Source organism: Terrabacter sp. R4-6 (assembly GCF_057529065.1).
Genome location: NZ_CP197224.1, coordinates 2,319,411 through 2,434,318, shown reverse-complemented (window position 1 = coordinate 2,434,318; position 114,908 = coordinate 2,319,411). Strand labels below are relative to the sequence as shown.

The window sequence follows — 114,908 nt, the reverse complement described above, 5'->3', positions numbered from 1 at the left end:
ATCATCCTCGTCTCGCGCCTCGTCCAGGGCTTCTCGGCAGGCGGCGAGTTCGGCTCGGCGACGACGTTCCTCGTCGAGACCGCACCCCACCGCAAGGCCTACTACGCCTCGTGGCAGGTGGCGAGCCAGGGCATCTCGATGTTCCTCGCGTCGGCGTTCGGCTACGTGCTCTTCAACCAGCTGTCCAAGGAGGACCTCTACTCCTGGGGCTGGCGCATCCCGTTCATCATCGGGTGCCTCATCGGCCCGGTCGGCCTCTACATCCGGGCGCGCCTCTCCGAGCCCAAGGAGTTCACCGACAGCACGCCGCACGAGGCCCCGATCCGCGCGACCTTCACCGAGCACCTGGGGCGCGTGCTCACCGGCTCGGCCTGCGTCGGCGTCGCCACCATCTCGGTCTACCTCATCCTCTTCATGCCGACGTATGCCGTGAAGAACCTCGGCGTGCCGGCGAGCGCCGCCTACCTCGGTGGCGTCGTCGCCGGCATCGTGACGATGGTCGGGGTCCCGCTCGTCGGCCGGCTCGCCGACCGGGTCGGACCGGCCCGGATCATGGTCTGGGCCGCCGTGGGTGCGCTCGTGCTCGCGTGGCCGCTCTTCGCCATCGTCATCGCCTCGCCGACGGTCCCGGTCCTCGTCGTGTCCATCGGGGTGCTCGGCGTCATCATGGCCTTCTACTTCGGCCCCCTGCCGGCCCTGCTGACGACGCTCTTCCCGAGCGACGTGCGCGCCACCGGCGTCTCCGTGGCCTACAACGTCGGCGTCACGGTCATGGGCGGCATCGCCCCGCTCGTGCTGACCTGGCTCATCGGCCTCACCGGCTCGCTCAACGCTCCCAGCGTCTACTACATGGTGGTCGCCGTGGTCTCGCTCGTCGGGCTGACGGTGGCCCGCCGACGCTACGGCGCCGCCTGAGCACCGGCCGTCCGCGACGTCGGCGTGCCCGCTTACGTCGCGGACGGCATACCCCCCCGTCGGGCGGGCGTCAGACGGACGGGGCCAGCGACGACGGCGCCACTCGTCCCAGGTCGCGAAGCCGGCCGGAGGATCGTCGACCGGCTCACTCCCGTCGAGCTCACCGGGCGTCGGGACGTCGATGCTCGCGGCCCAGGCGTCGAGCTCCGACTCGGACATGTGCCACGTCGTGTGTGAGGCATCGGCCAGACGCTGGTCCAGGCGACGGCGCTGCTCGGCGCGGGTGAGCTCGACGTAGTGGATCTCGACGACCGCACCTCGGTCCGCGGCTGCCTGGCGTAGGGAGGAACGCTCGTCCCGGGACCAGAGGCCGAAGTCGATGACGACGTCGGTGCCGAGCTCGAGGGCGCGGAGGCCGACCTCGACGAGGCGGCCCTCGATGACGTCCTGGGCCGCCGGCGGGTTCTCGCTCCCGTAGAGCGCCTTGACCCACTCGTCCTTCGTCAGGCGAAGGGCGCCGCGCTCGACCTCGAGGCGCCGGGCGGTCGTGGTCTTGCCGGTGCCGGGCAGTCCCACGGTCAGGAACAGGGTCGGGCTCATGACAGCGGGAGGAGGGCGTGGCAGGCCTCGACGTGGTGGAGCTCGATGTCGTCCCGGCGTCGCGACTCCCACACCTCCCTCGTGAGTCGCCAGCGGTTGAGCAGGGCCGGCTGGCCCTGCCGCGTCGCCCACTCGGTGCCGTTGGGTGCGTAGCCGAGCCCTCTGGAGACCGCGTTCGAGCCCTCGTTGTCGATGAAGGCGTCGCTGGCGGCCTCCTTCGCGCCGAGCCCGTCGAAGGCGAGGTGGAGCACCGCCTCGCGCATCTCGCGCCCGAGCCCGCGGCCGCGGAGGTCGCTCGAGAGCCACGAGAAGGTGGTGACGGTCCCGAGGGTCGAGAAGCTCACGCCGCTCAGCGTCTGCTCCCCGACGGGACGGCCGTCGACCATGACGACGAGGTAGAGGCGCCAGGCGTCGGGCTCGACCCGGCCGCGGCCGCGCCAGATCGCCCGGAGCCATCTCGCGACGCGCAGGTCCGGATCGGGCTCGTAGAACGACATCGGGTCGTCGTAGGGAGGCGGGTCGGCGTGGGTCCTGCCCGAGCGCACGACGTCCGCGAGCTCGTCGAGCAGGTCGTCCGTGGCGCCACGCAGCTCCAGCGTCGGCGTGGTCACGCGGACGTCGAGGAGCGGATAGCTGATCACGGTCGGTCACTCTCCTCTCGCGGGCCGTGGCTCGCCCGGCCGTCGCCAAGGATCCAACCCCACCCGACGGCACCGACGCACCCGGATATCGACAGCGGCCCCCGCCGGGGCGCCGGGTCGAGAGGTACGTTGTCGCCATGAGCGACACCCCCGGTTCAGGCGGGTCCACCGGGCCGACGGTCCCCGACGAGCAGTTCACGGTCCCCGTGCCCAACGTGCCGCGCGGCCCGGGTGCCGGCGCAGCCGGACCGACGACGCCTGCGGCTGCGGCTCCGACGCAGGCCATCCCCGTCTTCGAGCCGACGCGGGAGCTGCCCACGGCCGACCCGTCGTGGCCCGCCCCGCCACCGTCCGCTCCACCCGTGCCGCCGAATCCGTATGCCGGGCAGCCGGTCTGGTCGGCGAGCCCCACTCCCGGCCGAGTCACCGACGAGACCGTCGACCCGCTCCTCGGGCAGATCGGGGTGGCGCTCTTCTGGATCACCGTCGGCTGGTGGCTCTTCGTCCTCATCCGCGTGCTCGGCTTCCTGACCCGCAACGGTCTCACCGACACGATCCTCATCCGGACCATCGACCTCGGCGCCGAGGAGACCGTCGTCGCAGCGGTGCTGTCCGTCCTCGCCGCCCTGCTGCTCCTGCTCGGTCGTGGACGCTCCGGTCGGTCGCCCCTCGGATGGGCCTCCCTCGCACTCGCCGTCGTCACGGTCGGCGTCGCCGTCTGGCGCCTGCTGCCGTGACCGGGATCGCCTGAGCGCGAGCGAGATCCGATGCTAACCCCCTCAGCGGCCCGGGAGGTCGCGGACGCCTACGGCCTCGACGGGACCGCGACCCTGACCGGGCCGGTCGCGCGCGGTCAGCTCGGCCAGGTGTGGCGCCTCGACACGGGGCAAGAGAGCCACGCCGTCAAGGAGTGGTTCGCGACGCCCGACCTCGACGCGGCCTCCAGGGACGCCGACCTCGTCGACGCGGCCCGCGGGCACGGGGTCGTCACACCGCAGATCCGGCACACGACCACCGGAGACGTGGCCACGACCGTCCGCACGGCCGACGGCGACACGGCGGTGCGGGTCTTCGAGTGGGTCGACCTGCAACCGCGCACGCGCCGGCTCGACCCGGTCGCGGTCGGACGCACCCTCGCGGGGCTGCACCGGGCGGGTGCGCCGTCGGACGAGGCCGTCGACAACTGGTTCGCGACCGGCTTCGGCGAGCAGCGCTGGCGCGACCTGCACCAGCGGGTGCTCGACGAGGGCGCGCCGTTCGCCGGGCAGCTCGGGGCGCTCGTGGACGAGCTCGTCGCTGTCGAGTCGGTCGTCGAGCCGCACGAGTCGACCATCGTCTGCCACCGCGACCTCTGGGCCGACAACGTGCTCGCCACGGTGGGCGGCGAGGTCTGCGTCATCGACTTCGAGAACCTCGGCCCGGCCGACCCGAGCCAGGAGCTCGCCATGGTGCTCTTCGAGTTCGGCGACGACGACCCGGCGCGGGCGCGGCTGCTCCACACGGCATACCGCGAGGCCGGCGGCCCGGGACGGGTCACGCGGCGGGGCCACTTCACGATGCTCGTGGCCGAGCAGGCCCACATCGGCCAGCTCGCCTGCTCGCGCTGGGTCGGCGCGAGCAGCGAGTCCGAGCGCGAGCGCCTCGCGGCCTGGTTCCTCGAGATCCCCGACGACCCGGTGACCCTGCCGCGCATCGACCGGGTGCTCGCAGCCGTCACCTGACGTCGGAGGGCACCGGGGGCTCGTCCCCCTCAGGCCCGGACGACGCGCAGGGTCCGCACCTCGAACGCGCTCAGCACGATGGGCACGTCGCCGTCGGTGACCGCGACCCCGCCGTCGTCGAGCGGCTCCTCGAGGAGCGTCGCGGTCGTCACCGAGGCGACCGGGAGGTCGAGGCGCAGCACGCCGCGGGCCCGTCCGCCGAGCGACTCGTAGACCCGGACGACGAGGTCGCCCGAGCGGTCGGCGGCCTCCTTGACGCTCGACACGACGATGCCCTCACCCGTCACGGTGACGAGCGGTGCGACCCCGTGAGCGCCCCTGACCCGGCGGGCCGGCGTGCCCATGAGCGCGCCCTCCCTGGTGGCGACGTCGGCGTCCGCACCGACGACGAGCCCGTAGCGGTGGGTCTGGACGCCCTGGTCGGTCTCGGGGTCGGGGAAGCGCGGAGCCCGGAGCAGCGACAGCCGCACGGTGGTGACGACGTCGTCGCCGACGACGTCGCGGGTCACGTCGTGCCCGTAGGTCGAGTCGTTGACGAGCGCGACCCCGAAGCCGCGCTCCTCGGCGAGCACGAAGCGGTGCATCGACGTCTCGAACTTCGCCGCCTCCCAGCTCGTGTTCGTGTGCGTGACCCGGCGGTGAAAGCCGAACTGCGTCTCGGCGGCGACGTGCTCGGCGCGCACGTCGAGCGGGAAGGCGACCTTGAGGAACTTCTCCGTCTCGTTCCAGTCGGTCTGCTGCGAGATCTCGAGGAGACGCGCGCCCGGTGCGAGCGAGAGCTCCTGTCGCACGGTCGAGTCCGCCGAGATCTGACGCTCGACGACGACCCGCGCCACGCCCTCGTCGTCGACCGCCGCCGTGAGGGCGGAGACGTCGCGCAGGTCGGTGACCCGGTTGCGGTAGTAGCGGTCGACGTCCCACGCGTCCCACCGGTTCGGGACGTCCTCGTGCAGCTGGAGGAGGTTGCCCTCGCGGCCTGGCGAGATGGCGTCGCGTCCGGTCGCGAGGTCGACGGCCGAGGTGAGGAGCCCCTCGGCCGATACGGTCACGGCGACGACGCCGTTGTCGAGCACCCAGCCGCCGTCGCGCTCGACCAGCGACACGGCATACGCCCCGCGGCCGTGTGCCTCGAGGGGCGTGACGCCGCCGGCCGGCACCCCGGCACGCTCGAAGGGCGCCGCGTTGGCCTCGACCACGACGTCCCCCTCACCGACGAGCGCCGCGAGCGACCGCGCGACGATCGCCTCGGCCGCCTCGGTGACCCGGGCGTACTGCTCGACCGCCTCGCGGTGCACCCACGCGATCGACGTGCCCGGGAGGATGTCGTGGAACTGCTGGAGCAGCACCTGCTGCCACAGCGCGTCGAGCTCGTCGTGGGGGTATGCCGTCCCCGTCCGCACCGCGGCCGTGGCCGCCCACAGCTCCGCCTCGACGAGCAGGTGCTCGGTGCGACGGTTGCCCTGCTTCGTCCGGTGCTGCGACGTCAGCGTCGCGCGGTGCAGCTCGAGGTAGAGCTCACCGACCCAGACGGGCGCGTGCGGCAGCTGCTCACGGGTGCGGTCGAAGAAGGCGTCGGGGTGCTCCCAGCGCACCCTCGGGCTGCCCTCGAGGTCGGCGAGGCGGCTCGCGCGGCCCGTCATCTCGCGGGTCGTGCCGCCACCGCCGTCGCCCCACCCGACCGGCGCGATCGAGCCGGTGGCGACGCGGCTCTCGCGGAACTGGCGCGAGGCGAGGGCGACCTCCGCGCCGGAGAGCTGCGCGTTGTAGGTGTCCATCGGCGGGAAGTGGCTGAGGACGCGGGAGCCGTCGATGCCCTCCCAGAGGAAGGTGTGGTGCGGGAACGTGTTGACCTGGTTCCACGAGATCTTCTGGGTGAAGAACCACTCGAAGCCCGCCCGTCGCATCAGCTGCGGCAGCGCCGGGGAGTAGCCGAAGCTGTCGGGCAGCCAGACGCCGCGGCAGCGGATCCCGAGCTCGGTCTCGAAGAAGCGCTGGCCGTGGAGGAACTGGCGCACGAGCGACTCGCCCGACGGCATGACGGTGTCGCTCTCGACCCACATGCCGCCGAGCGGGACGAAGCGGCCCGCGTCGACGGCCGCCTTGACCCGCTCCCAGACCTCCGGCCGGTGCTCCTTGATCCATGCGTACTGCTGGGCGCTCGACATGCCGTAGACGAAGTCGTCGGTCTCGTCGATGAGCGTCGCCATCGACGACGTCGTGCGGGCCACCTTGCGGATCGTCTCGCGCACGGGCCAGAGCCACGCGCTGTCGATGTGGGCGTGGCCGACGGCGGAGATCTCGTGCGCGCTCGCCCCGGCGGGCCGCGCGAGCACGTCGACGAGGGCGGCGCGTGCCTCGGCGGCCGTCGACGCCACGTGCTGGAGGTCGAGGCGGTCCATGGAGTCGTCGAGGGCCTGGAGCACCTGCATGCGGCGCGGACCGGCCGGCAGCTCGGCCTGCAGCTCGAGCAGCACCTCGACGTCGAGAGCCAGCTCGAAGACGTCGCGCTCGAAGACGGCGAGGTCGAGGCGGCCGGTCGTGTAGAGGCGCTTCGAGGAGCTCGTGACGATGTCACCCTCGCTCGTCGGCACGAAGGGGTTGCCCGCGACGAGGATCGGGTTCGAGGCGGCCTCGACGTAGAGCTCGACGGCCTGCCCGGCCTCGGCCTCGTCCGCGACGAGGACCCACTGGTTGCGCGGGTTCAGCGACTTCACCGGCGTGCCGTCGGCGCGGTAGACGAGCCCCTCGCACTGGAAGCCCGTCATGTCGCGGTCGAAGCCGAGGTCGGCCACGACCTCGACGCGGCGCCCGGCCCAGTGCGCCGGCACCTGCCCGGTGAGCCGGAACCACGTCGTGCCCCAGGCGGCGCCCCACGGGGTGCCGACGGCATACGGCGTGTAGTCGAGGGCGAGGCCCTCGGCCGGCGCCACGGGCTCGCCCGGCAGCTCGTGCCACTGGGCCGTCAGCGGCACCGAATCGGCGTGGACGGCCGGGAGGATGCGCTCCTTGAGAACGCGCGTCACGCGCCCCACGGTCAGGGGGATGTCGTCGTGCATGGCTGCCTCTCGGGAGTGCGGGGGGTCCACGGTCTCGGTCCGTCGACACGACCCGGCCGATCCCCGCGAGTGGCGACCCCCGGCATATCGTGACCGCGTGACGAACATCGGACGCCTCATGCTCGCGCAGGTCAAGTCGATCGGCTCGCGCAACGCCTGCCTGGCCGCGGGCGACGTGCCCGGCGGCCCGTGGATCGCGCGCGGCGGGCGGACCTACCGCACCGGGGCGAGCGGCAGCACGAGCGAGGCCATCACCCGGGCGCGGGCGATCCGGTCGGTCACGAGCGTGCGCGGCTACCAGGAGGTCGGTCGGGCCGACCTCTTCATCCAGGTCATCCCCTTCGCGTCACCGGAGGACGCCCGCGCGGCCCTCACCGAGCTGCGCTCGCTGCCGCGGACGATGCCGCAGAGCAAGGGCCTCTCCGACGTCGGCGAGCTGCGAGCGGTGGAGGCACCGGAGGTGGCCGGCACGACGCACGTCGAGGCGGCCGAGCAGCCGTTCGTCCTCGACGGCGAGCACTCGCGCACGCTCACGGTGTGGTGCGTCGCCGGCAGCACCGTCGTCGTCGCGGCGCTCGGCGGACGGGCCGAGGCGGTCCGGTGGCCGCAGCTCGCCGCGATCGTGGAGGCCCAGGCGGCCGCGCTCGGCTGAGCGGGACCGGTGGCGGGCCGTGCGTCAGCCGCGACCGAGGATGCGGCTGAGGAACCGGAACCGGATGCCTTCTCCGACTCCGCGTGGCCGGGGCAGCGCTGGTCCGTCGGCACGTTGCGCATGACCTGGTCGACGTGCTGGCCGCAGCCGGCCCACGTCGTCTTGCCGCAGGTCTTGCAGGTGGCCGCTCGGCACATGGTCGCTCTCCTTGGTCGACAGATACCCATGGGGGTATGCGTTCGCGACCACGATAGCCGAGAGCGGGCGCGCGTCCAAGACTGCTCAGCCTGCGGCACACGGCTGAGCGGGCGGCATACGGCTCAGTGGCGCATCAGCACTGCGGGGCCGGTGAGCGGGACCGGCGCTGCTGGGACGGGTCAGCGCTGCTGCCAGTCAGGGCCGAGGCGCACGACGTCGCCCACGACGACGACCGCGGGAGCCCGCACGCCCCGCTCGCGCGCGAGCTCGGCGATGGTGCCGACCGTGCCGACGGTCGTGCGCTGGTCGGGGGCGAAGCCGCGCTCGACGACCGCGACCGGACAGTCGGCCGACCGGCCGTGCAGGGCGAGCAGCTCGGTCGTCCGGGCGAGCTGGGTCACACCCATGAGCAGGACGAGCGTGTGGTCACCGCCGGTCGGCAGGACCGGGATGTCGTCGTGGCCCGTGACGACCGTGAAGCCGCGCGCGACCCCGCGATGGGTCACGGGTATGCCGGCCGCCGCGGGCACGCTCACCGCGCTCGTCACGCCGGGCACGACCTCGACCCGTATGCCGTGGGCCTGGCACGCGTCGCGCTCCTCGCCCCCGCGCCCGAGGACGTAGGGGTCACCGCCCTTGAGGCGGACGACCCCGAGGCCACGCTGGGCCTCCTCGACGAGGATGTCGTTGATCCGGGACTGCGGCACCGGGTGGTGGCCGGGCGTCTTGCCGACGTCGATGACGCGCACCGACGCGGGCAGCCGGTCGACGACGGCGCGGGGCGCGAGCCGGTCGACGACGACGACGTCGGCCGAGGCGAGCAGCTCGTGGCCACGGGTCGTCAGCAGGCCGTCGGCTCCCGGCCCGCCACCGACGAGCGCCACCCAGCCGCGTCGGCCGTGCGTCCGCGTGCGGCGCAGGTCGAGGGTGCCCGAGGCGAGCGCCCGCTCGACCCCGTCGCGGACCGTCACGGCCAGACCGGGGTCGCCGGCGGCATACGCAGCCACGGTGACGCGGCCGTCGGGGGTGGCCACGTCGGCGCGGGCGGCGACGCTCGCGGTCGTGCCGGCGGCGTCGGTCGCGTCGACGCACCAGACGCGCAGGGCCTCGGCGTCGGCGGCGACCTCGCGGTCGACGGACGGCTCGCCCGTCGCGGTGTGGGCGAACCACGCGCCGTCGAGGTCGGCGGGCCCGGCGTAGTCGCGCTCGAGCCAGTCGACCCGACCGGCGACGGCCAAGTAGCGCAGGTCCTCGCAGAGCCAGGGGGCGACGACCCGCACGACCGCGCCCTCGTCGAGGAAGGCCCGGACCCGGCGCGCGGACACGGGGCCACCGCCGACCGCGACGACGAGCCGGCCGGTCAGGTCGAGGACGACCGGCAGGGCCGGCTTCAGATCTCCCATTCCTCGTCACCCTCGGGCTGCGTCGGGGCGTCGGCCGCCGTCGGGAGCGTCGCGCCCACCATGCCCGCGGCGACCGTGCGTCCGTCGTGCGCGTCGATGAGCAGGAACGACCCACCGCGGCGCGAGGTCGAGTAGTTCTCGACCGGGACCGGAGCCGCCAGCCGGAGCGTCACGAGGCCGATGTCGTTGAGGGACAAGGCCTCCGAGGGGACCGCGTGGAGGTCGTCGAGGTCGAGGGCGCCGTCGAGCGAGCGCACCGCGGTCTGCACCGTGCGCGAGCCGTGCTTGAGCAGGAGGCGCTGGGCGGGCCGCAGGGGCGCGTCACCGAGCCAGCAGACGACGGCCTTGATGTCCTGCGTCGGCTCCGGGGCGTCGGCGGCCGCGGCGATGACGTCGCCCCGCGAGATGTCGATCTCGTCGGCGAGGCGGAGCGTCACCGACTGCGGCGCGAAGGCCTCCTGGAGCTCACGGTCACCGAGGTCGATGCCGGCGACGGTCGTGCGGCGGCCGGACGGGAGGGCCACCACCTCGTCACCGACGCGCACGACGCCCGAGGCCACCTGGCCGGCATACCCCCGGTAGTCGCGGTGCGCCTCGTCGCGGGCCGCACCCTGGGGGCGGATGACGAGCTGCACCGGCAGGCGGAAGGACTCGTTCGCCGGGTCGTCCGACGGCGGGAGCGCCTCGAGCAGCTCGAGCAGGCTCGGACCGTCGTACCAGGGAGTGCGCGGCGAGCGCTCGGCCACGTTGTCGCCGTCGAGGGCGCTGACCGGGATGGCGATGGCGTCGACGACACCGAGCTCGCGGGCCACCGCCTGCACCTCTGCCTCGACCCGGTCGTAGACCTCCTGCGAGAAGTCGACGAGGTCGATCTTGTTGACGGCGACGACGACGTGCGGCACGCGGAGCAGCGCGGTCACGGCGAGGTGGCGGCGGGTCTGCTCGAGCACCCCCTTGCGCGCGTCGACGAGGAGGACGACGACGTCGGCGGTGGAGCTGCCGGTGACCGTGTTGCGGGTGTACTGCACGTGACCGGGGCAGTCGGCGAGGACGAACGAGCGGCTCGCCGTCGCGAAGTAGCGGTAGGCCACGTCGATGGTGATGCCCTGCTCGCGCTCGGCCCGCAGCCCGTCGGTGAGCAGGGCGAGGTCGGCGGCGGTCAGGCCGCGGTCCCGGCTGACCCGCTCGACGGCGGCGAGCTGGTCGGAGAGCACCGACTTCGTGTCGTGCAGGAGCCGACCCACGAGGGTCGACTTGCCGTCGTCGACGGAGCCGGCCGTGGCGAGGCGGAGTAGCGTGCCGCGGGCGGCCCCGGCGACGGCGGCCGGGTCGAGGACGGGCGTGGTGGTGGCGCTCATCTCAGGGTGTCCTTGTCGTGGGGCCCCCGCGAGGTATCGGAGCAGGGGACGAGCGGAGAACGTCGTGGGGATTTCAGAAGTACCCCTCCTTCTTGCGGTCCTCCATGGCGGCCTCGGAGATCCGGTCGTCGGCGCGCGTCGCGCCGCGCTCGGTCAGGGTCGAGGCGGCCACCTCGACGACGATCTCGGCATTCGTGCGGGCCGGGGACTCCACGGCGCCCGTGCACGACATGTCGCCGACGGTGCGGTAGCGCACGAGGCGCGTCTCGACGGCCTCGTCGTCACGCGGCCGGCTCACCGGCCCGACGGCGAGCCACATGCCGTCGCGCTGGAAGACCTCGCGCTCGTGGGCGTAGTAGAGCGGCGCGAGCGGGATGTCCTCGCGGTCGATGTAGCGCCAGATGTCGACCTCCGTCCAGTTGCTGATCGGGAAGACGCGCACGTGCTCGCCCGGCCGGTGCCTGGGGTTGAAGAGGTTCCACAGCTCGGGGCGCTGGTTCTTGGGGTCCCACTGGCCGAACTCGTCGCGGAGGCTGACGATGCGCTCCTTGGCGCGCGCCTTCTCCTCGTCGCGCCGGCCGCCACCGAAGACGCCGTCGAAGCGGTGCTCGTTGATGGCGTCGAGCAGGGGCACGGTCTGGAGCGGGTTGCGGGTGCCGTCGGCGCGCTCGCGGAGCCGGCCGTCGTCGATGTAGTCCTGCACGCTCGCGACGACGAGCCGCAGACCGAGCCGCTCGACCGTCTCGTCACGGTAGGCGAGGACCTCGGGGAAGTTGTGGCCCGTGTCGACGTGGAGCACCGGGAAGGGGATCGGCGCCGGCCAGAAGGCCTTCGTCGCGAGGTGGAGCATGACGACGGAGTCCTTGCCGCCGCTGAAGAGCAGGGCGGGACGCTCGAGCTCGCCGGCCATCTCGCGGATGACGAGGATCGCCTCGGCCTCAAGGGCGTCGAGGTGGGTGAGGCGCCGGTCGTCTCCGTCGCTGGCTGGAGCCGGGGAAGGGTCGCTCGCGAGCTTGTGAGCGTCCGACCCTTCATTCCGGAATGCCGTGTCGTCGGCGACGCTGTCGTCGGTGACGCTGTCGTCGGCGATGACGCGGGTGGTCGGGGTGCTGGTCGTCGTCATGTGTGGAGTCCGCACTCGGTCTTGGAGAAGCCGGCCCAGCGGCCGGCGCGGGGGTCCTCGCCGGGCTCGACCCGGCGGGTGCACGGCTCGCAGCCGATCGACGGGTAGCCGTCGGAGAGGAGGGAGTTGACCTCGACCTGGTGCTCACCGGCATACGCGAGGAGCTCGTCGAAGGTCCACGCGGCGAGCGGGTTGATCTTGACGAGGCCGTTCTTGGCGTCCCACGTCACGAGGGGGGTGTCGGCCCGGGTCGGGCCCTCCTCGCGACGGACGCCGGTCACCCACGCCTCGTAGAGCGGGAGCGTGCGAGCGAGCGGCTCGACCTTGCGCATCTGGCAGCAGAGCGCGGGGTCGCGCTCGTAGAGGCGCGGGCCGTACTTCTCGTCCTGCTCGGTCACGGTCAGCTCAGGCATCACGTCGACGAGGGTGATCGGCAGGTCCTCGGCGACGATGTCGCGGGTGACGATCGTGTCGGAGAAGTGGTAGCCGGTCTCGAGGAAGAGCACGTCGACGCCGGGCGCGAAGCGCGAGACGACGTGCGGCAGGACGGCATCGGCCATCGAGCAGGCCACCGCGAGGGTGCCGTCGAAGTGGAAGGCGGCCCAGGCGGCGACCTCGTCGGCCGTCGGCTCGTGCTCCGGGTCGGCGCCGAGCGTGGCGTTGAAGTCGTCGACGATGGCCTTGAGCTCGGTCTCGCTGCGCCGCTTGCGCGGGACCTTCGGTGTCGCGAGGGGGACTGCGGTCACAGAAGTGCTCCTTCGTCTGCTCGGCGGGTCCACGACGAGAAGGTCTCGCCGGGCTCGCGCTGGTCGAGGAAGGTCCGCACGACGCGCTCGACGTAGTCGGGCAGGTCGTCGGCCGTCACCTTGAGGCCGCGGACGGTGCGTCCGAGGCCGGCCTCGTCGCGGTCGACGGAGGCGAGGCCGCCGCCGAGGTGCACCTGGAAGCCCGGCACCTGCTCGCCCTCGATCGTCACGAGCTGGCCCTTGAGCCCGATGTCGGCGACCTGGATGCGGGCGCAGGAGTTGGGGCAGCCGTTGACGTTGAGGCTGATCGGGGTGTCGAGCTGCTCCGTCACGTCGGCGAGCCGCTGCTCGAGCGCGGCGATCGTCGTCGCGGCCGTCGCCTTGGTCTCGACGATGGCGAGCTTGCAGAACTCGATGCCGGTGCACGCCATCGTGTGCTGGCGGAAGGGGCTCGGGGCGGTGCTGAGGCCGAGCTTCTCGAGACGGCTGACGGCGCCACGGACCCGGCGGCCCGGGACGTCGAGGACGACGAGCTTCTGGTGCGGGGTGAGGCGCAGGCGGTCGGAGCCGACCGACTCCAGGAGCTCGGCGAGACCGGTGAGGACGTCGCCGCTGATGCGTCCGACGGTCGGGGCCGCGCCGATGTAGCGCTTGCCGTCCTTCTGCAGGTGCACGCCGACGTGGTCGCCGGGGCCGCTGGCGGGTGCCGGCGGCGGGCCGTCGGGAAGCTCGCGCTCGAGGTACTCGTCCTGGAGCACCTGGCGGAACTTCTCGGGCCCCCACTCGGCGAGGAGGAACTTGAGGCGGGCCTTGTTGCGCAGGCGCCGGTAGCCGTAGTCGCGGAAGATCCGGATGACCCCGTGCCAGACCTCGGCCGCCTCCTCGGGCCGCACGAAGACACCGACGCGCTCGGCGAGGCGAGGGCTCGTCGAGAGGCCGCCGCCGACCCAGAGGTCGTAGCCGGCGCCGAGCTCGGGGTGGACGACGCCGACGAGGGAGATGTCGTTGATCTCGTGCACGACGTCGAGGCTCGGGTGGCCGGTGATGGCCGACTTGAACTTGCGCGGCAGGTTGGCGAGCTCGGGGTCGCCGACGTAACGGTCGAGGATCTCGTCGATGACCGGCGTCGGGTCGATGATCTCGTCCTGCGCGACCCCCGCGAGGGGGCTGCCGAGGATGACGCGCGGGGTGTCGCCGCACGCCTCGGTCGTCTGGAGGCCGACGGCCTCGAGGCGCCGCCAGATCTCCGGCACGTCCTCGACGCGGATCCAGTGGTACTGGATGTTCTGGCGGTCGCTGATGTCGGCCGTGCCACGGGCGAACTCGTGGCTGATCTCGGCGAGGACCTTGAGCTGGGCGAGGCTGATCGCACCGCCGTCGAGGCGGACGCGGAGCATGAAGTACTCGTCGGAGAGCTCGGTGTCGTCGAGCTGGGCCGTGCGGCCGCCGTCGATGCCGGGGCGGCGCTGCGTGTAGAGCCCCCACCAGCGGAAGCGCCCGGAGAGGTCCTGGGGCGGGATCGACGCGAAGCCCTCGCGCGAGTAGATCTGCTCGATCCGCTCACGGACGTTGAGGCCGCCGTCCTCCTGCTTCCACGCCTCGTTGGCGTTGAGGGGCTCGGCGCCGTCGACCTTCCACTGGCCGTTGGAGCGGCCGGTGCGGGGCGGGCGGGTGCCGGGGCGCACCGGGGCCGTGCCGGTCGCGGTGTCGGTGACGGTCATGTAATCGAATGTATAACCACTGCTTATCATCGCCCAAGCGGGTCCAGAGTGCGGCCCTTTCCCACCGAACCAGTGGGAATGCCGCGCAGCCACGCCCCCTCAACCGTCGAAAGGCCACGAACTGCGTCCAGGTTTGTGGCCTTTCGACGGTTGGAGGGCGGGGTCAGGGGCCGGCGAGCTGGCCGGAGTCGACCGCCTGGACGATGCCGAGCACCGTCGAGAGGTAGCGCTGCGAGTGGTTGTAGGACAGCACCGCCGCGGAGAGGTCGGCCGGTCGCGACAGGTCCCGGCCGCCCGCGCAGAGGTAGTTCGCCGCGGCGAGCGCCGCGTCCTCGATGTTCTGCGGGTCCTTGACGCCGTCGCCGTTGCCGTCGGCGCCCCAGAGGCGCCACGTGCCGGGGATGAACTGCATCGGACCGACGGCGCGGTCCCACACCGGGTCGCCGTCGTAGCGACCGCCGTCGGAGTCGCGGATCGCGGCGAACGAGCCGCCCGAGAGCGCCGGACCGCGGACCGGGGGGACGACGTCGTGCGACGCGTCGAGCCTCCGGCCGCGGAGCGAGGACGACTCCACCTCGCCGATCGCGGCGAGGAGCATGACGGGGATGCGGCAGGAGCGCTGCCGCTCGGCGGCGGAGGCGTATGCCGCCCAGACGATCTCGTCCTTGGTGCGCGCGGTCGGCTTCGTGGTGCCCTTCGGGGGCACGCTCGTGACCACCGGGATCTTGATGACCGCCTTCGGCCGCCACGGCGTGGGGTTGCTGCTCGACCCACCGCCGGGCTCGAGCGCCTCGACCGGGACGGGAGCCGCGGCCTCGGCGAAGAGCGCGGCCGCGACGCGGATCTCGTCGAAGACCGGGAGCACGAGGTCGCCCGCCACGGAGCCGAACCCGGCATCGAACGGCGGCTGTGTCGCGGGCTGGGTCGGGCCTGCGGGGCTCGTCGAGGGCGTGGCCCCACCGACCAGGGGTGACAGCAGCGGTGCGGGTGTCGGTGTCGGCACGGCCGGCGCGCTGTCGGCCGCTGCCCATGACGCCGACCCGAGCAGCACCGTCGCCACGGCGACGGAGGCCGCCGCGGCTCGTGCCGCGGTCAGTCGTCGCCCGGTGCGGCGTGTCATGTCCTCTTCTCCTCGACGACAGCGTGGTCCTTGACCAAGTACAACCCCACCACGGCGCTCACGCTGCCGAATCCACGGGATGGACGGCTGCCCCGCTACACCACGCCCGGGACGTCGTCCTGCCGAGTCACCGGGCGCCTTGCTGTCCAAGTCGCTGTCGTCACAGGGCCACTCGGTGGTGACGGCTGCATCGGCGAACGCCGCGATAGACCGGCTCGAGTCGAGGGACGTCGATCTCGTCGTGCTCGACCTCGTGATACCGGGAGGTAGCGGCCTCGCCGTGCTCACCGCACTCAACCAGCGCAAGCAGACGACACCGGTGATCGTCCTGTCCGGCGTCACCGACGTGGGCGCCCGCGTGGAGGCGCTCGACCGCGGCGCCGTCGACGTCGTGTCCAAGCCGTTCAGCCTCACGGAGCTGCTGGCCCGGGTCCGGCGCAACGTCGGGCCGACGCGCGCACCCGTGGACGACGGCTTCCTCGAGGTGGCCGGCATACGCCTCGACGTCGGGCGACGTCGGGCGACGTTCGGCTCGCTCAGCGCCTCGCTCACCGAGCGCGAGTTCAGCCTGCTCGCGCACCTCATGCGACGCGCCGGCCAGGTGTGCCACAAGGAGGAGCTGCTCCACGACGTCTGGCACCTCGACTTCGACCCGGGCAGCAACGTCGTGGAGGTGTGCGTCGGCAGGCTCCGCGCCAAGCTCGGCCAGGACATCCCGATCGAGACGCTGCGCGGCGTCGGGTACGGGCTCTACGAGGACAACTGATGGTGCGGCACCGGATGGTCCTCGTCTGGAGCGTCTTCGCGGCGCTCTGCTCGGTCGCGATGATCGCGCTGCCCGGCAGCGAGACGGTGCCGTACCACATCGCCTGGGCGGCCTTCGCGCTCTGCTTCGGCATCGAGCAGTGGAGCCCACGCTCCACGTGGGTCAGTCTCGGCGTCTTCACCTTCGTGACCGGGGCGATCCTCGTCCACCGCGTCTCGGTCGACGTCCTCGACTGGCAGGAGACCAGCGAGATCCCGCTCATGCTGCTGCTCATGGCCTCATGATCTGGCACGTGCGCCGACGCCAGCAGGCCCTCTCGGAGCTCACGGTCAACGCCGCCCGGGAGCGGGCCGACTCGACGATGCGTGAGCTGCTCACGCTGCGCACCTCCCACGAGATGCGGTCGCCGCTCATGATCTCGCGCGGCTACCTCGAGATGCTCATGGACCGGACACCACCCGGCGAGGACCTCGCCGACCTCCAGGTCATCGACGAGGAGCTGGCGCGGCTCACCCGCGTGTGCGAGCGGCTCGTGCGCAGCATGCGGGTCGGGTCGGACCTCGAGGTCACGGAGGTCGAGCTCGACGCGGTGCTGCACCAGACGGCCGAGCGGTGGTCGGCCGTCGCCCAGCGCCGCTGGAAGGTCGAGTCGTCGGCGCACACGCTGGAGTGCTCGGGCGAGCGGCTGCGGGCGTGTCTCGACACCCTCATCGAGAACGCGTTGCGCTACACGACGCACGACAACGACATCGTGCTGCTCTATGCCCGTCCGATGCGCGACGCCGTCGCCATCGGGGTCGCCGACTCGGGGCGCGGCTTCACCACCGACATGCTGCGGTCGGCCGCAGCCCAGGACCTGCGGCAGCTGGACGACGGCGGAGCCGGGAAGGACGGGATCGTGCTCGACGGGACCCGCGACGACCTCTCCCAGACGGGTCTTGGTCTCTCCCTCGTGCGGGACGTCGCGACGCGGCTCGGCGGTTGGGTCCAGCTCGGGGTCTCACCCTGGAACGGCGCGGACGTCGCCATGATCCTCCCGGTCCGTCACGAGCCGGCGGCCCTTCCCGTCGTCCGGCCGACGCCGGTCAGCGCGCCCGCTGCCCCCGAACGGGTGTCGGTGTGGCGCTCGGGGGTGCGGCACGGGCCGGACGCCGGGACCGGGGCCCGCAGCGCCTGAGGGTCACTCCCCGCGTGACCACCGCAGCCGCACGTGCTGGCCGGGGCGCAGCTGGGCAGCGAGCGCCACGGCTCGGGGGGTGAGCACGGCGACAACGGGGTAGCCGCCAGTGACCGGGTGGTCTGCGAGGAAGACGACGGGCTCGCCACCGGGGGGCACCTGCACCGCGCCGGGGACCACGCCCTCGCTCGGGAGCTCGCAGTCGGCATACGCGGGCTTGCGCTGGATCATCTTGCCCTCCAACCTGATTCCCACGCGGTTGCTGCGCGACGAGACGGTCCACGCACCCTCGTCCACGCCGGCGAGGTCGCACCACTCGGCACGTGGTCCCGGGACGACGTCGAGCACGACCTCGCCACCGCGGGTCGGCTGCTGGGGCGCCACCTCGACGACGGGGAACGTCGGCGGCGCGGCTCCGACGGGCAGGACGTCACCGACCGTCGGCACCGGTGGGCCCACCCGGGCCAGCGTGTCCGTCGAGCGGGAGCCCAGCACCGGCGCGACCGTGATGCCGCCGCGCACCGCCAGCCACGTGCGCAGTCCGGCCGCAGGCGCACCGAGGGTGAGCAGCCGTCCGTCGGCGAGGGCGACGGGGGCGCCGTGCGCGACCGGTCTGCCGTCGACGTCGGCAGGGCAGGGCGCGCCGGTCAGCGCGACGAGCAGGTCTCCGTGGGCCCGCACCGAGAGGCCGCCGAGCGTGACCTCGAGCGACGCGGGCGCCGGCCCGCCCGCCTCCGCGGGGTCGAGCAGGTGCCCGACGAGCCGCAGCCCTAGCAGGTATGCCGTGGGGTCGGCTGCCCCGGAGCGGCCCACTCCCACGTCGGCGAGTCCCGGACGTCCGAGGTCCTCGACGAGCGTGAGCGGCCCCGTCGCAAGCACCTCCAGCCCGCGACGAACCCCACCCTCGAGTGGCCCCACAGCCCCAGGAACCCCAGGAACTCCAGAAGCCCCAGAGGCCCCACGTGCTCGACCCCCACCACCGTCGAGTGGCCCCGCCGTCCCAGCCTGAACACCCTCCAGACCGTCGAGTGGCCCCGCCGTCCCATGCGTTTCCGGGACGGATGGGACGGGAGGGGTCACGGGGCCACTCGACGGGGGGTTGGAGGTGGGGGGAGGGGTCACGGGGCCACTCGATAGTGGGTTGGAGGTGGCGGGAGGGGTCACGGGGCCACTCGATAGTGGGTTGGAGGTGGCGGGAGGGGTCACGGGGCCACTCGACGGGGGGTGGGCGGTGGCGTCGAGATCGACGAAGCGGACCGAGGTGCCCGGAGCGAGCAGCGCGGGTGGGTCCCGGTCGACGTCCCACAGCACGGCGTCCGTCGTGCCGATCAACTGCCACCCACCGGGCGAGTCCTGGGGGTAGATGCCGCCGAACGGCCCTGCGAGAGCGACGGATCCGGCGGGGACCCGCGTGCGGGGCTCGGCGCGACGCGGGACCTGCAGGCGCGGGTCACCGTCGACGAGGTAGGCGAAGCCGGGCGCGAAGCCCCCGAACCCCACCCGCCAGGTCGTGCCGGTGTGGGCACGGACGACCTCGTCGCGGGTCAGGCCGGTCAGGGCCGCGACCTGGTCGAGGTCGGGCCCGTCGTAGCTCACGGGGACCTCGACGACCGCCTCGGCCACCTCGGTCACCGCCGCGGCCAGGCCGGTCGCCTCGTCGAGGCACGCCCGTCCCACGTCAGAGCGCCGCCTCGGGTCACGGAGCGCGACGAGCACGGTGCGCGCCCCGACGACGAGGTGGTCGACGGCCTCCCACACGCCCGTGGCGCCCTCGACGAGCGGCGCCAGGTGGGCGCGGAGGGCGAGCGCGGCGTCGGTGTCGGCCACCTCGACGAGCAGGGCCGCGCCGCCCATCGGCAGCAGCCGGGCGTCCACGCTCAGCCCGCGAAGGGGCGGATCTCGACGCCGGACTGCTCGAGCGCCGCGCGCACGGCCCGCGCCATCGCGACCGCGCCGGGGGTGTCGCCGTGGATGCACACCGACTCGGCGCGCACCTCGACGTCGGTGCCGTCGACGGCGGTCACGAGTCCGTCGCGGGCGAGCCTGACCACCCGGGCCGCCACCTCGGCCGGGTCGCGCAGCACGGCGCCGGGCTCGGTGCGCGGGACGAGTCGCCCGTCCGGGGTGTAGCCGCGGTCGGCGAACGCCTCGGTGACGGCGCGCAGCCCGGCGTCGGTCGCCATCTCGAGCACGAGGCTGCCGGGCAGGCCGAGGACGGGCAGCGACGTGTCGACGGCCACGACGGCGTCGACGAGTGCCCGGGCCTGCGCCTCGTGGTGGGCGACCGCGTTGTAGAGGGCGCCGTGCGGCTTCACGTAGGCCACGTCGGTGCCCTCGACCTGGGCGATCGCCGAGAGGGCACCGAGCTGGTAGATGATGTCCGCCGCGAGCTCGTCGGGCGGGACGTCCATGAAGCGCCGACCGAAGCCGACGAGGTCGCGGTAGGCCACCTGGGCGCCGACGACGACACCCCGCTCGGCGGCATACCGGCACGTCGTGCGCAGGGTGAGCGGGTCGCCCGCGTGGAAGCCGCAGGCGACGTTGGCGCTCGTCACGACGTCGAGCACGGCGGCGTCGTCTCCGAGGGTCCAGGCGCCGTAGGACTCGCCGACGTCGGCGTTGAGGTCGAGTCGCATGTCTCGATCCTGCCCCACGACCGTGCGCCGTGGTGGGCCCGCCGCGGAATGCGAAGCCCCGACTCGTGGCGCGCCCTGTCCGATGCGGCTGTCCGGATCGGACAGTCCTGTGACGGACCGTTGACGTCCGTTCGGGCGCCGCCGAAGGATCACGGCATGACAACGACCGTCACCTCTCGCCGCCGCTTCCTCGGGCTCCTCGGAGCGGGAGGAGTCGCGACCTGTCTGCCCCTCACCCAAGCGCCCACGGCGTCCGCGTTCGGCGTGTCCGAGTCCGGCGTGGCGCCGCTCGCGCCACCCGCCGGCTGGCTGGACGGTGACGCGGTGGCGCAGACCTACCACCGCGCGCTGCTGCGCCACACCCGCTGGACGGAGACGCAGTGGGACGCGTCCGCGGGCACCTACCGCAAGACGGACTTCAACTTCGCCGTCGTCCTCGGCCACGCGCTCCTGCTCACACGCGGCGACTACGACGCCGACGAGGCCGGCATCGACGAGGCCACCCTCCGGCAGCGCACCCTGGCCACCATCAAGCACTTCGCCGGCACCAACCGCAACGCCGGCGGCACCGAGTGGGGCCGGACCCTCTTCTGGGACAGCACCTTCCAGCTCTACGTCCAGCTCGCCGCGCGCCTGCTCTGGGACGAGCTCGACCCACAGACGCGCGACCGCATGCAGGCCATCGCCGTCGAGCAGGCGGCCTACACGACGTCCCTCGGCACCTCCGACGACCCCGCCTCCGGGTCCTGGAGCCCCAACGGCCTCAAGGGCGGCTGGGTCGGCGACACGAAGCTCGAGGAGATGGGGGTCTACACGCAGTCCCTCGCCCCGGGCCTGGCGTGGGGGTCCGACGACCCCCGCTGGGAGAGCTGGATGGCCACGTACGGCCGCTGGAGCCGCAACGAGGCCGGGCTCCCGCAGGCCGACGCGGCCAACCCGACCCTCGTCGACGGCATCCCGGTGCTGACCAACACCTCCCACAACATCTACGACACGTTCGTCGTCGAGAACCACGGGTCGTTCGGCCCGCACTACCAGTCCGAGCTCTGGCGCACCTCGGGCCGCAACTCCGCCCACTTCATCGTCGCCGGCCGGCCGCTGCCCGAGGTGCTGACCCGCCAGCCCAACGGCGAGCCGCTGTGGAACCGCCTCGTCGGCGTCATGAGCGACGCGGGCGAGCCGCTCATGCCGCTCGTCGACGACCGCGAGCACCTCTACGGCCGCGACGTCATCCCGATCGCCTTCCTCGCGCAGGTGATCGGCGACCGCGCCGCTGCCCGCGCCGAGACCGACCTCGCCGAGCGGCTGCTGCCCTATCTCGCCTACCCGCCGGAGTACCGCCTGACGAAGTTCTCCGGCGAGCCGAAGTACGAGCCCGAGGCGCGCGCCGAGGTCGCGATCAGCTTCCTGCTCCACGAGTGGCGCGCCGCCCACGGTGACGTGCCCGTGCCCCTGACCTCCGAGGAGCTGTATGCCGCCGGCACCGGGGCCGTCGACCTGGGCTCGGGTCCGGGCATCGTCTCGCACCAGAGCCCGCGCGCCTGGGCCGGCGCCGTCAGCAAGGCCGGCTTCGTCAAGCTCGCGTGGCAGCCCGTGCACGACGACTGGTTCTTCAACCTCGGTGGCAGCTCGCCGATGTACCTCCCTCGCACGAACCTCGGGGTGACCGGTCGGAACGTGCGCACGTATGCCGCGGCACGCGACGGCTACGACGCGTCGGTCACCGTGCTCACCCTCGGCACGGCCGGACGGGTCGGGCTCGCCACGCTTCCCGGCGGCGAGGTCGTCATGACGAGCTCGGGGGTGGCCGACCGCGAGGGCACGTTCGGGCTGCACAACCTGACGATGCCCGGCGTGCGCGGGCTGGACGGCAGCCGCACCTTCGTCACCGCAGACGGCACGCTCGAGGCCAAGGCCCCTGACGCGCAGGGTCCCCTGCCCAGCGGCGTCGCGCGCCGTGACGTCGTCGACGTCCCCGGGTCGGTGACGGCGCGCCACGTCCGGATGCTCGGCGTGACACCCGACCCGACCTACGGCTACTCGATCGTCTCCTTCGAGGTGCGCTCCACCGCGGACGGCGCCGACCTCGCGGCCCGCCGCCCGACCACGGCCTCGTCGAGCGACACCGGCCGCGGCCCGTCCCTCGCGACCGACGCGAGCTCGTCGACCCGGTGGGCCGTGTCGCGGGCCGACCGTCCGCGTGCCGACAGCTGGCTTGCCGTCGACCTCGGGACCCCGACCGCGATCGCCGAGGTGACGATCGACTGGGAGGCGTCGGCCGGGCGGGCCTACGTCGTGCAGACGTCCGACGACGGCACCTCGTGGACGACGCGCGGCTCCTACCCCCGCGTCCTGCGCAGCTCGCGCTGGGTCGGCATCGACGACCGGGTCGGGTTCCTCGTGCGCGGCTCGACCAACCCGATCGAGGTCGGTGACAGCATCCTCACGCTGTCGGCCGGTCCGGCCGCGGGCAGTGCCGGCATCGTCGTCGAGGGCCTCCCGGACGTCCGGTCGGCCGATCTCGCGCGGCTCGCAGCGACCGCGGAGGCTGCTGCTCCGCGACCGGGGACGCCGGGCGTCACGGCGTCCCTCGCGGGCGGCCTGCTCAGCCTCGTCAACCTCACCGGCGCGGCGGTCGACACCGACGTCGCGCTGCCCTCCGAGGGCGCCGTGGCCTGCTACGACGGCTCGCAGCGCGTCGCCGGCGACGGCAGCGTGCTCACGGCCGCGCTCGCCGCGTCGTCGGGGGCGGTGCTCGCACCGCGGGCGACGGTCTCGGCGATCGGCGGCGGCCGGCCGGCGGAGGGCCTCGTCGTCACCATCGACGATGCCGTCACCGCACGCCTGAGCGGCATCGACGGCCAGGTCGACCTCACCTTCGCGAACGGCGAGCACCGCCGCGTGACGGTGTCGCGCACCCGGACGACGACCGCGAGGGTGAGCGGCACGGCATACCCCCTCGACGACCTGGCCCTGACCCGTCAGACGTTCCCGACCTCACCCCTGCCCCCGACGATGACCTCGCCGGCTGCGGCGGTCGACGGCGCGGACTCGACGGCGTGGGAGGTCACCGGGTCGGGCCGCATGGTGGTCGACCTCGGCGACGCCCGCGCCCTCGGCACGGCGGTCGTCGACTGGGGCACCGCGCCCGGCTTCGGCACCGTCGAGATCTCGGACGACGGCCTGGCCTTCCGCCGCGTCGGCCGGGTCGGCCCCGGCACGCAGCTGGGCTCCCTGAGGCTCGGGACGTCGGCCCGCTACGTGGGGTTGTCCGTCGAGGCGCCCGGCGAGTCGGGCCGCACCGTCACGGTCCGGAGGTTCACCGTCACGTCGGGCTGAGGAGGTCTACGAGAGTGACCCGTAGAAGTCGGGCAAGCGGCTCTCGTATGCCGTCAGCAGCTCGCGCGCGACGGTGACCGAGTCGACGAGCGGGTGGAGCGCAAAGGCCTGCACCGAAAGGGATCTCGACTGCTCGATCGCGGCCCGGATGACGATCTCGTCGACGGCCTTGACCTGTTGCACGAGCCCGAGCGCGTGGCCGGGGAGCGGGCTCACCGCGACGGGGACGGGGCCGGCCGCGTCGACCCGGCACGGCACCTCGACGACGGCGTCGTCCGGCAGTCCCGCGACGGCGCCGCCGTTGCGGACGTTGAGGATGAGGCGGGCCGGCTCGTCCCGGGCGATCGCCGCCATGAGCGCGAGCGCGACGCCCTCGTAGCCGCCGCCCGCGACGTCGGCCTCGGCGCGCTCGTGCGACTGCCCGTCGTCCCCCTCGCGGGTCTCCTGCATGTAGGTCGCGTTGCGGTCGCGACGCACGGAGTCCCAACGCTGCCAGGCCTGCTCGGGATCTGCGGCCACCCCGGCGTAGAAGTCGGCCTGCTGACCGACGAGGTACTCGCCGCGCGTCTGCGGAGCCCCGGTGATCTGGGCGATCGCGTCGCGGGTGAAGTAGTAGTAGAAGAGGTACTCGTTGGGCAGCGACCCGAGCGACCGCAGCCAGTCGGTGCCGAAGAGCTGCCCCTCCTCGATGGCGCCGAGCGCGGCGTCGTCGGCGAGGAGGTCGGGCAGCAGGTCGCGGCCGTCGTGGCGCAGACCCGTGAGCCAGCCGAGGTGGTTGAGCCCGGCGTAGTCGATCTCGAGGTCGTCGAGGTCGTGACCGAGGGCTCCGGCCGCGCGCTTGGCGAGACCCAGCGGGGAGTCGCAGATGCCGACGACCCGCTCGCCGAGCACCGTCTGCATCGCCTGGGTCACGAGCCCCGCGGGGTTGGTGAAGTTGATGACCCACGCGTCGGGCGCCAGACGGCGTACGCGTTCGGCGACGTCGAGCGCGACCGGCACCGTGCGCAGGCCGTAGCCGACCCCGCCCGGTCCGGTCGTCTCCTGGCCGAGGAGCCCGAGGTCGAGCGCGATCCGCTCGTCAGCGGTGCGGCCCTCGAGGCCTCCGACCCGCATCGCGGAGAAGACGAAGTCGGCGCCGGCGAGCGCCGCGTCGAGGTCGGTCGTCGCCGTGACCGTGGGCGGCGCGGTCGCGGCGGCCGGGTGCAACGCGGCCTGGGCGGCGAGGACCTGCCGCATGACGTCGAGCCGTGCGCCGTCCGTGTCGTGGAGCACGACCTCGGTGACGCGCCGGTCCGCGGTGTCGCGCAGCAGCGCACCGTGCACGAGCGGCACGCGGAACCCGCCCCCGCCGAGAATGACCAGCTTCATGGCAGCACCACCCTCGGACCGTACCAAGGTGTGACGGCGGGGCCACTCGATGGGAGGGACGGCGCGCCCACGTGGGGCTCGCGGTCGCGCCGGCCGGCCCACGTGGGGCTCGCGGTCGCGCCGGCCGGCCCACGGCACACGTCGGCGTCAATCCCGGCGAGTCGCGGACCGGAGTGCGGGATCATGGGGGCGTGCCTCTCAACCACACGTTCGACCCGCTCGCGTCCCGTCGCACCGCCGACGAGCCGTCGCTCGACGTGTTCGTCTGGGGCACGGTCTTCCTCGACATGATCTTCGCCGGGCTCCCCAGCGCACCCAAGCCGGGCACCGAGGTGTGGGCCGAGGGTCTCGCCTCGTGCCCGGGCGGCATCGCCAACCTCGCCGTCGCCACCCGCCGCCTCGGCCTGCGCACGGGGCTCGCGGCCGCGTTCAGCGACGACGACTACGGCGACTTCTGCTGGCGCACGCTCGAGGAGCAGGAGGGCATCGACCTCGCCCGGAGCCGCCGCTTCGCCGACTGGCACAGCCCCGTCACCGTCTCGATGTCGGTCGACCGCGACCGCAGCATGGTCTCGCACGGCCACCCCGCGCCGGTCGCCGCTGCCGAGCTCATCGGCACGCCCCCGCGGTCGCGCGCGGTCATGGTCGACCTCGGTGAGGACGAGGCCTTCGGGGCGAGCGGACCCACGTGGGTCGACCGGGCCCGCGACAACGGCGCGCTCGTCTTCGCCGACGTCGGCTGGGACCCCAAGGAGCAGTGGTCGCCGCACGTGCTCGACCGGCTCGAGCGCTGCGACGTCTTCATGCCTAACGCCGTCGAGGCGATGGCTTACACCGGCACCCGCTCGCCCGTCGAGGCCGTCTACGCCCTCGCTGACCGCGTGCCCGTCGCGATCGTCACCGACGGCGCCAACGGGGCCCTCGGCATCGACGCACGCACGGGCGAGGAGTCACGGGTCCCGGCGCTGCGGGTGCAGGAGGTCGACCCGACCGGGGCCGGCGACGTCTTCGGAGCCGCCCTGCTCGTCGGCACCCTCGCCGAGTGGCCGCTCGAGCAGCGGATGACCTTCGCCAGCCTGTGTGCCGGGCTCGCGCTCCAGCAGTACGGCGGCTCGCTCGCGGCTCCCGGCTGGGGCGACCTCGCCGACTGGTGGACCGCACTCGTCTCCGACACGAGCGGCGACGCCTACCACCGCTCGCTCCGGCGCCGGTTCGGCTTCCTCGACGAGATCGTGCCGCGCGTGCCGGTCATGGCGTGCCGCCGCGCGACCGCCACGATCGCCAAGCGCGCCGACGTCCAGGACCTCGACTGACCGTCACCCGTCGCCACGGGGCACGATGGCGAGGTGACCGAGATGCCTGCTGAGCTGCCCGAGCTGCCCGAGCTGCCCGAGCTGCCCGCCGACGTCAGCGACCTCGCGGCCCTCGACCTCCACGCCGCGCAGGTGCAGGACTGGTCGATCGCCGGGGACTCGTTCAGCTGGACCCTCCTCGCCGGCGACACCGACCGGGGCCACGAGCTCGCCACCGTCACCTACGTCGGCGCCGTCGTGCTCCACACCAACCGGCGCGACCTCGACCGCGCCGTCGCGGCTGCCGCCGAGGTCGAGCGGTCCGAGGTCGTGCCCACCGGGGACGGCGGCTTCGAGCACCGGGTCGTGCTCGTGCCGTCCTACCCGCTCGTCGTCCGCTTCTGGAGCGTCGAGGTGCGCCGGATGCCGGCTCCCGACCACCTGCGGCGCGTGCGCTGACCCGGGGACCGGGCCACCCGGCATACGCCATCAGTGGGTCGGCGCCATCGACGGCCGGGCCCCGGGGTGCCATGGTGAGTGCATGGAGAAGTCGTCGTTGACCGCCCTCGCGCGGGAGCTGCTCGAACACGCCACGACGGCCTCGAGCGGGCGCGACGCCGACACGGTCTACGGCGGCCACGAGCACGTGCTGCGCCAGACCGTCGTCGCGATGGCCGCCGGCCGGTCGATGACCGAGCACGAGAACCCCGGCGAGGCCACGGTCCAGGTGCTGCGCGGACGGGTGCGCATCAGCACGGCCGACGCGTCCTGGGAGGGTGCGCCGGGTGACCTGATCGTCGTCCCGCAGGCGCGCCACTCCCTCGAGGCGCTCGAGGACTCTGCGGTGCTGCTCACCGTCGCCAAGCTGCCCTGACGGGGGCTGACCCGGCCCGACCGGGCCGACCCCGGCGGCCCGCTACACGCCGTCGGTCGCCGCCACGCAGCGGTGCGCGGTGGGTCACCGGCCTCGGGTGCCGACGATCCACCGCACTCAGTCGCCGCCGATGCCGGTGCGCTCGACGCCCTCGACGATCCAGCGCTGGAGGAAGAGGAACATCAGCAGCAGCGGCACGATCGCGACGAGCGCCGCCATGAAGAGCTGGCTCACCTGCACCGACTGCGCCGTGAGGAAGGTCGAGAGCGCGATCTGCACCGTCCACGACTCCTGGTCGCGGCCGATGACGAGGGGCCAGAGGAAGGCGTTCCACGAGCCGATGAAGGTGATCGTGCCGATGGCCGCGACGAAGCCGAACGAGTTCGGCACGACGATCTTCCAGAACGTGCCCCAGTAGCCGAGTCCGTCGATGAAGGCCGCCTCCTCGATCTCCTTGGGGAAGCCGAGGAAGAACTGCCGGAAGAGGAACGTCGCGAGCGCCTGGAAGAGCCCGGGGATGATGAGGCCGCGCAGCGTCGAGATCCAGCCGAGCGTCGACACGAGGACGAAGCTCGGCACGAACGTCACGGCCGCCGGGATGAGCAGGGTCGCGGTGATCGTGTAGAAGACGGCGTTGGACCAGCGGTACGGGATGCGCGCCAGGCCGTAGCCGGCGAGGCCTGACACGATGAGGACGCCGACCGTCTGGGTCACCGCGATGAGGCCCGAGTTGAGCAGGCTGCGCGCCATCGGGATCGCCGGGTTGTCGAAGAGGCCCGTGAGGTTGGAGGTCTCCCAGACCGGCGGCAGCCAGTGGAAGTCGGGCGAGCCGAGGTCCTGCTCGCGCATGAACGCGCTGCGCACGAGCAGGTAGAAGGGGACGAGGAAGAGCAGCGCCGCCGCGACGAGGGCGCTGTAGCGGGCCCACCCCGTGATGCGGGACTGCCGCCTGCTGCGGACGATCGCCATCAGTCGCCCCTGTCGCCGAGTCGGAGGATGCGGCCCTGCACCACGGCGACGATCGCGATGATGAGGGTGAGGATGACGGCGCCGGCCGACCCGTGGCCGAAGTCCTGACCCGAGCCGAGCGCCGTGTAGTAGAGGTAGACGAGCGGCGGCCGCGCGTAGGGCGGGTAGGTGCCGAAGGTCGACAGGATGTTGTAGAACTCGTCGAACGCCTGGAACGCGTTGATGAGCAGGAGCAGCAGCACCGCCGTCGACGTCGCGCGCAGCTGCGGCAGGGTGATGTGACGGAAGACCTTCCACCCCTCGGCGCCGTCGATCGCAGCCGCCTCGTAGAGCGTCGGGCTGATCCGCTGGATGCCGGCGAGGAAGAGGATCATGTAGAAGCCGACCTGCAGCCAGAGCCGCGCCGTCACGATGACGAGCCAGTACCACGGCGGCTCGGCGAGGCTGAGCCACGGGATCGAGTCGATGCCGAACCAGCCGAGCACCGCGTTGGCGAGGCCCGAGCGGATGCCGCTGAAGATCGACATCTTCCAGACGAGTGCGGCCACGACGTAGGAGCACGCGGTCGGCAGGAAGAAGACCGACCGGAAGAACGACTGCATGACGCGGGTGCGCGCGACGAGCAGCGCCGCCCCGAGCGAGATGACGAAGGTCGTCGGCACGATGAAGACGGCGAAGGCGAGGAACGTGATGAGGCTGTTGCGGAAGGCGGGGTCGCGCAGCATGTCGACGTAGTTGCCGACGCCGACGAACTTCGTTGGGGTGACGGTGTTGTAGGACTCGAAGAACGACAGGTAGATCGACCAGGCGATCGGGATGTAGACGAAGACGATGAGCCCGATGACGAACGGCCCGACGAAGACCCAGAACCACAGGTTGCGGTCCTGGCGCCCGCGCAGGCGACGACCGAGCGACGGCCTCCCCGGCTCGGTGGGGGGTGGCGTCGCCCGGTCGGCTGCCTTCCGCTGCGCGGCGCTGTCGTATGCCGCCGGGTCGGCCTGCGCTGTCAGGCGAGGACCCGCTTCAGCTCGGCGTCGGCCACGGTCTTGACCTTGGCGATCTCGCCTGCCGGGTCGGCGCCCTCCTTGACGATGCGGTTCATCGCGTCACCGAAGGCCGTGGCGCACTTGGGCGTCCACAGGATCGGGCTCTGCGCGTGGCCGACGTCGGTCGCGAGCTTGGCCGCCTCGGCCGCCTGCCCGCTCGCGAGCGTCGACGCCTGGCTGATGAGGCTCGTGCGCGACGGGATGTGGAAGCCGTAGGCCGTCGCGAAGTCGAGCTGGTAGGCCGTCTGGTCGATCCACAGCCACGTGGCGAACCTCTTGGCGGCCTCGACGTCCTTGCTCTTGGCGCTGACGCACGAGCCGTAGGCGCCGACGGGGACCGACGCCTTGCCCTGGCCGTCGAGGGCGGGCCAGGCCATGACGCCGAAGTCGTCGCCGAGGCCCTTCTTGAGGTCGGGGAAGGTCCAGAGGCCGGTGAACTGCATCGCCGTGAGGCCGGCGGTCAGGGCCGACGGGTCGAACCAGTCCTTGGGCGCCCCGAGGAGCAGCACCTTGGCGTCCCACATCTCGCGGAGCTTGCCGAGGGCGGTCGCCGCGCGCGGGTCGTCGAAGCCGAACTGGTTGTCCTTGGTGAGGTAGTCGAGCCCGGCCGACCACAGCATCGGGCCACCCATGAGCCCGGCGCCGCCGTCGTTGCCGAGGAAGAGGCCCTTGACGTTGCCCTGGGTCAGCTTCTTCGCCGCGTCGATGAGCTCGTCGATGGTCTCGGGCGGGGTGATGCCGGCCTTGTCGAGCATCGACTTCCGGTAGACGAGCAGCTGCATGTCGACGACCTGCGGGATGGCGTACGTCTTGCCCTCGTAGGTCATCCGCTCGAGGATGCTCGGGTTGAAGTCGGACTTCGTGTCGCCGATGAGGTCGGTGAGGTCGACGACCTGGCCGCCCTTGATCATGTCGATCGTCGGGCCGTTGCCGTACTCGAAGACGTCGGGCCCGGCGTCGGTGAGCAGCGAGGCTGCGGTGGACTGGTCGTAGTCGCCGGGCTTCCAGCTGACCTTGACGGTGGCGTCCTTGTAGGCGGCGGCGTAGCGCTCGACGGCCTGCTGCGTGCCGGCCTCGCCGTACTGGTGGTACCACTGGTTGAGCGTGGCGCCGCTGCCTCCGCCGGTCGCGCCACCGGTGGCTGCCGGCTCGCGTCCGGTGTTGCTGCCGCACGCAGCGAGCGCACCCGTGACCGCAGCGGCACCGCCGAGCGCGAAGAGCGAGCGCCGGCTGAGGTGGGCCCCGAGGGCCTGGCCGATCTCGCGGCCGATCTCCTTGTCAGACATGAGGTTCCCCTGCGTCCTTCCTGCCCGGGTGTGCGGGCGCCGTTCACCACGGTGGACGTCCGGCCAGTCTGCTCGACCTCGCCCACCCGGCGATCGTATGCCCGTAACCTCCGCGTATGCCGGATGGGCCACTCCCCGACATCCGAGCGGCGGGGACGTGGCTCAGATGGCGGCGGGCGAGTTGAGCGGGTTGTCGCTCGTGGTCTCCGGTGCGGTCCGGAGCAGCTGGTGGACGAGCAGGAGCGTCTGCTCGTCCTCGAGCGTCATGCGCCGGCCGAAGTGGCCGCGGGCGCGGGCGACGCCCTCCCCGACCCGCAGGACCGTGGCGCGCACGTCGTCCCGGGTCTCGACGGCCATCCGTTCGAGCAGCCGCGTGACGGAGAGCAGTCCGGAGACGATCGGGCGGCCGTCGAGCTCGAACTCGTCGAAGAGCCAACGGCGCTCGGCTGCCGCGGTGCCGAGCAGCTCGCGTCCCGGACCCGCGCTGCGCAGGGCCGCGTCGGTCACGGCGTCCCAGAAGGCGCCACGCTCGTCCTCGTCGAAGCGAACCCGTCCGGCCAGGGCGCTCAGCACCCACACGGGGGCGAGCCGGAGCGTGACCCACTCCTGCTCCGACCACTGCTCACGCCACTGCGACACGACCGCCACCGCCTCTCACGCGCTCGGGGCACCTCCAGCGTACGACCGGCCTGTCGGTGGGGTTGTGGAGTCCTTCCGGCACCAGGTGCCGGAGGAACTCCACAACCTGCCGGGTCTCGTCCGTCAGGCAGGACCGGTCAGCGGCATCTCGCGGGCGGCGACGACGGGGCGCAGCACGGCCTCGACCTCGGGCGTGCAGAACCAGCGCCGGAGGCAGTCGTCGGCGAGGACGTTCGCGAGGGCGCCGAGCACCATCGACTGGTCGAGCGAGAGGTGGCGACCCGCGTGCCGACCGGTGCGGGTGTCGACGGCGTCGATGAAGCCGCCCGATCCGTAGGCGCCGAGGTCGCGCTCGATGCGGACGAGGTTGTCGGCTGCCTCGTCCGGCTCGACCATGAGCGCCATGGCCGAGGCGTGCGGCGTGACGACGACCTCGCCGTCGCGCTCGCTCGGGTAGCCGTCGGGCTCCCAGGCGATGGGCTGGACGCCGAAGACGGAGTAGCCCTCGCCGGGGCAGGCCGAGGGGCTGAATCCCCAGTAGCCGTAACCCTTGTCGTCCATCGCGTACTCCCGCTGCAACGTGACCGTCCGGGCCTCGTTGACACCCCACGTGTCCGGCGACCACGTCGCCTCGGGCACGAAGATCGTCGGCATGAGCGCCTCGAACATCGACCCGCCGAAGGTCGGCACGACGTCGCGGCCCCGGTAGTGCCGCAGCGGGGTGTCGAGCGCGGCATAGTGCTCCGGCGGGATCTGGCCGTGGGCGATGCCGACGTAGCTCGCGATCCGCGGCTCCGAGTCGAGCAGGTCGTAGTGGTGCGTCGTGTGGAACACCTCGGCGTGCCCCGGCACGAAGGCGGCGCGCCGGGTCGGCTGGCCCGGGTCGTGGACCCAGAAGCCGCCGGTGAGGCGCCCGCCCGGCCCGTCGGGCCCGGCCGAGGGGTCGTGGAAGACCCCGAAGTCCATCAGGTCGAGCACGACGTGGGCTGCAGGCGCGACGCGGGGCTCGGCGGCGGCGGCCACCATGAGGCCGGCCGCGAGCCAGCCGTTGTCGACGCTCGAGAGGAACTGCTGGATGTCGTGCCCGCTGTCGGGCATCCGGCGGAGCAGGGCACCGGAGCGGTCGTCGTACCAGTTGTAGAACATCCCGGACTCGTCGTGCACCTCCATGCGGGCGAGCGTCGCGAGGAGCCGCGCGAGGCGGTCGTGCGCGTCGTCGGCGGCCGCGAGGCCGAGGTCGCGGGCGGCGACGGTGCACCACAGCAGGCCGCCGATGTTCGTCGGTGACGTGTAGCCGCTGCGCGTCGCGGGGTCGAGCGAGGCGGCGATGCTGTCGGTCGGCAGGCCCGTGTCGGGGTCGGTCATCGCCTCGAAGGAGCGCCACGTGTCGGCGGCCCAGCGGAGCAGGGTGGTGCGGTCAGGCATACGGAAGGGTCCTTCGGCGTGGGTTGGCGGGTCTGGGGGATGCACGGAAGTGACCACTCGACGAGCGAAGTGACCACTCGACGGGGTTGGGGTTGCGGTGGGGTCAGTCGCCGACGACGGAGGTCTGGTCCCAGTCGCAGCCGCACGAGCCGCGCACGACCATGCGGGTGGGCAGCACCTGGGGGTGCACGTCGAACGTGCGCCCGCCGATGCGTTCGTGGAGCCGGATCGCGGCCCACCGCCCGAGCTCGCGCATCGGCTGCTGCACCGTGGTCAGGCCCGGCGCGAGGTAGCGCGACGTCATGATGTCGTCGAAGCCGACGACCGCGATGTCGTCGGGCACGCGCCGGCCCTCGCGGCCGAGCAGCACCATCGTCGCGAGCGCGAGCTCGTCGTTGGCGCAGACGAGCCCGTCGATCTCGGCGCCGGCGGTCTCGGCCTCGCGCAGGCCCTCCATGACGCGGCGACCCGACGTCTCCTCGTACTGGACGCGGATCGGGCCGGCCACCTCGGCGCCGCGCTTGCGGGTCAGGGCGTGCTGGAAGCCGCGGTAGCGCTCCGAGACGTCGTGCGAGGTGTCGGGGTCGCCGACGAAGACGAGCCGGGTGCGGCCGTGCTCGAGCAGGTGCCGGGTCAGCTCGGCCGAGCTGATGAAGTTCTCGACCTGCACCGAGTCGCAGCCCTCGATGGCGTCGCGCGCGACGAGCACCGTGGGGGTGGAGCGCACGATCTGGCGCACCATCGTGTCGCTGACCGTGTCGTTGGCGATGACGATGCCGTCGACACGGCCGAGGATCTTGCGCACCGAGGCCTCGGCGTCCTTGGACGCGTCGCACACGACCACGACGACCGACTGACCCTCGCGCGCGGCCGTCGACTCGAAGCCCGACAGCAGCTCGGAGTAGTAGGGCCCGCGCAGCCCCGGCAGGACGAGCCCGTGCGTCTCGTGCGACGGCACGTCGACGGTGCGGCCGGCGCGGAGCGGGACGTACTCGAGGTCCTCGACGGCCCGCAGCACCCGCTGACGGGTCATCGCCGACGCCGGGGTCGAGCCGCTCAGCACGCGCGAGACGGTGGCGATGGACACGCCGGCCCGCTCGGCCACGGTGTAGATCGTGACCGGTCGCGCGTCATCGTGCTCAGTGGACACCCGGGCTCCCTCTTCCGGGGACAACTGTGCACGGCGCCGCGCCGCTTCACAAGCGGGGCGCAGCACCCAGGGCCGACCGCCCCGGCGACCGATGCCGTATGCCGTCCGGCCGGCTCGGCAGCCACGGCGGGGTGGTCCGGGGCTCCCTCCCGGACCACCCCGCCGCGACGTCCGAACGGTCCTGCCGAGCGCGACCTCAGAACGGGTTGGGGATCGCATCGAGCAGGCTGCGCGTGTAGTCGTCCTTGGGGTCACGGATGACTCCGAGGGTCGGCCCCTTCTCGACGACCTTCCCGTTGTTGAGGACGATGACCTCGTCGGAGAGCATGCGGGCGCTCAGCAGGTCGTGCGTGATGTAGAGGATGCCGACGTCGTTCTCCTTGACCAGGTCGTTGAGCAGCTCGAGGATCTCGGCACGGATCGAGACGTCGAGGCTGGAGATCGGCTCGTCGGCGACGATGATCTCCGGCTCGACGGCGAGCGCCTTGGCGATGATGACGCGCTGGCGCTGGCCACCGGAGAGCTCGTAGCCGTAGCGGTTGATGAACCGCTCGGCCGGAGTCAGCGCGACCCGCTCGAGCAGCTCCTTGACGCGCTCGCGCAGCTCCTCGCCCTTGAGTCCCTGGTAGTTGACGAGCGGACGGGACAGGACGTAGCCGAGTCGCTTGGCGGGGTTGATCGAGCTGTACGGGTCCTGGAAGACCATCTGGACGTCGCTGCGGTAGTCACGCAGCGCCCTTCCCTTGAAGCCCGAGACGAGCTTGTCGCCGTCCGGGCCGTGGAAGACGATGCGCCCCTCGGTCGGGGTCTCGACACCGGTGATCATCTTGGCGAGGGTCGACTTGCCGCTGCCGCTCTGGCCCACGAGCGCCGTCACCTCGCCCCTGCGGAGCTCGAAGCTGACGTCGCTGACCGCCTCCGTGCGAGTGACGGTGAAGCCCCGTCGGCGCTCGAAGACCTTCGAGACGTTCTCGACCGAGAGCACGACCTCGTTGGCCAGGGCGCTCCGGGACTCGTCGGAGGTCTTGACGAACTGGGGTCCCTCGAATCCGCGCTTCGGCTCACCGAACTTCTCGGCGCCGCCGTCCGCACGCTGCAGCACGGCGACGTGGCAGGCCACCCGCCCACCGTTGAGCGGCACGAGCGGCGGGTCCTGCTCGAGGCAGAGCTGGATCCGCTCGGGGCACCGCGGGGCGAAGCTGCACCCGACGATGTCGCGGCTGAGGTCCGGCGGCCGGCCGGGGACGTAGGTGATCTTGACGGTCTCGTCGCGGGGGTCGCCGTACGACCCGAGCAGCCCCTTCGTGTACGGGTGCAGGGGTTCACGCAGCAGCGCGCCGGCGCTCTGGTCCTCGACGATGCGACCGGCATACATCACGAGGATGCGGTCGGAGAGCTCGAGCACGGTGCCGATGTCGTGGCTGATGAAGAGGACCGCGAAGCCCTGCTCGGCCTGGAGGCGCCGGACGTTCTCGAGGATCGAGTGCTGCACGACGACGTCGAGACCGGTCGTCGGCTCGTCGAGGAGGATGAACTTCGGGTCGAGCGCCAGGGCCAGCGCGAGGTTGACCCGCTGGCGCATGCCCCCGGAGAGCTCGTGCGGGAAGGCGGTCATGAACTTCGGGTCGATGATGACCATGTCGAAGAGCTCGCGGATGCGGCGCGTCACCGCCTCGCCGCGCAGCTGCGAGTGCTGCTCGATGACGTCGCGGAACTGCGCCTCCACCCGGACGACGGGGTTGAGCGAGTTCATGCTGCTCTGGAAGACGGTCGAGAGGTCACGCCAGCGCAGCGAGCGCAGCTCGTCCTCCGGGAGCTCGGTGATGTCGGTCCCGTTGAACTCGATCGAGCCACCGCTGATGCGACCCGGGCGCTGGAGCAACCGCAACAGTGCCGTGCCGAGCGTCGTCTTGCCCGATCCGGACTCGCCGATGAGCCCGACGAACTCACCCGGCTCGATGGAGAAGCTGACCCCCTGGACGGCGTCGAGGGGGCGCGATGCCTTGGGCTCGTAGCGGACGCTGAGGTCGCGCACGTCGAGGAGTGTCATGCGTCCTCCCGCAGGTGGGGGTTGCTCAGCAGGTCGACGCCGAAGTTGATGAACGTCGTCGCGGTCATGAGGATGGCGAGCACGAGGCCCGGCGCGAAGACCCACAGCCACAGACCCTGGGCGATGGCTCCCTGCGCGTTGGACTGGTAGAGCATCGTGCCCCACGAGACGTTCCGGCTGTCACCGAGTCCCAGTGCTGCCAGGCCTGCCTCGGCGGCGATGGCGCCGGTCGCGGCACCGACGAAGCTCGCGAGCACCAGCGAGCTCATGTTGGGCATGATCTCGCGGAAGACGATGCGCCACGTCCCCTCGCCCGAGAACTTCGCCGCCGTGACGAAGTCGCGGTTGCGCAGCGTGATGATCTGGGAGCGTTTGGCACGGGCCGCCCCGGCCCAGGACGTGATCGACACGACGCCGACGATGAGCCAGAGTCCGCGCACCTCCGAGTAGGCGACGAGGGTGATGATGAGCGGGAAGACGGGGATGACGAGGAAGACGTTGGTCAGGAAGGACAGCCCGTCGTCGAGCAGGCTGCCCTCCGCGTAGCCCGAGATGAGGCCGATGACGGTGGCGATCACGGTCGCGAAGAGACCGCCGAAGAGCCCGACCAGCAACGAGATCCGCGAGCCGTAGATGAGCTGTGACGCGATGTCCTGTCCGCTCGTCGTCGTGCCCAGCCAGTTGGTCGAGCTCGGGCCGGCGAGCGGCTCGAAGGACCCGTCGAGCGGGTCGTGGGGAGCGATCAGGGGCGCGAAGACGGCCACGAGCACGTAGATGCCCAGGACGATGACGCCGACCCTGGCCTTCTTGCTGCTCCAGATCACCTGCCACCACTGGTCAGGTGTCTCGACGTCGCTGACCTGCTCGACGGCAAGGTCCTGACCCGGCTCTCCCGCTGACATGAAGTCCTCGCCGGGGGTGGGTACGGGGGTCGTCGTCATCCTTCAGCCCTCCTCGCGCGCGGGTCGAGCACGCCGTAGAGCAGGTCTGCGACGAGGTTGGCGAGGAGCACGCCGACCGTGGTCAGGAGCATCAGTGCTTGCAGCAAGGGGTAGTCCTTCTGTTCGACGGCCTCGCCCATCAACCGGCCCATGCCGGGGTAGTCGAAGACCGTCTCGACGAGGATCGCGCCGCCCAGGACGCCGCCGAGTGCGAGCGCGAAGCCGGTGACGCTGGGCAGCAAGGCATTCCGGGCGGCGTACTTCAGCGCGACGTCCCGGTCGCGCAGGCCCTTGGCCTTGGCGAGCCGGATGTAGTCCTCGCCGAGGTTCATGATCATCGTGTTGCGCATGCCGAGGATCCAGCCGATGGGCGTGACGATGAGCAAGGCCAGAGCCGGCAGGAAGGAGTGCGAGACGGCCTCCTGGATGAACGGCCAGTTCCACCCCGGGGTGGCCTCCTCGTAGCCGCCCGACGTCGGGAACCAGCCGAGGCTGTAGCCGAAGACGTAGAGGAGCAGGAGACCGATCCAGAAGGGCTGCAGCGTGCCGAGGAAGGTCGAGCCCAGCGTGACGACGGAGTCGAAGCGCGAGTTGCGCCGCCACGCGGCATACGCCCCCAGCACGACGCCACCGACGAACGAGAGCAACTGCGCGATCGTCACGAGCACGACCGTCCACCAGAACGCCTGCGCGATGACCTCGGTCACCGGGAAGGGGTAGTAGGTGTAGGACAGGCCGAAGTTGCCGTGGACGAGCTCGCCCAGATACGAGATGTACTGGTGCCACAGCGAATCCGTCGGGGTGCCGAGCATGGCCCGCATCGCCTCGACCTGGGCCTGGTCCAGGGCGGCGTCCTTGCCGGCCATCCGCTTCACCATGATCTCGGCCGGGTCGCCGGGCTGGAGTCGTGGGATGAGGAAGTTCAGGGTGACGACCGCCCAGAGGGTGGCCAGGAAGAAGCCGAACTTCCGCGCGAAGTACGTCATGCGGGCCTCTCTGCCCGGGCCGGGGCGGCTGGACCAGCCGCCCCGGCGGAGGCGGGGTTCGTCACTTCGGGGCAGTGAGGTGGGTCAGCATCAGGAGCTTGTCGTCCTGGGGGTTGGCGTACGGGTCCTGCTCGCTCGGCCAGCCGACCGCCTTGTCGGTGCGGTAGATGACGCGAGCCGGCGCGTAGATGAGCGACGTGACCGGGTACTGCGTCATCATCGTGTCGACGAGCGGGGCCAGGTCGGCCTTCTGGCTCTCCTTGTCCGTGTCACCGGCGAGCTTCGTCACGGCCGCGTCGACCGCGGGGTCCTTGAAGCGCTGGACGTTGGGCAGCACCTCGGTCTTGGTGGGGATCTGGGTGCTCGAGAGCTTCGTGCCGAGGTTCTTGGCGAGCTCGCAGCCACCGTGGAGGTACTCGAGCATCAGCTGGTAGTCGCCGGTCTTCTTCTGGCCGTCCACCGAGTCCGGTGCGGAGGCCGTGACCTTCGAGGTGATCCCGAGGTCGTTGAGCCCCTTGACGGCCACGTCGGCCATCGCCTGGTAGTCGATGAAGCCGGCCTGGACGGAGAAGTTGACGGCGAGCGGGGAGCCGTCGGGGTTCGTGCGCTTGCCGTCGGCGCCCTTCTTGTAGCCGGCCGCGTCGAGCAGCTGACCGGCCTTGGCGAGGTCGTAGGGCAGCACCGTGTCCTGCCCGGCGTACTTGTCGGGCAGGAGGCTCTCCATGGACGGCAGCTTGAGACCGGTCTGGCTCGCCGGCTTCATGACGCCGTAGGTCGCCTTGACCGACATCTCCTTCTTGTTCATGGCATAGGAGATGGCCTCGCGGAACTTGACGTCGTTGAAGGGCGCCTTCTCGTTGTTGCCCGTGAGCACGGTCATGCCGTTGGGCGCGTAGTAGAAGTGGTTGTTCTTGGGGTCCGCGCTGACGAACGTCTTCTCGGGGTTGGGGATCTCACCGAAGTAGGCGTCGAGCTGACCGGACCGCAGCTTGAGGGCTGCCTGCGCCGCGTCGTACTGGCCCTCGAGCACGAGCTTCTTCACCTTGATCTTGTCGGCCTGCCAGTAGTCCGGTCGACGCTCGAGGACGAGCTGGCGGCCGTTGAAGCTGCCCACCTTGAAGGGACCGGTCGACACGGGCGTCTTGTCGACGTACTTGGTCGGGTCGCCGACCTTCGAGTAGATGTGCTCGGGCAGGATCTTCGCCGCGATGATCCCGTCGTACTTGGGCGCGGCGTTGCCGGAGAAGGCGAAGACAACCTTGTTGCCCTCCGCCGTCACGCTGGTGGCCGGCGCACCGAAGGTCGAGGTCCAGACACCGGGCTTGTCGAGCGCCGGGTACTGCTTCATGAGGTTGAAGGTGAAGGCGACGTCCTTCGCCGTGAAGGGCTGGCCGTCGGTCCATTTGACACCCTGCCGGATGTCGAAGGTGAGCTTCTCGCCACCCTCCCAGGTGGCCTTCTCGGCCAGCCACGGAGTCTCCTCGCACGTCAGCGCGTTGCGGACGATGAGCTGCTCGTATAGCCACGTCGTGGTCAATGGCTTGGGCGCATAGGGGTTGTAGTTCGCGAGACTGCCGACCGATGCGTCTGCCTCCGAGGGGAACGTCAGCTGGGCGATCATCCCTCCGGCGCCTGCGGCGCCGTCGCTCTCCTTCTGTTTCGCGCTGCCGGCACAGCTGGCGAGGGCCAGCGCGGCGGTCAGGCCGGTCACGATCAGCACGGGCTTGCTTCGAGTCAGCGTCATTGCAGACCTCCGTCGGGGGCGTTTTGCGTCAGGCTAGGCGTCCGTCAACGCCACCTGTCAACGACTTGCGACCATGTAACTACTTTCATACCCACTTCCGTGCTGCCCCTGACTTTCATTTGTTTTCAGGGGGATTCGCCTATCGCTGATCAGAGTGGGCACTGGTAGGAAAGAGAGGTGCCAGACGACAACGCCGTCCTGACCGCCCCCTCGGTCCTCACCCTGGAGGGCAGCTCCGGGCTCTTCGCCGAGGTCCTCGACAACGGTGCGCTCCGCCGTCTCGAGGCCTTCGGCACCAGCCTGTTGCTGCACCCCGCGACCGTTGCCGAGGCGGGACTGACGAACGTCCACCTCCGCGTGCACCGGCCGGACGGCATCCGTCGTCGGGCCCTGCTGGGGCCGGGCAGCGGCTCGGTCGTCACCTTCGGCGGGACCCAGGGCGACGGCGCCGTCGTCGTCACCGGCCGGCACGAGGGCCTCGACTACCGCCTCACCCTCCAGGTCGGTGACGGCTCAGCGAACACGCCCGACGCCCCGGCCACCCCCGCCACCCCGACGTGGCACTGGGACCTCGAGCTGACGAACACGACGGGTGAGCCCGTCACCGCAGACGCGGTCCTGACCCACGACCCCGCCCTCGCACCGCTCGGCAACGTCCGGATCAACGAGTACTACGTCAGCCAGTACCTCGACATCACCCCGGTCGCCACGGCCGGGCACGGCACGGCGGTCGCGGTGCGTCAGAACATGCCGGGCGAGCGCGTGCCCTGGCTCATGGTCGGCACGGTGGGCGCCGGCACCGGCTGGGCGACCGACGCGCTCCAGCTCGTCCGCCGCACCGGGCGAGGCGTGACGTGGCCGGGCCTCGACGCCGTCGATCTGCCGAGCGCGCGCCTCCAGCACGAGCACTCGCTCATCGCCCTGCAGGACGCCCCGGTCGAGATCGCGCCAGCCGACTCCCACCGCACCGGCTTCTGGGGCATCGCCCTGGAGGACCACCCCGAGGACACCTCCGACGCCGACGCCCGCTGGGCCGACGTCGCGCTCGCGGCCACCCCGACCCCGTGGGCGCCGGCGGGCGACGGCGCCCACGGCCGGCCGACTCATGCTGCCGAGGGCGACCGAGCGGCGACACCCGCCACGCTGTGGTCGTCGAGCCCGGCCTTCGCGTCACGGGCCCTCGACCGCGACGAGCTCGACGACGCCGGCCTGCTCGAGGGCCGCACCGACCTCGAGACGGCCGACGACGGCACCGAGCTGGCGTGGACCGTCCGCGGCGGCCAGCTCGTCACTCCCGCCAAGGAGCTCGCGGTCCTGCGTCCGCACGGCCACCTGCTCCGCACCGGTGACACCTTCACGCCCGACTCGCGGTCGCTCGCGTCGACGGTGTGGATGGCCGGCACCTTCCACTCCCAGGTCACGCGCGGCCACGTCGGCCGCAACCCCGTCGTCACGGGTCGCCGCACCTACCTCGGCCTCCAGCGCGCCCACGGCGTGCGCCTCTTCGTCGAGGACGCCGACGGCACGTGGAGCCTCCTCGAGACCCCGAGCGCGTGGTTCACCGGCCTCGACCACTGCACGTGGTGGTATGCCGCCGCGTCGGGTCCCGTGCTCACCGTGAGGTCCGCAGCGCCCGCCGACGAGCACGCCCTGACGCTGTCGGTCGGGCAGCGCGGCGCGGCTCCGCGCCGGGTCATGCTCGCGCTGCAGGTCGCCGACGACCTCTCGGACTCACCCGCCGTCACGACCGCCGACGACCACGTCGAGGTCACGACCGCGGGCGACCCGCGTCCGTGGCGGGTCTCGTGGACCGGCCCCGGCACCGCCGAGGTCGGCGACGCCCGGCTCCAGGCCGACGGCGTGGGCCGCGGCCCGGGCTGGCTCACCGTGCTCTTCGACCCGAGCGATCAGCTCGAGGTCGTCGTCCGCTCCGCCCCCGGCGAGGCAGCGGCCGGCGAGGTCGTCCCCACCGGCGAGCACCTCGGAGGAGCCTTCTGGGACAAGGCCGGCCACGCCGTGGCCCTCGACGGGTCGTCACTCGGCGACGCCGGGTCCCAGGCCGCGAACCTCTCGGCGGCCCTGCCGTGGTTCACGCACAACGCCTTCGTGCACTACCTCTCCCCGCGCGGGCTCGAGCAGTTCTCGGGCGGTGCGTGGGGCACCCGCGACGTCTGCCAGGGGCCCGTCGGGCTGCTCACGGCGCTCGGCCGTCAGGACGCCGTCCGCGACGTGCTGTTGCGCGTCTTCCGCGCCCAGAACGCCCGGGGCGACTGGCCGCAGGCCTTCGAGTTCCTCCCGCCGCTGCCCGAGACGGGCCAGCAGGACTCGCACGGGGACGTCGTCTTCTGGCCCGTCCTCGCGGCCGGCGACTACCTGCGCACGAGCGGCGACGCGAGCCTGCTCGACGAGACGGTCGCCTTCGTCGGCGACGACGCGCTCGGCGAGCCGGCCACGGTGGCCGAGCACCTCCGTCGTGCGGTCGCGCGGATCGCGGAGTGCACGGTCCCCGGGAGCCCGCTGCCGGCATACGGCCACGGCGACTGGAACGACTCGCTCCAGCCGGCGGACCCGCACCTCGCCGCCCACCTCGTCTCCACGTGGACGGCCGTGCTCCAGACGCAGTCGCTGCGCACCCTCGCCGAGGGGCTCCACGCGGTCGGTGCGCCCAACGGCGCCTCTGCCCTGGCCGCCGACGCGGACGAGCTCGCCGAGCGCACCCACGACGCCCTCCTCGACCAGCTCGCGGCCGACCCGGTGCTGCCCGGCTACCTGCTGCAGCACGAGGACGGGCACTTCGAGCCGCTCGTCCACCCGACCGACGAGCGCACCGGGCTGCACTACGGCGTGCTGCCGTGGATCCACGCGATCGGCGCCGACCTGCTGACGCCGGAGCAGGCCCGTCACCACCTCGACCTCATCGAGGAGCACCTCCTCGGGCCGGACGGCGCGCGCCTCTTCGACCGGCCGGTCAGCTACGTCGGCGGGCCGATGACGGTCTTCCAGCGCGCCGAGGCGAGCACCTTCTGGGGCCGCGAGATCGGCCTCATGTACATGCACGCGCACCTGCGCTACGCCGAGGCGCTGGCCCGCGTCGGCGACGGCGCGGCCCTGCTCACGGCGCTGGCCAAGGCGAGCCCCGTCGGACTGGACTCGCTCGTGCCGCAGGCGCGTCCGCGCCAGACGACGTGCTACTACTCCTCGTCCGACGGCGCCTTCACCGACCGTTACGACGCGTCGGAGCGGTATGCCGCGCTCATGGCCGGCGACGTGCCGCTCGAGGGCGGGTGGCGCGTCTACTCGTCGGGGCCGGGTCTCGTGCTCCGGCTCGTCACCGAGGTGCTCCTCGGCATCCGCCAGCGCGGCGACGACGTCGAGATCGACCCGGTGCTGCCGCCGAGCGGTGACGGTGGTGCGGGCGCCGCAGCCTCCGAGCTGACCGCGCGCCTGCCCCTGGCCGGCACCGACCTCACGGTCCGCTACGTCGTCGGGCCCGAGGGCCACGGCGTCCGCCGGGTCACCGTGAACGGGCGCGAGCTGAGCCTGCGACCGCTGACCAACCCGTACCGCCGGGCGGGAGCGGCCGTCCGGACCGCCGACCTGCTCGCGCCCCCGACTGCCGAGACCACCGACGCCGCCGACGCCACTGCCCCGACCAGCGAGATCCTCGTGGAGACCCACTGACATGACCGACGTCACCGCCACGCCGCCCACCCAGCGGCGGCCGTGGCTCGATGCCACGCTGCCCGTCGAGGAGCGCGTCGACCTCCTCATGACCGAGATGACCCTGGCCGAGAAGGTCGGGCAGACCCACCAGGTCGCCAACATCGACCCCGAGGCCGACGCCGCCGAGATCGCGTCGGGCCGGATCAGCTCGAGCCTCTACGCCTCCGGCGCGACGGCCGGCAACGAGCGCGACGAGGGCGTCCTCGTCGGCAACATCGACGCCGCCCAGCGGCACGCCGTCGAGGGCAGCCGCCTAGGCATCCCGCTCCTCTTCGGCCGCGACGTCATCCACGGGCACCGCACCGTCGCGCCGATCCCGCTCGGGATCGCGGCGTCCTTCGACCCCGACGTCGCCGAGGAGATCGGCGAGATCGCCGCCCGCGAGGCCGCGGTCGACGGCGTGGCGTGGACCTTCACGCCGATGGTCGACCTCTCCGAGGAGCCGCGCTGGGGCCGGGTCGCCGAGTCGCTCGGCGAGACGCCGGTCCTCTCCGGCCGCCTCGCCGCCTCGCTCGTCCGCGGCTTCCAGGGCGACGACCCAAGCGACCCCGACCGCCTCGCGGCGTGCGCCAAGCACTTCGCCGGCTACGGCCTCGCCGCCGGGGGCCGCGACTACGACACCGTCAGCGTCGGCGAGAACACCCTGCGCAACCTGCACCTGCGGCCGTTCCGCTCGGCCGTCGACGCCGGCGTCCTCACCGTCATGGCCGCCTTCAACGACGTCGACGGCATCCCGATGCACGCCCACGAGCACCTCGTCCGCGAGGTCCTCAAGGGCGAGTGGGGCTTCGACGGCGTCGTCGTCGCCGACTGGAACGGCATCGGCCAGATCGTCTTCCAGGGCGTCGCCGCTGACAAGCGGGAGGCCGCGGCCCTCGCGATCCGCGCGGGCGTCGACCTCGACATGGTGAGCAGCGCCTACCTCGAGCACCTCGAGGAGCTCGTCGAGTCCGGCGAGGTCGACCTCGCGCTCGTCGACGACGCGGTGCGCCGCGTGCTGCGCCTCAAGTTCCGCCTCGGGCTCTTCGAGCGGCCGTATGCCGCCCGGCCGGGGGTGTCCAACGCGCCCACTCCCGAGACGCGGGCCGTCGCCCGCCGCGCCGCGCAGGCCGCCCACGTGCTCGTCAAGAACGACGGCGTCCTGCCGCTCGGCGACGATGCCGGGAAGGTCCTGCTGTCAGGTCCGTTCGTCGACGACGGCGACGCGCTGCTCGGCACGTGGGTCCTCGACGGCCGTGGCGAGGAGGTCGTCACTCCTGAGGCGGCCCTGCGCGAGCGCCTCGGCGACCGCGTCACCGTGGCCGACGGCCGCTTCCCCGACGTGACCCTGATGCAGGCACGGACCGCCGACACGTCGGTGCTGCTCCTCGGCGAGCACCGGTCCCGCTCCGGCGAGGCGCAGTCCGTCGTCGACATCGGCCTGCCGCCGGGCCAGCTCGAGCTCGTGCGCGCGGTCGCCGGGTTCGGCAAGCCGCTCGTCGCCGTCGTCTACACCGGCCGCCCGCTCGACCTCACCGAGCTGCTCGACCTCGCCGACGCGGTGCTCGTCGTGTGGCACCCGGGCACCGAGGCGGGCACCGCCCTGGCCGACGTCCTGTTCGGCGACGCCGAGCCGCACGGCCGGCTGCCGATGACCTTCCCGCTCTCGACGGGCCACATCCCGACGAGCACGCACCAGCGCCCGACGGGGCGGCTCATCCGCGCCGACGTCGACCACCAGGAGGGCCGCTACATCGATGCCCTCACCTACCCGCGGCTGCCCTTCGGCTTCGGCCTGTCCTACACGAGCGTCGACTACGGGGCACCCGTCCTGTCGTCGCCGACGATGACGACCGACGGGTCCACGACCCTCACCGTCACCGTGACCAACTCGGGCGAGCGGCCCTGCCGGGAGGTCGTCCAGCTCTACTTCCGCGACCCCGTCGCCCAGGTGACCCGCCCGCTCGTCGAGCTGACCGACTGGGCGCTCGTCGACCTCGAGCCCGGCCAGGCGCGCGAGGTCACCTTCGACGTGCAGGCCGAGCAGACGGCATACGCAGGCCGTGACCTCACGACGCGCGTCGACGAGGGCGAGATCGTTCTGCTCACCGGGCCCGACGCCGCCCGACTCCAGTCCGTGTCCGTGACCATCACGTCCCCGAAGGCCTCCTCATGATCGAGACCGTCCAGCGCCAGATCCGCATCGACGGCGAGCCCGTCATCGTCATGTCGGGGGAGGTGCACTACTTCCGCGTCGCGCGCGCCGAGTGGGGCCAGCGCCTCGACCTGCTCGTCGAGGCCGGCTGCGACACCGTCGCCTCCTACATCCCGTGGATCTTCCACGAGCTGCCCGACGGGTCGATCGACGTGACCGGCGAGACGCGGCCCGAGCGCGACATCGGCGCGTTCATCGACCTCGCCGCCGAGAAGGGGCTGCGCTTCATCGCCCGGCCGGGGCCGTTCATCATGGCCGAGCTGAAGAACGAGGGCATCCCGTTCAGCGTCTACCGGGACCACCCGGAAGTCATCCCGGTGGGGTGGGACTGCGAGACGGTCTCGTCGAGCACCGTCGACTACCTGGCGCCGGCGTTCCTGTCAGAGAGCGCGCGCTGGTTCGACGCGATCATGCCGGTGCTCGCGCCGCGGCTGCAGCCCAACGGCGGCCCGATCGTCGGCGTCCAGCTGGACAACGAGGTGGGCATGCTCGCCTGGGTGACGAACTCGCCCGACCTCACGGACGGGCTCGTCGCGTCGTTCGGCGACTTCGTGCGGTCGCGCCATGGTGACTCGGGGCCGTATGCCGTGTCGCCGGGTTCGTCGGGGTGGGCGGAGGTCGTGCGGTCACCCAAGGAGGAGTGGGCGGGCGCGCTGCGACTCGACCTCGGGCTCTTCATGCGGCAGCGGTTCGCCGACTACGTCGCGGCGCTGCGCTCGATGTGCGAGGAGCGGGGGGTCGCCGGCGTGCCGTTCTTCGTCAACATCCACGGGACCGAGGGCGGCAACGGCGCCCCCTTCCCGATCGGCATCAGCCAGCTCGTCGACACGTATGCCGGCATCCCGGGGATGGTCTCGGGGTCGGACCACTACCTCGGCGAGGCGACGCTCAACACGATGACGGACCTCTACGTCATCAACGCCTACATGGCCGCGGTGCACGACTCCGACCAGCCGCTGACCTCGCTCGAGTTCGAGGCCGGCTCGGGTGACTACGGCGCGGGCGCCGAGATGCAGTACGACCCCTCGACGGCCGACCTCAAGACGCGGTTGTGCCTGGCGCAGGGCAACCGGCTCATCAACTACTACCTCTTCGCCGGCGGCATCAACCCGCCGCTCGACGAGGCTGTGGGGGATGGCAACGACCGGATCAGCTTCACCGGTGAGCGGCACGGCACGGCGGCTCCGGTGGGGCCGGAGGGTCAGCGGGGGTATGCGTACTCGGCGACGGCGCGGGCGGTGAAGGCCATCAAGGCCAACGAGCCGTGGCTGGCCCGGATGGACGAGGACCACGACGACGTGTCGCTGGGACTCGTGCTCGACGCGTACATGACGGAGTACCACCACCCTTCGTCTGATGTGATGACGGAGGTCGTCGACGACCTGACGTCGCATCGGGGGGCTGGGGAGCGTAGGGCACTCGCGCGGTCGCTCCTGCTCGGCGGCTTCCGTTACGGCGCAACGCATCTCGAGCGGCGTGACCCGGCGCCGGGGTCGACGGTGCTCGTCGGGTCCGGGCGCTACCTGTCGCGGGTCGTGCAGGAGCGGCTCGTCGGGCACGTGACGACGGGCGGCAACGTCGTGCTGCTCGGGCGGCTGCCCGAGCGCGACCTCGACGGGTCGCCGTGCACGGTGCTGGCGGATGCGCTGGGTCTCAGGGCGGGTGAGGTGGTGCGCGACACCGGCCACTACTACCCGTCGCTGGTCGCCCACGGGTGGGCGGAGCCGTGGCCGGAGATGCGGGCCGGCTGGGTGCAGAAGCTTGATCACGGGCGGGGGGACGTCGTGCTGACGGACGTCTACGGCGCGGTGTGCGGCGTCGACGTGCCGCTCGGCGAGGGGCGCGCGATCGTGCTCGCTGCCCAGGTGCCGTCGGACCCGGTGCTCTTCGACCGCGCCCTCTCGAGCCTCGGTGTGAGTCCGGGCCTGCGCCTGGAGACGCAGTGGCCGGGCGTCTTTGCCACGACGACGAGCACAGACGACGGGCAGCGCGCCGTGCACGTCATCAACACCTCGGGCGCACCGGCCACGGTGACGGTCGCCCTCGACGGCACCCCGATCGCGGCCGGCACCACCCTGCACGTGCCGCCGCGGTCGGGGCACATCCTGCCCCTCGGCCTCGACGTCGCGGGGCGGCGTCTGGACTGGGCCTCGGCTGAGATCTCAGGGGTCGACACGGACGGCACGGTGCACTTCCGCCCCGGCCTCGACGAGCACGGCGGCACGACGGTCATCGTCGACGGCCTGCCAGTCGAGCTAGCTCCGGGCGAACATTCTCTGCATCCCTGACTTCGGATACTAGGAGCGGTCCGGGTGTGGCCGGGCGTCTTCGCCACGACCACGAGCACCGACGACGGGCAGCGCGCCGTGCACGTCATCAACACCTCGGGCGCACCGGCCACGGTGACGGTCGCTCTCGACGGCACCCCGATCGCAGCCGGCACCACCCTGCACGTGCCGCCGCGGTCGGGGCACATCCTGCCCCTCGGACTCGACGTCGCGGGGCGGCGTCTGGACTGGGCCTCGGCCGAGATCTCAGGGGTCGACACGGACGGCACGGTGCACTTCCGCCCCTGGCCTCGACGAGCACGGCGGCACGACGGTCATCGTCGACGGCCTGCCAGTCGAGCTAGCTCCGGGCGAACATTCTCTGCATCCCTGACTTCGGATACTAGGAGCGGTCCGGGTGTGGCCGGGCGCCTCATCCCGGACTATCCGTTTCGTGATCGAAAGATCACCTGGCAGATAGCCCATCCCGCCCAGATAGGGCGTTCCCCCGGGACCTGCTCCGCCGCGGCGAGCAGACGGCGGCTTGACTTTGCGCACCGTGCCGGGGGCGCACGCTCGGGCCACGAACGGCGCAGCACTTGGACCCGTTCCTAGCGAAGCGGCCTCGACGCGGAATGGCCAAATCGGAGGGAGCGTGAAGTCCTGCGGGGTTGCAGGGGCTCTCCGATGTGGCAGTCTCAGGCAATGCAGTGCCTCGCACGAACCAAACCCGGACCGCGCTGCCAGCGTGAGGCCACATGGAAGGTGTTCTGCACGCAGCACCGTAAGCTGAGAGCGCTCGGTGGAGGGATAGCCGTCATCGGCCTCCTAGCTAGTTTGAGTCAGATCACTGGTTACAACCTGCGCGACCTTCATCAGGCGACCGACGGTTCGGAGCCAGTGGAGATCACATTCGATTGGCCTGCTGGCGATACTTGTCACACCTCTCCGTACGCAACTTCGCAAGGCGGCTTGGGCGCTAACCAACTAGCGAGCGGCATCGACAAATGGCCCGCGAGCCTGTTCAATGCCGGAGGGGCGGCCTATGAAACGAACGTTTTGCGTATAAGATTGTCTGCCAAGAATGGAAGATATGCAGATATACGGAGCATTCACCCCAGCATATTCAAGGAGAATGCGAGTCCACCCGCTACGGTCGCCTCCCTCGTAGGGATCGGTGGGTGTGGTCCGGGGTCCATACGACGCCTGCTCACATGGGACCTTGACAACGCGCCGACCGTCATCGCTGACCGCGGAATAGTCCAAGACGGCGATCAAGAACCAACGAAGGCCGAGTTGGTTGAGGCCGAAGCAAATCCAGCACGGATTGGTACCGAGTTCCGCGTTGATTCCGCATCCCCAGCGAGCCTTTATTTGGTTGTCAGGAAATGTCGGCCCGGCCTTGCGGAATGGGGCTTGACCATCTCGTACTCTGAAGACGGCACGGACTATTCAAAGTCTCTCGGGTCAGGGTCGAAACCCTTCCGAATCATTGCGGGCAAAGCGGCGAATAAGGTCGCACTTGATTACGATGTGAATAGTCGAAAATTGTCCAGCCGCCCAGCGAACGTGCTCGATGAACCTGCCATGACCACAGGCGAGTGTGGGTGACCCACCGCGACGCCGACTCAATTACATAGTTGAGAAATATCTCTGACAGGGAGCAAAGTGGTAGCCCTTTCCTAATCGCGTCGAACCCCTGCGACCGCGCGCAGTCGTTGCAGGAACGGTACTGGTGAGGCACGGGCCGCGAACACAACTTCAGCATTTCACGTCCAGGACCTGCCACCCGAACGAGCTTGATACGACGTTGATCTGCCGCGCGGATGCCTTCCATCGTTTCCTGAATGCATCGAACCGGTCAGCAGAGAATCCGGGCTCATGGTCGTTCCTTAATAGTGCGGCGGCGACCTTTCGAGGGATGGGGAGCCGGTCCGTCGAGGCCTACGCGGCGACGGTGCGCGCCGAAGTGCCAACAGGATGACGCTCGCCTTCTAAGACTGTTTGGCCGTTTGCTCCCTGGAGCAGCGTCAAGGGTAAGCAGCCATCGCCCACGCCAATCGACGTCATGCGTCAACACGCGCCGCGTCTACCGGCGACAGTCACGCTCCACCCGGACTTCGAATCCCACACACGCGTTACTGCTGTGCTCCGGCCCCTGCCGCTCTCAGTTCACGACCTTATTCCCTGCCGGGACGTCACCAGGGATGCGCTGATAGGGACCTCACCAGGGATGCGCTGATAGGCTCACTCGCGCTTGGTGTGCAAATGGCGATCAGTGCGCCACCGGCGACCGTTGACGGGGAATTAGGGGACCAATGTTTGCTCGAGCTCGGCGACTAGCTATTTGGCTCATGGCTGCCACCTCAGCCCTGAGTTCATCCTCCGGCTGCTCGGCCAACTCCCCTGCTCCGTCGGTGGCGGCCGCCTCGACCGCCTCCGCCGACTCCGTCGCACCAGCGCCCATCACCAAGGTGATCACGATGAACCCGTTCGACTCCTCGGGCCACGTCCGCACCGAGTACACCGCTAAGGACATGCGCGGCAAACCAATCGACTGCGCTTTTGATGGCGGTTCCCCAGTTTCCACGTCCACGAACACTCACCGGTGCGGCTCGGATGCCGACAGCACGTTTGCATGTTGGGAGGCCCCCAGGGACGCAGGCGTTCTGGTTTGCGCATACGAGCCGTGGACGAACAAGCTGGTGCTTCGAAGCGCGATAAACCTCAAGCCCACACCCGTACAAGGCGATCCTCAGCCCTTTGGGATCGAACTAAACGACGGCTCGCGCTGGTATTACCGGTCTGGTGGTTCGTGGCCCTACACGCCCGAGGGAACAGTACCCGCCTACGGCTGTCACTCGGGCTGCCCGATGGGCGACACAGTGTTCGCACTTCTTGCGCCCGAAGAGGGGCCCACGATCGACAAGGCCAATGCGATGTGGACGATCCTCAAGGGCGAACTCGCTGGGACGGGCATGACGTCCTCAGATCTTCCGAAGCCCACAAGGGAGCAGATCACCAAAGTCTGGTTCATTGGTTGAGCGCCGTTCCCAAGCTGGCCGCACCCCAGTACAGACCCACATGGAGTCCACTTGGGCGAACGATTCGTCGCCCACATGCCATCCACTGACAGGATGGCCTCACCGCCGCTGAATGTCAGGCGTTGGCCGGACCGAAAGCGTCGCGACTCGCTTCCGATCTGTTCAGCGAGCATTGATCCCAGGGTCAGACGCAGGGTCGAGCCAGCCGCATTACCGAAAGTCGTAGCGGATCGAGTTGTCAGACTCTGACGGCTGCGTCGTAGCCCGTCGCAGCTGAGGGTTTTCGGCCAGATCCCGATGTAGAGAGAATGACCGCCCTCGCCCGAGTGCGTCCAATCGAGCGGAACTGTTATGGGCATCTGTTTGAAGTACTAGCCGTAGACGTGCGTGTATTCGCCGCGTTTGTGCCACGGGTGGGGGACATGCCCGGACCGGCCGGACGGGGTGCCGTGGCGACGCCGTGCGCACGTAGCCAAGGCTGAGCGGGCTGAGGCAAGGTGTCACCACAAAGGCTGACTGGTCGTCGTCGCGGGGCACAATGCCGGGTGTCGATCGTTTCGTACTGGAGGCCGGATCATGCCGTTGAGTGCATTCCCAGTAAGGGCGTCAATCGCGGTATCTGACATCGGGCGCTCCACCGCGTTCTACGAAGGGCAGCTTGGGCTGAAGCAACTGAAGGCCGGCCCTAGCGCTGAGATCCCAGACGGCAGCCGCGTCTACGAGTCGGGCGGTGGACCTGCCCTTAACGTGTATGAGTCCGCCACAGCTGGGCAGTCAGAGGCGACATTGGCCACTTGGTACGTCGATGACATCGACCAGGTAGTGGGGGAACTCGCCAGTGCTGGCGTCGAGTTCATCCGTTACGACGCGTATGAATACGACGCGCAGGGGATCACTCAACGAGCCGGTGGCGGTCGCCTCGCGTGGTTTCAGGATCCTGATGGCAACACCTTCGCGATCGAGGCCGACGCCTGACCCGTGAATCACACCACGCCACTCGCCTCCATCCGCCGCGAGTCTCTGCACGTCGCGGCCCGCAGACAGCGTCGCCGACGACGGGTAGCGACGCGGCCGGCCGCTGACTGCTCGACACCCTTGACGTTGTGGGCGGTGACTCAGTCGTAGTACCCGGGTCGAGCAACCAAGACCGACTGGAAGTGCCGACCTTCGTCATCCTCCGCGCTCTCTGGCAGCGTCGGTCGCCAGAGCGCCAGGAGCAGGCCCGCAGCCGTGGCCGAGCGGCCACCGTCCGTGACCTCGATCGGGGTGATCCGGCGCAGCCGGTCGACCACGTCCTCTGCAGGAGCGCCGAAGACGTCGATATCGCCGAAAGCGACGATCTCGCCGTGGTCGGGCCGAGACAGCTCGACCGCGTTCACGACATCGGCGTCATCGAAGTAGACGAAGACAGACAACTCTGCTGGGTGACGCACGGATAGGGACGGGTTGGCCTCGTCATGGCGACGAAAGGGCTGAGGGTCGCCGAAGGCAGCGCACTGCCGGGTCGCCTCCGCGCGTGTTGACCCGATGAGAACCCCTGCCGCCCCCGTCGGCGGCTCCAGCACAATGCCCATACGTGAGTACATCATCAGGTCGAACCGCGCGGCGGCTACGGCCTCAGTCGCCGTGACGGGATTGCGCCCGCCAAATGCGGTGCGTCACCGCGCCGCTTTGCGCACGTTTCTTGCAGGGGTGCGCGAGTTGGCTCTTTATGTCGCCCCGCGCACAGACAAACCGGAGCCCCCAGCGCACTCTCAACTCATGAACACCCAGAAGAGCTTGAGATGCATCATCGGCCGCCACCGCTGGCAGCCCACCACCGTCGCCGGGATGCGGGAGCGAATCTGCGTCCTCTGCGGTCGCAACCATTTCGACGCCTCGGTACATCCAGACCCCGACTCACGCGAGACCACGCCCCGCTTCGTCCCTTGGGGCGCCGGAGGAGGCGGAGGCATCTTCTGATCGTGACCGGCAACGGGGGCCGACCTGAGCTCAGCGGCTGGCGCGAGCCAACGGGGTGCCGTCCAAGGCGTAGCGGAAGGCCACCAGCGAGTCGAAGACCTGCAGCACGCCGGCCTCCTGCAGCTCACCGACGGAGAAGCCGCCCGTGCGGACCCCGAGGGTCGGGATGTTGAGCTTGGCCGCCGCCTGGGCGTCGTAGATCGAGTCGCCCACCATGATGGCGCTGGCGCCCTCGACCTTGGCCAGCGCCGCCGCCACGATGTCCGGCTCGGGCTTGCTCTTCTCCACATCGTCCGAGGTCGTCCAGGCATCGGCCAGGGACTTGCCGTCGATGAGGTCGAGGAAGGCCTCGACGTGCTGGGACTTGCCCGAGCTGGCAAGCACCAACCGGAAGCCGCGCTCCTTGACCTCGGCCAACAGCTCGTGCGCACCTTCGAAGGGCTGAACCTCGCCGATCAGCTCGTCGAACTCCTCCGCCCACGCCTCGCGCAGGTCGTCCCCGTGCGCTTCCTCGGCCTCCCGACCGGCGACCGCCGAGACGAACTGGTCCCCACCCATCCCGATGCCGCGGTGGATGCGCCACATCGGGCGGGTGATGTCATAGCGGCGCAGGGCGCGGAACCAGGCCAGGGCATGCTGGTAGTTGGTGTCCACGAGAGTGCCGTCGACATCGAAGATCGCCGTATCCGCCATGGCTTCTTCATACCCCGCGGGGCAGCCGTCACCAGCCTCGCGACCGCGGACCCGATGCATCACCTCGCCGACCGCCGGATCACTTCATCGTGGGATGCATCGACTGCGCAGAGGGGTGCCGTCGACGATGACGGCGAGCTGCCCAGCGGGCTGCTTCGCTGGCAGCTGCCGCCGCGGCGACGGCCAGCGTCAGAGCCGTCAGGGCGAGGTCTCCCTTGTGATGATCCCGCAGTCGCATAACCCCAGCATGCCCTCCGGCGCGTGCTGCAAACGCCGTCACGTGGGCCGGATGAGCCTGACGTGTCTGCCGCGACCCCGTTTGGAAAGGCGATGTTGCCTGAGACTCGGCAGGTTGCGCTCTTCGGCGCGGCCCTACCCACCGTGCAGGAGATGGCCCCCACCCCTGTTGTCCAGGCGTGGGGGCCGCTCGTACTGAACGTCGGCGCTAGCGGCTAACGACCGCCCATGCGCGCCCGCTCACCGCGGCCAGACCGTCTCGTCGAGGTCGGGCAGGGTGCCCTTCGCCAAGTCGTCAGTGTCCTTGGCGGTCAGGCGCCCGGGAGCGAAGCTGCTCATCGGCCCAGAGACCGGCAGGTTCAGCCGCGTGGAGCGCAGGTCGACGGCATACGTCCCTGAGCTGGTGTCGACGGCGATGACGCCATTGCTCGCCCCGCTGACGACGAGTCCAAGCTGGTGTCCGGCCGGGACGACGACGTCGTTCGCGGCCAGCTCGACGGTGACCTGGTGCGGGCCGGCCCCGTCGAGGCGGGCCCAACCGCGAGCGAGCACCTGCAGCTGGGTGGTCTGCAGGCGACGCGTGACGTCCTTGTAGCAGGCGTCGTCCGTGGCGATGGACTCTCCCCAGCACGTCTCCGTGGCCAGGGTCAGGGCACCGTCACCGGTGGCGCTGACCCGGTCCATCGCGCCGTAGTCGACGAGCATGACCGACACCTGCCCGACCGGAGCCGAGTGGGTCACCGTGAGGTCGACCGTCGGCGTGCCCGAGATCCGGACGTCCCCCGTCACCGCTCCGGTGAGGAACTGCACGCGGTTCGGGTTGGCGGCCAGCGAGACCGCGTTCGTCTCGGACAGGCGGGAGTTGTTGACGTAGGAGGCCGTGCCCGAGTCCTGCTTGCCGAGGGCCATCGTGCCGTCCTCGCGCGGGTTGAGCGACATCGTGCGTGCGGACTGGATGGGCCACGTCTTCGAGGTCTCCCACTGGTTCGGGGCGGTCTCGACGCGGACGGCCGGCTCGTGGTCGATCCCGTTGTCGATCCCCATGAGCTCGTGGTCGAACCACCGGTTCAGGGTGGTGACCCACTCCTGCCGGTCGTGGTCGAACGGGTCGACGTGTCCGAGGCGGCTGAGCCACATCTTGCGCTCGACGCCGCTCTGCCCCAACGCTTCCCACCACTTGGAGGCGTTGATGGTCTTGACGTTGTTGTCCTGGAGCCCGTGGACGATGAAGACGCTCGCCTTGACGTTGGACGCGTCGTAGAAGGTGCCGTCGCGGTAGTCGCGCTCGGCCCAGAAGTCCGTGTAGGCGCCGGTGGCGTCGGCGTCGTTGGCGTCCATGTACGCCAGCCGTGCCGAGCAGTCCGTCGCGATGGTGCGGCGCTGCGCGATGGTGCGCGAGAGGCTGCTCGCGTAGTGGCGCGACTTCACGGCTCCCTGCCAGCGGTTGTAGTCGTACCAAGAGCTGATGGCGCTGATCGGCACGATCGTCTTGAGCCCGTCCACGCCGGTGGCGGCGACGCCGTTGGCCAGCGTGCCGTCGTAGGACTTGCCGATCATCCCGGTGCTGCCGTTGCTCCAGGTCGCCTGGACGAGGGCGCCGCTTGCGTCGTGGGCGCTGCCCTTCCCGTTGAGCCACTCGACGACCGCTTTGGCGGACTCGACGTCGGAGCGGCCACCCTCGTCGGTGCACCCGGTCGAGCGGGCCGTTCCGGCCATGTCGACGGCGACGAAGGCGTAGCCGCGGGGGACGAAGTAGTTGTCGTAGTAGAGCGGGAACTTCGTCGGGCTGCCGTCAGACGCGTACTCCTTGAACTCGCCGTCGTTGCCGCGGCCGAGGCTCAGGTAGTAGGGGCTGGCGTCCATGATGACCGGCACCCGCGCGGTGCCGTCGAGCTCCCGCGGCCGGATGATGTCGGTGGCGATGCGCTCTGCCTGGCCGTCCCCGTCCAGGTCGGGCGTGTCGACCCAGACGGTCTCGCGGATGGCCGTCGCGTAGTCGTACCTCGGCGAGGTCATCCCGTCGACCAGAGTGACGGGCGGGGTTTCGGTGACGCTGGTCGATGCGGCGTTGGCCTCCCCGACAGTCCCCATGGCCAACGGTGCGGCCACGGCGAGCGAGCTGGCGAGGGCAAGGATCCTGGCTCTCATGTGAGTCCTTCCTGCCCCCGGAACCGGCGACGTCCCTTGAGGGTGAGGGGCTTTCTCAAAGTAGCGACGAAATGCCCGGAAATGGCGGCACGACGAGCCCGAATGCTTCGCTGTCTACTCTTCTGTCCGAATGTCACCGACAGGCCGCGGACGCCCACGCCCCCGTGACAGCGCCGACCAACGGCGCTGCCCCGGGGGCGTACTGGTCACCTGGTGATGAGCACCGAGCCGCTCAGCGCGGGCACGGTCAGGGTCAGCTTGCCCTTGACCGGCTGCACCGCACGGCCCGTCATGGCATCGGTGTACGGCTTGTCGCCGTAGCCGACGGGCAGCTCGACGGTGACCTCGCGAGGCGACGTCGAGTTGTTGAAGGCCGTGACGGCGCGCACGCCTTGGTACTTCCTCGTCAGGACGATGATGTTGTCGTCCAGCTGCACCGGTGCATCGATGGAGCCGCGCTTGAGCACCTCGTTCTGGTTGCGCAGGCCGATCATCTTCTGGAAGTCGGCGAGCATCGCGGTGTCCGGCGCTCCGCCCTTGTCGGCCCAGGGGTAGGTGGCTCGGTTCAGCGGGTCCGCTCCACCGGTGACGCCGACCTCGTCGCCGTAGTAGACCGCAGGCGCTCCGGGGAAGGTCATCTGGAACAGCACGGCCAGCCGGAAACGCGCCTTGGCCTGATCGACCTGCGCCGCAGTGCCCGTGCCCGTGTCACCGAGCTCGTACAGCGTCCGGGCCACGTCGTGGGTCGACAGCAGGTTCATCAGGGCGTAGAACGCCTGCGGGGGGTAGGCCTCGCGGATCAGCTCGATGCTCTGGTAGGCCTGCTTGGCGTTGCGGCCGCTGGCGTAGTCGATGACCGCGTTGCGGAAGATGTAGTTCATCGTGGTGTCGAACTCGTCTCCGAGGAAGTACTTGGAGGAGTCGAACCACGTCTCCGCCACGGTCAGCGCGTCCGGCCGGTGCGCCTTGATGGCCGCACGCCACTCCCGCCAGAACTGGTCGCTCACCCAGGGGGCGACGTCCATGCGCCATCCGGCGGTCCCGTGGTCGAGCCAAGTGTTCATCACCGAGTCGGGCTTACGGAAGGCGAAGTCCTTGAAGCCCTCCGACTCCGTCAGCTCCGGCAGTGAGGGGCCGCCCCAGCCGGAGTACTGGCTGTCCGGGTTGGTCCTGTCGGGGAAGAAGGTGTACCAGTCGGCATACTGCGAGTCGGGCTGGATCTTCGAGTTCTCGAACGCTCCGGTGCCCGGGAAGTTGGCGTAGCGGTCGAAGTAGACCGAGTCGCTACCCGTGTGGTTCAGCGAGGTGTCGAGGATGACGCGCATCCCGCGGGCCTTCGCCTCCTTGGTCAGCCGGCTGACGTCGTCGTTCGTGCCGAAGCTGTCGTCGACCTTGAGGTAGTCGGCGGTGTCGTACTTGTGGTTGCTGCCCGCCTCGAAGATCGGGTTGATGTAGAGCGTGTTGACCCCGAGCTTCTTCAGGTAGTCGAGCTTCTCGATGATGCCGGCGAGGTCGCCGCCGAAGAAGTCGTTGTTGTACGTGTTGTCGTCGGTGGTGGACCCGTCGGCGTTGCCGGGGACATAGGGCTTGTCCAGCCAGTTGGTGTGGAACTCGATCGGGCCATCGAGGTAGGTGGCGCGGCCCGGTTGCGGGTCGTTCGCGGTGTCCCCGTTACGAAAGCGCTCCGGGAAGATGTAGTAGTAGACGGCGTCCTGGGCCCAGTCCGGCACCGTGAAGCCCGGGTCGTAGACCGTCTGCCGGTAGCGGCGCACCTGCTTGGGATCCGACGGTGCGAAGGCGATCTGGCCGACTCCGAAGGAGCCGCGCTCGGTCGTCCAGTAGATCGAGTCGTCGTTGTTCTCGTAGACGTACTGCTGGCCGCCGATCGAGAGCTCGAAGTGGTAGCCGTACACGCTCTTGGCGGCGAAGCGGTACGAGGCGCTCCACTGCTCGAGGTCGCCGTCCTTGGTACGCGTCATGGGCACCGTGACCGGGTCGAGGTACTCGATGACCTCCTGGTTGCCCTCCAGGCGGCGGGTCTCCACCACCAGCGCGGCCGAGGTCACCCCGGGGGGAGCCGTCAGGGAGAAGCGGGCCTTCTGCCCCGTCGTCATCGCGCCGTACGGTGTCTTGAAGGCGCTGTCGCGGGAGTCGTACTTCGCCTGTCGGGCCACGGAGTCGGTGACCTGGGCGGGAAGGCCGGGGTTGACCCACGTCTTCTGCGTGATCGTCAGGGTCGGGTGCTGGTCGGCGCCCTCGAAGCTCACCCGCAGCGTGTGCTCGCCGGTGAAGTCGAAGCGCAGCTTGGCGATGGCTCCGTCGGCCTCCGAGGCCAGAGGGAACGGCTGGTTCGGTGTCACGACGCCGTTGCCGGAGGCGGGCTCGCCCAGACGCGTCGTGGCCGGACCGATGGGGTCGAGGATCGTGAACTCGTGCGTGCCCTGGAGGTCGACGTTCAGGTAGTAGCCGTCACAGCTGTACTGGAAGAAGTCGGCGGGGCGCGGGGTGTATCCGTTGAAGTCGCCGCTGAGCGCGAGCAGAGCGGGATCCAGCGGGTTCTGCGCGCACGAGCTGATGGTCAGCGTCGGTGTCGTCTTCGACGCGGAGACGTCCAGCACCAGCTTGTGCACGCCAGCAAACGTGTAGGTCAGGTTGGAGCCTCGCAGCGCCAACTTCAGCGGGACCCCGGGCTGCGGGCGACCGCCGGCCGCGCCCCCACCGAAGTCGGCGTCGGCGGACCAGCCGGCGTCGGCGACCTTGAAGTCACTGCTGCCGTTGAGGTTGACCGTCAGCTCGAACCGGTTGCAGTTGTAGGCGAACTGGTAGTCAGGGCTGGCAGACCAGCCGTTGAACCCACCCTTGAGGTAGAGCGGACGATTCCCGAACGGGTTGTCGATACACGGCGCTTCGGCAGCCGCCGCGGACGGGGTTGCCGCACCCGAGAACATCGCGGCAGAGCTGAACACCAACGCGAAGAGGGCGGTGACCGCCGCCAGCAACGCTCGTTTGGACCTGCGCATACATAGCCTCCCTGCTAAGAGCGCCGCCGGCACGGGATGTGCACTGCGTAGACCCCGGACCTCTGAACCGTCGGCGAACGGAGTTACGCAAGCGCTTACGCGACAAGAGCATGGTGAAGCATGTCCAGACATGTCAAGGGTTGCGCCGTTCGCGCTATCTCGTCGTGCGAGGGGGGCCGCTGGTGCCTCGGATGACCAGCTGGGTCGGCAGCGTCAGGTGCTGCTGCTCCACGTGCTGTCCGCTGAGGAGCTGGAAGACCAGGCTCCCCGCTGTCTGCCCGAGCTCGAGGACCGGCTGGCGCACGGTGGTCAGCTCGACGACCTCGGCCATCTCATGGTCATCGATGCCCACCAGCGAAACCGTCTGCGGGACGGCGATACCGGAGCGACGCAGGGTCCGCAGCGCGCCGAAGGCCATCTCGTCGGAGAAGGCGACCACGGCGGTCGGTGGTCGCGGAAGACTGAGCAGGCGAGCCATCCCCTCGGCGCCCCCGGCAGTTCCCCACTGCGCGTGCACCATGAGCTCTTCCTCCACCGGAAGGTCGGCGTCACGGAGGGCGTTCAGATGCCCCTGCAGGCGGTCCTGTGGACCGGCATAGGGCAGCCGCCACCGACCTGAAGCGTTGATCAGGGCCACCCGCTCGTGTCCAGCGAGCACCAGGTGGTTCGTGGCCTGCCGAGCCGCCTCCACGTCGTCGACCCGGACATGAGGCTGCTCGGCCAACGTGCCGCCGGCCATCACCACGGTGACCCCCATCCGGTCGAGCTGAAGCTGCTCCTCCTCACTGACCGGGAACGCAAGGATGATGAGCGCGTCCACCTGGCGGCGAGCCGGAAGCTCCTCGAAGAACCTCCGTCGCTCCTCTTCGCGCTTGACCTCGTAGAGCAGCACATCGAGGTCGGATCCGCGAAGGGAGCTCATGATCCCTTCGAGCATGGACGCGTAGAACCAGTGCGCGACATCCGCGGTCACCACGGCAACCCGACCTCGGGATCCCTTGGCCAGTCGCGCAGCATCCGGAGAGACGGCGTAGTTCAGCTCGGCGGCCAGCCGGCGTATCCGGTCGCGCGTCGCGTCGGACACGCCAGGAGAGCCGCTCAGTGCCCGGGACACCGACGCGATGGAGACACCCGCCCGATCGGCGAGGTCGGACATGTTCAGGTCTCCGTGCCGCGCCACTTGCTGAAAATATCAAAGGTCGAACGAAAATTTACGTTGAGGTCCGAAGCGGGTCCTCTCACACCGGTCGACCCCGTCAGACGGTGAAGCCGGTCGGGCGGATGACCCTCGCGGGCACGCCGGCGGCGATCATGTCGGCGGGGACGTCCTTGGTCACGACCGCTCCGGCCCCGATCACGGCACCGTCGCCGATGGTGACACCGGGCACGACCGTGACGCCGGCCCCAAGCCACACATTGCGTCCGATCGTCACCGGCGCCGGCTCCATGTCGGCGCGCCGGGCCGGGTCCATCGAGTGGTTGAGCGTCGTGAGGGTGCTGCCGTGCCCGATCAGCGACCCGTCGCCGATGGTGATGCCGCCGGTGTCCTGGAAGCGGCAGCCCATGTTGACGAAGACGCCCTCGCCGAGCGTGAGGTTCTTGCCGAACTCGGAGTAGAACGGCGGGAAGACCGTCACCGACGCGGCCACGTCCCGACCGGTCAGCCGGGACAGCAGCGCACGCACCTCGTCCGGCGAGCGGTAGGCGCCGTTCAGCTCGGCGAGCGTCCGCATTGCCTCCTGCGACGCCTCGTGCATGAACGCGTGCGCCGCCGACCCGCCCTCGATGAGGCGTCCACTGTTCACGTGGTCGAGGAACTCCTCCAGCGTCACCGCGTTCACCTCGCCTCGACGATCGCCGTGACGGGACCCCGCATTTCGGCGACTTCCACCGCGGAGCCCGAGTCCAGGCGACCGAGGACGACGATGCCGGCGTAGTAGGACTGGTCGCCGTAGTAGAGGACGAGGTCGTTGCCGGGGGCGTAGTAGCCGACGTCCCCCACCTCCGGGTCCGCACCCTCCGGCTGCCCGTCGAGGGAGAGCGAGGACGGCAGCGGTCCCGTCTTCTCCACCCCGCCGTGGTCGACCATGTCGACGGTCACCGGCAGCTGTCGCAGCAGGTCGCGCGACGCCGCACTATCCGTGAGCACAGCACCGAACCGCTTCTCTCCCAACGCGATCACGATCTTCATCTGGTCCTCCTCGAGGTCGGCCGACTGAGCGGAACTTGATGTCGTATGCCGTGTGGTGGCGGTCGGGACGGTCTGCGCGCGGCCGGGTGCCTCCCGGGAGTCGACGGCCTCGACCGTCGAGCCACAGCCCGCGACCAAGACCGTCGTCAGCCCGAAGCCCGCCACCGCGCCGTGCGTCCTTCTCGACAACAACGCCACACTCACAGCGTCAGCAGCACCTTGGTCGCGCGGCGCTCGTCCATCGCCTGGTAGCCGGCAGCAGCCTCCGCGAGCGGCAGGGTGAGGTCGAAGACCTTGCCCGGGTCGATCTTGCGGTCCCAGACGAGCTGGATGAGCTCGGGCAGGTAGCGGCGCACCGGAGCCGGCCCACCGAGCGCGTGGATGCCGGCGAAGAACAGCTCGATACCGGGGATCTGCACGTCGTGGTTGACGCCGACGTAGCCGAGGTGTCCGCCACCACGGGTCGCTCCGACGGCCTGCATGAACGACTCCTGGGTGCCGACGGCCTCGACGACGGAGTGGGCGCCCAGGCCGCCGGTCAGCTCCTTGATCTTGGCGACCCCGGCCTCGCCGCGCTCCTCGACGATGTCGGTCGCGCCGTAGTGGCGCGCGAGCTTCTGGCGCTCCGGGTGGCGCGACATGGCGATGATCCGGTCGGCACCGAGCTGCTCGGCCGCGAGGATCGCCATGAGCCCGACGGCTCCGTCCCCGACGACCGCGACGGTCTTGCCGGGACCTGCCTGGGCAGCGTCGGCGGCGAACCAGCCGGTGCCGAGCACGTCCGAGGCGGCGAGCAGCGACGGGATGAGGTCCTCGTCCGGCTGACCCGGCGTCGCCACGAGCGTGCCGTCGGCGTGCGGGATGCGAGCCCGCTCCGCCTGGGTGCCGATCCCGCCGTGGACGAACTCGGCGTGGACGCACTTGGACTGGAAGCCGGACCGGCAGATCTCGCAGGTGTTGTCGGAGATGACGAACGACCCCACGACGAAGTCGCCCACCTTGACGGTGCTCACCTCCGAGCCGACCTCCTCGACGACCCCGACGTACTCGTGCCCCATGAGGGTGTGGTCGACCGGCTCGACGCCGCGGTAGGGCCACAGGTCGCTGCCGCAGATGCACGTCGCCGTCAGGCGGACGATCGCGTCCGTCGGCTCGATGATCCTCGGGTCCTCGCGCTTCTCCACCCGCACGTCGCCGGGTCCGTACATGACGACTCCACGCATCGCGTGAACTCCTTCAGCTCGCTTCTCGCGGGCAGACGCCCGCCGGGCCGACGGCCCACCACACGAGTGAAGCCGCCGGCGAGAGGCCGAGGAAGTCCCTGTCGAGGCACGTACTGACAGGGCACCTCTCACGGCTCGGCCCACCCCTCGACGCGGCCTAGTCTCGAAGACGTGGACAACCGCCAAGAGGTGCGCGAGTTCCTCATGACCCGCCGCGCCCGCATCACCCCCGACCAGGTCGGCCTCCCCGTCAGCCGCGGCCGACGCGTGCCCGGCCTGCGCCGCAGCGAGGTCGCGACCATCGCCGGGCTCAGCGTCGAGTACTACGCCCGCCTCGAGCGCGGCCAGATCGCCGGCGCCTCGGCCGGCGTCCTCGACGCGGTCGCTCGCGCCCTGCAGCTCGACGACACCGAACGCGCCCACCTGCTCGACCTCGCGAGGGCAGCGGACGGCATACCCACCTCCGGGCGTCCGCGCCGACGCGCGGCCGGCAAGCCCGCGTCCCGGCCCAGCCTGCAGTGGGCCCTCGAGTCGATCCGCGACGCCGTCGCCTTCGTGCGCGACCCCCACCAGAACCTGCTCGCCACCAACGCGCTCGGCCGCGCCTTCTACTCGCCCGTCATCGGCGAGGGCAGCCGCCTGCCGAACCTCGCCCGCTTCCAGTTCCTCGACCCGGCCAGCCGCGACTTCTATCCCGACTGGGAGCTCTTCGCCGGGATGTGTGTCGGCATCATGCGCACCGAGGCGGGCCGCGACCCGCACCACCGCGGCCTGCAGGACCTCGTCGGCGAGCTCTCCACGCGGAGTGAGGTGTTCCGCCGCCTGTGGAGCGCCCACGACGTGCGCACCCACGGCACGGGCACCAAGCGCTTCACCCACCCCGTCGTCGGCGAGCTGACCCTCGCCTACGAGGAGCTCGCCATCACCGCCGAGCCCGGCCTCGTCCTCATGGTCTACACCGCCGAGCCCGGCTCGCCCTCGGCCGAGCGCCTCCAGCTGCTCGCCTCCTGGGCCGCCGACACCACGAGCCCCACCGCGACCACCGACACCGCGATCCCGAACAGCCAGAAGGAAACCCATGCAGATCACCCGTAGCTCTGTCGACACCGTCAAGGGCCCGAGCGACTGGTTCACCGGCGACGTCTACATCGACCCGGTCGCCGCAGCGCCGGCACCGTCGCGCATCTCGGCCAACCTCGTGCACTTCATGCCCGGCGCCCGCACCCACTGGCACCGCCACCCGTTGAGCCAGACCGTCTTCGTCACCGAGGGCGTCGGCCTCTGCCAGCGCCGCGGCGGCCCGATCGAGGTCATCCGCCCCGGTGACCGCGTCCTGTTCGAGGCCGACGAGGAGCACTGGCACGGCGCCGCGCCCACGCGGCTCATGGTGCACGTCGCCATCAACGAGGGCGACGCCGACCACGACGTCGTGCACTGGCTGACCCGCGTCACCGACGAGGAGTATGCCGCCGCTCCCTCCCTCTCCGACTGACCGACTCGTTCCTGCCGCCGACACCGACTGCCCCGAAGGCAACGCAGGCAGGCCCGCGGAGGCGACCGGCTACTCGGTCTCGGGAGAGGGCTCGAAGGAGCGCTTGAGGGAGGCGAGGGTGTGTGACCGCTCGCGCGTCACCATCCGCGCGGCGACGGGCTTGAACACGCGAGCGACGCCGTAGAGCTCCGCCTCGGCGGTGTGGTGGACGACCGTGGAGTCACCGTCGACCTCGAGCACGTAGCTCGGACGTGCCTGCGTCAGCGGGTGGCCGAACATGCTGAACGTCTCGCTGAACGCGAGGCGCGTCGAGGGCGCGTGCTCAGTCACCTCGCCGACGAAGCGACCCATCCGCGTGCGGTCGACGTACGTCGTGCCGGACCGCACCGGCAGCGCGGACGTCAGCTCCGTGTCACCGAACACACCGTCACGGTGCATCCAGCGCCGATAGCCGGGCAGGTCGGCCAGCCGCTCGAACACCTCGCTCGCCGGCCGACGGATCACCGTCTGCGCCTCGAACCGAATCACGCTCCCAGCCATGAGGCCTCCTCGATGCCTGCGGCAACCACTCACGAGCCTAGGCCGGTCGGGGGTGATCCGCAGGCGTCGTCGTGAAGAGCGGCGGCTCCCGCGCAGGATCGCCGGCCGGCGGCGCAGCGGAGAGTCTGCTGGGAAGTGGCTGGGCAGAGCACGAAGACGCCCGGTTCGCGCCCCGAGCCTGCGTACGGTGGAGGCACCGCTCCTCCCTCCCGTGAACGGGTCCGCACGATGACGGCACCGACCGCGGCCGCCTCCGGCGCCGCACCCACCGCCCGCCCAGGCTGGCCGCCGCCGCGGTGGCTCGTCGTCACCGCGGTCCTCGTCGTCGGCCTCGTGCTCACCGACGCCGTGTCTCAGGCGATCCTGCCGTTCGTCCGCCGCGACGACTGGCCCTACCTGCTGCCGCCGCACACGCCCTACGCGACCGACGTCTACGCCAAGAACCTCCTCGAGGGACGCTGGCTCAACTGGGCCTGGTGGGTGGTCGTCGGCCAGCACGGCACCGCGCTCACGGCGTCGCTGACGTACGTGACGGCATACGTCGTCTTCGTCGCGGGGCTGTGGCGGGTGCTGCGCCCGGCCGACCGCGCGCTGCACTGGGCCGTCGACGTCACGCTCGGAGTCGCCGTCCTCGCCTCCGCGCTCTGGGTGCGGCTGCTCTACTGGCCCGGCACGCTGACGCCGTCCGTGCTCGTCGCGGCGGCCGGGGTGTGGACGCTGCCGTGGGCGTCGCGCCGGCGGACGCGGCTCGCGGTGTGGCTGCTGCTCGTCACGGTGCTCTCGGTCCTCAGCTACCCGCCCGTCGGGGCCGTGCTCTTCATCGCAGCCGTCGTGCAGCTCGGCGCACGGCCGTGGAAGGACGTCCTGCTCCTCTGCGTCGGCTACGTCATCGCGTATGCCGTGGGCGTGGCAGTCATCTATGCGCTCAACGGGATCGCCTTCGGACACTTCGGCCTCCAGATCGCGGCCTGGCGCCGACCGAACCCGCTCCACGGGCTGCACGACCTGCGCGTCAACGTCTTCCGCTACCTGCGACAGATGGGGCGGCTCTGGGCCGACCTCACGCTCGTGACCCTCGTGGGCGTCGGCGCCGCCGTGGTCGGGGCGTTCGACATCCGCGTGCGGCCCCTCCTGCTGCGACTGCTCGTCGGGCTCGGGGTCGTGGTCGGCCTCGCCGGCGCCCAGACCGTCGTCACCGGCATCACCACCAACATCCGCGGCGAGCTCTGGGCCTGGCTCGCCGTGCTGCTGCCCGCCGTGCTGCTGCTCCGGGGCACCGGCTGGTCACCACGGGTGGGCGCGGCGTGCCTCGCGGTCCTCGCCGTGCTCGGCGTCCTGGCCTGGCGGGTCGACATCGACGCCCACCAGCAGACCCGGCGTGAGTTCACCGCGCTCGTCGATGAGGCGACGGCCCCCCGTGCCGACGGCAAGCGGGCCCCCGTCGTGCTCTACCAGGCACCCGCCGAGCGGTCGACGGGGAGGGGGGCCATCACGGCCGGGACGCTCCGGATGATGGTGCGCCAGGCGCAGGGCGGGGTCGTGCCCCGCTGGTGCGCGGCCGCGGAGTGCGCTCGCATCAAGGCCGCCGGGACGCAGGTCGTCGATCTCGGGACGGTCGTCGGCGTCGTCGTGCCGCCCCCGCCCGCCTGGCTCTGAGACCGGCAGGCAGGGGCGCGACGGCTACTTGACGGAGCCCGCGGTGAGGCCGCCGACGAGGTGCTTCTCGATGACCGCGAAGAGGATGACGACCGGCACGACGGCGATGACCGACGCCGCGAAGAGCTGGTCCCAGTGCTGCTCGTAGCCGGTGATGTAGGCCCGCATACCGACCGTCAGCGGCTTCTTGTCGTCGTCGATCATGAGCGTCAGGGCCACGACGTACTCGTTCCACGCGGCGATGAACGTGAAGATCGTCGCGGTGACGAGGCCCGGCAGCGTGAGCGGCAGCATGACCCGGCGCAGGATCTGCCAGCGGCTCGCCCCGTCGAGCGCCGCCGCCTCCTCGACCTCGAGCGGGATCGAGGAGAAGAAGCCGTGCAGGATCCAGATCGCGAAGGCGAGGTTGAACGCCGCGTTCGTGATGATGAGCGCGCCGTACGTGTTGATCATGTTGAGCTCGAAGAACTGCCGGTAGAGGCCGACGACGAGCGAGGTGGGCGCGAACATCTGCGTGACGAGCACGAGCAGCAGGAACACGCCACGACCCGGGAAGCGGTGCCGCGCCGTCATGAAGGCCGCCGGGATCGCCACGATGATGACGATCAGGGTCGACCCGGTCGCGATGATGAGCGAGGTCTTGAGCCAGTTGAGGAAGCGCTCGTCGCCGAGGATCTGGGCGTAGGTGTCCCACTGCCAGACCTTCGGCAGGATCGACGGCGGCGTGCTCTTGACGTCGCTGCTCGTGCGCAGCGAGTCGAGCACCATGACGATGTAGGGCGCGACGAAGACGAAGGCGACGACCGCGCCGCCCAGCGCCATGAGGATCCGCTTGCGCCGCTTGGGATCCCGCGCAGCGGCTGACGAGCCGCCCTGTGGCGCAGGTGTACCCGCTGCGGGAGGTGCGGGGGCCGTGGTGGTGCTCATCGGCTCGTCTCCTCGCGCCAGTTGATGATCTTGAGGTAGATGCCGACGACGACGAGGATGAGCAGGACGTTGAAGATGCCCGCCGCGGCCGACATGCCGACGTCCTTCTCCTGGCTCTTGAAGGCCAGCTTGTACATGAACGTGATCGTCGTGTCGTGGAGGTAGCCCGGGTTGCGGTCGTTGAGGGTGTAGATGATCGGGAAGCTGTTGAAGACGTAGATGACGTTGAGCACCGTCGCGATCATCAGCGCCGGCCGCATGAGCGGGAGCGTGATGTTCCAGTAGCGCTGCCACGGGCTCGCGCCGTCGACGGTCGCGGCCTCCATGACGTCGTCTGGGATCGCGCCGAGACCCGCGATGAAGACGAAGATCGTGAACGGCAGTGACACGAAGACGCCGACGACGACCATCGAGAACATCGTCCAGCTGTCGTCACCGAGGAAGTCGATCGGTGTGCCGATGACGTGCAGGCTCATCAGGACGTGGTTGATGATCCCGTAGTTGTAGTCGTAGAGCAGGACGAACAGCTGGCTCGTGATGACGAGCGAGGCCGCCCACGGGATGATGACGGCCCAACGGACGAACCGCCGCCCCGGGAAGCTCTTCACGAGGAACTGGGCGAGCGCCAGGCTGAGGACGATCGTGATGGCCACGACCGCGACGACCCACACCACCGTGTTGCGCAGGACCGTGCCGAGGTCGGGGTGCTCGAGGACGTTGACGTAGTTCTGCCAACCCGCGTCACCCTTGCGCAGACCCGTGATGGAGTACTCGCCGCGCGAGGCGTCGAAGAGCTTGATCGCCGGGTAGAGGACGACGCCGAGGATGAGCGCGAGCGCCGGCGCGAGCCAGAGGAGCGCGACGAGCGGGTGGACCTGGCCGATGCGCCCGGCCCGGCGACGACGGCGGGTGCGGGACGGCATACCCGAGGGGTGGTCCCCCGACCCCGCCACGGCGGCGGGGTCGGGGGTCACGGTGGTGCTGTCGCTCATCAGCGGGGGATGCTCAGCCGACGCTCTCGGCGGTCTTCTGCAGACCGTCGAGGGTGGCCTTCGGCGAGCCGTTCATGGCCCCGCCGAGGTTCTGCTGGACGGCGAGCTTGACCTTGTCCCAGGCCGGGTCGTCGGTCGGCGTCAGCTTCGCGTTCGGGAGGGTGTTGAGGTAGACGGTGAGCGCCTTCTCGTTGGAGAAGTACTTGACGCCCGACTCCGTGACCGGCAGGAAGCCCTCGGCCTTGATGAAGGTGTTGACCTGGTCGGGGGTGTAGTAGAGGTTGTAGAAGGCCTTGACCGCCTTCTCGTTGCCCGGCTTCTTGAAGGCCATGAGGTAGTCGGTGACGCCGAGCGTCTTGCTCTCGGAGCCGTCGTTCGTCGGGAACGGGGCGACGCCGTAGTCGACCTTCTTGTCCTTGTCGAGGTCGGCAGCGAGCGGGCTGAAGCCGACGACCATGCCGGCCGTGCCGGACTTGAAGAGGTCGAAGGCGTCGGCGCGGTTGGTGCGGGCCGGGTTGTTCTGCGTGACCTTCTCGTCGGCGAGCTTCTTGAGGAAGTCGAGGGTCTGGACGTTCTTGTCGGAGTTGATGACCCAGTTGCCGTCGGTCTTCCAGTCACCGCCGTTGTTGAACATCCACATCGAGAACTCGCCCTGCGCCTCCTCGGGGCCGAGCGGGAGGGCGTAGCCCACCTTGCCGCCACCGAGGGCGGTGATCTTCTTGGCGTCCTCCTCGAGCTCGGCCCACGTCTTCGGCGGGGCAGCGATGCCGGCCTGCTGGAAGAGCGTCTTGTTGTAGAAGAAGGCACGCGCCGAGCTGAGGTCCGGGAAGCCGTAGAACTTGCCCTGGTAGGTGCCGTACTTGACGAACGTGTCGAGGATGTCGTCCTTGACCACGGCCGGGAGCACCGCGTCGGAGTCGTAGAGCAGGCCGTCCTTGGCGTAGCTGGCGTACGCGTTGAGGTTGAGGATGTCGGGGGCCTGGTTGTTCTGGATCATCGTCGAGGACTGCTGGTCGATGTTGTCCCAGCTGACGACCTGCACCTCGAGGGTGTAGCCGGTCTTCTCGTTGTACGTCTTGGCGAACGCGTCCCAGAACGCCTTCGTGTGGTCCTTGGAGTACTCGGCCGCGACGAGCTTGATCGTCTTGACCTCCTCGCCGGTGGCGCCGGCCGTGCCTCCCGGCGCCGTCCCGGCACCGGTCCCTCCGCCGCACGCGCCGAGGGCGAGGCCTGCGATGGCCAGCCCCGCGACGACCACAGACTTCTTCGTCGACCTCATGTCTCTCCTTGGTTCGGTGTCGGGCGAGGTGGCTGCGTGATCACGCGCCGTCCTGGCCACTGTGTGGCCAACCTAGAGGGGCGCATTTGCCATCCGCAAGAGCAATTCTGACTGAATGTTCATCGATCCGATCACAATCACGCAGAGAGGCCTCGGTCATACCTGGTGGATCACGACGCCGGCCTCGCGCAGCGCCTCGACCTCGTCGCGGTCTGCGCCCACGGTAGTGACGAGGTGGTCGATCCGCCCGGCGGGACAGATCGACGCGAAGGTGCGCACTCCGAGTTTGTCACCCGTGGCGACGCAGATGACCTGTTTCGACCGCTCGATCATCGTGCGGATGATGGCGGCCTCCTCCTCGTGGCGGCACGTCGCCCCCTCGCGGGCCGAGAGACCGTTGACGCCGACGATGGCGACGTCGAGCCAGAGCTGCTGCAGCACGAGCGTCGCGAGCGGCCCGGTGACCTCGTAGGACTCGGGCCGGGCGACGCCGCCGAGCGACACGCACTGGACGTGGGGCCGGAGCACCGCCTCGGTCGCGATGTTGAGGGCGTTGGTGACGATGGTGATCTCCCCGTCGGCCGCGAGGTCCTCGCGCGCCGTGATGGCCCGCGACGTCGCCGTGGTCGTCGTGCCGCCGTTGAGGCCGATGACCTGGCCCGGCTGCACGAGCGCGGCCGCCGCCTCGGCGACCCGCGTCCGGTCGTCGTCGGCCATGCTGCTGCGGTAGCGGTACGGCAGCTCGTAGGCGACGTTGGTCGCGACGACGCCGCCGTGGTTGCGGGCGACGAGCTGGCGCTTGGCGAGCTCGGAGAAGTCGCGCCGGATGGTCGCCTCGCTGACGCCGAGCAGCTCTGAGGCCTCACCGACGCCGAGACGGCCGGTCGTCGCGAGACGGTCGAGCATGATCGACCAGCGGCTGGCGCGGTTGCGGGCGAGATCACTCTCTTCGGTCACGCGCTGACGATACCGCGCACTTCGAGCAATGGACATGTGCATCTCTGCGCGTTTACGCTGTGTTTCGCGCAAACACAATCAACACCCCACGGCGAGAGCCGTGTGACCGTCGAACCGTCGGGAGCCACCATGCCGCAGACCACGCACCTCGCCCAGGAGATCGCCACGCAGCCGGACGACTGGGAGCGCGTCGTCACGCGTCTCGACGACGTCGCGCGGCACCTGCCGCGCCCCGGCGAGCGGGTCGCGACGATCGGCTGCGGCACGTCGTGGTTCATGGGCCAGGCGTATGCCGTCCGCCGCGAGCAGCTCGGACAGGGCCCCACCGACGCGTATGCCGCCTCCGAGCACCAGCTCGCCCGCGGCTACGACCGCGTCGTCCTCATCAGCCGCTCCGGCACGACGACCGAGGTCATGGCCGTGGTCGAGGAGCTGCGCGCCGCCGGCACGCCCCACGTGTCGATCGTCGCGACGGCCGGCACGCCCGTGGCCGAGCGCTCCGAGTCGACGATCCTGCTCGACGAGGTCGACGAGCAGAGCGTCGTGCAGACCCGCTTCGCCTCGACGACCCTCGCCCTGCTGCGGGCCTCGCTCGGCGACGACCTGCGTCCGGTGGCCGAGCAGGCCCGCGCCGTCCTCGCGGAGGACACGTCGGCGGCATACGGCCACCTCGCGCTGGCCGAGCAGGTCACCTTCCTCGGTCGCGGGTGGTCCAACGGCATCGCCAACGAGGCCGCGCTCAAGCTGCGCGAGTCGGCGCAGTTCTGGTCGGAGTCCTACCCGGCGATGGAGTACCGCCACGGCCCGATCAGCATCGCGGCGCCGGGCCGCGCCGTGTGGGCCTTCGGCGAGGTGCCCGAGGGGCTGCCCGAGCAGGTGCGCGCCACCGGAGCCCACTTCGAGCACCGCGACATCGACCCGCTCGCCGACCTCGTGCGCCTGCACCGGCTCTGCCTCGGCAAGGCCGCCGCCGCGGGCCTCGACCCCGATGCCCCGCGCAACCTCACCCGCAGCATCGTCCTGACCTGACCCTGCCACCGTCGAAGGGCCACAAACCGGGCTCCGGTTCGTGGCCCTTCGACGGTTGGGGCCCGGTTTGTGGCCCTTCGACGGTTCAGCGGAGGGCCAGGAGCTGAATGAGCCTCGCGGCCTCGTCGGTGACGGCGTCGCGGGCGGCGCCGAGGTACTTCCTCGTGTCGACCGTCGGTGACGCCTCGAGCCGCGTCGTCATGGCCCGCGTGAACACCTGGTTGAGGTGCGTCGCGATGTTGACCTTGGTCATCCCGGCCCGCACAGCGGCCACGAGGCCCTCGTCGGGCACCCCGGACGAGCCGTGCAGCACCAGCGGCACCAGGACCGAGCGGCGCAGTGCCGCAATGAGATCCGTGTCGAGCTGCGCCGTGCGGTCGGTCATCGCATGGCTGCTGCCGACGGCCACCGCGAGCGCGTCGACACCCGTGTCGGCGACGAAGCGCGCGGCGTCGTCGGGGTCCGTGCGCACGCCCGGCGCGTGGACGCCGTCCTTGCCGCCGACCTCGCCGAGCTCGGCCTCGACGCTGACCCCGGCCGCGCGGCAGAGCTCGACGACGCGGCGGGTCACCGCCCGGTTCTCGTCATCGGGCAGCGTCGAGCCGTCGAACATCACGGACGTCAGACCGAGCCGGACCGCCTCCTCGACGAGCGAGACGTCCTCGGCGTGGTCGAGGTGCACGACGACGGGCTGGGCGCACGCGTCGGCGATGGCGAGCGTCGCGGCCGCGATCGGCGCAAGGGAGCCGTGGTAGCGCACGCAGTTCTCGGAGATCTGCATGACGACGGGCAGCCCGACGCGCTCGGCCGCCGCGGCGTAGGCCTCGGCGTGCTCGAGCTGGATGACGTTGAAGGCTGCCACGGCACGGCCGGCGGCTGACGCCTCGGCGAGCACGGGCGTCAGGGCGGAGCGGGTCACGGACGGATCTCCTCGATCTCGACGGTGGGGAGCAGGCGGGTGACGTCGGCGGGGTCGACGGCGCCGGCGACGGGCTGGAGCACGGCAGCGGCCGACCAGGCCACGCCTCGGCGCAGGACCGAGGCCCACGCCTCGCGGCCCTGCGGCAGGTCGCCGTCGCCGTCGAGGTCGGCCGCGAGCGAGGCGGTGAGGGCGTCGCCCGCACCGGTGGGGTTGCCCGAGAGCGGACGCGGCAGGTGGGCCCGGAGGGCGAGGTCCTCGTGCACGAGGACGAGGCCGTTCGTGCCGTCGCTGATGAGGGCGGCGCGGGCGCCGGCCGCCACGAGCGCCCGGGCGGCTCCGGGGACCGACGGCACCTCGCCGCGGCCCAGGCCGGTGAGGGTCTGGGCCGCCTCGACGCGGTTGGGCTTGACGAGGTCGGGGCCCAGGGCGAGGGCGCGCGAGAGGGGAGCACCGCTGACGTCGAGGACGACGCGCAGGCCGGCCTCGTGGGCGAGGCGGGTCATCCGGCGGACGAGGTCGGGGTCGGTGCCCGGCGGGAAGCTGCCCGAGACCGTCAGCGTCGACGCCTCCGGGGCGAGCGCGGTGATCTCGTCGGCGATCCGGTCCCAGACCCGCTGCGACTGCCCGATGCCCGGCTCGTTGAGCAGGGTCACCCGGCCGCTCGCCTCGACGACGGCGACCGACCGCCGGGTCGGGCACGGCGACGGGACGAGGCGGTGCGGCACCCGGCGGGCGCCGAGGTCGGACGCGAAGAGGTCGAGGTCCATCTCGCCGACGGGCGCGACCGCGACGGCCCGGCATCCCATCGACGTCAGCACCGCCGCGACGTTGAGCCCCTTGCCGCCGGCGCGCTCGCTCACCGAGGCGACGCGGTGTGACTCGCCGAGCGCGACGAAGGGGACGGCATACGTGATGTCGAGGGCCGGGTTGGGCGTGAAGGTGACGATCATCGACCGACGAGGTCCAGCGCGATGGTCGCGGCGCCGAGCGAGCCGGCGCGGTCGCCGAGCGCGGCGGCCCGGACGGCGACGTCGTCGCGGCCCCCGAGGCGGCCGGTGAGCGCGGTGCGCAGGGGCTCGAGCAGGGTGTCGCCGGCGTGGACGAGGCCGCCGCCGATGAGGACGAGCTCGGTGCCGGCCGCCGCGACGACGGGGGCCACCATGATGGCGAGCGCGTCGATGGCCTCCTGCCAGATGCGGCGCGCCTCGGGCTCCCCGGCCTCGGCGCGACGGGCGACCTCCTCGGCGTCGCCGACGAGCCCGGTCGCCTCGGACCAGCGGCGCCCGATGGCGCCGGCGCTCGAGAGCGCCTCGAGGCAGCCGCGCTGGCCGCACGCGCAGAGCGGGCCGTCGGGCACGACGACGATGTGGCCGATCTCGCCCGTCCACAGCGAGCCCGTGACGAGCTGGCCGCGGCAGAGGATGGCACTCGCGAGTCCGGTGCCGAGCGGCACGAAGAGCACGTTGTCGGCCTCGCGGGCGGCGCCGAGGCGGTGCTCGGCGAGCAGCCCGGAGCGCACGTCGTGGCCGATGGCGACGGGCACGTCGACGTGGGCCGCGATGCCCCCACGCAGGTCGAGGTCGCGCCAGCCGAGGTTGGCCGACCACACGCCGATGCCGGTCACGTCGTCGACGAGGCCGGGCACGGCGACCCCGACCGCGAGCAGGTCGACGGCGTCGCCGACGCGGGCCGTCAGCTCGACGACCGTCTTGGCCGCGACCTCGCCCAGCTGGTCGCCCACCTTGTCGGGCGTCGGGCGCACGGCCTCGGCGAGGACCTGGCCGTCGGGGGTCACGAGGGCCGACTTGATCCGGGTGCCGCCGACGTCGATCCCGACCACTGCTTCGCGCATCACGACGCGCATTCTATGAGCATTACTGCACGGTTGAACACCTGATCGAGCACATTTGGACACTTGACTGGCAGTGCGGGCACGCGGCCCAGCCTGCCACCCCCGGCCGGGCGCCGCTCGCGAACTCGCTCAGCGCAGGTAGGGGCACGTCCCGGACACAGCTCACGGCCCCGCGTGACGGCGGCACACGGCATACGCAAACAGCTTGCGGCCGAACGCGATCGGGACGACGCTGCGCTCATGGCACTGGGAATCCACAGCATCACGTTCGACTGCGCCGACGCGCGCGCCCTCGCGGCGTTCTGGGCGGGCCTGCTCGGCTGGAACGTCTACTACGACGACGACCCGGAGGTGGTCGTCGCCCCGTCGTTCCCGAACCCCGGCATGGGCCTGCTGTTCATCCCGGTGCCCGAGGGCAAGACGGCGAAGAACCGCGTCCACCTCGACGTCGCACCCGACGCGGGCACCCGCGACGAGGCCGTCGAGCGCGCCCTGGCCGCGGGTGCCACCGTCCTCGAGGACCACCGGAAGGAGGGCGGCGACGGCTGGGTGACGATGACCGACCCCGAGGGCAACGAGTTCTGCATCGAGCGCGGCGCGGAGGAGCGGGGTCCGCGCGAGTCCGCCGCCTACCGGATCGGCTGACCCGCGCGGGCCTCAGGCGCCGGGGGCGGCGTCGGGCCCGGCGCCGTGGCGGGCGAGGAACGCGGCTGCCGTGTCGGCGACCTCGCGCCAGCCGCTGTCGACGACGAGCGAGTGCCCGCGTCCCGGGATCTCGATGATCTCGGTCGGGGCGGGGTTCTTCAGCTGCCGCTTGTAGGAGGCGTGCGCGATGGCCCACGGCACGATGTGGTCCTTCTCGCCGCTGACGACGAGGAGCGGGCCGCGGTCCGGGTTGTCCGTGTCGACGCTGGCCTCGGTGCGCGGGTTGAGGTTCGCGGTGGCGGCCTGGAAGAGCGGGCGACCCGGCGCCGCAACGGGATACGTGCGGTAGAGGTCGGCGGCCTCCTCGGCGCTGACGGCGTTGGCGAAGGCGTAGCGGTACTGGTCGAAGGTCAGCGACACGTGCCGGTTGTAGTTCGCCGGGTTGGTCAGCACCGGCGAGCTCGCGCGCAGGGCCGAGAAGGGGAGTGGCAGCACGCCGCGGAAGGGTGCCGGGTCGATGGCGACCGCCGCCCGGGCAAGACCCTGGCCGGCGAGCTTCTGGGTGATGAGGCCGCCGAACGAGTGCCCGATGACGACCGGCTCCCGGTCGAGCAGGCGGATGACGTCGGCGACGTGGTCGGTGACCTGTCCGACGGTCTTGCCGGCGAAGACCTCCGGGTGGGCGCGGGCCTCCTCGACGGTCTCGGGGTCGTCGGGCCAGCCCGGGGCGAGCGTCGCGTAGCCGAGGGACTCGAAGTGCTCGCGCCACGCGTCCCAGCTGCTCGGGAGCAGCCAGAGTCCGTGGACGAAGACGACGGGCGGGCGACCGCTCGCGTTGGCGGCCTCGACCTGGGCGCGCTCGGCGGGGGTGATGACCGACGTGGCAGGGGTGGCGGCGGGGGTGGCGGCGGGCGTGGCGGGTGGCGTGGTGCTCATGGAGTTCTCCCGTTGCGGTGAGGGATGGATGGGTCCAGCAGGTAGAACGATCGTTCTACAGTAGCCATTCCCGAGCGCGTGCGCCAGAGTCCTGGCCCACCGGTTCGCCCCGGACCGCGGGGCGCGCGAGCCGGTCGGGCACCTGCGTTAGCGTGGCGACGTGGACGAGCCGACGACGACGCGGACCCCGGGCCGCGAGCGGCTCCTCGCCGCCGCGTCGCGCCTCTTCTACCGCGAGGGCATCAACGGGGTCGGGGTCGACCGCATCCTCGGGGAGGCCGGCGTCACGCGCGCCACGATGTACCGCCACTTCGCCGGCAAGGAGGCGCTCGTCGCGGCCTACCTCGAGTCCGAGGACGCGACCCTGCGCGGCTACTTCGCCGACGCCGAGGCCGAGGGCGGCACGCCCGCCGAGCTGCTCGGCCGGGTCATCGACACCATCGCACTCGACATCACGAGCTACCACACGCGCGGATGCCCCTTCATCAACGCGGCCGCCGAGTTCCCCGACGCCGACAGCGCGGTGCGGCGGATCGTCGCCGCGCACCGGACGTGGTTCCGCGAGGCCCTGGCCCAGCTGGCCCGTGCCGCAGGGCTGCCCGACCCCGAGGCCTCGGCGGCCGCGCTCGTGCTGCTCCGGGACGCCGCCCTCGTCGGCGGCTACCTCGACGGTGTCGAGGTCACCGCACCAGCCTTCGTCACGACGGCACGACAGGTCGCCGGCCTCGGCTCCTAGCCCACCAGGCCGAGGGTCGCTCGGTCGACAGGAGGCTCAGTCGCCGGCGCGCGCGAGCGCGACGGTCTTGGGCACGACGAGCCGCCAGGCGTCGATGACGATCTCGCGCATCCGGTCGACGTCGAGCGCGTCGAGCCGCACCTCGACCCAGTTGAAGCGCAGGTCGGACCGGCGCGGCATGAGGAAGACCTCGGGCTCGCTCGCGACGAGCACGTCGCGCTCCTCCTTGGGGAAGGCGAACCCCATCTGCGTCTCGTCGGCGGAGAACGCGAGCCAGACGATCTTGCCGACACGGAACTTGACGCGGTCGCGGACGAGCACCTCGTACGAGCGGGGGAGCTGCTCGGCCACGTGCCGCACGTCGTCGATGGTCACGGGCACCCCTCCACCCTGCCACGCGCACCCCTGCGACACGCCGTTCGATGCCTCTGACTCCGAGGGACCGCCCCGGTCGGGCAGCATGCCGGGCCCCCGGCCCCGCACCCACCCGGCCCCTTCCGCGGGACGCACGCGACGGCATACCCTGCCCCTGTCGCGACCTCGACGGCCCCCGGGCCGGGCGGGCTGAAACGTCGACTCCCTGACACACCGACAAGGAGACGACGTATGCCGTCCAACCCCACCCAACCCACCGTCCCCACCGTGCCCTCCGTCCCGGAGCGCCTGCTCGATTTCCTCGACCGCCTCGGCGCCGAGCTCGACCGTCGCGGCGACGCCGTCGCGCTGCTCGGCCTCGGCTCGGTCGGCCGCGACCTGCACCGCCTCGACGAGCACTCCGACGCGGACTTCTTCGTCGTCGTCGACGACGCGGCCACCCGCGACCGCTACATCGCCGACATCGACTGGCTCGAGGCGGCGCACCCCGTCGTGTGGTCGTTCGAGAACAGCGACCTCGGCCGCAAGGCCCTCCTCGAGGGCGACCTCTTCGCGGAGTACGCCGTCTTCGCCCTCGCCGACATGGCGACCGCCGGCTACCCGCCGGGGCGCATCCACTGGAGCCGCGCCGACGCGCCCGCCGGCCTCGAGATGCCGAAGGCGCCTCTGCCGCAGACGCCCTCGCTCGAGCACGAGGTGGGCGAGGCGATCACGAACCTCTACGTCGGGCTGCACCGCGACCTGCGCGGCGAGCGCCTGACGGCGACCCGCTTCATCCAGGGGTATGCCGTCGACCGCTGGGTCACGGTGCTCGGCCACCTCGGTCTGGGGCACGGCGCGCAGCAGGACGTCTTCGTCGTCGACCGCGGCGTCGAGCGGCGCTTCGGCCCGGACCTGCTGCCGCTGGCCGACCTCGTCCCGGGCTACGAGCGCAACGCGCACGCCGCGGCGACTCTCCTTCGCCTGCTCGAGGCGCACGTCGAGCTCGACCCGACGATCGTCGCGGCCGTCCGCGACCTCATCGCCCGCGCCGGCGCCGACGCTCAGTCGCGGGCGAGCTCGAACTCGTAGACGAGCAGGGTGAGGGTGTCGATCGGTGACCAGTCGCGCTCGGGGGCGCGGGTGAAGCCGAAGCGCTCGTAGACGCGGTGGGCCGTGTGCATCATCGGCTGGGTCGACAGCACGACACGGTGTCGTCCGAGAGCCCGGGCCCGGTCGATGCACTCGCGGACGAGGGCCGTGCCGACACCGCGGCCACGGCCCTCCGGCGCGACGGCCAGCGTGCGGAACTCGGCCTCGCCCTCGCGTGCGATGTCGGCGAACGGGCCTGGCGCCCCGACGAAGGCGACCCCGCCGAGGACCGTGCCCGCGTCGTCGACGGCGACGAGGACCTCGGCGTGCTCGGCCCGACGGCCGACGTCGCGGAGCACGGCGAGGTAGGGGTCCTCGGTGCCGTAGTCGAGCAGCCCGTCGTCGAGGTAGGCCGCGGCGGTCAGCTCGCCGAGCCGCTCGTAGTCGTCCGGGCGCACCGTCCGGATCGTGAAGCCGTCCATGGGCGCCAGTGTCGCAGCCCGCCGCCCCACTCCACCCGGACCGTCCGGCATCGGCTCCCATGCGACCGGCAGCGTGCGCCCAGCCGGTTCGCAGAAACCGCACCTACGTTCCGAGACGGCTCGAGCGAGCCGCCTCGGGGGCGACACAGGGAAGGGACAGCATGCGCACACACACCAGGCGCGGCAGGACATTCGTGGGGGTCGGGCTCGCCTCGACGGCCCTCGCGCTCGGCACGACCTTCGCGGCCGGGTCCGCGGCGACCGCGGCCGGCACGGACAGCAGCGACATCATCTACACCGTCCACCCGCTGACGAAGCAGTTCTCGACGGGCACGAAGCCGGGCGCGCTCCCGACGCCGTCGCAGTGCGTGGCCCGGATCGGGCTGGCCTGCTACACGCCGGCCCTCATCCGCAAGGCGTACGACATCCCCGACGGCTGGACCGGCAAGGGGGAGCGCATCGTCGTCGTCGACGCATACGGCAGCCCGACGGTGCGTCAGGACCTCGACGTGTTCAGCCAGACGTTCGGCCTCCCCACGGCGGACCTCAACGTCTACTACCCGGGCGGCAAGCCACAGACGAGCACGGCCCACCAGGGCCAGCCACTCGGCTGGGCCGGCGAGACGAGCCTCGACGTCCAGTGGGCGCACGCCATCGCGCCGGACGCGACGATCAACCTCGTCGTCGCGCCCAACAACTACGGCAACGCGCTCAACGTCGCCGTGAAGTACGCCGTCGACCACGACCTCGGCGACGTCCTGTCGATGAGCTACGGCGCCGACGAGGCAGCGATCAAGGGCCAGGGCAACAACCTCCAGCTCCAGCAGTCGCACGCGAACTTCGCGGCCGCCGCGGCCAAGGGCATCTCGCTCTTCGCCTCGTCCGGTGACGACGGCGCCTCGAACGGCGGCCCGAGGCTGGCAGCCGGCTACCCGGCATCCGACCCGCTCGTCACGGCGGTCGGCGGGACGAACCTCTTCGCGAGCGACACCGGCGCCTACCAGGGCGAGACGGTGTGGGGCGACGAGGCGTCGTGCGCCGTGCACGAGCCGTTCGGCTGCACCCTCGGCCCGATCGGTGCGACGGGCGGCGCCCCGAGCACGATCTTCCCGGCGCCCGCCTACCAGGCCGGCGTCAACGGCAACCCGATGCGCACGACGTCGGACGTGTCCTACAACGCGTCGGTCTACACGTCGGTCTTCGTCTACGAGGGCTTCAACGCCAACCCCGACGACAACGGCTTCTACTTCTACGGCGGCACGAGCTCCGGCTCGCCGCAGTGGGCCGCGATCGGCGCCCTCGCCGACCAGCAGGCCGGCCACCGTCTGGGCGCGCTCAACCCGGCGCTCTACGCGATCGGCGCCGGGGCGACGCACGCGCTCGCCTTCCACGACGTCACGTCGGGCAACAACGCGTGGCAGGGCCCGGGCCTCGACGCGAGGGCCGGCTACGACGACCCGACCGGCCTCGGCTCGCCGGACGTCTCGAACCTCGTGGGACAGCTCGTCCACTGACCCGTCCCGTAGATCACGTATGCCGTGCCGTGGCCACCCAGCAGCCCGCTGGGTGGCCACGGCCGCTTGCGGCGTGGATGTCCGACTGCTGCCCGTTTGCGTCTTGCGCACTTCTTGCGGGGTTCTTGCCGGTGTGTCCGACGGTGTCTTGCACCACGACGACGAGAGTTCGCGACATGAACTCGGTGATCGTCGACGGAGCAGCCGCACTGCTTGCCGCCTGGCCGCTCGTGCTCCTCACCATCCTCGTCGGATCCCTCTTCGGCACGGCCTTCGTCCGCGCCGGCCGACCGACGGTCGTCGAGCCGCGCTGGAACGCCGCGGCTCCGGGTCGGGCCTGCCGCTCGGCCGGGCACAGCTACCTCAAGCGCGAGACCGGATGGTGCTGCTCGCAGTGCGGTGACGAGATCGGCGAGCAGATCTACGTGCCGCAGGCCGCCCGGGCAGCCGCCGGCGTCTGAACGCCCTCGCCCCAGCAGTGCGCGTGGACACGATCGGTGCGCACTGCGCGGTGCACTCGTCGAAGGAGTGCGCACCCTTGGGTGCGGCCCGCACCGGCATGCCGCCGGTGTGAGCCCGCAGCGTCAGGCGGCGAGGCGCCAGGCGAGGACGCCGAAGAGCACGCCGAGCGAGTTCGTCGCCCAGTGCATGCCGACGCTCGCGAAGAGGCTGCCGCTCCGACGGCGCAGCTCGCCGGCGAGGACGCCACCGAGCGCGGTGAAGAGCACGGTGCCGCCGACGACGGCGACCTTGGCGAAGGGCCCCAGGCCCGACACGGCGGAGCCGATCGCCTCGTTGCCCGTGGCCGAGGCCATGGCCGGGAAGACGTGCCAGAGCCCGAAGAGCAGGGACGAGCCGACGACGACCTGCCACATCCGGGCGTGCCGGGAGAGGAAGCCCCACAGCACGGAGCGGAACGCGACCTCCTCGAGCAGGATCGTGCCGACCGGGATCATGACGAAGGCCGTGAGCAGCGCACCGGCCGGGGGCAGGTGGTAGCGCACGTCGAGGAAGGCGGTGCGGGTCGTCGGGAGCAGGATGCCGACGAGGTAGACGAGACCGACGACGGCGATGACGCCGAGGCCCCAGCGGATGCCGCGGGCGTGGGTGTGCCGGGCGAGGCCCAGCTGGTGCCAGGTGAGGCCCTGCCAGCGCGCGAAGGCCAGCAGCGTGACGGCACCGACGGGGCCGAGCCACATCGTGTCCCAGCCGAGCACGTGGTTGGCGACGTTGAGGCCGACGAGGGCGACGACGACGGCAACCGTGGCGGCCAGCCGGGCGCGCCGTCCGCGGGCGATGAGCGCCAGTCGACGCAGCCGCACCGGGTCGTGACGTCGGTCGTGCCGCACGCTCCGGGAGGGCGTGACGACGCCCTCGGTGCGGGACGCGACGGCGACAACGGGACTCACGGCTGGGCTGCTCATTACTCCCATTTTCGCACGTCAACCTGTGCGAGACCTGTGCTGGAACCGCCCGACGACCCCGCCCGCCACCCGGTTCACAAGCGCCCCAAACCACCCCATGGGCCACCGGGGCCACCGCCTCCGCCGCCTGGACCGCCTCGGCGGTCGCTGACCCGAGGTCTCAGCGGCGGCGCTCGACGAGGCCCCTGACGTACTCCGCCTGGCCGAGGTGCTTGGCCGCGTCGTCGAGGACGGAGACGAGGCGCACCGCGACGGCGACGGGCGGGTCCCAGCGGTCGTCGACGACGCGGGCGTATGCCGTGTCGTCGAGCTCCTCGACGAGCTCGACCGTGCGCTCGTGCACGGCCGCGTGGTACTCGGCGAAGAGGGCCGGGTCGGCCACGGTGAAACGACCCACGTCGGCCGAGGACATGCTCCACCCGTGCGCGTCCGGAGGGTAGGGCAGCTCGAACCGCTCGACCCAGCCGTCGCCGCGCCACACCGAGGCGTCCGCGTCCGCCAGCTGAGCCACCTGGTCGTCCTGCTGGCGCGCGAGGTGCCAGACGAGCCACGCGATGTGGTTCGCGTCCTGGTCGGGGCGCCACAGCAGCTCCTCGACGGAGAGCCCGTCGACCACCGCCGGCACCCCGTCGCGGATGCGGCCGAAACCGTCGAGCATGAGGTCACGTGCGATGTCGGTCGTCATGTCGTCCACCTCCCCAGCATGCACCCGACGGCGACGAAGCGCTGGACGTGACCCACGGCGTCCGGCCAATCCGCTTGCGCCAGAGGCGCGCCGGACGAAACGGACGTTTCGCCGAGGATGTATCTGGACGCCTTGTCCGGTCTCTGAACCCCCGCGCCCACCACACGCAACGACGCCGGGCGCCCCGACCCAGGAGACCAGCACATGACGACCATCCTCACCCCCACCGCCCGACGGGCCACGAGCCTCGCCGGACTCTGCGACGGTGCGGTCCACCTCCCCGGCGACCCCGGCTACGACGCGGCCCGGATGCCGTGGAACGTCGCGCTCGACCAGCGCCCGGCCGCCGTCGCCCTGCCCCGCACCGTCTCGGACGTCCAGGCGGTCGTCCGCGCGGCCGGGGCGGCCGGTCTGCGCGTCGCTCCCCAGAGCACCGGCCACAACGCCGGACCGCTCGTCGGGCGCGGCCTCGACGACGTCGTCCTCGTCCGCACCGAGCGGATGCGCGGCGTCAGCATCGACGCGACCCGCCGGATCGCCCGGGTCGAGGGCGGCGCGCTCTGGATCGACGCGACCGAGCCCGCGGCAGACCACCGGCTCGCGGCCCTGCACGGCAGCTCGCCCGACGTCGGCATCGCCGGCTACAGCCTCGGGGGCGGCATCGGCTGGTACGCCCGCAAGCTCGGCCTCGCCTCCAACAGCCTCACGGCCGTCGAGCTCGTCACCGCCGACGGCGAGCACGTGCGCGCCGACGCGACGCAGAACGTCGAGCTCTTCTGGGCGCTGCGAGGTGGCGGCGGCAACTTCGGCGTCGTCACGGCGCTCGAGTTCCGCCTCTACCCGATCGAGACGGCGTATGCCGGCATGCTCGTCTGGGACCGCGACCAGGCCGAGCGCGTGCTGCGTCGCTGGGCCGACTGGGCGCCCGAGGCGCCCGACGCCGTGACGACGTCGTTCCGCTTCCTCGACGTCCCGCCGCTCCCGGCGATCCCGGAGCCGCTGCGCGGCCGGTCGCTCGTCGTCATCGACGGCGCCGTGCTGGGCTGCGACGCCGAGGCCCTCTCGATCCTCGGGATGCTGCGCGGCCTCGGACCCGAGATCGACACCTTCGACCGAGTGCCGGCCCGGTCCCTGACCCGGCTGCACATGGACCCGGAGGGCCCGACGCCCGCCGTCTCGGACGGCACGCTCATCGGTGAGCTCGGTGACGCGACCATCGACACGCTCCTCGAGCAGGTCGGCCCGGGCTCGACGTCGTCACTGCTGTCGACCGAGCTGCGCCAGCTCGGCGGCGCCCTCGGCCGTGCGCCCGAGGGCCACGGTGCCCTCGCGACGATCGACGCGGCATACGCCGTCTTCGCCGTCGCCATCGCGGCGACGCCGGAGCTGGCGATGCAGGGGCAGCTCGACGCCCACGCGCTCACCGGCTCGCTCGAGCCGTGGTCGACGGGCCGCAGCTACCTCAACTTCGCCGAGAACGAGGTCGACGCCCGCACGGGCTACACCGAGTCGGCGTGGCTGCAGCTCAAGGGGATCCGGTCGGCCTACGACCCGGACGACCGGTTCCTCGCCAACCACCGCGTCCCCCGTCTCTTCGAGGACGGCGCGGTCACGACGTGATGCTGCGTTCGAGCTGATCGCGTGGGACACGTGACCCACGTGATCAGCTCGACCGGCGTCAGAGGGTCACGAGGACGAACGCCTCCACCGGGTCGTCCTTGCCCTTGAGCTCGAGGGCACCGAGCGGCTCGGTGGTCGCGCCGGGGAGCAGCGCCAGGGTGTCGGCGGTGACCGCGACGCGTCCGACCGGCGCCTGGCCCTCGATCCGGGAGGCGACGTTGACCGCGTCTCCGATGACGGTGTGGGTGCGACCGCCCTCGCTGCCGAGCACGCTGACGAGCACCTCGCCACTGTTGATCCCGACCCGGAAGCGGGGCCAGCCGGGGTGCTGGTCGGCGATGCGCGCCGTCTCGACCTGGAGGTCCAGCCCCGCCTGCGCGGCGCGGCGGGCGTGATCGGGCTGGTCGCCGAGGCGGTTGAAGGTCGCCATGATCGCGTCGCCGATGAGCCGGTCGATCGTGCCCCCGTGCCGCTTGACGACAGCCGGGATCGCGACGGTGAAGTAGGCGTTGAGCATGTCGGTGACCTCGGTCGGGTCGTGACCCTCGGAGAAGGTCGTGAAGCCCTTGAGGTCGGCGAAGAGGATCGACATCTCGCGGCGCCCGGCGAGGGTGTCTGCGGTGTAGAGGGCGGCGTAGCGCTCCTCGTGCCACGACTGCTGCGCGCCCCACGCGACGAGGACGAAGGCCGCGAGCATGAGCAGGTGCCAGCCCCACCACGAGTAGTGCCAGTTCGGGGCGAGCACGATGGCGACCATCGCCTCGGCGAGCAGCACCATCGCCGAGGCCATCGCCGCGGGGAGCAGCCCGCCGCGCCGCCACCACAGCCGCACGTAGGTCACCGCCGCCACCCCGAAGAGGACGACCGACACGACGGCCACGGCGACCATCGCCGGCGAGTCCCGCCCGAGGCCCGGCCCGACGTCGAAGGGCGGCAGCCGCAGCAGGGAGGCCACGCCCCAGGCGACCATGGTGACGAGCAGCGCGACGCGCAACATCCTCGCGCGCTGCATCTCGGCGGCTGCCCGGGCGGCGTCGACCTCGCGCACCGACGCGACGGCGAAGAGCGAGCCGATCGCGATGCCGACGGGGGTGGAGATGTTGAACCCGGCCGAGGCGGTCTCGAGCAGCATGTGCGGGGTCGCCAGGGCGTGCAGCCCGAGGAACCCCGAGGCGGACAGGAAGGCGAGCGAGACGTACATGACGCGCACGTCGCCCCGTCGCACCGCCGCGGCCCCCGTGCCGTATGCCGTCAGGGCGCTGAGCAGGGCCGCGCCGAGGACGATCCAGAAGTGTGTCGGGTCGTGCTGCCACTGCATGTCGAGCTGCTCGGAGAGCCGGAGCACGGCGAGGCCGACCAGCGGCAGGGTCAGCGCGACGGCACCCACGGCGGCGCGCCGCCGCGCACCGGGGCGCACCGGCGCCGGCCGGGTCCGGGCGTCCTGCGCCGGGGTCACGGCCGCGTCGTCAGCCATCGGGGCCGGCCTTCGCCTTCGCCTCCCTCGACCGCGACGTCGCCTCGGTGAGGGAGAGGTACTGGTGGACCTCCGACACGACGACCGACCCCTCGCCGACGGCCGACGCGACGCGTTTGACCGACCCGGCGCGCACGTCCCCGACGGCGAAGAGTCCCGGCACCGAGGTCTCGTGGGCGCACGGGGGTCGCTCGAGGGTCCAGGTGCCGGCCTCGCGGACGTCGGCTCCCGTGAGCAGGAAACCCCACGGGTCGCGGGCGACGCCCTCGGGCAGCCATGACGTGTGGGGCTGCGCGCCGATCATGACGAAGAGGCCGTCCGCCGGGATCGAGCGCCGCTCGCCGGTCGTGCGGTCCGCGACGACGACCTCGGACAGCCACCCGTCGCCGCTCCCGTCGACGACGTCGGCGTTCGGGACGACGGTGATCGTCGACGACGCCTCGATCTCGTCGATGAGGTAGCGAGACATGGTCGCCGAGAGGTCGGGGGTGCGGATGACGATGGTCACGTCCGCGGCATACCGCTGCAGGTGCAGGGCCGCCTGGCCGGCCGAGTTGCCGCCGCCCACGATGACCGTGTGCGCGCCGGCGAGCCCGTGGGCCTCGGAGACGTTGGCGCCGTAGTAGACGCCCGACCCGCTCAGCGCCTCGAGCGACGGCACCCCGAGGCGCCGGTAGGCCACCCCGGTGGCGAGCAGCACCGCCCGCGCTCGCACCTCACCGACGTCCGAGACCGAGGCCACGAACCACGAGGACCCGTCGTCCCCGGCGGACCGGTCGATCGCGGTGACGCGCCTCGTCAGGACGAAGCGCGCACCGAAGACCCACGCCTGCTGGAAGCCGCGTTGCGCGAGCTCGGCGCCGGAGACCCCCCGCGAGAAGCCGAGGTAGTTGCGGATGAGCGAGCTCGTGCCGGCCTGCCCGCCGAGCGCCTGCTCCTCGACGCAGAGGACCGACAGCCCCTCGGAGGAGCCGTAGACCGCTGCCGCGAGACCGGCCGGTCCGGCGCCGACGACGAGCAGGTCGACGTCGCGCACCTCCTCGCGCGCCCCGTCGCCCCCGTCACCGCTGTCGCCCCTTGGCACCGTGAGGTCGGTCCCGATGCCCCAGGCCCGGCAGATCTCGACGTCGGTCGGGTCGAGCAGGACCTGCCCGCCCAGCGCTGCGAGCCAGACCACGAGCGGCCCGTCCGTGTCATCCGGCCGCGGGGCCTCGATCGACCGGAGCAGGTCCACCGCCTCGGCCGAGCCGCGGTCGAGGTAGGCGTGCGGGATCCCGTTGCGGGTCAGGAGGGTCCGGACCGTGTGGCCGCGGGGGTCGCGAGCGGCTCCGACCACGACCACCTCGCGTCGGCGGTTCGCGACCGTCCGGGACCAGACCTGGACGAACTCCGAGACGGTGCGGCAGAAGAGCTCGTCGGGCGAGGTCCACGGGGCGAGGACGTAGTAGTCGATGTCGCCGTGCGACATGCCCCGCAGGATCGCCTCGGCCGTGCGCCCGTCGGCCCAGGCGCCCCACGGCACGAGGAATGCCCTCGCGGCGTCCGGGTGCAGGGTGCGCACCGAGCGCAGCAGCTCGGCACCGCCGAGGCCGGGGAGCCACGGGTCGGCGAGGACGAGGGCGACGGGATCGCCACGCTCGGCAGCGAGCTCGAGCTGCTGCAGGGCGACGGCGCTGTCGGACTCGCCGCGCACCCGGAAGTCCGCGCCGAAGCGCCGGGCCAGCTCGGCCTCGGTCCGAGCGAGCGCGTCGAGGTCGTGGTCGACGACGAGCAGGAGAGGACGGGTCATGGAAACCCCTCGTGCAGTGGATGGGCAGGACGACGTGCGACCACCCCTTCCCTCGACGGTAGGACGGGCGACCCGCGTGCGGGTCCCGAACGGACGATCTGGTCGGCCCTCGGCCAAGATGGGGCCATGGCACCACTGGGAGCACCCACCGCGTACGACGTCGACCGGATCCGTTGGCACTTCCCCGCGCTCCACGAGGGCGCCGCGCACTTCGACGGGCCCGGCGGGTCACAGGTGCCTGACACCGTCGCGACAGCGGTCGTCGAGACGCTGACCTCGGCCATCTCGAACCGCGGCACCGTGACGCCGGCCGAGCGCCGGGCCGACCGCATCGTCGTCGAGGCCCGCGCGGCGATGGGCGACCTGCTCGCGGTCGACCCGGGCGGCATCGTCTTCGGCCGGTCGGCCACCGAGCTGACCTTCCACCTCGCGCGCACGCTCTCGTCGGACTGGGGTCCGGGCGACGAGGTCGTCGTCAGCCGCCTCGACCACGACGCCAACATCCGACCGTGGGTGCTCGCAGCCGAGGCTCGCGGTGCGACGGTGCGTTGGGCCGAGTTCGACCAGGGCACAGGTGAGCTCGCCCCGGAGGCCGTCGCCGCGGTCGTCGGCGAGCGCACGCGGCTCGTCGCCGTGACCGCCGCGTCCAACCTCATCGGCACACGTCCGGACCTCCCTGCCATCGCCGGGATCGCCCACGCGGCAGGCGCGCTGCTCTGGGTCGACGGCGTCCACGCGACCGCGCACGTGCTCACCGACGTGCCGGCGAGCGGCGCCGACTTCTGGGTCTGCTCGCCCTACAAGTTCCTCGGCCCGCACCACGGCGTCCTCGCCGCCGCGCCCGCACTGCTTGAGACGCTGCACCCCGCCAAGCTGCTGCCCTCGTCCGACGCCGTGCCCGAGCGGTTCGAGCTCGGCACCCTGCCCTACGAGCTGCTCGCCGGCACGACCGCCGCCGTCGACTTCCTCGCCGACCTCGCCCTCACCGACCCCTCGCGGGCCCGCCGCGACCGCCTCGTCGCGTCCTTCGCCGCGCTCGAGGGGCACGAGGACGCCCTCCTCGCCGCGCTGGAGGCCCGGCTGCGCGCGATCCCCGGGCTCACGGCATACAGCAACGCGCAGCGCCGGACCCCGACCCTGCTCGTCACCGTGGAGGGCCACGACCCGCAGGACCTGCGGGTGGCCCTCGCCGAGCGGGGCGTCAACGCCCCGGCCGGCCACTTCTACGCGTGGGAGGCCAGCCACGCGCTCGGGCTCGGCGCCACGGGCGGGCTGAGGATGGGACTCGCGCCCTACACGAACGCCGACGACGTCGACCGGCTCGCGACCGGCCTCGAGGAGATCTGCGCGGTGGCCCGGTGAGCCGCCCCGTGCCGCTGCCGGCCGGTCCGGGCCAGGAGTCGGTCTGGGACTACCCGCGCCCACCGGCCGTCGACCCGAGCGGGGAGCTCGTCGAGGTGCACCTCGGCGCCGAGGTCGTGGCGCGCACCCGAGCGTCGCTCCGGGTGCTCGAGACGAGCCACCCGCCCACCTACTACCTCCCGCTCGACGCCTTCGTCGACGGGGCGCTCGTCCCCGTCCCGGGGAGCTCCGTGTGCGAGTGGAAGGGACAGGCCGCCTACTTCGACGTCGTCGGCGGCGGGCGTCGGGCGGCCCGGGCCGCGTGGACCTACCCCGACCCCGTGCCGACGTATGCCGTCCTGGCCGGTCACGTCGCCGTCATGCCCGGTCTCGTCGACGCGTGCTTCGTCGACGGTGAGCGGGTGCGGCCGCAGGACGGCGGCTTCTACGGCGGGTGGATCACCGACCGCGTCGTCGGTCCCTTCAAGGGCGGCCCCGGCTCCTGGGGCTGGTGACGGCAGACCTCACCCTGTGAGGGGGAGGAACGCGGGGGCGCAGAGCGGCAGGGTGGGTCTCGTGGGGGCTGCTCGTCCGCAGACGCACGCACGCTCCGACGACACAGCCTCGACCACTGTCGGTTGGCCGGCCGGCCAGCGGCGTCACGCAAAGGAGCACGAGATGGCTGCCTTCACGGTTTGGAAGTTCGACAACCTCGACGGCGCCGCGCACGCCGAGTCCGTCCTCGAGGACTGTCAGGCGGAGGGTTTCCTCAAGGTCGTCGACCACGCTGTCGTCACCTGGCCCGAGGGCGACGAGCATCCCAGCATGAGCCACGGGAACGACGAGAAGTGGCGTGGCACGGGCTGGGGCGCGCTCTGGGGAGTGCTCGTCGGAGCGCTCTTCTTCGTCCCGGTCGTCGGGGGCGTCGTCGGCGCGGCCATCGGGGCCATCAGCAAGATGACGGAGGACGCCGGCATCACCAAGGAGCAGCTGGAGACGATCCGCACCGAGCTGACCCCGGGCACGTCGGCGCTCTTCGTCGTCACCGAGCAGGGCGACCTCGACCGCGTCGGCGAGCGCCTCCGCGGGATCCACAGCAAGCTCGTCGCCACCAACCTCACGGACGGCGAGCGCCAGATCCTGCTGGAGACCTTCGGCGGCCGCTGAGCCCGCTGAGCCCGCTGAGCCCGCTGAGCCCCGGTCGCGGGTTCAGCGCGGCAGCGGCACGATCCGCGCCTCGACGAGCGCCCCGTCGCGCACGTCGAGCGTGGCGACGGTCCCGGCCGGCTGGCGCCGCCGGTCGGTCGGCGAGCCCGGGTTGAGGATGCGCACGCCGTCGCCGGTCTCGTCGAGGGGGATGTGCGAGTGCCCGAAGACGACGAGGTCGGCGGTGGGGAAGCGCCGCCGCATCCGGGCGGTGCGGCCCTGGCGCTGCCCGCTGTCGTGGATCATCCCGACGCGCAGCCCCTCCAGCTCGACCTCGAACGTCTCGGGGGCGCCCCAGTCGGCGACCTCGGGCACGTCGTTGTTGCCCATGACGACGTGCACGGGCGCGAAGGTCGCCAGCAGGTCGAGGACGTCGGGGGTGCAGACGTCACCGGCGTGGAGGATGACGTCGGCCGACTCGAGGTGCGGGAGCAGCGCCGGCGGGCAGGCCTTCCAGTGGCGGGGCGCGTGGGTGTCGGAGACGACGAGGACCTTCATGCCCCACTCCCGGTCACGCAGTTCGGGCCTGCGTCGGGCGCTCCGGAGGCGGCGGAGGCGACGGGGGCGACGGGGGCGGCGGGCCACTCCGGCAGAAGCGGCTCGATCGCCTCCAGCTGGTCGCGCGTGACGAACGACGGGTTGGCCATGAACGGTTGGCGCTGCACCTCCAGGTCGTCGATTCCGGCCGCCCGGAGCTCCGCGTCCTCGACGGGTTCGTCGAGCAGCCGGACCTCGATCTCGACCCGCACCCGCACGGCTGCGGCGTCCGACGCGCTGCGCCAGAGTCCCTGCGACGACTCGACCCACGGCTCGACGTCCGACACCGTGTGCCCGAGTCCCCACACCCCTCGGTGCAGCCCGTCACGCCCGTCGCCGGACACCCAGAAGAGCACCCGGTCACCGGGCGCGACGAGCCGGGTGCGGTAGCTCGGGTGCACCGCCCAGGAGCTGAGGCGCCGCTCACCGGTGTCGAGCAGTGCTCGCAGGTCCCAGAGCGACGGGTTGCACTTGAGCACCCACGCCCCGAGACGCTCCCGCTCGACGGCCCGCCCGGTGCTCGCCTCTGCTGCCATGCCGGTCACCTACCCGCGGACGCGCTCCAGGACCTCGAGGACCGTGGCCTCGACGAGCTGCACCTTGTAGCCGGTCTCGGGGAGCGGGTTGGCCCCTTCGGTGGCCAGACGCGCCGCCGCGGCGACCGTGTCGTCGTCGAGGGTCGACCCGGTCAGCAGCTCCTCGACGGCACCGAGGCGCAGCGGGACCGGCGCCACCCCGCCGATCGCGAGGCCGCAGGACGTGACCGTCCCGTCGTCGTCGCGCACGACGCGGACGACGGCCTCGACGAGCGGCCACTCGGCCTCGAAGCGGCTGATCGAGCGGAAGTAGGCCGCCCGCTCGCCCGCCACCGGAGGCGGCAGCGTCACGCGGGTCAGCACCTCGTCGACTGCGAGGAGGTGGTCACGACTCGGGTCGGACCCGTCGCCGAGCACCTCGCCCACCCCGAGACCGTCACGTTGCGTCGTGTCGACCGTGGCGGCATACGTCATGAGGGCCATCGCGAGCGACGACGGGTGCGGGTGGACGCACGGCGCCGTGTCGAAGGCGACGCCGTAGAGGTGGCGCCCGTCGCGCGCCGGGCAGCCGTCGCCGCCCGACTTCAAGCACGACGTGTGCGGGTGGCGGAAGTACCAGCAGCGGGTGCGCTGGAGCAGGTTGCCGCCGATCGTCGCGGTCGCGCGCACCTGGGGCGTGGCGAGTCCCGCGGCGGTGAGCGCGAGCGCCGGGTAGTCGACGGCCAGGTCGCGTGCGACGGTGGCGACGGTGACGCCGGCGCCGAGGGTCGTGCCGGCGTCGGTGCGCTCGCGGGCGGCGAAGCCGGGCACCCCCGTCAGGTCGAGGATGTGCGGCGTGGCGCCCGTCGTGCGCAGCCGCTCCTGCAGGTCGGTGCCGCCGGCGCGATAGACGAGATCGCCTGCGCCGTCGGGTCGCTCGTCGTATGCCGTGAGGATCGTGACACTCATCGCGTGACCTCCGTGCGGAGTCCTTCGAGCAGCCGGTCGGGTCGCACGGGGAGCGTCAGCGGACGCCAGCCCGTCGCGTTGAAGATCGCGTTGCCGACCGAGGCCGCCGGGCTGATCGTCGCCACCTCGCCGAGGCCGACCCCGCCGCCGGGCACGCGGTCCCAGCCCTCCTCGTGGAAGTGGATGTCGATCTCGGGAGTGTCGCCGAGCTGCGGGATGCGGTAGTCCTCGAGGTTGGCGGTCAGGGTGAGGCCCGTGTGCGGGTCGAGCACCTGGTTCTCGTAGAGCGCGAGCCCGATGCCCTGGATGACCGAGCCCTCGCACTGGCTGCGGGCCAGGACCGGGGCGTGGATGCGGCCGACGGCGATGCCCCCGTGCACGCGGAGCACTCGGGTCTTCCCGGTGCGGGTGTCGACCTCGACCTCGCTGACGTGGAGGGCGGCCGAGAAGCCGCGGCCGACCTGGATGCCGCCCATCGTGAAGGGGACGGCGCGCAGGCCGCGGTCGCCGCCGCGCTTCGCCGTCGCGGAGACCCCGTCGGGAGCGCCGGCGAGGTCGGTGCCGATGCGGCCGCGAAGGGCCGTGGCCGCCTCGACGGCCGTCGACCAGAGGGAGACCGTCGTGCGGCTGCCGCCGGAGGCAGGGCCGTGGGTGGCCCCGCTGTGCGCGTGCCCGAGGCGGACGTCGACCGACGTGGCGTCGACGCCGAAGACGCCGGCGACGGCCCGGGCGAGAACGGTGCGGCTGCCGGTGCCCATGTCCTGGACCGCGGTGGCCGCGACGAGCCGGCCGGCCTCGACGGAGACGACGACCTCGCAGTCGGGGTCGACGAAGTACATCCAGTTGGCCGCCGCCACACCCACCCCGCGGCGGTAGCGGCCGGTCCGGCTGCCCGTCGCAGGACGCTCCCGCCACGTCGGCAGCGCCGACGCCCAGCGGTAGAGGGCCTGGCGCTTGGCGTTGCCGTCCCACTGCGCGCGCAGCTCGATCGGGTCACGGCCGAGGCGGTGGGCGGTCTCGTCGACGGTCTGCTCGAGCGCCCACGCGACCGTCGGGCCGCCGGGACCGCGGAAGGGGGCTCCCGGCGGAGCGTTCGTCACGACGTCGACGTCGCGACCCAGGCGCGGGGTGCGGTCGTAGAGGAGCATCGAGAGCGCCGCGACGCTGTTGCCGACGGCGACGCCCGCGTGACTGTCGGTGTCGACGGTGAGGGCCCGGATCGCGTGGGAGTCGTCGTCGACGAGGAGCGAGACGCGCGAGCGGCTGCCGGGACGGTTGCCCGTGCCGGTCAGCTCCTCGTGCCGGTCGAGGACGAGGCGCACCGGCCGGCGGGTGAGGCGGCTCAGGGAGATCGCGCCGATCGCCTCCATCGTCAGTCCGAGCTTGGCGCCGAACCCGCCGCCGACGTGCTCGGCCATCACCTCGACCTGGGTCGGGTCGAGGTCGAAGTGGTCGGCGATCTCGAGGCGCATGGCCTCGACGGCCTGGGTGCTGAGCCACACCCGGAGGTGCTGCGGGTCGCTCCAGTCGGCGAGGCAGGCGTGCGGCTCGAAGGCCGTGTGCAGCTGGACCGCCGTGTGGAACTCGAGCTCGACGAGACCGCGGCGGCCCTCGGAGCGGGCCGACCGGATGCGGCGCTTGGCGACGGTGCCGAGGTAGGGGGTGCGTGACGGGCCGTGGCTGTTGCCGTCCCACGGGGCAGGCATCGCGCTGCCCTCGCCCGCGGTGGGCGCCTCCTTGCGGTCGGCGCGCGTCGCGTAGACGAGCGGCGCTCCGGGCCGCACGGCTGCCTCGGGGTCGATGACGAAGGGCTCGGCCGTGACGTCGAGGTCGAGCGCCCGCGCGATGCGCCGGGCCTCCGCGGCCGTGTCGGCGGCCACGACGGCGACGGGCTGCCCGGCCCACCGGACCCGGCGGTCCTCGGACAGGACGTCGATGCCGGCGACCCCGTCGGGGAAGGTGACCGGGCGGACGACCCCGGCCGCCACGTCGGAGCGCCGGATCGCGGCGTGCAGCATGCCGGGCAGGACGACGTCGGTCGTGTAGACCGCTGCTCCGGTGACCTTGGCGGGGGCGTCGATGCGCTCGACGCCGCCGGCCCCGCCGTCGTGCTCGCCCCGGCACGCGGCGGCCACGGCGCGGTAGATGCCCTCGTAGGAGCCGCACCGGCACAGGTGGCCCGCGAGCGCCTCGGCGATCACCTCGCGGCTCGGACCGTCGGTCCCGTCGGCGGCGTGCTCGGCGCGCCACCGGTCGTGGAAGGCGACGGCGTCGACGACGAACCCCGGCGTGCAGTAGCCGCACTGGAGCCCGTCGTGGTGGGCGAAGGCGCGCTGCACCGGGTGGTCGCCGTCGGCGAGGCCCTCGACGGTCGTGACGCTCGCGTCGCGCAGGCGGGTCGCGGGGGTCAGGCAGCCGAGCACCGGCTCGCCGTCGACGAGCATCGTGCACGCGCCGCACACCCCGCTCCCGCAGACGAGCTTGGTGCCGGTCAGCCCGAGGCCGTCGCGCACGACGTCCACCGCGGACTCCGTGCCCGCGACGTCGAGCACCCGCGCCTCGTCGTTGACCGTGGTGGTGAGCTCCATGAGGCCTCCTGCGGCTGCGTCTCTCGACGAGACGGTGCGCCATGACGCTACCTCCGGACCGGCCCGGGCGCGATGATGGTGTCGAGGGCTCGTGGACGCGGCCGGCGGACGGTGCGGCGACCCGGCTCCACGGTGACGAGGAGACACGGTCATGCACATCGCGGTGCTGGGCACGGGTGGGATCGGCGGCTACTTCGGCGGACGGCTGGCAGCGTCCGGGCACGACGTCGCGTTCGTCGCGCGGGGCCCCCACCTCGAGGCGATCCGCGAGCACGGCCTCGTCGTGACGAGCGTCGCCGGCGACTTCACGGTCGAGCCCGCACACGCGACCGACGACATCGCCTCCATCGGGGTCGTCGACGCGGTCCTGCTCGCCGTCAAGACGTGGCAGCTGCCTCCCGTGCTCGAGTCGCTGCCCTCCCTCGTGGGTCCCGGGACGGCCGTCGTCACGACCCAGAACGGTGTCGAGGCCCCGGGCCAGGTCGCGGCCGTCGTCGGCCGCGACGCCGTGCTGCCCGGCATCGCCAAGATCTTCGCCTTCATCGACGGCCCCGGCCGCATCACGCACGCCGGTGGCCCGGCCTCGCTGGCCTTCGACGAGTGGTCGGCCGGTCCGGGCAGCGCGTCCGAGCGGGTCACGCGACTGCGCGAGGCCGTGACCGCGTCCGGCGCGGTCTCGCCCGTGCCCGACGACATCTGGGCCGAGCTGTGGTCGAAGATGCTCTTCGTCGTGCCCTTCGGCGGCCTCGGCGCCGCCCTCGACGCGACGATCGGCGAGCTCCGCTCGGCGCCGCCCCGGCGAGCCCTCCTGCAGGACGCGATGCGGGAGGTGGAGACGCTCGCCCGGGCCCGCGGCATACGCCTGCCCCAGCGGGTCGTCGAGGGCACGATGGCGTTCGTCGACGACCAGCCGGCCGACGCGACGACCTCGCTCCAGCGCGACCTGCTCGAGGGCCGGCCGTCGGAGCTCGACGCGTGGACCGGCGCCGTGGTGCGCCTCGCCGGCGAGTCCGGCGTCGACGTCCCGCTGCACCGGATGCTCCTCGAGGTGCTCACCTCACGCCACCCCGGGGCGCTGCTCGGCTGACCGCGTGACCGGGCCGATGGCGTACGCCCGCAGCGGGCTCGGGCACCCGCGTGACCGTCAGAGGTCGGGCCGGCACACCCCGCGACCGAGGATCGCGAGCCCACGCCGGTCGCCGTCCTCGGGGCCGGCACCCGTGCCGCCCGTCAGCGACATCAGCTGGGACCCGTCGGAGACGTGGTTGAGCCCGAGGACGTGACCGATCTCGTGCTCGACGACGGCCCGGGCGGAGTCCCGGCGACCCGCTGCGAGCAGGTCGTCCATCGCCTTGGCGTCGAGCCAGACGGAGCCGGTGACGTAGACGAGGGCACCGTCGCTCGCCGCGCGCGGCGTGCTGCCGCCGAGACCGACGGTGCCACCCGCGAGGCGCGGGATCTGCTCGGGCGTCGCGAAGGCGACGTAGACGGGCGCCCAGCGGTCGCCGTAGCGGTCGGGCTGGTACGGGTCGCGCTCGGGCGTCGGCGCCTCGTCGGTCAGGCCGTCGTCGACGAAGCGCAGCCCGCTCGCCTCCGACATCGTCGCCACGGCCTCGCGCACGAGCGCGTCGCCGCCGGGCGGCAGGCCGACCGTGCTCGTCGTGAAGTGGATCGGACGGCACGGGTCGTAGGCGACCGGGTCGGTGCCGTTGGCCTGCATCCGCATGAACGTGTAGCCGCCGTGGCCGCCGGGCATCGACGGCGGGTCGCCGAGCGGGGCCTGGGCCGCGCCGATGCCGGCCGGCGGCGAGTCGATCCCGATGCCGTGCCGCGCGTCGAACGGCCGGACCTGCCACAGCCACAGCGGGAGCACCACGGCCAGAACCGTGAGGACGACGGCGCCGAGCCACGCGGGCCGGCGTCCGCGGGACGCGCTCGCGCCGGTGGCTCGGTGCCGACCGGGTGCGCGGACGAGGGACCCCTGACGCATGTCATGCATGGTGCCGTGAACCGTCCGTCCTGTCGCCCCGAGAACATTCGGGAGCCTGCGCTCGTGCGCGACTCCTCTAGCCGTACCCAGCGGGACGCTGCCTCGGGCACCCACAACGGCGTCGGCTAGGTTCTGCGTCCGTGGAGTGGTTCGAGGCAGTGCGCGACCGGGTCGTCCCGGCGACGGGTGACGTCGCCCTGGCGGCGCCCCGGCTGCTCGTGGTCCTCGCCGTCGCGCTCGTGCTCGTCGCGGTCGAGCCGCTCTGGCGGGTCGTGCGTCTCGCCGTCACCCTCGTGCACGAGCTCGGCCACGCCGTCGTCGGCGTCCTCGTCGGCCGGCAGTTCACCGGCTTCGTGCTCCGCGGCGACATGTCCGGCCACGCCGTGACCCGCGGACCGGTGCGCGGCCCCGGTCGCGTCGCGTCGACGTGGGCCGGCTACCCGATGCCGGCGCTGCTCGGTGCCGCGATGGTGTGGGCGGCCGAGCGCGGCTGGGCGGCGCCCGTCATCACGGCCGGTCTGGCCGTCCTGCTCTTCGCCCTCGTCCGGGTCCGGTCCGGGCTCACCGTCGTCGTCATGGTCGTCGCCATCGCCGGCTCGGCGGCCCTGTGGTGGTGGCGCGACGACGCCCTCCAGACGCAGGTCCTCGTCGGTCTCGGGGTCGTGCTCGTCGTTGGCGCGTGGCGCCACCTCGCGGCCGTGCTGCAGGACCGCGGCTCCGGCAGCGACCCCGGCGTCCTCGCCTCCCTGACGCACCTGCCACGCGTCGTCTGGAACCTTTCGTTCGTCGTCGTGTGCGCGCTCGCGACGTGGGTCGTCGTGGCCGAGGTCGTCGCCACGCTCCGCTGACCGGCAACCGCCTGCCGGGTCGCCGGTGATCGACGCGCCCGGGGTTGGGTAAGCGGTGCTCGGGTGGATCCAGGGGGAATCACCCGCCACACCTCGGGGGATGCCGCATCCGGTGCACGGATGACAGCGGCACCAGCCCGGCGGCATACCGGGGGAGCACAGGTATGCCGTCGGGCTGGGTCCCGCGCCGACCGCGCGGGTCGTCGTCAGTTGAGGGTGAAGGGCGGGAGCGGCGCGCGGCCGACCGCGCCCAGCGCGGAGGCGAACTCCCGCTCGCGCCGCACGAGCTGGAGGCCGAGGCGCAGACGGGACTCGGTGTCGCTGCTCGCGAGGACGCGCTGGCGGTCGGCCACGTCGAGGCTCACGGTGTCCGGGACGGCATACGCCAGTGACCGGTCGTCGGCGGGGAGGTCCGGCTCGGCCCCGGTGGCCGCGGCGAAGGCGGTGAGCTCGGCACGCAGCCGCGCCGCGAGCAGGGTGATGGTGCCGGCGTCGCCGTCGGGCTCGGTCAGCCAGGTGACGCGGGCCGTCGTGTAGGGCGTGTCGGCCGACTCGTCGATCGCGTCGAGGCGGAAGCGGTCGGTGCCCTCCGAGACGACGAGGAAGCGCTCGCCCTCGAGGGCTGCGGCCTGGACGAGGAGGGCCCCGCAGCCGACGGGGTGGAGGGCGCGCACGCCGTCCTCGCCGACCTCGAAGCCCTCGCGGATCGCGACGACCCCGAAGACCGGCAGGCGCTCGTCCTGACCGTCGAGCAGGTCCTTAAGCAGCTGGACGTAGCGCGGCTCGAAGATCTGCAGCGGCAGCCGGCCACCGGGCATGAGCACGGTGCCGAGCGGGAAGAGCGGCAGGGTCGCCATGGAGCCAGCCTAGGTCGGAACGGGGACCGTGACAGGAGGGCTGTCGAGCCCTGTGCCGCGCGCGGAGGTCCGGGACGGCCCGAGGGGCAGCCCCTAGGACGGCTCAGGGACTCAGTCGCGGACCCCGGACGGCATCGCCTGCGTGGCGCCGAGCTCCTCTGCCGTCACGGCGGGACCCGAGCCGGTGCGCTGACCCGGGTCGCGGACCTCGCCGTGGAGCTCCTCGACCTCGTCGAGCATCTCGGCGGGCGCCCCGTTGATCGCCGTGGCGAGACCGAGGGCGAGACCGCGCAGCTCCTGGTCGCCCAGTCCGAGTCGGACCGCGACGGCGGCGGCGTTGGCCGGACGCTTCTCGGGGTCCTTCTCGAGGCACTCGGCGATGAGGTCGCGCAGGTCCTCGGGGATGTCGTCGGGCAGCGGTGGTGGCGGCTCGTTGACGTGGCTGAGGGCCGTGGCGATGGGGGTGCCACGGTCGAAGGGACGCTTGCCGACGAGCATCTCGTGGCCGACGACGCCGAGGGCGTAGAGGTCGCTCGCGCCGGTCGCCGCGTGGCCGAGCGCCTGCTCGGGGCTGATGTAGTTGGGCGTGCCGAGCATCTCGCCGTGCTGCGTGTGGCCGGACGCGTCGAGGGCGCGGGCGATGCCGAAGTCGGTCAGCTTCACGAGGCCGTCCTCGCGGACCATGATGTTGGCCGGCTTGATGTCGCGGTGCACGACGCGCGCCTCGTGCGCGACGCCGAGCGCGAGCGCTGCCTGGCCCATGATCGAGCGGACCTCGCTCGGATCGAGCGGGCCGCGCTGGTTGAGCACGGCCGAGAGCGGCTCGCCGGAGACGAGCTCCATGACGAGGAACGCGAGGCCCTGGTCCTCGCCGTAGTCGAAGACCGTCGCGATGTTCGTGTGGAGCAGCGCGGCCGAGTGCACGGCCTCGTCGCGGAAGCGGAGCGCGAAGAGCCGCTCGTGGTCGGCGTCGGGACGCATGACCTTGACGGCGACCTCGCGCCGCAGCACCGAGTCGGTGCCGGCCCAGACGTCGGCCATCCCACCGGAGGCGATGCGGCTCTCCAGCTGGTAGCGGTCGCCGAGCACGAACCCTTCCTGCAGGCGGTTCATGTCAGGCACACCTCGGTCTCCGGGGACTGAAGGTGCACGTCAGATGACATCTCAAGGGGCCTTCGTCAGCGGTCATGGTACGGGACCCGGCAATGATTGAACATTCACGGGCTTGGTCACTGCTGAACCGTCCCCCGGTCCACGGCTCCCGCCTACATACCCCGCCCGCCGAGACCTCGAACGGCGAAGTGGCGCCTCTTTTCGGCACCCCGCGGGACGGCGCCCGGCGGCATACGCAGGTCGTATGCCGCCGGGCCGGGTGAGGTCCTGACGTGCCGTCGCGAGGTCGTCGGGAAGGCCTCAGGCCGCGCGCCGCCGGTTCGTCGAGGCGATGACGAGGCCGCCGGCGACGACGACCGCGGCCGCGACGCCGAGGCCGATCGCCGGCAGGTCGGACGGCTCGGGCGACGGCAGCACGATCCGGCGCGTCACCGGTGCGACGACGTCGGGCGTGCCCCGCTCGGCCGCGCTGGCCGAGCCCGCGCCGGAGCCCGAGGACGTCGACGACGAGGTCCCGCAGGACGCGACGGTGCCGCCGCCGACGTACACGCAGGTCTGCGGGGCGGACGGTGCCACACCGGGGACCGGGTCGGGCAGCTCGACGGACAGGGCCGGTCCGGCGAGGGCCAGGCAGAAGAGGGCCGAGGTACCGAGCGCCGCTGCCGAGCGACGACCGAGTCGAGTGGTCGGGGAGGTGGAGGTGGAGGTGGAGGTGGAGGTGGAGGACTGACTGGACATGTGGCGCTCCTTTCACGTGGAGAGTCGACCCCGCACGGCCGCGCCATGGACCGCGATCGCACCCGGGGGCGTCGGGCCTTCCGGGATTCCGTCGGGCCGTGACTGGAGCTGATCGAGCTGGGTGACAGGCAGACGCTCGAGGTGACCGCCAGATACGGAATCATCTGGTGCTGCTTCGAGTTCTCGGCGCCGGGGGGAACCGTCGTCGGGACACGCGAAAGGGCCCCAGTTCCGAGAACTGGGGCCCTTCGTCATCGCGTGCGCGAGGGGGGATTTGAACCCCCACGCCCTTTCGGACACTGGCACCTGAAGCCAGCGCGTCTGCCATTCCGCCACTCGCGCGTGACAAGCAGACAGTGTGCTGTATGAGGCCCGCTATCGCCAAACCGGGCCCAGGGTCACCCGGCCGCCGCCTCCGCGAGCGCCGCCTCGAGCCCGTCGAGGACGAGGTCGAGGCCGAAGTCGAACTCGTCGGCGTAGGAGTAGTCGCGGCCCATCACCTGTTCGGCGATCATCTCCGTCAGGTGCGGGTAGTCCTCCGCCGGGATCCCCATCTCGACGACGAGCTCGTCCGCCTGCTCACCCGTCTGCATCGGCAGGTTGAGCTCGGTGAGGACGAAGCCGTAGACGTACGCGTCGATGACCGAGAAGGCGTGGGCGGCGAGCGCCACCGAGAAGCCGCCGCGTCGGAGGCACCCGAGCACGGTGTCGTGGTGCCGGAGCAGCGCCGGTCCCGGGTTGCGCCGCGACTCGACGAGGCCGAGGGCCCAGGGGTGCGCCGACAGCGCCGCCCGCGACGACACGGCCCGCTCGCGCATCGCCGGTCGCCACGGGTCGTCGAGCGCGGGCAGCTCGATGCACGTGAAGACCCAGTCGGCGAGGCCGTCGAGCAGGTCGTCCTTGCCCGCCACGTGGTGGTAGAGCGACATCGCCTCCGCGCCGAGCTCCTTGCCGACCGACCGCATGCTCACGCCCGCGAGCCCACTGCGGTCGGCGACGGCGGCCGCCGCGGTCACGATGCGCTCACGGCTCAGCGGTCGTCGCTCGGTCACGGGCTCCCCGTCCATTCGGCTCTTGCGGACTTACGCCCGTAAGGCTACCGTACCGACCACAGAGACTTACGGGTGTAAGGGAGACGTCATGAGGGCAGCAGTGGTGCAGCGGTACGGCGCACCGGACGTCGTGCACGTCGCAGAGGTCGCCGCGCCACGGCCCCGCGCCGGCGAGGTGGTCGTCCGGGTGCACGCCGCCGCGGTCACGGCGGCCGACGCGCGGATCCGGGCCGCCCGCTTCCCCCGCGGCTTCGCCCCGGTGGCCCGGGTGCTCTTCGGCCTCCGGCGACCACGGCGCAGCATCCTCGGCGGCACGTTCTCCGGTGTGGTCGAGTCGGCCGCCCCGGACGTCACCGACCTCGCGCCGGGAGACGCGGTGTGCGGCATGACGGGCCTGCGCCTCGGCACCCACGCCGAGCTCGTCGCGACCCCGGCGACGCGCGTCGTGCGCACACCGCCCCAGGTGTCGCACGAGGACGCGGCCGGCGTCCTCTTCGGCGGGACGACCGCGCTGCACTTCCTGCGCGACCGCGCCTCCGTCGGCCCGGGACGCACGGTGCTCGTCAACGGCGCCTCGGGTGCCGTCGGCTCCAACGCCGTCCAGCTCGCTCGCCACTTCGGGGCCGAGGTCACCGGGGTCACGAGCACCGGCAACGTCGCGCTCGTCGGTGAGCTCGGCGCCGACCACGTCGTCGACTACACGCGCACGCCGTTGGCGCAGCTCGACGAGCGCTACGACGTCGTGCTCGACACCGTGGGCACGCTGGATCCCGCGTCGGGCCGCCGGCTGCTGACGCCCGACGGCGTCCTGCTGCTCGCCGTCGCCGACCTCTGGCAGACCGTCACGTCGCGCGGCAACGTCCGCAGCGGCTCGGCGCCCGAGCGCCCCGCGGACTGGTCGCTGCTGCTCGACCTCGTCGCCGCCGGCAGCCTCCGGGTCGTCGTCGACCGCACCGTCCCGCTCGACGACGTCGCCGCCGCCCACGCCCGCGTCGACTCCGGCCACAAGGTCGGCAACGTCATCGTCCGCCCCTGACCCCCACCACCCCGAGGGCGTATGCCGCGTGCTGCGCTACGGGATCGCCGGCGTGTCCGCGTCGGGCGCGTCCACGGCGTCCGGCTCACGTCGCCCGGCCGCGGGGCCGCGCTCACCGGCATACCCCTCCCGGTGACGGCCACCGCCGGAGTCACCGAGCGAGAGGGTCGCGAGCAGGCCGAGGACGAGGAAGCCGGCTGCGGTGAAGGCGGCATACCGCGTCGCGTCGGAGAAGGCCTGCTCCGCGACCGGGGCGGCCGAAGCCGTGCGCGGGTCCTCGGACAGGCCGGGGATGGCGCCGCCGGCGCTCTCCACGACCGCGTCGACGACGGCCGTGCGGGCCGCCGGCGGCACCCCGAGGTCGGCGAGGCCGGCGTCCAGACGCACTCCCGCGGTGGTGAAGAGCACCGTGCCGAGGATCGCGATGCCGAGAGCCGAGCCGACCTGGCGCGCCGTGGACTGCAGACCCGAGCCCTCGCCGCTGCGCTCGACCGGTACGTCGACGAGGACGACACCGGTCAGCTGCGCCGTCGCGAGGCCGACGCCGAAGCCGTAGACGAAGAGGCACGGCGCCACGGCGACCCACGACGTCGTGGGCCCGATGACGAGGCCGAGTCCGGCAATGCCGACGATCTCGGCGACGATGCCGATCCGCACGATCGCGGGCGGCGTGAGGCGCGCGCTGAGCACGGTGACGAGGCCGCTCGCGGCGAAGGACCCGATGGCAAGCGCCAGCAGGACGACGCCGGTCTGGAAGGCGGTGTAGCCGAGGACGTTCTGCAGCCAGAGCGGCAGGGACAGCACGATGCCGAACTCGCCGAGGCTGACGATCATCGCGGCGATGTTGCCGTTGCGGAACGACCGGATGCCGAAGAGGTCGAAGCGGAAGAGCGTCGGCCGTCCGGCAGCCGTGCGGCGCAGGGTCCGCACGACGAACACCGTCCCGGCGACGAGGGTCACCGCGAAGGCCACCGGCACGGGCGACGGGCCGCTCAGCCACGTCCACGGGCCGAGCTCGAACGGCTTGGTCAGGCTCCACCATCCGTAGGTGCGCCCCTCGATGAGCCCGAAGGCGAGCGTCGCGAAGGTGACGGCCGACAGGAGCGCACCCACGACGTCGATGCGCTCGCGCCGCCCCGACCGCGACTCGTCGACGAAGAGCAGCACCCCGACGACGATGATCAGGCCGATGGGCACGTTGATCCCGAAGGCCCAGCGCCAGGAGAACGAGGTCGTGAGCCAGCCGCCGAGGAGCGGCCCGACGGCGACCATGCCGCCGATGGTCGAGCCCCACACCGCGAAGGCGATGCCGCGCTCCCGACCGGTGAAGCCGGCGTTGATGAGCGACAGCGTCGTCGGCAGGATCATCGCGCCGCCGAAGCCCTGGATGATGCGAGCGCCGATGAGCGCGTCGCCCGAGCCGGCGACGGCCGCCAGGACCGACGCCGCGACGAAGACGACGACGCCGATGAGGAGCATGCGCCGGCGCCCGATGCGGTCGGCGACCGTGCCCCAGATGAGCAGGGTCGCGGCGAAGACGAGCGTGTAGGACTCCTGCACCCACTGCACCTGGGACGACGTGAGGCCGAGGTCCTCGACGATGTAGGGCACGGCGACGTTGACGATCGTCGAGTCGACGATGATGAGCGCCACCGCGATGCTGATCGCGACGAGCCCGAACCATCGTCGGCGGGCCCCACCGCGTGCCACGGTCGCCTGCTGGTCCATGCGTCCTCCCAGAGATGTTTAGATCGTCTAAACATATGGAAGCAGTATCATCTCCGCATGGCAATCCCACCCCCGGACAGCACGCCACCGCGCGCGCACCAGCCCGAGACGTGGGCCCTGCGGGCGCTCGGGGCCGCCCAGGCCGAGGCCAGCGGCGCCCTGGCCCGCCGGATGCAGATGCACCCGACCGACCTCTCCGCGATGAGCCACGTCGCCGCGTCGGACGGACGGCTCGGACCGCGCGAGCTGAGCACCCGGCTCGGCATCACCCCGGCCGCCATGACCGACGTCGTCGACCGGCTCGAGGCCGCCGGCCACCTGCTCCGCGAGCGCGACACCGCCGACCGGAGGCGGGTGCGGCTCGTGCCCACCGCCTCCGCGGCCAGCGAGGTGCGGGGCCAGCTGCGCACCCTCCTCGACGGGCTCGACGCCCTGACGGGGGAGTTCACGCCCGAGGAGCGCGACGCCATCCACCGCTACCTGCAGGCCGCGACCGAGGCGTACCACCGGTTCGCCACCGACGACGGCTGACGGAACGCCCGATGGTGCTGCCTCCGGTGGGCTGACCACGCCAGCGGACGCCGCGCCATCACGCACACGACGACGCGGAGGCTCCTCAGGAGCGGTCCCGGGTGCCGCCGTGCGGCACCCCGAGCAGGTATGCCGCGTCGGCGAACCCGCCGCCGAGCACCCCGGGCGGACGGCTCGGGTCGCGCCGCTCGACGCCCGCGGCATACGCCTCGGCATCGTCCTGCGGGTCGAAGCCGATCGCGAGACCCGGCGCCAGGTCGACCCGGCGGCGGGTGTTGCGCGAGACGCCCCACACGACGTGGTGGCCGCCCGCCTGCGTCGTCAGCGTCGCGAGCACGAGCCGCGTCATGTCGTCGGGCGAGAGCCACGACTGGAGCGAGCGCGGGCCACCCGGCGCGTCGTCGAAGGTCATGATCCGGGCGCTGACGACCGTCATCCCGAAGCGGCCGGCATACAACCCGCCGAGCGCCTCGAGCGCCGCCTTGCTGACGCCGTAGTACGTGTCGGGTGCCGGGAGCGGCATGCCCTCACGGCACGCCGGCGAGTCCACGGGCACGTAGCCGGCGGCGTGCACCGAGCTCGCGAGGAGCATCCGGCCCACCCCGGCGCGCTGCGCCGCCTCGCACACCGCGTGCGTGCCGTCGATGTTGACGGCGAGGATGTCGGCCCAGGCCCGCTCGTCGGAGTGGGCGCCCAGGTGCACGACGAGGTCGGCCCCGGCGAACGCCTCCACGTGGCCGTCGACGTCGCGCAGGTCGCACTCCACGGCCCGCTCCGTCGCGACGTCGACGTCGCTCACGACCACCCCGACGCCCTCGCAGAGGACGAGCCGGTGGCCGGCCGCCCGAAGGCGCGGGCGCAGCGCGGTCGCGATGCGCCCGGCTGCCCCGGTCAGCGCGACGAGGGCCACGTCAGCAGCCTCCCCGAGCGGACGACAAGCGTCAGAGGCCGTCGACGACGACGGCAGCCATCTCCATGCACGACTCGTGCGTCTTGCGGCTGATCTTCAGCGGGTCGAGGTGCAGACCCGGCGCGAGCATCGGGTCGTAGGGGATGTCGACGACCGCGCGCACCCACTGCTCGAAGTGCTCACGGGTGTGCACGCCGGCGCCGACGTCGTTGCCCTTGGCCGACGTGTGCGAGATGACGCAGACGGCGTTGCGCACGAGGTCGCCCCGGCCCATCGCGACGAGCGCGTCGAGGTTCTTGGCCGCGACGACCGACGTGTCGTCCTTGAGCGAGGTCGCGAAGACGAGCATGTCGGCGCGGGCGGCGGCCGCGAGCCAGTTCGGCGACAGACGGTTGTTGCCGGTGTCGACGACGATCATCCGGTAGAAGCGCGAGAGCTGCGTGTGGAGGTTCTCGAACTCCGACTCGCCGATGATGCGCATCGCCTCGTCGTCGTCGGCCGAGGCCAGCACGTCGAAGCTGAGGCCCCGCTGCTCGCGCACCCAGTGCTCGAGCTCGGACGTGCCGGCGTTGGGGTCGTTGGCGATCGTCGGCAGGGCACCGAGCAGGTCGACGACCGTGCGGTGGTGGCTCTGCGACGGCGCGCGCATGCCGAGGGTGCCCTCGGTCTCGTTGTTGTCCCACGCGAGCACCGAGCCCGAGCGGTAGCGGCCGAGGTAGCTCGCGAGCATCAGGGTGACGAGGGTCTTGCCGCCGCCGCCCTTGGTGTTGATGACCATGATCGTCTTGCGGCCGTTGAGCGGACGCGCGATGCGGTCGATGCGGTCGCGCTCGAGCATCTCCTTGACGCTCGGACCGAGGCCGAACGCCTTGCGCAGGCCCGAGTTGGCCTTGACCTTCTGGCGCTCGCCCTTCGAGCGGGCCGTGATGAGGTCCTCGGCGCTCGGGCGGTCGGAGTTGCCGGTCCGCGGCGCGGGGGTCAGGTCGTAGGACGGGTCGGCGGTGTCGAGGTCGTGACCGAGCTCGGCGGCCGCGGCGGCCACGTCGGGGTCGACGGCCGGCCGGGCGGCATACGCCTGCTGTGCTGCGGTGTGGTCGGTCGTGGCCGACGCCGCCGGACCGGGGACGGTGCCCGCCGCGTAGTCCGCGAGGCTCGCACCGGCGGGCGTCCACCCGGTGTAGGTCTCCTCCGGCTCGTCGCTGGTCGTGGCGGACCAGTCGGCGGTGCCGGGGTCGGAGGGCTGCCAGTCGGTCCACGAGTTCGTCGAGCCCGAGGCCTCGGACGCGTCCGAGGCGCTCGTCGCCGAGCCGTTCAGGGCGTGGCCGTTGCGGTCGGCGGGGTCGTGGGCGGCGCTGTCACCGCCGTACTGATAGGAGTCGGTCCAGTCGTTGGATGCCGAGCCCGAGTCGTCAGCGGCGACGGTCGGGATGGCTCCGGTGTCGCCGGACTGCCAGGAAGTGTCCTCCCACGTCGAGCTCCACGGGTCGGCCGGAGCCTCGTCGGGCTGGGCCGCGCCGGCGGTCGCCGTCGGGATGGGAAGGGCGAAACCACCCGGGATGGAGTTGTTCGCCGAGAAGCCGGGGATGCCCTGGCTCTCGGTGTTTCCGGTGTCGTCCTTGCTCATCGAGCGCTCCTTGCTGGCCTAACCACGTGCGGGAACCCGCCGCGGGACCCCGTGTGATCGTCCCATGCTTCCGCCGCACATCAAACCCGCCGACCGTGCCCCTCGGGGCCGGAACGGACGTTTCGCGGCACCCCGCGCCGACTGTCGGTTGGGGGCTGCGGGTGCTGACCCGGTTACGATGAAGCGCCCGACAGGAGCGCTCACCAAGGAGGAGGAGACGGCGTGGGAATCATCAACCGTGTCGAGCACGGTCTCGCCAAGGCTGTCCACGGTGCCTTCGCCAAGGCGTTCAAGTCCGAGGTGCAGCCCGTCGAGATCGCCTCGGCCATCCGCCGGGCCATGGACGACCGGGCCGCGCTGCTCGGGCACGGCCGGGCCATGGTGCCCAACCTCTACACGATCGAGCTGAGCCAGACCGACTACGAGCGGCTCGGCGACTACGAGGACGACCTCTCCGACGACCTCGTCGCCGCGGCCCAGGAGCACGCCGACTCGCAGGGCTACCAGCCCGGCGGCCCCCTCGAGGTCGCGCTCGTCGAGGGCGAGGGCCTCGAGACCGGCGTCTTCCGCGTGCGCCCTGCCACCGCCAAGCAGGCCGGGCGCGAGCCCGCCGGCCGCGAGCCGGTGCCCGCAGCGCGTCCGCAGACCACCAACGGCACGGCCATCGAGGAGGCCCCGGTGCACCGGCCGGCGCCGCGGTCCAACCCCTCGGCGCGCCCGTGGCTCGACATCGGCGGCGACCGCTACCCCCTCCTCGGCAGCCTCACGACGCTCGGCCGCGACGAGACCGCCGACATCGTCATCGACGACCCCGGAGTGTCCCGCCGCCACAGCGAGATCCGCGTCACCACCGACGGGCCCCACCTCGTGAGCTCGATCCGCGACCTCAACTCCACCAACGGCACCTTCGTCAACGGCGAGCGCGTCTCGAGCCAGCGGCTTCAGGACGGCGACCGCCTCACGATCGGCCGGACGTCCGCGACGTTCCGCGCCGGGCGCCGGTGATCGCGATGACCCCCTTGGACGGCCCCCCGGTGATGACATCTGGTGACGCATGAGTGAACTCACCCTGACCCTGCTGCGGCTGGGTCTGCTCGCGCTGCTGTGGATCTTCATCTTCAGCGTCGTCGGCGTCCTGCGCACCGACATCTACGGCACCGCCGTGAGCCGCCGCGGCCAGCGCAAGGCGCTCAAGCAGGCCGAGAAGCAGGACCGCAAGGCCACCGCGCGGCGTACGCCGACCCCGGCGTCCGTCGGTGCCGGCGCGGCGGGTGCCGCCGCCGTCACCCCCGAGCCGGTCGCGCGCAAGGCTCGGGGTCGTGGCAAGGGCAGCCCGACGACGCTCGTCGTCACCGAGGGCCCCCTGACCGGCACGTCGCTGCCCCTGCGCAGCGGCGGCATCCTCATCGGCCGCAACCCCGAGTGCGCCCTCGTCCTCGACGACGACTACGCCTCGGGCCGCCACTGCCGCATCCATCCCGACCCGTCGGCCCGCGACGGCTGGGTCGTCGAGGACCTCGGCTCGACCAACGGCACCTTCATCGGTCGCGACCGCCTGACCGGGTCGCGCCCCGTCGAGATCGGCACCACCCTGCGGATCGGCAAGACCGTCCTCGAACTGCGAGGCTGACCGGATGGCCATCGCCCTGCGCTATGCCGCGCGCTCCGACCTCGGACTGGGACCCAAGTCCCGCAACGAGGACTCGGGGTATGCCGGGCCCAACCTGCTCGTCCTCGCCGACGGCATGGGCGGCCACGCCGCGGGCGACGTCGCCAGCTCGATGATCGTCGGCGAGCTCGCCCCGCTCGACGAGGAGGACGTCACCGCCGACCAGGCGATCCCGCTCCTGGAGGAGGCGCTGCACGCCGCGAACGCCAAGCTCACCAAGGCGATGCGCGAGAACGCCGACCTCGCCGGCATGGGCAGCACGACCATCGTCATGCTCCGCACCGGCAACAAGCTCGCCATGGCGCACATCGGTGACTCGCGCGCGTTCATGCTGCGCGGTGACACCTTCTCGCAGATCACGAAGGACCACTCCTTCGTCCAGCAGCTCATCGACGAGGGCCGCATCTCCAAGGAGGACGCCGGCCACCACCCGCAGCGCTCCGTCGTGACGCGCGTCATGACCGGGCAGCCCGACGACGAGCCCGACACCTCCCTGCGCGAGGCGAAGATCGGCGACCGCTTCCTGCTCTGCTCGGACGGCCTGTCCGACTTCGTCGGCGCCGATGTCATCGAGGAGATCGTCCGCGAGGCGCGCACGCCCGACGAGGCCGCCGACCGCTGCATCGAGGTCGCCCTCAAGGCCAGCACGCGCGACAACGTCACCGTCATCGTCGCCGAGGTCGTCGACGCCGACGGCGACGACCTCCCCTCCACGGTGCCGCAGGTCGTGGGCGCTGCCGGCAAGCGGATGCGGGGGCGCACGCGGGCGATCCCGACGAGCCCCGCCGAGAAGGCTGCGGCCCTGTCGCGCGAGGCCACCGGCCGCGCCGAGCCCGACGACGACTCCCTCGAGCTCGCCGAGGACCCCTCGCGCTCGCGGCGCTCCAAGATCGTGCTGCGCACCGTCGGCGTCATCGTCGTCGCGGCCATCCTCGGCGCCGGCGGGTACGCCGCGTGGGCCTGGTCGCAGAAGCAGTACTACGTCGCAGCGGACGGAGCGCACGTCGCGATCTACCGCGGCGTCTCCCAGGACCTCGGACCGATCAGCCTCTCCCACGTCGAGTCGCCGTCCGACGTCCTCGTCTCCGACCTGCCGAGCGACGTCCAGGCGTCGGTCGCCAACACGATCACCGCCCGTGACCTCGCCGACGCCCTCGTCAAGGTCACGGCGCTGCGAACCGAGGCGGAGCGCTGCCAGCAGCTCGCCGCGACCGGCACGCCCTGCGGCACGTCGCCGACCCCGACGCCCGTGCCCACGATGCCGCCGACGACCTCGCCCACGCCGACGACGCCCGGCCCGAGCACGTCGACGCTGCCGACCCCCCGGTCGACGCTGCGCCCGAACACGTCGATCACGACCCCTCCGCCCGTGGCCGCGCCCGCCGTGCGTCCCGCGAACGCGCCGGGGGTCCACGCGTGACGACCACCGTCGAGCCCCTGACCTCCCGGACGCGCCGCGGATCCGAGCTGCTGCTGCTGATCCTCGCGATCGGCATCGTCCTGCTCGCGTGGGTCACGACCGACCTCAACCGCAACGGCACCGTGCCGGCCAACATCATCCCGATCGCCGGCGGCTTCACGGCGCTCGTGCTCGCGGTGCACCTCGTGCTGCGCTGGAAGGCGGCCTACGCCGACCCCGTGCTCCTGCCGATCACCACCGTGCTCAACGGGCTCGGCCTCGTCATGATCCACCGCCTCGACCTCGCCCGGGGCAAGCTCGGCACCGACGGCGACGCCTACCGCCAGATCATCTGGACGACGCTCGCCGTGGCCCTCGCCGTCGCCGTCCTCTTCCTGCTGCGCGACCACCGGCTGCTGCGCCGCTACACCTACGTGACGATGGCCGTCGGCTTCGTCCTGCTCCTGCTGCCGCTCGTGCCCGGCATCGGCCGGACCATCAACGGCTCGCAGATCTGGATCTCCATCGGCCCGCTCAACTTCCAGCCCGGCGAGTTCGCCAAGATCGCCCTCGCGATCTTCTTCGCCGGCTACCTCGTGCAGACGCGCGACGTGCTCTCCCTCGCGGGCAAGAAGGTCCTGGGCTTCACCTTCCCGCGCGGGCGCGACCTCGGCCCGATCCTCGTCGCGTGGGTGCTCGCCCTGCTCGTCCTCGTCTTCCAGAAGGACCTCGGCTCGGCCCTGCTCTTCTTCGGTCTCTTCGTCGCGATGCTCTACGTCGCCACCGAGCGCGTCTCGTGGATCGCGATCGGCCTGATGCTCTTCGCGGCGGCGGTCGCCTTCGCCCTGTCGGCCTTCACGCACTTCCAGAAGCGCGTCGACCTCTGGCTCGACCCGTTCTCGCAGGAGAACCTCGAGCGGTCCAACCAGCTGGCCAACGGCCTGTGGGGCATGGCCTCCGGCGGCCTCACCGGCACCGGTCTCGGCGCGGGTCGTCCCTACCTGACGTCCTTCGCCGAGAGCGACTTCATCTTCCCGAGCCTCGGTGAGGAGCTCGGCCTCTTCGGGTCCGTGGCGATCATCGTGCTCTACCTCATCTTCTGCGAGCGCGGCATCCGCACCGCCCTGGGCGTGCGTGACGGCTTCGGCAAGCTCCTCGCGATCGGCCTGTCCTTCTCCGTCGCCTTCCAGCTCTTCATCGTCATCGGCGGCGTCACGCGGGTCATCCCGCTGACCGGCCTCACGACGCCCTTCATGTCGCTCGGTGGCTCGTCCCTCCTCGCGAACTGGGTGATCATGGCGCTGCTCCTGCGCATCTCCGACCAGGCCCGCCGCCCGATGCCCGAGATCCCGGTCGGTGTCGCCGCCGACGAGCCGGCCCCGGCCGAGGTCACCCAGGTGGTGAGGCTGACGTGAACACCCCGATCCGCCGCCTGTCGGTCGTCATCGCGGCCCTCTTCACCGCCCTGCTCGTCGCGTCGACGGTCGTCCAGTTCACCCAGGCGAAGTCGCTGGGCGCCATGGCGTCCAACAAGCGCACCCTGCTCGACACCTACTCCCGCGAGCGCGGCTCGATCATCGTCGGCGGCCAGGCCGTGGCGAAGTCGGTGCCCGTCCAGGACCAGTACCGCTTCCTGCGCACCTATCCCCAGGACGAGCTCTACGCCCAGCTGACCGGCTTCTACTCGTATGCCGTGGGCGCTCCCTACGGGCTCGAGCACGCCTCCGACGACCTGCTCTCGGGAGACGCCGACACGCTGTTCGTGCGGCGCATGACCGACCTCATCACGGGCCGCAAGACCGCTGGCGCAACGCTCGAGCTGACGATCGACCCGAAGGCCCAGGCCGCGGCCGACAAGGCCCTCGGCGACAACAAGGGCGCCGTCGTGGCCCTCGACCCGAAGACCGGCGCGATCCTCGCGATGGTGAGCCACCCGTCCTACGACCCGAACCCGCTCTCGAGCCACGACCTCGACAAGGCGTCGAAGGCGTGGCAGACCCTGTCCAACGACAAGGACAAGGCCTACCTCAACCGCACCATCAACGGCGTCTACCCGCCCGGGTCGACCTTCAAGGTCGTCACGGCGGCGGCAGCCCTCGAGAACGGCGTCGTCAGCGACGAGAACTCCACCGTCCCCGGCCCCGCCTCGCTCGACCTGCCGCTGACGAGCACCAACCTGCCCAACGAGGACGACCGCGCCTGCGGACCGAATGACGAGACGACGCTCATCCACGCGCTCGAGATCTCGTGCAACACCGCGTTCGGCTCGCTCGGCCTCGAGCTGGGCGGCGAGAAGATCCGGGCGCAGGCCGCAAAGTTCGGCTTCGGCGACGCCCTGCAGATCCCGATGCGCGTCTCGGTGAGCTCGGTCCCGGCCGATCTCAACGCTCCACAGTCCGCACAGGCCGCGATCGGACAGTACGACGTGCGCACGACCCCGCTCCAGATGGCCATGGTCGCGGCGGGCATCGCCAACCAGGGCAGGGTGATGACGCCCTACCTCATCCAGTCGGTCCGCAGCGCCAACCTCGACATCATCGAGTCGACGCCCGACCCGGTCGAGCTGTCGCAGGCAACGTCCGAGCAGACCGCCTCGACGCTCACCAAGATGATGGTGTCCGTCGTCGACAACGGCAGCGGCGCCCGGGCGCAGATCGACGGGGTCGAAGTGGCCGGCAAGACCGGCACCGCGCAGCACGAACGCGGCAAGCCCCCGCACGCGTGGTTCATCTCGTTCGCACCGGCCACCGACCCCAAGGTCGCCGTCGCCGTCGTCGTCGAGGACGGCGGGGTCACGGGCAGCGAGGTCGGCGGTGGCCGCGTCGCCGCCCCGATCGCCCGCGAGGTCATGGAGGCGGTGCTGAACCGATGACCCTCGCCACCGGCGTGACCCTCGGTGGTCGCTACACCCTCGGCACGGCCATCGCCTCCGGGGGGATGGGTGACGTCTGGGAGGCCACCGACGACGTGCTCCGGCGTCCCGTCGCCGTCAAGGTCATGCGCCCGCAGGGACCCGAGGACGACGCCTTCCTCGAGCGCTTCCGAGACGAGGCCCGGGGCAGCGCGGCGCTGCACCACCCCAACATCGCGTCCGTCTTCGACTACGGCGAGGACGACGGCACGGCCTACCTCGTCATGGAGCTCGTCCCTGGGCGCACGCTGGGCGAGATCATCCGCGAGAGCGAGGGCGGCATGCCGGCCGAGGACGTGCGCTCGCTGCTCGGCCAGGCGGCCCTGGCGCTGTCGGCGGCCCACGAGGCCGGCGTCGTGCACCGTGACGTCAAGCCCGCCAACATCATCGTCACCCCCGAGGGCCGGGCCAAGCTCACCGACTTCGGCATCGCCCGGGTCGGTGACGGGTCGGGGCACACCCTCACCGGCGAGGTGCTCGGCACCCCCGACTACATCAGCCCCGAGCAGGCCCTCGGCGAGCCGGCGACCGCGGCGAGCGACATCTACTCGCTCGGCGTCGTGGCGCACGAGATGATCACGGGCCGCAAGCCGTTCGACATGGGCACGCCCGTGGCGACGGCCATCGCCCAGGTCAACGACCCGCCGCCCGAGCTGCCGTCGACCGTGCCGCTCGACCTGCGCGAGGTCGTCGACGCGTGCCTCGCCAAGTCCGCGTCCGACCGGCCCGCCGACGCGCGCGCCGTGGCCGAGGCGGCCGGCGCGCCGCTCGGGTCGCTCGGGTCGCTCCCCGGCGTCACGCCCCCTCCCGTGGGCAGCGACGCCACGGCGGTCATCACCGCCCGTCCGGCGACCCGCGCCCTGACCGCGCCGCCCGCCGCCGCCGCCCGTGCCGGTGCCGCCGCCGGACTCGTCTCCGCCGCAGAGCGGCTCACCTCGCGCGCCCACCGTGGCGGCGGGAGCGAGCCCGGGCGTGAGCCCTCGTCCGAGCACCCTGTGGGCCGGCGGTGGGCGTGGCTCGCCGTCCCGGCCGTCGCGCTCGTGGCCTGGGGTGCCTTTGCACTCGGCAGTGTCATGAACGGCACCACCGCGAGCCCCGCCGCCCGACCGACGGCCCCCGCGCCCGCCGCCACCTCGGCCACCTCGGCCACCCCGACCGCCTCGCCGAGCACCTCGCGGCCACCCACCCGGTCGGTCACGGCAACCCCGAGCCGCACCGCGGCGAAGGCCGCGGCCACGAAGCAGACGAGCACCAAGCAGCAGCCCGCCCACGCCGGCAAGGGCAAGGGAAAGGGCAAGGCGAAGTGACATGACCGACCAGCCCGATCAGCGCGATCCAGGCGCCCGACGAGTGGACCAGGATGACCCAGCACCCGAACGAGCAGAGGCCAACGACGTGAGCACCGCACCCCGTGTCCTCGGCGGACGCTACGAGGTCGGCGAGCTCATCGGTCGCGGCGGCATGGCCGACGTCCACCTGGGCCACGACACCCGGCTCGGGCGCCAGGTCGCGATCAAGATGCTCCGCTCCGACCTCGCCCGCGACGCGAACTTCCTCATGCGCTTCCGGCGCGAGGCGCAGTCCGCGGCCGGGCTCAACCACCCGGCGATCGTCGCGATCTTCGACTCGGGCGAGGACGACAGCGTCGTCGAGGGCCCCAACGGCACGCGGACGACGCTGCCCTACATCGTCATGGAGTACGTCGACGGCGAGACGCTGCGCCAGAAGCTGACCGACCAGCAGCAGCTCCAGCCGGCCGAGGCGATCCGCGTCACCGAGGGCATCCTCGACGCGCTGGCCTACAGCCACCGGATGGGCATCGTCCACCGCGACATCAAGCCGGCCAACGTCATGATCACGACCGGCGGGCACGTCAAGGTCATGGACTTCGGCATCGCCCGGGCGATCGCCGACACGGCCGCCACGATGACCCAGACCCAGTCGGTCGTCGGCACCGCGCAGTACCTCTCTCCCGAGCAGGCCCAGGGCCAGACGGTCGACGAGCGGTCCGACCTCTACTCGACCGGCTGCCTCCTCTTCGAGCTGCTCGCCGGCCGCCCGCCCTTCACCGGTGACTCGCCCGTCGCGATCGCCTACCAGCACGTCGGCGAGCTGCCGCAGCCGCCGAGCGTCTTCAACGACGCCGTCGCCGGTGACCTCGACGCCGTGACCCTGCACGCCCTGGCCAAGGACCGCGAGGCCCGCTACCAGGACGCCACCTCCTTCCGCGACGACCTCGAGAACGTCCGGCTCGGCCGCCAGATCAGCGCCGCAGCCCTCGGGACCGCGGCCGCCGTCGGCGCCGCCGCCACCCAGACCCTCCCGCAGGCGTATGCCGCCCCGGGCACCCCGACCGCCGTGCAGGCGCCCGTCACCTCGCGCAGCGAGCGCTACGCCAACACCGCGGGTCTCCCGGCGGTCGGCTACGACGAGCAGGACCCCGACGACAAGAAGGGCAGCAAGGGCAAGGCGGTGCTCATCACCGGGCTCGTCATCGCCCTTCTCGCGCTCGTCGGCTGGGGTGGCGTCACGTGGTTCGGCAACCAGACGCCGGACGTCACCCTCGTCGCCGTGCCGACGATCGAGGGGATGAAGGAGGACGTCGCGGCCCGCACCCTGGCCACCAACAACCTCCGGGGTGAGAAGTCGCAGGCCCCGAGCACGACCGTCACCGAGGGTGAGGTCATCAGCCAGGACCCGAAGTCCGGGTCGAGGGTCGCCGAGCAGTCGGTCGTCAAGTACGTCGTCTCGACCGGCCCCGACAACCTGACCGTCCCGAACGTCGTCGGCTTCAACAAGGACGACGCCCGTGCAGAGCTCGAGAAGCAGGGCTTCGTCGTGTCCGGCTTCCAGGAGGAGAACACCCCGGACCAGGACAAGAACAAGGTGACGAAGACCGAGCCGGCCGCGCAGGAGGTCGTCGCCAAGGGCTCGAAGATCAAGATCTTCTACGCCACCGGAAACGTCAAGGTGCCCGACAACCTCGTCGGCCAGGACTGGGCCCTCGCGGCGGTCGCGCTGCAGAACGCCGGCCTCAACCCGGTCAAGCAGACGGTCGACTCCGACAAGAACCCCGACTCGGTGCTCTCGGTCGACCGCGCCGGCGACGTCGTCAAGCTCGGCACCGACATCACGGTCAAGGTGGCGCGCACCCCGAACCAGACGGCCACCGTGACGGTGACGCCCCCGCCGCCCACCGACACGGGCACGACGACCGACACGGGGACCGCGACCCCGCCGCCGACCCCCTGAGGTCAGCACCCGGCGTACGACGAAGGGCCCCTCCCGAGCGGGAGGGGCCCTTC

96 protein-coding genes, 1 tRNA gene and 2 pseudogenes (1 of these 99 only partly in view) are annotated in these 114,908 nt (G+C 71.8%); 40 read left to right on the top strand and 59 right to left on the bottom strand.

The genetic code is table 11. The annotated features are described in order from the left end of the window. Positions 1-915, top strand: partial view of an MFS transporter gene (locus ACSSS0_RS11380; protein WP_487228038.1) — the 3' portion only. Its footprint begins 369 nt before the window's first position; 915 of the gene's 1,284 nt are visible here — the last part of the coding sequence; its start codon lies off the left edge, out of view; its stop codon occupies positions 913-915. Between the two features lie 237 nt (positions 916-1,152). Here ACSSS0_RS11380 and ACSSS0_RS11375 read toward each other — a convergent pair. Continuing rightward, positions 1,153-1,515: pseudogene (locus ACSSS0_RS11375) on the bottom strand (P-loop nucleotide/nucleoside kinase family protein); the annotation flags it as partial. Continuing rightward, complete coding sequence (locus tag ACSSS0_RS11370) at positions 1,512-2,156, bottom strand: GNAT family N-acetyltransferase (protein ID WP_487228037.1); 645 nt, start codon at positions 2,154-2,156, stop codon at positions 1,512-1,514. The gene ACSSS0_RS11370 and the pseudogene ACSSS0_RS11375, both read right to left, overlap by 4 nt. 137 nt (positions 2,157-2,293) lie before the next feature. Between ACSSS0_RS11370 and ACSSS0_RS11365 the strand changes: the two genes are divergently transcribed. Further along, positions 2,294-2,893: a hypothetical protein gene (locus ACSSS0_RS11365; protein WP_487228036.1), complete on the top strand. Its 600-nt coding sequence runs from the start codon at positions 2,294-2,296 to the stop codon at positions 2,891-2,893. A gap of 30 nt (positions 2,894-2,923) precedes the next feature. Next, positions 2,924-3,877: a phosphotransferase enzyme family protein gene (locus tag ACSSS0_RS11360; protein ID WP_487228035.1), complete on the top strand. Its 954-nt coding sequence runs from the start codon at positions 2,924-2,926 to the stop codon at positions 3,875-3,877. A gap of 29 nt (positions 3,878-3,906) precedes the next feature. Here ACSSS0_RS11360 and ACSSS0_RS11355 read toward each other — a convergent pair whose 3' ends face one another. Beyond that, positions 3,907-6,933, bottom strand: coding sequence for an alpha-mannosidase (locus ACSSS0_RS11355; protein ID WP_487228034.1), 3,027 nt, complete (start codon positions 6,931-6,933; stop codon positions 3,907-3,909). Between the two features lie 97 nt (positions 6,934-7,030). On the opposite strand from ACSSS0_RS11355, the gene ACSSS0_RS11350 reads away from it, so the two are divergent. Continuing rightward, a complete protein-coding gene (locus ACSSS0_RS11350; protein ID WP_487228033.1) occupies positions 7,031-7,585 on the top strand; it encodes a hypothetical protein in 555 nt (184 codons plus the stop codon). A gap of 377 nt (positions 7,586-7,962) precedes the next feature. Here the strand turns inward: ACSSS0_RS11350 and cobA are convergent, their stop codons facing one another. The 6 genes from cobA to ACSSS0_RS11320 all read right to left on the bottom strand — a co-directional run bounded on the left by cobA (position 7,963) and on the right by ACSSS0_RS11320 (position 15,254). Next, entirely contained in the window at positions 7,963-9,186 is a 1,224-nt protein-coding gene (gene cobA / locus ACSSS0_RS11345) for a uroporphyrinogen-III C-methyltransferase (RefSeq protein ID WP_487228032.1), read from the bottom strand. Then, positions 9,174-10,544: a sulfate adenylyltransferase subunit 1 gene (locus ACSSS0_RS11340; RefSeq protein WP_487228031.1), complete on the bottom strand. Its 1,371-nt coding sequence runs from the start codon at positions 10,542-10,544 to the stop codon at positions 9,174-9,176. The genes cobA and ACSSS0_RS11340 overlap by 13 nt, the downstream gene beginning before the upstream one ends. A 73-nt stretch (positions 10,545-10,617) precedes the next feature. After that, positions 10,618-11,667, bottom strand: coding sequence for a sulfate adenylyltransferase subunit CysD (cysD, locus tag ACSSS0_RS11335; RefSeq protein WP_487228030.1), 1,050 nt, complete (start codon positions 11,665-11,667; stop codon positions 10,618-10,620). Continuing rightward, positions 11,664-12,413 (bottom strand): phosphoadenylyl-sulfate reductase, encoded by a 750-nt coding sequence (locus ACSSS0_RS11330; RefSeq protein WP_487228029.1) that lies wholly within the window; start codon positions 12,411-12,413, stop codon positions 11,664-11,666. The genes cysD and ACSSS0_RS11330 overlap by 4 nt, the downstream gene beginning before the upstream one ends. Continuing rightward, a complete protein-coding gene (locus ACSSS0_RS11325; RefSeq protein WP_487228028.1) occupies positions 12,410-14,134 on the bottom strand; it encodes a nitrite/sulfite reductase in 1,725 nt (574 codons plus the stop codon). The genes ACSSS0_RS11330 and ACSSS0_RS11325 overlap by 4 nt, the downstream gene beginning before the upstream one ends. A 163-nt stretch (positions 14,135-14,297) precedes the next feature. Further along, positions 14,298-15,254, bottom strand: a complete 957-nt coding sequence (locus ACSSS0_RS11320; protein WP_435987972.1) for a lytic murein transglycosylase — start codon at positions 15,252-15,254, stop codon at positions 14,298-14,300. A gap of 79 nt (positions 15,255-15,333) precedes the next feature. On the opposite strand from ACSSS0_RS11320, the gene ACSSS0_RS11315 reads away from it, so the two are divergent. From ACSSS0_RS11315 to ACSSS0_RS11305, 3 genes are read left to right on the top strand one after another with little or no spacing between them, the layout of a single operon-like run. Beyond that, positions 15,334-16,020 (top strand): response regulator transcription factor, encoded by a 687-nt coding sequence (locus ACSSS0_RS11315; RefSeq protein WP_487228027.1) that lies wholly within the window; start codon positions 15,334-15,336, stop codon positions 16,018-16,020. Continuing rightward, positions 16,020-16,304: a hypothetical protein gene (locus tag ACSSS0_RS11310; protein WP_487228026.1), complete on the top strand. Its 285-nt coding sequence runs from the start codon at positions 16,020-16,022 to the stop codon at positions 16,302-16,304. The genes ACSSS0_RS11315 and ACSSS0_RS11310 overlap by 1 nt, the downstream gene beginning before the upstream one ends. Before the next feature lie 8 nt (positions 16,305-16,312). Beyond that, complete coding sequence (locus ACSSS0_RS11305) at positions 16,313-17,197, top strand: sensor histidine kinase (RefSeq protein WP_487228025.1); 885 nt, start codon at positions 16,313-16,315, stop codon at positions 17,195-17,197. A gap of 3 nt (positions 17,198-17,200) precedes the next feature. On the opposite strand, the gene ACSSS0_RS11300 is transcribed toward ACSSS0_RS11305, so the two are convergent. Together ACSSS0_RS11300 and ACSSS0_RS11295 are read right to left on the bottom strand one after the other, a co-directional pair. Next, positions 17,201-19,072 carry a 5-oxoprolinase subunit B/C family protein gene (locus tag ACSSS0_RS11300; protein WP_487228024.1) on the bottom strand — a complete coding sequence of 624 codons (1,872 nt, stop codon included), beginning with the start codon at positions 19,070-19,072 and terminating at the stop codon, positions 17,201-17,203. A 2-nt stretch (positions 19,073-19,074) separates the two neighbouring features. Next, on the bottom strand, positions 19,075-19,833 hold the full coding sequence (locus ACSSS0_RS11295) for a LamB/YcsF family protein (protein ID WP_487228023.1): 759 nt from the start codon (positions 19,831-19,833) through the stop codon (positions 19,075-19,077). Between the two features lie 156 nt (positions 19,834-19,989). Here ACSSS0_RS11295 and ACSSS0_RS11290 point away from each other — a divergent pair, with 156 nt between their 5' ends. After that, positions 19,990-23,172: a discoidin domain-containing protein gene (locus tag ACSSS0_RS11290; RefSeq protein WP_487228022.1), complete on the top strand. Its 3,183-nt coding sequence runs from the start codon at positions 19,990-19,992 to the stop codon at positions 23,170-23,172. A gap of 6 nt (positions 23,173-23,178) precedes the next feature. Here ACSSS0_RS11290 and ACSSS0_RS11285 read toward each other — a convergent pair whose 3' ends face one another. Beyond that, positions 23,179-24,540, bottom strand: a complete 1,362-nt coding sequence (locus tag ACSSS0_RS11285) for a 6-phospho-beta-glucosidase (RefSeq protein ID WP_487228021.1) — start codon at positions 24,538-24,540, stop codon at positions 23,179-23,181. Between the two features lie 191 nt (positions 24,541-24,731). Here ACSSS0_RS11285 and ACSSS0_RS11280 point away from each other — a divergent pair, with 191 nt between their 5' ends. The 3 genes from ACSSS0_RS11280 to ACSSS0_RS11270 all read left to right on the top strand — a co-directional run bounded on the left by ACSSS0_RS11280 (position 24,732) and on the right by ACSSS0_RS11270 (position 26,706). Further along, positions 24,732-25,853 (top strand): carbohydrate kinase family protein, encoded by a 1,122-nt coding sequence (locus tag ACSSS0_RS11280; protein ID WP_435987960.1) that lies wholly within the window; start codon positions 24,732-24,734, stop codon positions 25,851-25,853. A 33-nt stretch (positions 25,854-25,886) separates the two neighbouring features. Further along, positions 25,887-26,291 (top strand): hypothetical protein, encoded by a 405-nt coding sequence (locus tag ACSSS0_RS11275; protein WP_487228020.1) that lies wholly within the window; start codon positions 25,887-25,889, stop codon positions 26,289-26,291. 82 nt (positions 26,292-26,373) lie between these two features. Further along, a complete protein-coding gene (locus ACSSS0_RS11270; RefSeq protein ID WP_487228019.1) occupies positions 26,374-26,706 on the top strand; it encodes a cupin domain-containing protein in 333 nt (110 codons plus the stop codon). A gap of 117 nt (positions 26,707-26,823) precedes the next feature. Here the strand turns inward: ACSSS0_RS11270 and ACSSS0_RS11265 are convergent, their stop codons facing one another. The 10 genes from ACSSS0_RS11265 to ACSSS0_RS11220 form a co-directional block, all read right to left on the bottom strand. Beyond that, positions 26,824-27,675 carry a carbohydrate ABC transporter permease gene (locus tag ACSSS0_RS11265; protein ID WP_487228018.1) on the bottom strand — a complete coding sequence of 284 codons (852 nt, stop codon included), beginning with the start codon at positions 27,673-27,675 and terminating at the stop codon, positions 26,824-26,826. Then, on the bottom strand, positions 27,675-28,400 hold the full coding sequence (locus tag ACSSS0_RS11260; RefSeq protein ID WP_487228017.1) for a carbohydrate ABC transporter permease: 726 nt from the start codon (positions 28,398-28,400) through the stop codon (positions 27,675-27,677). The genes ACSSS0_RS11265 and ACSSS0_RS11260 overlap by 1 nt, the downstream gene beginning before the upstream one ends. Positions 28,401-28,681: 281 nt before the next feature. Then, entirely contained in the window at positions 28,682-30,007 is a 1,326-nt protein-coding gene (locus ACSSS0_RS11255; protein ID WP_487228016.1) for an ABC transporter substrate-binding protein, read from the bottom strand. 162 nt (positions 30,008-30,169) lie between these two features. Continuing rightward, positions 30,170-30,646, bottom strand: a complete 477-nt coding sequence (locus tag ACSSS0_RS11250; RefSeq protein WP_487228015.1) for a hypothetical protein — start codon at positions 30,644-30,646, stop codon at positions 30,170-30,172. Between the two features lie 123 nt (positions 30,647-30,769). Further along, complete coding sequence (locus ACSSS0_RS11245) at positions 30,770-32,071, bottom strand: glucoamylase family protein (protein WP_487228014.1); 1,302 nt, start codon at positions 32,069-32,071, stop codon at positions 30,770-30,772. Between the two features lie 103 nt (positions 32,072-32,174). After that, entirely contained in the window at positions 32,175-33,221 is a 1,047-nt protein-coding gene (locus tag ACSSS0_RS11240) for a LacI family DNA-binding transcriptional regulator (RefSeq protein WP_487228013.1), read from the bottom strand. Positions 33,222-33,417: 196 nt separating this feature from the next. Next, entirely contained in the window at positions 33,418-35,271 is a 1,854-nt protein-coding gene (locus ACSSS0_RS11235; RefSeq protein ID WP_487228012.1) for an ABC transporter ATP-binding protein, read from the bottom strand. Continuing rightward, complete coding sequence (locus ACSSS0_RS11230) at positions 35,268-36,212, bottom strand: ABC transporter permease (RefSeq protein WP_435987950.1); 945 nt, start codon at positions 36,210-36,212, stop codon at positions 35,268-35,270. The genes ACSSS0_RS11235 and ACSSS0_RS11230 overlap by 4 nt, the downstream gene beginning before the upstream one ends. Next, positions 36,209-37,198 carry an ABC transporter permease gene (locus tag ACSSS0_RS11225; protein ID WP_487228011.1) on the bottom strand — a complete coding sequence of 330 codons (990 nt, stop codon included), beginning with the start codon at positions 37,196-37,198 and terminating at the stop codon, positions 36,209-36,211. The genes ACSSS0_RS11230 and ACSSS0_RS11225 overlap by 4 nt, the downstream gene beginning before the upstream one ends. A 61-nt stretch (positions 37,199-37,259) precedes the next feature. Continuing rightward, entirely contained in the window at positions 37,260-38,942 is a 1,683-nt protein-coding gene (locus ACSSS0_RS11220; protein WP_487228010.1) for an ABC transporter substrate-binding protein, read from the bottom strand. Between the two features lie 177 nt (positions 38,943-39,119). Between ACSSS0_RS11220 and ACSSS0_RS11215 the strand changes: the two genes are divergently transcribed. From ACSSS0_RS11215 to ACSSS0_RS11200, 4 genes are all read left to right on the top strand, one after another. Beyond that, positions 39,120-42,623 carry a GH36-type glycosyl hydrolase domain-containing protein gene (locus tag ACSSS0_RS11215; protein ID WP_487228009.1) on the top strand — a complete coding sequence of 1,168 codons (3,504 nt, stop codon included), beginning with the start codon at positions 39,120-39,122 and terminating at the stop codon, positions 42,621-42,623. Position 42,624: 1 nt separating this feature from the next. After that, positions 42,625-44,820 carry a glycoside hydrolase family 3 N-terminal domain-containing protein gene (locus tag ACSSS0_RS11210; RefSeq protein ID WP_487228008.1) on the top strand — a complete coding sequence of 732 codons (2,196 nt, stop codon included), beginning with the start codon at positions 42,625-42,627 and terminating at the stop codon, positions 44,818-44,820. Next, on the top strand, positions 44,817-47,147 hold the full coding sequence (locus ACSSS0_RS11205; protein WP_487228007.1) for a beta-galactosidase: 2,331 nt from the start codon (positions 44,817-44,819) through the stop codon (positions 47,145-47,147). Before ACSSS0_RS11210 ends, ACSSS0_RS11205 begins: the two co-directional genes overlap by 4 nt. Before the next feature lie 2,333 nt (positions 47,148-49,480). Next, the gene (locus tag ACSSS0_RS11200) at positions 49,481-50,170 is read left to right on the top strand and encodes a hypothetical protein (RefSeq protein ID WP_487231230.1); all 690 of its coding nucleotides are present in this window, start codon (positions 49,481-49,483) and stop codon (positions 50,168-50,170) included. Between the two features lie 116 nt (positions 50,171-50,286). On the opposite strand, the pseudogene ACSSS0_RS11195 reads toward ACSSS0_RS11200, so the two are convergent. Next, positions 50,287-50,529, bottom strand: a pseudogene (locus ACSSS0_RS11195) (hypothetical protein); the annotation flags it as partial. A 217-nt stretch (positions 50,530-50,746) separates the two neighbouring features. Between ACSSS0_RS11195 and ACSSS0_RS11190 the strand changes: the two are divergent. Beyond that, positions 50,747-51,145, top strand: a complete 399-nt coding sequence (locus tag ACSSS0_RS11190; RefSeq protein ID WP_487228006.1) for a VOC family protein — start codon at positions 50,747-50,749, stop codon at positions 51,143-51,145. Between the two features lie 140 nt (positions 51,146-51,285). Here ACSSS0_RS11190 and ACSSS0_RS11185 read toward each other — a convergent pair whose 3' ends face one another. From ACSSS0_RS11185 to ACSSS0_RS11150, 8 genes are all read right to left on the bottom strand, one after another. Further along, on the bottom strand, positions 51,286-51,585 hold the full coding sequence (locus ACSSS0_RS11185) for a hypothetical protein (protein WP_487228005.1): 300 nt from the start codon (positions 51,583-51,585) through the stop codon (positions 51,286-51,288). Between the two features lie 577 nt (positions 51,586-52,162). Beyond that, complete coding sequence (locus ACSSS0_RS11180) at positions 52,163-52,885, bottom strand: HAD family hydrolase (RefSeq protein WP_487228004.1); 723 nt, start codon at positions 52,883-52,885, stop codon at positions 52,163-52,165. 417 nt (positions 52,886-53,302) lie between these two features. After that, positions 53,303-55,078, bottom strand: coding sequence for a CocE/NonD family hydrolase (locus tag ACSSS0_RS11175; RefSeq protein ID WP_487228003.1), 1,776 nt, complete (start codon positions 55,076-55,078; stop codon positions 53,303-53,305). Between the two features lie 338 nt (positions 55,079-55,416). Beyond that, on the bottom strand, positions 55,417-58,230 hold the full coding sequence (locus ACSSS0_RS11170) for an alpha-amylase family glycosyl hydrolase (RefSeq protein WP_487228002.1): 2,814 nt from the start codon (positions 58,228-58,230) through the stop codon (positions 55,417-55,419). Positions 58,231-58,384: 154 nt separating this feature from the next. Further along, entirely contained in the window at positions 58,385-59,386 is a 1,002-nt protein-coding gene (locus ACSSS0_RS11165) for a LacI family DNA-binding transcriptional regulator (RefSeq protein WP_487228001.1), read from the bottom strand. A 100-nt stretch (positions 59,387-59,486) separates the two neighbouring features. Further along, complete coding sequence (locus ACSSS0_RS11160) at positions 59,487-60,062, bottom strand: sugar O-acetyltransferase (protein ID WP_487228000.1); 576 nt, start codon at positions 60,060-60,062, stop codon at positions 59,487-59,489. 5 nt (positions 60,063-60,067) lie between these two features. Beyond that, entirely contained in the window at positions 60,068-60,421 is a 354-nt protein-coding gene (locus ACSSS0_RS11155) for a cyclophilin-like fold protein (protein ID WP_487227999.1), read from the bottom strand. A 200-nt stretch (positions 60,422-60,621) separates the two neighbouring features. Continuing rightward, a complete protein-coding gene (locus ACSSS0_RS11150; RefSeq protein ID WP_487227998.1) occupies positions 60,622-61,644 on the bottom strand; it encodes a zinc-dependent alcohol dehydrogenase family protein in 1,023 nt (340 codons plus the stop codon). A gap of 171 nt (positions 61,645-61,815) precedes the next feature. Between ACSSS0_RS11150 and ACSSS0_RS11145 the strand changes: the two genes are divergently transcribed. Together ACSSS0_RS11145 and ACSSS0_RS11140 are read left to right on the top strand one after the other, a co-directional pair. After that, complete coding sequence (locus tag ACSSS0_RS11145) at positions 61,816-62,739, top strand: helix-turn-helix transcriptional regulator (protein WP_487227997.1); 924 nt, start codon at positions 61,816-61,818, stop codon at positions 62,737-62,739. Then, positions 62,723-63,136, top strand: a complete 414-nt coding sequence (locus ACSSS0_RS11140) for a (R)-mandelonitrile lyase (protein WP_487227996.1) — start codon at positions 62,723-62,725, stop codon at positions 63,134-63,136. The genes ACSSS0_RS11145 and ACSSS0_RS11140 overlap by 17 nt, the downstream gene beginning before the upstream one ends. 69 nt (positions 63,137-63,205) lie before the next feature. Here the strand turns inward: ACSSS0_RS11140 and ACSSS0_RS11135 are convergent, their stop codons facing one another. Next, positions 63,206-63,676, bottom strand: a complete 471-nt coding sequence (locus ACSSS0_RS11135; RefSeq protein ID WP_487227995.1) for an SRPBCC family protein — start codon at positions 63,674-63,676, stop codon at positions 63,206-63,208. A gap of 228 nt (positions 63,677-63,904) precedes the next feature. Here ACSSS0_RS11135 and ACSSS0_RS11130 point away from each other — a divergent pair, with 228 nt between their 5' ends. Then, positions 63,905-65,332, top strand: coding sequence for a hypothetical protein (locus tag ACSSS0_RS11130; RefSeq protein ID WP_487227994.1), 1,428 nt, complete (start codon positions 63,905-63,907; stop codon positions 65,330-65,332). 24 nt (positions 65,333-65,356) lie between these two features. On the opposite strand, the gene ACSSS0_RS11125 is transcribed toward ACSSS0_RS11130, so the two are convergent. The 4 genes from ACSSS0_RS11125 to ACSSS0_RS11110 all read right to left on the bottom strand — a co-directional run bounded on the left by ACSSS0_RS11125 (position 65,357) and on the right by ACSSS0_RS11110 (position 69,487). Further along, positions 65,357-66,259, bottom strand: a complete 903-nt coding sequence (locus tag ACSSS0_RS11125) for a carbohydrate ABC transporter permease (protein WP_487227993.1) — start codon at positions 66,257-66,259, stop codon at positions 65,357-65,359. Continuing rightward, positions 66,256-67,251 (bottom strand): carbohydrate ABC transporter permease, encoded by a 996-nt coding sequence (locus ACSSS0_RS11120; protein ID WP_487227992.1) that lies wholly within the window; start codon positions 67,249-67,251, stop codon positions 66,256-66,258. The genes ACSSS0_RS11125 and ACSSS0_RS11120 overlap by 4 nt, the downstream gene beginning before the upstream one ends. 13 nt (positions 67,252-67,264) lie before the next feature. Beyond that, complete coding sequence (locus ACSSS0_RS11115; RefSeq protein WP_487227991.1) at positions 67,265-68,530, bottom strand: extracellular solute-binding protein; 1,266 nt, start codon at positions 68,528-68,530, stop codon at positions 67,265-67,267. Between the two features lie 156 nt (positions 68,531-68,686). Then, a complete protein-coding gene (locus tag ACSSS0_RS11110; protein WP_487227990.1) occupies positions 68,687-69,487 on the bottom strand; it encodes a DeoR/GlpR family DNA-binding transcription regulator in 801 nt (266 codons plus the stop codon). A gap of 129 nt (positions 69,488-69,616) precedes the next feature. Between ACSSS0_RS11110 and ACSSS0_RS11105 the strand changes: the two genes are divergently transcribed. Then, a complete protein-coding gene (locus ACSSS0_RS11105; protein ID WP_487227989.1) occupies positions 69,617-70,516 on the top strand; it encodes an SIS domain-containing protein in 900 nt (299 codons plus the stop codon). 85 nt (positions 70,517-70,601) lie between these two features. Here the strand turns inward: ACSSS0_RS11105 and ACSSS0_RS11100 are convergent, their stop codons facing one another. From ACSSS0_RS11100 to ACSSS0_RS11090, 3 genes are read right to left on the bottom strand one after another with little or no spacing between them, the layout of a single operon-like run. Next, entirely contained in the window at positions 70,602-71,435 is an 834-nt protein-coding gene (locus tag ACSSS0_RS11100) for a class II fructose-bisphosphate aldolase (RefSeq protein WP_487227988.1), read from the bottom strand. Beyond that, on the bottom strand, positions 71,432-72,388 hold the full coding sequence (locus tag ACSSS0_RS11095; RefSeq protein WP_435987911.1) for a 1-phosphofructokinase family hexose kinase: 957 nt from the start codon (positions 72,386-72,388) through the stop codon (positions 71,432-71,434). Before ACSSS0_RS11095 ends, ACSSS0_RS11100 begins: the two co-directional genes overlap by 4 nt. Beyond that, entirely contained in the window at positions 72,385-73,290 is a 906-nt protein-coding gene (locus ACSSS0_RS11090) for an ROK family protein (RefSeq protein WP_435988019.1), read from the bottom strand. Before ACSSS0_RS11090 ends, ACSSS0_RS11095 begins: the two co-directional genes overlap by 4 nt. 240 nt (positions 73,291-73,530) lie before the next feature. Between ACSSS0_RS11090 and ACSSS0_RS11085 the strand changes: the two genes are divergently transcribed. Then, a complete protein-coding gene (locus ACSSS0_RS11085; protein WP_487227987.1) occupies positions 73,531-73,935 on the top strand; it encodes a VOC family protein in 405 nt (134 codons plus the stop codon). Positions 73,936-73,947: 12 nt separating this feature from the next. Here the strand turns inward: ACSSS0_RS11085 and ACSSS0_RS11080 are convergent, their stop codons facing one another. Further along, positions 73,948-74,871: an alpha/beta hydrolase gene (locus ACSSS0_RS11080; RefSeq protein WP_487227986.1), complete on the bottom strand. Its 924-nt coding sequence runs from the start codon at positions 74,869-74,871 to the stop codon at positions 73,948-73,950. A 160-nt stretch (positions 74,872-75,031) separates the two neighbouring features. Between ACSSS0_RS11080 and ACSSS0_RS11075 the strand changes: the two genes are divergently transcribed. Beyond that, the gene (locus ACSSS0_RS11075; protein ID WP_487227985.1) at positions 75,032-75,607 is read left to right on the top strand and encodes a TetR/AcrR family transcriptional regulator; all 576 of its coding nucleotides are present in this window, start codon (positions 75,032-75,034) and stop codon (positions 75,605-75,607) included. Positions 75,608-75,643: 36 nt separating this feature from the next. On the opposite strand, the gene ACSSS0_RS11070 is transcribed toward ACSSS0_RS11075, so the two are convergent. After that, positions 75,644-75,982, bottom strand: coding sequence for an MmcQ/YjbR family DNA-binding protein (locus tag ACSSS0_RS11070; RefSeq protein WP_435987907.1), 339 nt, complete (start codon positions 75,980-75,982; stop codon positions 75,644-75,646). Positions 75,983-76,213: 231 nt separating this feature from the next. Here ACSSS0_RS11070 and ACSSS0_RS11065 point away from each other — a divergent pair, with 231 nt between their 5' ends. Beyond that, a complete protein-coding gene (locus tag ACSSS0_RS11065) occupies positions 76,214-77,053 on the top strand; it encodes a hypothetical protein (protein ID WP_487227984.1) in 840 nt (279 codons plus the stop codon). Here ACSSS0_RS11065 and ACSSS0_RS11060 read toward each other — a convergent pair. After that, complete coding sequence (locus ACSSS0_RS11060) at positions 77,026-77,535, bottom strand: GNAT family N-acetyltransferase (protein WP_487227983.1); 510 nt, start codon at positions 77,533-77,535, stop codon at positions 77,026-77,028. The two genes, ACSSS0_RS11065 and ACSSS0_RS11060, sit on opposite strands and share 28 nt — an antisense overlap. A gap of 161 nt (positions 77,536-77,696) precedes the next feature. On the opposite strand from ACSSS0_RS11060, the gene ACSSS0_RS11055 reads away from it, so the two are divergent. Then, the gene (locus ACSSS0_RS11055) at positions 77,697-79,049 is read left to right on the top strand and encodes a S53 family peptidase (RefSeq protein ID WP_487227982.1); all 1,353 of its coding nucleotides are present in this window, start codon (positions 77,697-77,699) and stop codon (positions 79,047-79,049) included. Between the two features lie 176 nt (positions 79,050-79,225). Beyond that, on the top strand, positions 79,226-79,510 hold the full coding sequence (locus ACSSS0_RS11050; RefSeq protein WP_487227981.1) for a hypothetical protein: 285 nt from the start codon (positions 79,226-79,228) through the stop codon (positions 79,508-79,510). Positions 79,511-79,633: 123 nt separating this feature from the next. Here ACSSS0_RS11050 and ACSSS0_RS11045 read toward each other — a convergent pair whose 3' ends face one another. Beyond that, positions 79,634-80,458 carry a CPBP family intramembrane glutamic endopeptidase gene (locus ACSSS0_RS11045; RefSeq protein WP_487227980.1) on the bottom strand — a complete coding sequence of 275 codons (825 nt, stop codon included), beginning with the start codon at positions 80,456-80,458 and terminating at the stop codon, positions 79,634-79,636. Positions 80,459-80,633: 175 nt separating this feature from the next. Beyond that, positions 80,634-81,158, bottom strand: a complete 525-nt coding sequence (locus ACSSS0_RS11040) for a mycothiol transferase (protein WP_487227979.1) — start codon at positions 81,156-81,158, stop codon at positions 80,634-80,636. A 204-nt stretch (positions 81,159-81,362) separates the two neighbouring features. Here ACSSS0_RS11040 and ACSSS0_RS11035 point away from each other — a divergent pair, with 204 nt between their 5' ends. Beyond that, complete coding sequence (locus ACSSS0_RS11035; RefSeq protein ID WP_487227978.1) at positions 81,363-82,778, top strand: FAD-binding oxidoreductase; 1,416 nt, start codon at positions 81,363-81,365, stop codon at positions 82,776-82,778. Positions 82,779-82,836: 58 nt separating this feature from the next. On the opposite strand, the gene ACSSS0_RS11030 is transcribed toward ACSSS0_RS11035, so the two are convergent. Continuing rightward, complete coding sequence (locus ACSSS0_RS11030; protein ID WP_487227977.1) at positions 82,837-84,252, bottom strand: adenylate/guanylate cyclase domain-containing protein; 1,416 nt, start codon at positions 84,250-84,252, stop codon at positions 82,837-82,839. Further along, positions 84,245-86,041 carry an NAD(P)/FAD-dependent oxidoreductase gene (locus tag ACSSS0_RS11025; protein ID WP_487227976.1) on the bottom strand — a complete coding sequence of 599 codons (1,797 nt, stop codon included), beginning with the start codon at positions 86,039-86,041 and terminating at the stop codon, positions 84,245-84,247. Before ACSSS0_RS11025 ends, ACSSS0_RS11030 begins: the two co-directional genes overlap by 8 nt. 126 nt (positions 86,042-86,167) lie before the next feature. Between ACSSS0_RS11025 and ACSSS0_RS11020 the strand changes: the two genes are divergently transcribed. From ACSSS0_RS11020 to ACSSS0_RS11010, 3 genes are all read left to right on the top strand, one after another. Beyond that, positions 86,168-87,403: a cysteine desulfurase-like protein gene (locus ACSSS0_RS11020; RefSeq protein WP_487227975.1), complete on the top strand. Its 1,236-nt coding sequence runs from the start codon at positions 86,168-86,170 to the stop codon at positions 87,401-87,403. Then, the gene (locus tag ACSSS0_RS11015; protein WP_487227974.1) at positions 87,400-87,897 is read left to right on the top strand and encodes a DUF427 domain-containing protein; all 498 of its coding nucleotides are present in this window, start codon (positions 87,400-87,402) and stop codon (positions 87,895-87,897) included. The genes ACSSS0_RS11020 and ACSSS0_RS11015 overlap by 4 nt, the downstream gene beginning before the upstream one ends. 163 nt (positions 87,898-88,060) lie before the next feature. Next, positions 88,061-88,549 carry a DUF1269 domain-containing protein gene (locus ACSSS0_RS11010; RefSeq protein ID WP_435987892.1) on the top strand — a complete coding sequence of 163 codons (489 nt, stop codon included), beginning with the start codon at positions 88,061-88,063 and terminating at the stop codon, positions 88,547-88,549. Positions 88,550-88,591: 42 nt separating this feature from the next. On the opposite strand, the gene ACSSS0_RS11005 is transcribed toward ACSSS0_RS11010, so the two are convergent. From ACSSS0_RS11005 to ACSSS0_RS10990, 4 genes are read right to left on the bottom strand one after another with little or no spacing between them, the layout of a single operon-like run. Beyond that, the gene (locus ACSSS0_RS11005; RefSeq protein WP_487227973.1) at positions 88,592-89,086 is read right to left on the bottom strand and encodes a metallophosphoesterase family protein; all 495 of its coding nucleotides are present in this window, start codon (positions 89,084-89,086) and stop codon (positions 88,592-88,594) included. After that, entirely contained in the window at positions 89,083-89,661 is a 579-nt protein-coding gene (locus ACSSS0_RS11000) for an EVE domain-containing protein (RefSeq protein WP_487227972.1), read from the bottom strand. The genes ACSSS0_RS11005 and ACSSS0_RS11000 overlap by 4 nt, the downstream gene beginning before the upstream one ends. 9 nt (positions 89,662-89,670) lie before the next feature. After that, positions 89,671-90,609, bottom strand: coding sequence for an FAD binding domain-containing protein (locus ACSSS0_RS10995; RefSeq protein WP_487227971.1), 939 nt, complete (start codon positions 90,607-90,609; stop codon positions 89,671-89,673). Next, positions 90,606-93,197, bottom strand: coding sequence for a molybdopterin-dependent oxidoreductase (locus tag ACSSS0_RS10990; RefSeq protein WP_487227970.1), 2,592 nt, complete (start codon positions 93,195-93,197; stop codon positions 90,606-90,608). The genes ACSSS0_RS10995 and ACSSS0_RS10990 overlap by 4 nt, the downstream gene beginning before the upstream one ends. Positions 93,198-93,348: 151 nt before the next feature. Here ACSSS0_RS10990 and ACSSS0_RS10985 point away from each other — a divergent pair, with 151 nt between their 5' ends. Further along, entirely contained in the window at positions 93,349-94,284 is a 936-nt protein-coding gene (locus ACSSS0_RS10985) for a 2-dehydropantoate 2-reductase (RefSeq protein ID WP_487227969.1), read from the top strand. A gap of 57 nt (positions 94,285-94,341) precedes the next feature. Here the strand turns inward: ACSSS0_RS10985 and ACSSS0_RS10980 are convergent, their stop codons facing one another. After that, positions 94,342-95,187: a zinc metalloprotease gene (locus ACSSS0_RS10980; RefSeq protein WP_487227968.1), complete on the bottom strand. Its 846-nt coding sequence runs from the start codon at positions 95,185-95,187 to the stop codon at positions 94,342-94,344. A 140-nt stretch (positions 95,188-95,327) separates the two neighbouring features. Between ACSSS0_RS10980 and ACSSS0_RS10975 the strand changes: the two genes are divergently transcribed. Continuing rightward, positions 95,328-96,035: a M50 family metallopeptidase gene (locus tag ACSSS0_RS10975; RefSeq protein ID WP_487227967.1), complete on the top strand. Its 708-nt coding sequence runs from the start codon at positions 95,328-95,330 to the stop codon at positions 96,033-96,035. A gap of 206 nt (positions 96,036-96,241) precedes the next feature. On the opposite strand, the gene ACSSS0_RS10970 is transcribed toward ACSSS0_RS10975, so the two are convergent. From ACSSS0_RS10970 to ACSSS0_RS10950, 5 genes are all read right to left on the bottom strand, one after another. After that, positions 96,242-96,892 (bottom strand): LON peptidase substrate-binding domain-containing protein, encoded by a 651-nt coding sequence (locus ACSSS0_RS10970; RefSeq protein WP_487227966.1) that lies wholly within the window; start codon positions 96,890-96,892, stop codon positions 96,242-96,244. Positions 96,893-97,003: 111 nt separating this feature from the next. Continuing rightward, a complete protein-coding gene (locus ACSSS0_RS10965) occupies positions 97,004-98,005 on the bottom strand; it encodes a serine/threonine-protein kinase (protein ID WP_487227965.1) in 1,002 nt (333 codons plus the stop codon). A gap of 300 nt (positions 98,006-98,305) precedes the next feature. Further along, positions 98,306-98,743: a hypothetical protein gene (locus ACSSS0_RS10960; protein WP_487227964.1), complete on the bottom strand. Its 438-nt coding sequence runs from the start codon at positions 98,741-98,743 to the stop codon at positions 98,306-98,308. A gap of 259 nt (positions 98,744-99,002) precedes the next feature. Beyond that, positions 99,003-99,085: transfer RNA gene (locus tag ACSSS0_RS10955), tRNA-Leu, on the bottom strand. 56 nt (positions 99,086-99,141) lie between these two features. Further along, positions 99,142-99,795 (bottom strand): TetR/AcrR family transcriptional regulator, encoded by a 654-nt coding sequence (locus tag ACSSS0_RS10950; protein WP_487227963.1) that lies wholly within the window; start codon positions 99,793-99,795, stop codon positions 99,142-99,144. 88 nt (positions 99,796-99,883) lie between these two features. Here ACSSS0_RS10950 and ACSSS0_RS10945 point away from each other — a divergent pair, with 88 nt between their 5' ends. Then, the gene (locus tag ACSSS0_RS10945) at positions 99,884-100,831 is read left to right on the top strand and encodes an NAD(P)-dependent alcohol dehydrogenase (protein WP_487227962.1); all 948 of its coding nucleotides are present in this window, start codon (positions 99,884-99,886) and stop codon (positions 100,829-100,831) included. 36 nt (positions 100,832-100,867) lie between these two features. On the opposite strand, the gene ACSSS0_RS10940 is transcribed toward ACSSS0_RS10945, so the two are convergent. Further along, a complete protein-coding gene (locus ACSSS0_RS10940) occupies positions 100,868-102,559 on the bottom strand; it encodes a DHA2 family efflux MFS transporter permease subunit (RefSeq protein ID WP_487227961.1) in 1,692 nt (563 codons plus the stop codon). Positions 102,560-102,616: 57 nt separating this feature from the next. On the opposite strand from ACSSS0_RS10940, the gene ACSSS0_RS10935 reads away from it, so the two are divergent. Then, the gene (locus tag ACSSS0_RS10935) at positions 102,617-103,090 is read left to right on the top strand and encodes a MarR family winged helix-turn-helix transcriptional regulator (RefSeq protein ID WP_487227960.1); all 474 of its coding nucleotides are present in this window, start codon (positions 102,617-102,619) and stop codon (positions 103,088-103,090) included. 85 nt (positions 103,091-103,175) lie between these two features. On the opposite strand, the gene ACSSS0_RS10930 is transcribed toward ACSSS0_RS10935, so the two are convergent. Further along, positions 103,176-104,000 carry an NAD-dependent epimerase/dehydratase family protein gene (locus ACSSS0_RS10930; protein ID WP_487227959.1) on the bottom strand — a complete coding sequence of 275 codons (825 nt, stop codon included), beginning with the start codon at positions 103,998-104,000 and terminating at the stop codon, positions 103,176-103,178. A gap of 31 nt (positions 104,001-104,031) precedes the next feature. Continuing rightward, positions 104,032-105,624: a MinD/ParA family ATP-binding protein gene (locus ACSSS0_RS10925; RefSeq protein WP_435988026.1), complete on the bottom strand. Its 1,593-nt coding sequence runs from the start codon at positions 105,622-105,624 to the stop codon at positions 104,032-104,034. A 222-nt stretch (positions 105,625-105,846) separates the two neighbouring features. Between ACSSS0_RS10925 and ACSSS0_RS10920 the strand changes: the two genes are divergently transcribed. The 7 genes from ACSSS0_RS10920 (at position 105,847) to pknB (ending at position 114,855) form a co-directional block, all read left to right on the top strand. Beyond that, on the top strand, positions 105,847-106,629 hold the full coding sequence (locus ACSSS0_RS10920) for an FHA domain-containing protein (protein WP_435988027.1): 783 nt from the start codon (positions 105,847-105,849) through the stop codon (positions 106,627-106,629). Between the two features lie 49 nt (positions 106,630-106,678). Beyond that, positions 106,679-107,254: an FHA domain-containing protein FhaB/FipA gene (locus ACSSS0_RS10915; RefSeq protein ID WP_487227958.1), complete on the top strand. Its 576-nt coding sequence runs from the start codon at positions 106,679-106,681 to the stop codon at positions 107,252-107,254. A gap of 4 nt (positions 107,255-107,258) precedes the next feature. Next, a complete protein-coding gene (locus tag ACSSS0_RS10910) occupies positions 107,259-108,713 on the top strand; it encodes a PP2C family protein-serine/threonine phosphatase (protein ID WP_487227957.1) in 1,455 nt (484 codons plus the stop codon). Then, the gene (locus ACSSS0_RS10905) at positions 108,710-110,107 is read left to right on the top strand and encodes an FtsW/RodA/SpoVE family cell cycle protein (protein ID WP_487227956.1); all 1,398 of its coding nucleotides are present in this window, start codon (positions 108,710-108,712) and stop codon (positions 110,105-110,107) included. The genes ACSSS0_RS10910 and ACSSS0_RS10905 overlap by 4 nt, the downstream gene beginning before the upstream one ends. After that, positions 110,104-111,564 (top strand): peptidoglycan D,D-transpeptidase FtsI family protein, encoded by a 1,461-nt coding sequence (locus tag ACSSS0_RS10900; RefSeq protein ID WP_487227955.1) that lies wholly within the window; start codon positions 110,104-110,106, stop codon positions 111,562-111,564. Before ACSSS0_RS10905 ends, ACSSS0_RS10900 begins: the two co-directional genes overlap by 4 nt. Continuing rightward, on the top strand, positions 111,561-112,910 hold the full coding sequence (locus ACSSS0_RS10895) for a serine/threonine-protein kinase (RefSeq protein ID WP_487227954.1): 1,350 nt from the start codon (positions 111,561-111,563) through the stop codon (positions 112,908-112,910). The genes ACSSS0_RS10900 and ACSSS0_RS10895 overlap by 4 nt, the downstream gene beginning before the upstream one ends. Before the next feature lie 88 nt (positions 112,911-112,998). Beyond that, entirely contained in the window at positions 112,999-114,855 is a 1,857-nt protein-coding gene (gene pknB, locus ACSSS0_RS10890; protein WP_487227953.1) for a Stk1 family PASTA domain-containing Ser/Thr kinase, read from the top strand. The last annotated feature ends 53 nt before the right edge of the window (positions 114,856-114,908 follow it).

Coding starts and splice junctions, on each gene's coding strand:
- ACSSS0_RS11365 (WP_487228036.1), top strand. CDS start 2,294: ATGAGCGACACCCCCGGTTCAGGCGGGTCCACCGGGCCGACGGTCCCC.
- ACSSS0_RS11360 (WP_487228035.1), top strand. CDS start 2,924: ATGCTAACCCCCTCAGCGGCCCGGGAGGTCGCGGACGCCTACGGCCTC.
- ACSSS0_RS11355 (WP_487228034.1), bottom strand. CDS start 6,933: ATGCACGACGACATCCCCCTGACCGTGGGGCGCGTGACGCGCGTTCTC.
- cobA (WP_487228032.1), bottom strand. CDS start 9,186: ATGGGAGATCTGAAGCCGGCCCTGCCGGTCGTCCTCGACCTGACCGGC.
- ACSSS0_RS11340 (WP_487228031.1), bottom strand. CDS start 10,544: ATGAGCGCCACCACCACGCCCGTCCTCGACCCGGCCGCCGTCGCCGGG.
- cysD (WP_487228030.1), bottom strand. CDS start 11,667: ATGACGACGACCAGCACCCCGACCACCCGCGTCATCGCCGACGACAGC.
- ACSSS0_RS11325 (WP_487228028.1), bottom strand. CDS start 14,134: ATGACCGTCACCGACACCGCGACCGGCACGGCCCCGGTGCGCCCCGGC.
- ACSSS0_RS11320 (WP_435987972.1), bottom strand. CDS start 15,254: ATGACACGCCGCACCGGGCGACGACTGACCGCGGCACGAGCCGCGGCG.
- ACSSS0_RS11315 (WP_487228027.1), top strand. CDS start 15,334: ATGGACGGCTGCCCCGCTACACCACGCCCGGGACGTCGTCCTGCCGAG.
- ACSSS0_RS11310 (WP_487228026.1), top strand. CDS start 16,020: ATGGTGCGGCACCGGATGGTCCTCGTCTGGAGCGTCTTCGCGGCGCTC.
- ACSSS0_RS11295 (WP_487228023.1), bottom strand. CDS start 19,833: ATGCGACTCGACCTCAACGCCGACGTCGGCGAGTCCTACGGCGCCTGG.
- ACSSS0_RS11290 (WP_487228022.1), top strand. CDS start 19,990: ATGACAACGACCGTCACCTCTCGCCGCCGCTTCCTCGGGCTCCTCGGA.
- ACSSS0_RS11285 (WP_487228021.1), bottom strand. CDS start 24,540: ATGAAGCTGGTCATTCTCGGCGGGGGCGGGTTCCGCGTGCCGCTCGTG.
- ACSSS0_RS11270 (WP_487228019.1), top strand. CDS start 26,374: ATGGAGAAGTCGTCGTTGACCGCCCTCGCGCGGGAGCTGCTCGAACAC.
- ACSSS0_RS11265 (WP_487228018.1), bottom strand. CDS start 27,675: ATGGCGATCGTCCGCAGCAGGCGGCAGTCCCGCATCACGGGGTGGGCC.
- ACSSS0_RS11260 (WP_487228017.1), bottom strand. CDS start 28,400: ATGCTGCGCGACCCCGCCTTCCGCAACAGCCTCATCACGTTCCTCGCC.
- ACSSS0_RS11255 (WP_487228016.1), bottom strand. CDS start 30,007: ATGTCTGACAAGGAGATCGGCCGCGAGATCGGCCAGGCCCTCGGGGCC.
- ACSSS0_RS11245 (WP_487228014.1), bottom strand. CDS start 32,071: ATGCCTGACCGCACCACCCTGCTCCGCTGGGCCGCCGACACGTGGCGC.
- ACSSS0_RS11235 (WP_487228012.1), bottom strand. CDS start 35,271: ATGACACTCCTCGACGTGCGCGACCTCAGCGTCCGCTACGAGCCCAAG.
- ACSSS0_RS11230 (WP_435987950.1), bottom strand. CDS start 36,212: ATGACGACGACCCCCGTACCCACCCCCGGCGAGGACTTCATGTCAGCG.
- ACSSS0_RS11225 (WP_487228011.1), bottom strand. CDS start 37,198: ATGACGTACTTCGCGCGGAAGTTCGGCTTCTTCCTGGCCACCCTCTGG.
- ACSSS0_RS11220 (WP_487228010.1), bottom strand. CDS start 38,942: ATGACGCTGACTCGAAGCAAGCCCGTGCTGATCGTGACCGGCCTGACC.
- ACSSS0_RS11210 (WP_487228008.1), top strand. CDS start 42,625: ATGACCGACGTCACCGCCACGCCGCCCACCCAGCGGCGGCCGTGGCTC.
- ACSSS0_RS11205 (WP_487228007.1), top strand. CDS start 44,817: ATGATCGAGACCGTCCAGCGCCAGATCCGCATCGACGGCGAGCCCGTC.
- ACSSS0_RS11200 (WP_487231230.1), top strand. CDS start 49,481: ATGGCTGCCACCTCAGCCCTGAGTTCATCCTCCGGCTGCTCGGCCAAC.
- ACSSS0_RS11190 (WP_487228006.1), top strand. CDS start 50,747: ATGCCGTTGAGTGCATTCCCAGTAAGGGCGTCAATCGCGGTATCTGAC.
- ACSSS0_RS11180 (WP_487228004.1), bottom strand. CDS start 52,885: ATGCATCGGGTCCGCGGTCGCGAGGCTGGTGACGGCTGCCCCGCGGGG.
- ACSSS0_RS11175 (WP_487228003.1), bottom strand. CDS start 55,078: ATGACCTCGCCGAGGTACGACTACGCGACGGCCATCCGCGAGACCGTC.
- ACSSS0_RS11170 (WP_487228002.1), bottom strand. CDS start 58,230: ATGCGCAGGTCCAAACGAGCGTTGCTGGCGGCGGTCACCGCCCTCTTC.
- ACSSS0_RS11165 (WP_487228001.1), bottom strand. CDS start 59,386: ATGTCCGACCTCGCCGATCGGGCGGGTGTCTCCATCGCGTCGGTGTCC.
- ACSSS0_RS11155 (WP_487227999.1), bottom strand. CDS start 60,421: ATGAAGATCGTGATCGCGTTGGGAGAGAAGCGGTTCGGTGCTGTGCTC.
- ACSSS0_RS11150 (WP_487227998.1), bottom strand. CDS start 61,644: ATGCGTGGAGTCGTCATGTACGGACCCGGCGACGTGCGGGTGGAGAAG.
- ACSSS0_RS11140 (WP_487227996.1), top strand. CDS start 62,723: ATGCAGATCACCCGTAGCTCTGTCGACACCGTCAAGGGCCCGAGCGAC.
- ACSSS0_RS11135 (WP_487227995.1), bottom strand. CDS start 63,676: ATGGCTGGGAGCGTGATTCGGTTCGAGGCGCAGACGGTGATCCGTCGG.
- ACSSS0_RS11130 (WP_487227994.1), top strand. CDS start 63,905: ATGACGGCACCGACCGCGGCCGCCTCCGGCGCCGCACCCACCGCCCGC.
- ACSSS0_RS11125 (WP_487227993.1), bottom strand. CDS start 66,259: ATGAGCACCACCACGGCCCCCGCACCTCCCGCAGCGGGTACACCTGCG.
- ACSSS0_RS11120 (WP_487227992.1), bottom strand. CDS start 67,251: ATGAGCGACAGCACCACCGTGACCCCCGACCCCGCCGCCGTGGCGGGG.
- ACSSS0_RS11115 (WP_487227991.1), bottom strand. CDS start 68,530: ATGAGGTCGACGAAGAAGTCTGTGGTCGTCGCGGGGCTGGCCATCGCA.
- ACSSS0_RS11105 (WP_487227989.1), top strand. CDS start 69,617: ATGCCGCAGACCACGCACCTCGCCCAGGAGATCGCCACGCAGCCGGAC.
- ACSSS0_RS11095 (WP_435987911.1), bottom strand. CDS start 72,388: ATGATCGTCACCTTCACGCCCAACCCGGCCCTCGACATCACGTATGCC.
- ACSSS0_RS11090 (WP_435988019.1), bottom strand. CDS start 73,290: ATGCGCGAAGCAGTGGTCGGGATCGACGTCGGCGGCACCCGGATCAAG.
- ACSSS0_RS11085 (WP_487227987.1), top strand. CDS start 73,531: ATGGCACTGGGAATCCACAGCATCACGTTCGACTGCGCCGACGCGCGC.
- ACSSS0_RS11080 (WP_487227986.1), bottom strand. CDS start 74,871: ATGAGCACCACGCCACCCGCCACGCCCGCCGCCACCCCCGCCGCCACC.
- ACSSS0_RS11065 (WP_487227984.1), top strand. CDS start 76,214: ATGCCGTCCAACCCCACCCAACCCACCGTCCCCACCGTGCCCTCCGTC.
- ACSSS0_RS11060 (WP_487227983.1), bottom strand. CDS start 77,535: ATGGACGGCTTCACGATCCGGACGGTGCGCCCGGACGACTACGAGCGG.
- ACSSS0_RS11055 (WP_487227982.1), top strand. CDS start 77,697: ATGCGCACACACACCAGGCGCGGCAGGACATTCGTGGGGGTCGGGCTC.
- ACSSS0_RS11050 (WP_487227981.1), top strand. CDS start 79,226: ATGAACTCGGTGATCGTCGACGGAGCAGCCGCACTGCTTGCCGCCTGG.
- ACSSS0_RS11040 (WP_487227979.1), bottom strand. CDS start 81,158: ATGACGACCGACATCGCACGTGACCTCATGCTCGACGGTTTCGGCCGC.
- ACSSS0_RS11035 (WP_487227978.1), top strand. CDS start 81,363: ATGACGACCATCCTCACCCCCACCGCCCGACGGGCCACGAGCCTCGCC.
- ACSSS0_RS11030 (WP_487227977.1), bottom strand. CDS start 84,252: ATGGCTGACGACGCGGCCGTGACCCCGGCGCAGGACGCCCGGACCCGG.
- ACSSS0_RS11025 (WP_487227976.1), bottom strand. CDS start 86,041: ATGACCCGTCCTCTCCTGCTCGTCGTCGACCACGACCTCGACGCGCTC.
- ACSSS0_RS11020 (WP_487227975.1), top strand. CDS start 86,168: ATGGCACCACTGGGAGCACCCACCGCGTACGACGTCGACCGGATCCGT.
- ACSSS0_RS11010 (WP_435987892.1), top strand. CDS start 88,061: ATGGCTGCCTTCACGGTTTGGAAGTTCGACAACCTCGACGGCGCCGCG.
- ACSSS0_RS11005 (WP_487227973.1), bottom strand. CDS start 89,086: ATGAAGGTCCTCGTCGTCTCCGACACCCACGCGCCCCGCCACTGGAAG.
- ACSSS0_RS11000 (WP_487227972.1), bottom strand. CDS start 89,661: ATGGCAGCAGAGGCGAGCACCGGGCGGGCCGTCGAGCGGGAGCGTCTC.
- ACSSS0_RS10995 (WP_487227971.1), bottom strand. CDS start 90,609: ATGAGTGTCACGATCCTCACGGCATACGACGAGCGACCCGACGGCGCA.
- ACSSS0_RS10990 (WP_487227970.1), bottom strand. CDS start 93,197: ATGGAGCTCACCACCACGGTCAACGACGAGGCGCGGGTGCTCGACGTC.
- ACSSS0_RS10985 (WP_487227969.1), top strand. CDS start 93,349: ATGCACATCGCGGTGCTGGGCACGGGTGGGATCGGCGGCTACTTCGGC.
- ACSSS0_RS10980 (WP_487227968.1), bottom strand. CDS start 95,187: ATGCGTCAGGGGTCCCTCGTCCGCGCACCCGGTCGGCACCGAGCCACC.
- ACSSS0_RS10970 (WP_487227966.1), bottom strand. CDS start 96,892: ATGGCGACCCTGCCGCTCTTCCCGCTCGGCACCGTGCTCATGCCCGGT.
- ACSSS0_RS10965 (WP_487227965.1), bottom strand. CDS start 98,005: ATGAACCGCCTGCAGGAAGGGTTCGTGCTCGGCGACCGCTACCAGCTG.
- ACSSS0_RS10960 (WP_487227964.1), bottom strand. CDS start 98,743: ATGTCCAGTCAGTCCTCCACCTCCACCTCCACCTCCACCTCCACCTCC.
- ACSSS0_RS10945 (WP_487227962.1), top strand. CDS start 99,884: ATGAGGGCAGCAGTGGTGCAGCGGTACGGCGCACCGGACGTCGTGCAC.
- ACSSS0_RS10940 (WP_487227961.1), bottom strand. CDS start 102,559: ATGGACCAGCAGGCGACCGTGGCACGCGGTGGGGCCCGCCGACGATGG.
- ACSSS0_RS10935 (WP_487227960.1), top strand. CDS start 102,617: ATGGCAATCCCACCCCCGGACAGCACGCCACCGCGCGCGCACCAGCCC.
- ACSSS0_RS10925 (WP_435988026.1), bottom strand. CDS start 105,624: ATGAGCAAGGACGACACCGGAAACACCGAGAGCCAGGGCATCCCCGGC.
- ACSSS0_RS10915 (WP_487227958.1), top strand. CDS start 106,679: ATGAGTGAACTCACCCTGACCCTGCTGCGGCTGGGTCTGCTCGCGCTG.
- ACSSS0_RS10910 (WP_487227957.1), top strand. CDS start 107,259: ATGGCCATCGCCCTGCGCTATGCCGCGCGCTCCGACCTCGGACTGGGA.
- ACSSS0_RS10895 (WP_487227954.1), top strand. CDS start 111,561: ATGACCCTCGCCACCGGCGTGACCCTCGGTGGTCGCTACACCCTCGGC.